General features: G+C 71.5%; 98 protein-coding genes, 2 tRNA genes, 4 pseudogenes and 1 CRISPR repeat array. Of the genes and pseudogenes, 58 read left to right on the forward strand and 46 right to left on the reverse strand.

The window, feature by feature from the left end; genetic code table 11:
- Window positions 1-120: 120 nt before the first annotated feature.
- The gene (locus tag SNR22_RS20580; RefSeq protein WP_320068258.1) at window positions 121-723 is read right to left on the reverse strand and encodes a bacterial proteasome activator family protein; all 603 of its coding nucleotides are present in this window, start codon (window positions 721-723) and stop codon (window positions 121-123) included.
- A 76-nt stretch (window positions 724-799) separates the two neighbouring features.
- Here SNR22_RS20580 and SNR22_RS20585 point away from each other — a divergent pair, with 76 nt between their 5' ends.
- Complete coding sequence (locus SNR22_RS20585) at window positions 800-1597, forward strand: alpha/beta hydrolase (RefSeq protein WP_320068395.1); 798 nt, start codon at window positions 800-802, stop codon at window positions 1595-1597.
- Window positions 1598-1676: 79 nt separating this feature from the next.
- Window positions 1677-2879 (forward strand): ABC transporter substrate-binding protein, encoded by a 1203-nt coding sequence (locus SNR22_RS20590; RefSeq protein ID WP_320068259.1) that lies wholly within the window; start codon window positions 1677-1679, stop codon window positions 2877-2879.
- A gap of 99 nt (window positions 2880-2978) precedes the next feature.
- Here the strand turns inward: SNR22_RS20590 and ddaH are convergent, their stop codons facing one another.
- Window positions 2979-3812, reverse strand: coding sequence for a dimethylargininase (gene ddaH, locus SNR22_RS20595; protein ID WP_320068260.1), 834 nt, complete (start codon window positions 3810-3812; stop codon window positions 2979-2981).
- Window positions 3813-3871: 59 nt separating this feature from the next.
- Between ddaH and SNR22_RS20600 the strand changes: the two genes are divergently transcribed.
- Both SNR22_RS20600 and SNR22_RS20605 read left to right on the forward strand, forming a co-directional pair.
- Window positions 3872-4327 carry an Lrp/AsnC family transcriptional regulator gene (locus tag SNR22_RS20600; protein ID WP_320068261.1) on the forward strand — a complete coding sequence of 152 codons (456 nt, stop codon included), beginning with the start codon at window positions 3872-3874 and terminating at the stop codon, window positions 4325-4327.
- 63 nt (window positions 4328-4390) lie between these two features.
- Window positions 4391-6328 (forward strand): beta-propeller domain-containing protein, encoded by a 1938-nt coding sequence (locus SNR22_RS20605; RefSeq protein ID WP_320068262.1) that lies wholly within the window; start codon window positions 4391-4393, stop codon window positions 6326-6328.
- A 57-nt stretch (window positions 6329-6385) separates the two neighbouring features.
- Here the strand turns inward: SNR22_RS20605 and SNR22_RS20610 are convergent, their stop codons facing one another.
- From SNR22_RS20610 to SNR22_RS20620, 3 genes are all read right to left on the reverse strand, one after another.
- Window positions 6386-7486 (reverse strand): T3SS (YopN, CesT) and YbjN peptide-binding chaperone 1, encoded by a 1101-nt coding sequence (locus SNR22_RS20610; protein WP_320068263.1) that lies wholly within the window; start codon window positions 7484-7486, stop codon window positions 6386-6388.
- Between the two features lie 84 nt (window positions 7487-7570).
- Window positions 7571-7825 carry a DUF6457 domain-containing protein gene (locus SNR22_RS20615; protein ID WP_320068264.1) on the reverse strand — a complete coding sequence of 85 codons (255 nt, stop codon included), beginning with the start codon at window positions 7823-7825 and terminating at the stop codon, window positions 7571-7573.
- Window positions 7822-8529: a molybdenum cofactor guanylyltransferase gene (locus tag SNR22_RS20620; protein ID WP_413775669.1), complete on the reverse strand. Its 708-nt coding sequence runs from the start codon at window positions 8527-8529 to the stop codon at window positions 7822-7824. Before SNR22_RS20620 ends, SNR22_RS20615 begins: the two co-directional genes overlap by 4 nt.
- Window positions 8530-8648: 119 nt before the next feature.
- On the opposite strand from SNR22_RS20620, the gene SNR22_RS20625 reads away from it, so the two are divergent.
- A complete protein-coding gene (locus tag SNR22_RS20625; RefSeq protein WP_320068266.1) occupies window positions 8649-11570 on the forward strand; it encodes a helix-turn-helix transcriptional regulator in 2922 nt (973 codons plus the stop codon).
- Here the strand turns inward: SNR22_RS20625 and SNR22_RS20630 are convergent.
- The 3 genes from SNR22_RS20630 to SNR22_RS20640 all read right to left on the reverse strand — a co-directional run bounded on the left by SNR22_RS20630 (window position 11557) and on the right by SNR22_RS20640 (window position 15551).
- On the reverse strand, window positions 11557-12168 hold the full coding sequence (locus SNR22_RS20630) for a flavin reductase family protein (protein WP_320068267.1): 612 nt from the start codon (window positions 12166-12168) through the stop codon (window positions 11557-11559). The two genes, SNR22_RS20625 and SNR22_RS20630, sit on opposite strands and share 14 nt — an antisense overlap.
- Window positions 12169-12173: 5 nt before the next feature.
- A complete protein-coding gene (locus tag SNR22_RS20635) occupies window positions 12174-14291 on the reverse strand; it encodes a tetratricopeptide repeat protein (RefSeq protein ID WP_320068268.1) in 2118 nt (705 codons plus the stop codon).
- 69 nt (window positions 14292-14360) lie between these two features.
- Complete coding sequence (locus tag SNR22_RS20640; RefSeq protein ID WP_320068269.1) at window positions 14361-15551, reverse strand: hypothetical protein; 1191 nt, start codon at window positions 15549-15551, stop codon at window positions 14361-14363.
- Window positions 15552-15871: 320 nt separating this feature from the next.
- Between SNR22_RS20640 and SNR22_RS20645 the strand changes: the two genes are divergently transcribed.
- Together SNR22_RS20645 and fdhD are read left to right on the forward strand one after the other, a co-directional pair.
- Window positions 15872-16468 carry a flavoprotein gene (locus SNR22_RS20645; RefSeq protein ID WP_320068270.1) on the forward strand — a complete coding sequence of 199 codons (597 nt, stop codon included), beginning with the start codon at window positions 15872-15874 and terminating at the stop codon, window positions 16466-16468.
- A 190-nt stretch (window positions 16469-16658) separates the two neighbouring features.
- Window positions 16659-17510: a formate dehydrogenase accessory sulfurtransferase FdhD gene (fdhD, locus tag SNR22_RS20650; protein WP_320068271.1), complete on the forward strand. Its 852-nt coding sequence runs from the start codon at window positions 16659-16661 to the stop codon at window positions 17508-17510.
- Window positions 17511-18032: 522 nt separating this feature from the next.
- On the opposite strand, the gene SNR22_RS20655 is transcribed toward fdhD, so the two are convergent.
- Window positions 18033-18284 carry a flavin reductase gene (locus SNR22_RS20655; RefSeq protein WP_320068272.1) on the reverse strand — a complete coding sequence of 84 codons (252 nt, stop codon included), beginning with the start codon at window positions 18282-18284 and terminating at the stop codon, window positions 18033-18035.
- On the reverse strand, window positions 18284-18859 hold the full coding sequence (locus SNR22_RS20660; RefSeq protein ID WP_320068273.1) for a hypothetical protein: 576 nt from the start codon (window positions 18857-18859) through the stop codon (window positions 18284-18286). Before SNR22_RS20660 ends, SNR22_RS20655 begins: the two co-directional genes overlap by 1 nt.
- Window positions 18860-19107: 248 nt before the next feature.
- Between SNR22_RS20660 and SNR22_RS20665 the strand changes: the two genes are divergently transcribed.
- The gene (locus tag SNR22_RS20665) at window positions 19108-19794 is read left to right on the forward strand and encodes an XRE family transcriptional regulator (RefSeq protein WP_320068274.1); all 687 of its coding nucleotides are present in this window, start codon (window positions 19108-19110) and stop codon (window positions 19792-19794) included.
- 94 nt (window positions 19795-19888) lie between these two features.
- Window positions 19889-20465: direct repeats of the CRISPR family, unit length 28 nt; unit sequence GGATCACCCCCGCATGCGCGGGGAGCAG.
- 179 nt (window positions 20466-20644) lie between these two features.
- Here SNR22_RS20665 and SNR22_RS20670 read toward each other — a convergent pair.
- On the reverse strand, window positions 20645-21676 hold the full coding sequence (locus SNR22_RS20670) for a DUF4192 domain-containing protein (protein WP_320068275.1): 1032 nt from the start codon (window positions 21674-21676) through the stop codon (window positions 20645-20647).
- A gap of 194 nt (window positions 21677-21870) precedes the next feature.
- On the opposite strand from SNR22_RS20670, the gene SNR22_RS20675 reads away from it, so the two are divergent.
- From SNR22_RS20675 to SNR22_RS20695, 5 genes are all read left to right on the forward strand, one after another.
- Window positions 21871-22788 (forward strand): fructosamine kinase family protein, encoded by a 918-nt coding sequence (locus tag SNR22_RS20675; protein ID WP_320068276.1) that lies wholly within the window; start codon window positions 21871-21873, stop codon window positions 22786-22788.
- The gene (moaA, locus tag SNR22_RS20680) at window positions 22785-23798 is read left to right on the forward strand and encodes a GTP 3',8-cyclase MoaA (protein ID WP_320068277.1); all 1014 of its coding nucleotides are present in this window, start codon (window positions 22785-22787) and stop codon (window positions 23796-23798) included. Before SNR22_RS20675 ends, moaA begins: the two co-directional genes overlap by 4 nt.
- Window positions 23795-24070: a MoaD/ThiS family protein gene (locus SNR22_RS20685; protein ID WP_413775670.1), complete on the forward strand. Its 276-nt coding sequence runs from the start codon at window positions 23795-23797 to the stop codon at window positions 24068-24070. The genes moaA and SNR22_RS20685 overlap by 4 nt, the downstream gene beginning before the upstream one ends.
- 11 nt (window positions 24071-24081) lie before the next feature.
- Window positions 24082-25326: a metallophosphoesterase gene (locus tag SNR22_RS20690; RefSeq protein WP_320068279.1), complete on the forward strand. Its 1245-nt coding sequence runs from the start codon at window positions 24082-24084 to the stop codon at window positions 25324-25326.
- 102 nt (window positions 25327-25428) lie between these two features.
- Entirely contained in the window at window positions 25429-28626 is a 3198-nt protein-coding gene (locus SNR22_RS20695; protein ID WP_320068280.1) for a UvrD-helicase domain-containing protein, read from the forward strand.
- A gap of 92 nt (window positions 28627-28718) precedes the next feature.
- Here the strand turns inward: SNR22_RS20695 and SNR22_RS20700 are convergent, their stop codons facing one another.
- The gene (locus tag SNR22_RS20700) at window positions 28719-29399 is read right to left on the reverse strand and encodes a prepilin peptidase (protein ID WP_320068281.1); all 681 of its coding nucleotides are present in this window, start codon (window positions 29397-29399) and stop codon (window positions 28719-28721) included.
- Between the two features lie 10 nt (window positions 29400-29409).
- Window positions 29410-30321 (reverse strand): EamA family transporter, encoded by a 912-nt coding sequence (locus tag SNR22_RS20705; RefSeq protein ID WP_320068282.1) that lies wholly within the window; start codon window positions 30319-30321, stop codon window positions 29410-29412.
- A gap of 686 nt (window positions 30322-31007) precedes the next feature.
- Between SNR22_RS20705 and SNR22_RS20710 the strand changes: the two genes are divergently transcribed.
- The 7 genes from SNR22_RS20710 (at window position 31008) to SNR22_RS20740 (ending at window position 37086) form a co-directional block, all read left to right on the forward strand.
- Window positions 31008-31445, forward strand: a complete 438-nt coding sequence (locus SNR22_RS20710) for a hypothetical protein (protein WP_413775676.1) — start codon at window positions 31008-31010, stop codon at window positions 31443-31445.
- Between the two features lie 84 nt (window positions 31446-31529).
- Window positions 31530-32243: a hypothetical protein gene (locus tag SNR22_RS20715; protein ID WP_320068284.1), complete on the forward strand. Its 714-nt coding sequence runs from the start codon at window positions 31530-31532 to the stop codon at window positions 32241-32243.
- 138 nt (window positions 32244-32381) lie between these two features.
- A complete protein-coding gene (locus tag SNR22_RS20720; protein WP_320068285.1) occupies window positions 32382-33617 on the forward strand; it encodes an ATP-binding protein in 1236 nt (411 codons plus the stop codon).
- Window positions 33618-33885: 268 nt separating this feature from the next.
- Window positions 33886-34368, forward strand: coding sequence for a hypothetical protein (locus SNR22_RS20725; RefSeq protein WP_320068286.1), 483 nt, complete (start codon window positions 33886-33888; stop codon window positions 34366-34368).
- 55 nt (window positions 34369-34423) lie between these two features.
- Window positions 34424-35260: a hypothetical protein gene (locus tag SNR22_RS20730; protein ID WP_320068287.1), complete on the forward strand. Its 837-nt coding sequence runs from the start codon at window positions 34424-34426 to the stop codon at window positions 35258-35260.
- A 10-nt stretch (window positions 35261-35270) separates the two neighbouring features.
- On the forward strand, window positions 35271-35945 hold the full coding sequence (locus tag SNR22_RS20735; RefSeq protein WP_320068288.1) for an ABC transporter ATP-binding protein: 675 nt from the start codon (window positions 35271-35273) through the stop codon (window positions 35943-35945).
- Window positions 35946-35967: 22 nt separating this feature from the next.
- Complete coding sequence (locus SNR22_RS20740) at window positions 35968-37086, forward strand: ABC transporter permease (protein ID WP_320068289.1); 1119 nt, start codon at window positions 35968-35970, stop codon at window positions 37084-37086.
- A gap of 37 nt (window positions 37087-37123) precedes the next feature.
- On the opposite strand, the gene SNR22_RS20745 is transcribed toward SNR22_RS20740, so the two are convergent.
- Entirely contained in the window at window positions 37124-37669 is a 546-nt protein-coding gene (locus SNR22_RS20745) for an N-acetyltransferase (RefSeq protein WP_320068290.1), read from the reverse strand.
- Window positions 37670-37824: 155 nt separating this feature from the next.
- Here SNR22_RS20745 and SNR22_RS20750 point away from each other — a divergent pair, with 155 nt between their 5' ends.
- Both SNR22_RS20750 and SNR22_RS20755 read left to right on the forward strand, forming a co-directional pair.
- A complete protein-coding gene (locus SNR22_RS20750) occupies window positions 37825-38388 on the forward strand; it encodes a DoxX family protein (RefSeq protein ID WP_320068291.1) in 564 nt (187 codons plus the stop codon).
- A gap of 215 nt (window positions 38389-38603) precedes the next feature.
- Window positions 38604-40049, forward strand: coding sequence for a glycosyltransferase 87 family protein (locus SNR22_RS20755; RefSeq protein ID WP_320068292.1), 1446 nt, complete (start codon window positions 38604-38606; stop codon window positions 40047-40049).
- A 57-nt stretch (window positions 40050-40106) separates the two neighbouring features.
- On the opposite strand, the gene SNR22_RS20760 is transcribed toward SNR22_RS20755, so the two are convergent.
- From SNR22_RS20760 to moaC, 4 genes are read right to left on the reverse strand one after another with little or no spacing between them, the layout of a single operon-like run.
- Window positions 40107-40532, reverse strand: a complete 426-nt coding sequence (locus SNR22_RS20760; RefSeq protein ID WP_320068396.1) for a molybdenum cofactor biosynthesis protein MoaE — start codon at window positions 40530-40532, stop codon at window positions 40107-40109.
- Window positions 40533-40537: 5 nt separating this feature from the next.
- Window positions 40538-41794, reverse strand: a complete 1257-nt coding sequence (locus tag SNR22_RS20765) for a molybdopterin molybdotransferase MoeA (RefSeq protein WP_320068293.1) — start codon at window positions 41792-41794, stop codon at window positions 40538-40540.
- 37 nt (window positions 41795-41831) lie between these two features.
- A complete protein-coding gene (locus SNR22_RS20770; RefSeq protein WP_320068294.1) occupies window positions 41832-42302 on the reverse strand; it encodes a MogA/MoaB family molybdenum cofactor biosynthesis protein in 471 nt (156 codons plus the stop codon).
- Complete coding sequence (moaC, locus tag SNR22_RS20775) at window positions 42299-42790, reverse strand: cyclic pyranopterin monophosphate synthase MoaC (RefSeq protein WP_320068295.1); 492 nt, start codon at window positions 42788-42790, stop codon at window positions 42299-42301. Before moaC ends, SNR22_RS20770 begins: the two co-directional genes overlap by 4 nt.
- A gap of 624 nt (window positions 42791-43414) precedes the next feature.
- Here moaC and SNR22_RS20780 point away from each other — a divergent pair.
- Genes SNR22_RS20780 through SNR22_RS20795 form a run of 4 tightly spaced genes read left to right on the forward strand, consistent with a single transcriptional unit; the run spans window position 43415 to window position 48276 of the window.
- Window positions 43415-45874 (forward strand): putative bifunctional diguanylate cyclase/phosphodiesterase, encoded by a 2460-nt coding sequence (locus SNR22_RS20780; protein WP_413775671.1) that lies wholly within the window; start codon window positions 43415-43417, stop codon window positions 45872-45874.
- On the forward strand, window positions 45871-47226 hold the full coding sequence (locus tag SNR22_RS20785) for a glycosyltransferase 87 family protein (RefSeq protein WP_320068297.1): 1356 nt from the start codon (window positions 45871-45873) through the stop codon (window positions 47224-47226). The genes SNR22_RS20780 and SNR22_RS20785 overlap by 4 nt, the downstream gene beginning before the upstream one ends.
- A complete protein-coding gene (locus SNR22_RS20790) occupies window positions 47223-47858 on the forward strand; it encodes a phosphoribosyltransferase (RefSeq protein WP_320068298.1) in 636 nt (211 codons plus the stop codon). Before SNR22_RS20785 ends, SNR22_RS20790 begins: the two co-directional genes overlap by 4 nt.
- 22 nt (window positions 47859-47880) lie before the next feature.
- On the forward strand, window positions 47881-48276 hold the full coding sequence (locus tag SNR22_RS20795; protein ID WP_320068299.1) for a zf-TFIIB domain-containing protein: 396 nt from the start codon (window positions 47881-47883) through the stop codon (window positions 48274-48276).
- A 79-nt stretch (window positions 48277-48355) separates the two neighbouring features.
- Here SNR22_RS20795 and dnaB read toward each other — a convergent pair whose 3' ends face one another.
- The 5 genes from dnaB to rpsF all read right to left on the reverse strand — a co-directional run bounded on the left by dnaB (window position 48356) and on the right by rpsF (window position 52933).
- A complete protein-coding gene (gene dnaB, locus SNR22_RS20800; RefSeq protein ID WP_413775672.1) occupies window positions 48356-50830 on the reverse strand; it encodes a replicative DNA helicase in 2475 nt (824 codons plus the stop codon).
- Between the two features lie 430 nt (window positions 50831-51260).
- Complete coding sequence (gene rplI / locus SNR22_RS20805) at window positions 51261-51707, reverse strand: 50S ribosomal protein L9 (RefSeq protein WP_320068301.1); 447 nt, start codon at window positions 51705-51707, stop codon at window positions 51261-51263.
- A 14-nt stretch (window positions 51708-51721) separates the two neighbouring features.
- Window positions 51722-51961 (reverse strand): 30S ribosomal protein S18, encoded by a 240-nt coding sequence (rpsR, locus tag SNR22_RS20810; protein ID WP_007073789.1) that lies wholly within the window; start codon window positions 51959-51961, stop codon window positions 51722-51724.
- Window positions 51962-52002: 41 nt separating this feature from the next.
- Complete coding sequence (locus SNR22_RS20815; protein WP_320068302.1) at window positions 52003-52557, reverse strand: single-stranded DNA-binding protein; 555 nt, start codon at window positions 52555-52557, stop codon at window positions 52003-52005.
- Between the two features lie 85 nt (window positions 52558-52642).
- Complete coding sequence (gene rpsF, locus SNR22_RS20820; RefSeq protein ID WP_117668160.1) at window positions 52643-52933, reverse strand: 30S ribosomal protein S6; 291 nt, start codon at window positions 52931-52933, stop codon at window positions 52643-52645.
- Between the two features lie 591 nt (window positions 52934-53524).
- Here rpsF and SNR22_RS20825 point away from each other — a divergent pair.
- The 4 genes and pseudogenes from SNR22_RS20825 to SNR22_RS20840 all read left to right on the forward strand — a co-directional run bounded on the left by SNR22_RS20825 (window position 53525) and on the right by SNR22_RS20840 (window position 58109).
- Window positions 53525-54316 (forward strand): deoxyribonuclease IV, encoded by a 792-nt coding sequence (locus SNR22_RS20825; RefSeq protein WP_320068303.1) that lies wholly within the window; start codon window positions 53525-53527, stop codon window positions 54314-54316.
- The gene (locus tag SNR22_RS20830) at window positions 54313-56433 is read left to right on the forward strand and encodes a hypothetical protein (RefSeq protein ID WP_320068304.1); all 2121 of its coding nucleotides are present in this window, start codon (window positions 54313-54315) and stop codon (window positions 56431-56433) included. Before SNR22_RS20825 ends, SNR22_RS20830 begins: the two co-directional genes overlap by 4 nt.
- A gap of 140 nt (window positions 56434-56573) precedes the next feature.
- Window positions 56574-57029, forward strand: a pseudogene (locus tag SNR22_RS20835) (IS701 family transposase); the annotation flags it as partial.
- 594 nt (window positions 57030-57623) lie between these two features.
- Entirely contained in the window at window positions 57624-58109 is a 486-nt protein-coding gene (locus tag SNR22_RS20840) for a DUF2690 domain-containing protein (RefSeq protein WP_320068305.1), read from the forward strand.
- A 139-nt stretch (window positions 58110-58248) separates the two neighbouring features.
- Here SNR22_RS20840 and SNR22_RS20845 read toward each other — a convergent pair whose 3' ends face one another.
- Window positions 58249-59757 carry a glycosyltransferase family 87 protein gene (locus SNR22_RS20845; protein ID WP_320068306.1) on the reverse strand — a complete coding sequence of 503 codons (1509 nt, stop codon included), beginning with the start codon at window positions 59755-59757 and terminating at the stop codon, window positions 58249-58251.
- Window positions 59758-60853: 1096 nt separating this feature from the next.
- On the opposite strand from SNR22_RS20845, the gene SNR22_RS20850 reads away from it, so the two are divergent.
- Window positions 60854-61711, forward strand: a complete 858-nt coding sequence (locus SNR22_RS20850; RefSeq protein ID WP_320068307.1) for an AfsR/SARP family transcriptional regulator — start codon at window positions 60854-60856, stop codon at window positions 61709-61711.
- Between the two features lie 81 nt (window positions 61712-61792).
- Here the strand turns inward: SNR22_RS20850 and SNR22_RS20855 are convergent.
- From SNR22_RS20855 to SNR22_RS20865, 3 genes and pseudogenes are all read right to left on the reverse strand, one after another.
- Window positions 61793-62496: pseudogene (locus SNR22_RS20855) on the reverse strand (transposase); the annotation flags it as partial.
- 258 nt (window positions 62497-62754) lie between these two features.
- Entirely contained in the window at window positions 62755-65571 is a 2817-nt protein-coding gene (locus SNR22_RS20860; protein WP_320068308.1) for a transglycosylase domain-containing protein, read from the reverse strand.
- A gap of 182 nt (window positions 65572-65753) precedes the next feature.
- The gene (locus tag SNR22_RS20865; RefSeq protein ID WP_320068309.1) at window positions 65754-66224 is read right to left on the reverse strand and encodes a DUF5318 domain-containing protein; all 471 of its coding nucleotides are present in this window, start codon (window positions 66222-66224) and stop codon (window positions 65754-65756) included.
- A gap of 173 nt (window positions 66225-66397) precedes the next feature.
- Here SNR22_RS20865 and SNR22_RS20870 point away from each other — a divergent pair, with 173 nt between their 5' ends.
- The 3 genes from SNR22_RS20870 (at window position 66398) to SNR22_RS20880 (ending at window position 68780) form a co-directional block, all read left to right on the forward strand.
- Complete coding sequence (locus SNR22_RS20870) at window positions 66398-67036, forward strand: PadR family transcriptional regulator (protein WP_320068310.1); 639 nt, start codon at window positions 66398-66400, stop codon at window positions 67034-67036.
- Between the two features lie 23 nt (window positions 67037-67059).
- On the forward strand, window positions 67060-68139 hold the full coding sequence (locus SNR22_RS20875; protein WP_320068397.1) for an inositol-3-phosphate synthase: 1080 nt from the start codon (window positions 67060-67062) through the stop codon (window positions 68137-68139).
- A 110-nt stretch (window positions 68140-68249) separates the two neighbouring features.
- Window positions 68250-68780 (forward strand): hypothetical protein, encoded by a 531-nt coding sequence (locus tag SNR22_RS20880; RefSeq protein ID WP_320068311.1) that lies wholly within the window; start codon window positions 68250-68252, stop codon window positions 68778-68780.
- 29 nt (window positions 68781-68809) lie between these two features.
- On the opposite strand, the gene SNR22_RS20885 is transcribed toward SNR22_RS20880, so the two are convergent.
- Window positions 68810-69289 (reverse strand): methylated-DNA--[protein]-cysteine S-methyltransferase, encoded by a 480-nt coding sequence (locus SNR22_RS20885; RefSeq protein WP_320068312.1) that lies wholly within the window; start codon window positions 69287-69289, stop codon window positions 68810-68812.
- A gap of 100 nt (window positions 69290-69389) precedes the next feature.
- Between SNR22_RS20885 and SNR22_RS20890 the strand changes: the two are divergent.
- The 3 genes and pseudogenes from SNR22_RS20890 to SNR22_RS20900 all read left to right on the forward strand — a co-directional run.
- Window positions 69390-69677, forward strand: a pseudogene (locus SNR22_RS20890) (sigma factor); the annotation flags it as partial.
- Between the two features lie 65 nt (window positions 69678-69742).
- Window positions 69743-70288, forward strand: coding sequence for a hypothetical protein (locus tag SNR22_RS20895; RefSeq protein ID WP_320068313.1), 546 nt, complete (start codon window positions 69743-69745; stop codon window positions 70286-70288).
- Window positions 70289-70319: 31 nt separating this feature from the next.
- The gene (locus SNR22_RS20900; RefSeq protein WP_320068314.1) at window positions 70320-71816 is read left to right on the forward strand and encodes a flotillin family protein; all 1497 of its coding nucleotides are present in this window, start codon (window positions 70320-70322) and stop codon (window positions 71814-71816) included.
- A gap of 59 nt (window positions 71817-71875) precedes the next feature.
- Here SNR22_RS20900 and SNR22_RS20905 read toward each other — a convergent pair whose 3' ends face one another.
- Window positions 71876-73339 (reverse strand): CCA tRNA nucleotidyltransferase, encoded by a 1464-nt coding sequence (locus SNR22_RS20905; protein ID WP_320068315.1) that lies wholly within the window; start codon window positions 73337-73339, stop codon window positions 71876-71878.
- A gap of 127 nt (window positions 73340-73466) precedes the next feature.
- Between SNR22_RS20905 and murJ the strand changes: the two genes are divergently transcribed.
- The 7 genes from murJ (at window position 73467) to SNR22_RS20940 (ending at window position 82256) form a co-directional block, all read left to right on the forward strand.
- Window positions 73467-75212, forward strand: a complete 1746-nt coding sequence (gene murJ / locus SNR22_RS20910) for a murein biosynthesis integral membrane protein MurJ (RefSeq protein WP_320068316.1) — start codon at window positions 73467-73469, stop codon at window positions 75210-75212.
- A 472-nt stretch (window positions 75213-75684) separates the two neighbouring features.
- Window positions 75685-77295: a protein kinase family protein gene (locus tag SNR22_RS20915; protein ID WP_320068317.1), complete on the forward strand. Its 1611-nt coding sequence runs from the start codon at window positions 75685-75687 to the stop codon at window positions 77293-77295.
- Window positions 77296-77338: 43 nt separating this feature from the next.
- A complete protein-coding gene (gene sigM / locus SNR22_RS20920; RefSeq protein ID WP_413775673.1) occupies window positions 77339-78271 on the forward strand; it encodes an RNA polymerase sigma factor SigM in 933 nt (310 codons plus the stop codon).
- Window positions 78268-79287, forward strand: coding sequence for a hypothetical protein (locus tag SNR22_RS20925; protein ID WP_320068318.1), 1020 nt, complete (start codon window positions 78268-78270; stop codon window positions 79285-79287). Before sigM ends, SNR22_RS20925 begins: the two co-directional genes overlap by 4 nt.
- Before the next feature lie 231 nt (window positions 79288-79518).
- Window positions 79519-80472, forward strand: a complete 954-nt coding sequence (trxB, locus tag SNR22_RS20930; RefSeq protein ID WP_320068319.1) for a thioredoxin-disulfide reductase — start codon at window positions 79519-79521, stop codon at window positions 80470-80472.
- A 67-nt stretch (window positions 80473-80539) separates the two neighbouring features.
- Window positions 80540-80863 (forward strand): thioredoxin, encoded by a 324-nt coding sequence (gene trxA / locus SNR22_RS20935; RefSeq protein ID WP_320068320.1) that lies wholly within the window; start codon window positions 80540-80542, stop codon window positions 80861-80863.
- Window positions 80864-81086: 223 nt separating this feature from the next.
- A complete protein-coding gene (locus SNR22_RS20940) occupies window positions 81087-82256 on the forward strand; it encodes an N-acetylmuramoyl-L-alanine amidase (protein WP_320068321.1) in 1170 nt (389 codons plus the stop codon).
- A gap of 29 nt (window positions 82257-82285) precedes the next feature.
- Here SNR22_RS20940 and SNR22_RS20945 read toward each other — a convergent pair whose 3' ends face one another.
- The gene (locus SNR22_RS20945; RefSeq protein ID WP_320068322.1) at window positions 82286-82951 is read right to left on the reverse strand and encodes a GNAT family N-acetyltransferase; all 666 of its coding nucleotides are present in this window, start codon (window positions 82949-82951) and stop codon (window positions 82286-82288) included.
- A 313-nt stretch (window positions 82952-83264) separates the two neighbouring features.
- On the opposite strand from SNR22_RS20945, the gene SNR22_RS20950 reads away from it, so the two are divergent.
- Entirely contained in the window at window positions 83265-84578 is a 1314-nt protein-coding gene (locus SNR22_RS20950; RefSeq protein WP_320068323.1) for a PLP-dependent aminotransferase family protein, read from the forward strand.
- 7 nt (window positions 84579-84585) lie between these two features.
- On the forward strand, window positions 84586-85584 hold the full coding sequence (locus tag SNR22_RS20955) for a D-alanine--D-alanine ligase (RefSeq protein ID WP_320068324.1): 999 nt from the start codon (window positions 84586-84588) through the stop codon (window positions 85582-85584).
- Between the two features lie 23 nt (window positions 85585-85607).
- Here the strand turns inward: SNR22_RS20955 and SNR22_RS20960 are convergent, their stop codons facing one another.
- The 9 genes and pseudogenes from SNR22_RS20960 to rpmH form a co-directional block, all read right to left on the reverse strand.
- The gene (locus SNR22_RS20960; RefSeq protein WP_413775674.1) at window positions 85608-86132 is read right to left on the reverse strand and encodes a hypothetical protein; all 525 of its coding nucleotides are present in this window, start codon (window positions 86130-86132) and stop codon (window positions 85608-85610) included.
- A gap of 2478 nt (window positions 86133-88610) precedes the next feature.
- Window positions 88611-89444, reverse strand: a pseudogene (locus SNR22_RS20965) (ParB/RepB/Spo0J family partition protein); the annotation flags it as partial.
- 276 nt (window positions 89445-89720) lie between these two features.
- Window positions 89721-91070, reverse strand: a complete 1350-nt coding sequence (locus tag SNR22_RS20970) for an AAA family ATPase (RefSeq protein ID WP_413775675.1) — start codon at window positions 91068-91070, stop codon at window positions 89721-89723.
- A gap of 269 nt (window positions 91071-91339) precedes the next feature.
- Window positions 91340-92056, reverse strand: a complete 717-nt coding sequence (gene rsmG, locus SNR22_RS20975) for a 16S rRNA (guanine(527)-N(7))-methyltransferase RsmG (RefSeq protein WP_320068398.1) — start codon at window positions 92054-92056, stop codon at window positions 91340-91342.
- Between the two features lie 280 nt (window positions 92057-92336).
- Window positions 92337-92936: a protein jag gene (locus SNR22_RS20980; protein WP_320068327.1), complete on the reverse strand. Its 600-nt coding sequence runs from the start codon at window positions 92934-92936 to the stop codon at window positions 92337-92339.
- A gap of 218 nt (window positions 92937-93154) precedes the next feature.
- Window positions 93155-94156, reverse strand: a complete 1002-nt coding sequence (gene yidC / locus SNR22_RS20985) for a membrane protein insertase YidC (protein WP_320068328.1) — start codon at window positions 94154-94156, stop codon at window positions 93155-93157.
- A 3-nt stretch (window positions 94157-94159) separates the two neighbouring features.
- Entirely contained in the window at window positions 94160-94447 is a 288-nt protein-coding gene (gene yidD / locus SNR22_RS20990; RefSeq protein ID WP_320068329.1) for a membrane protein insertion efficiency factor YidD, read from the reverse strand.
- Window positions 94444-94860: a ribonuclease P protein component gene (rnpA, locus tag SNR22_RS20995; RefSeq protein WP_320068330.1), complete on the reverse strand. Its 417-nt coding sequence runs from the start codon at window positions 94858-94860 to the stop codon at window positions 94444-94446. Before rnpA ends, yidD begins: the two co-directional genes overlap by 4 nt.
- Window positions 94861-94895: 35 nt before the next feature.
- Window positions 94896-95033, reverse strand: a complete 138-nt coding sequence (rpmH, locus tag SNR22_RS21000) for a 50S ribosomal protein L34 (RefSeq protein WP_320068331.1) — start codon at window positions 95031-95033, stop codon at window positions 94896-94898.
- 576 nt (window positions 95034-95609) lie between these two features.
- Here rpmH and dnaA point away from each other — a divergent pair.
- The 5 genes from dnaA (at window position 95610) to SNR22_RS21025 (ending at window position 102247) form a co-directional block, all read left to right on the forward strand.
- Window positions 95610-97496, forward strand: a complete 1887-nt coding sequence (dnaA, locus tag SNR22_RS21005; RefSeq protein WP_320068332.1) for a chromosomal replication initiator protein DnaA — start codon at window positions 95610-95612, stop codon at window positions 97494-97496.
- An 823-nt stretch (window positions 97497-98319) separates the two neighbouring features.
- On the forward strand, window positions 98320-99453 hold the full coding sequence (gene dnaN, locus SNR22_RS21010) for a DNA polymerase III subunit beta (RefSeq protein ID WP_320068333.1): 1134 nt from the start codon (window positions 98320-98322) through the stop codon (window positions 99451-99453).
- A 41-nt stretch (window positions 99454-99494) separates the two neighbouring features.
- Window positions 99495-100367 (forward strand): phosphogluconate dehydrogenase (NAD(+)-dependent, decarboxylating), encoded by an 873-nt coding sequence (gene gnd, locus SNR22_RS21015; RefSeq protein WP_320068334.1) that lies wholly within the window; start codon window positions 99495-99497, stop codon window positions 100365-100367.
- 16 nt (window positions 100368-100383) lie between these two features.
- Window positions 100384-101517 carry a DNA replication/repair protein RecF gene (gene recF / locus SNR22_RS21020; protein WP_320068335.1) on the forward strand — a complete coding sequence of 378 codons (1134 nt, stop codon included), beginning with the start codon at window positions 100384-100386 and terminating at the stop codon, window positions 101515-101517.
- A complete protein-coding gene (locus SNR22_RS21025; RefSeq protein WP_320068336.1) occupies window positions 101507-102247 on the forward strand; it encodes a DUF721 domain-containing protein in 741 nt (246 codons plus the stop codon). The genes recF and SNR22_RS21025 overlap by 11 nt, the downstream gene beginning before the upstream one ends.
- Window positions 102248-102250: 3 nt before the next feature.
- On the opposite strand, the gene SNR22_RS21030 is transcribed toward SNR22_RS21025, so the two are convergent.
- Window positions 102251-102478, reverse strand: coding sequence for a hypothetical protein (locus SNR22_RS21030; RefSeq protein ID WP_320068337.1), 228 nt, complete (start codon window positions 102476-102478; stop codon window positions 102251-102253).
- Between the two features lie 99 nt (window positions 102479-102577).
- Between SNR22_RS21030 and SNR22_RS21035 the strand changes: the two genes are divergently transcribed.
- Window positions 102578-103066 (forward strand): MarR family transcriptional regulator, encoded by a 489-nt coding sequence (locus SNR22_RS21035; RefSeq protein WP_320068338.1) that lies wholly within the window; start codon window positions 102578-102580, stop codon window positions 103064-103066.
- Between the two features lie 73 nt (window positions 103067-103139).
- Here the strand turns inward: SNR22_RS21035 and SNR22_RS21040 are convergent, their stop codons facing one another.
- Window positions 103140-103694, reverse strand: a complete 555-nt coding sequence (locus SNR22_RS21040; RefSeq protein ID WP_320068339.1) for a hypothetical protein — start codon at window positions 103692-103694, stop codon at window positions 103140-103142.
- A 527-nt stretch (window positions 103695-104221) separates the two neighbouring features.
- On the opposite strand from SNR22_RS21040, the gene gyrB reads away from it, so the two are divergent.
- The 6 genes from gyrB to SNR22_RS21070 all read left to right on the forward strand — a co-directional run bounded on the left by gyrB (window position 104222) and on the right by SNR22_RS21070 (window position 110252).
- A complete protein-coding gene (gene gyrB / locus SNR22_RS21045) occupies window positions 104222-106168 on the forward strand; it encodes a DNA topoisomerase (ATP-hydrolyzing) subunit B (RefSeq protein ID WP_320068340.1) in 1947 nt (648 codons plus the stop codon).
- Window positions 106169-106298: 130 nt separating this feature from the next.
- Entirely contained in the window at window positions 106299-108830 is a 2532-nt protein-coding gene (gene gyrA, locus SNR22_RS21050; protein ID WP_320068341.1) for a DNA gyrase subunit A, read from the forward strand.
- Between the two features lie 3 nt (window positions 108831-108833).
- Window positions 108834-109739: a DUF3566 domain-containing protein gene (locus SNR22_RS21055; RefSeq protein WP_320068342.1), complete on the forward strand. Its 906-nt coding sequence runs from the start codon at window positions 108834-108836 to the stop codon at window positions 109737-109739.
- 150 nt (window positions 109740-109889) lie between these two features.
- A tRNA-Ile gene (locus tag SNR22_RS21060) sits at window positions 109890-109963 on the forward strand.
- 43 nt (window positions 109964-110006) lie between these two features.
- Window positions 110007-110135 carry a DLW-39 family protein gene (locus SNR22_RS21065; RefSeq protein ID WP_320068343.1) on the forward strand — a complete coding sequence of 43 codons (129 nt, stop codon included), beginning with the start codon at window positions 110007-110009 and terminating at the stop codon, window positions 110133-110135.
- Between the two features lie 44 nt (window positions 110136-110179).
- Window positions 110180-110252 (forward strand) — tRNA-Ala (locus SNR22_RS21070).
- Window positions 110253-110269: 17 nt separating this feature from the next.
- Here SNR22_RS21070 and SNR22_RS21075 read toward each other — a convergent pair.
- From SNR22_RS21075 to SNR22_RS21095, 5 genes are all read right to left on the reverse strand, one after another.
- On the reverse strand, window positions 110270-111553 hold the full coding sequence (locus SNR22_RS21075) for a site-specific integrase (protein ID WP_320068344.1): 1284 nt from the start codon (window positions 111551-111553) through the stop codon (window positions 110270-110272).
- A gap of 436 nt (window positions 111554-111989) precedes the next feature.
- Complete coding sequence (locus SNR22_RS21080) at window positions 111990-112334, reverse strand: helix-turn-helix domain-containing protein (protein ID WP_320068345.1); 345 nt, start codon at window positions 112332-112334, stop codon at window positions 111990-111992.
- Between the two features lie 482 nt (window positions 112335-112816).
- Window positions 112817-114091 carry an AAA family ATPase gene (locus SNR22_RS21085; RefSeq protein WP_320068346.1) on the reverse strand — a complete coding sequence of 425 codons (1275 nt, stop codon included), beginning with the start codon at window positions 114089-114091 and terminating at the stop codon, window positions 112817-112819.
- A gap of 297 nt (window positions 114092-114388) precedes the next feature.
- Window positions 114389-114751 carry an HNH endonuclease gene (locus SNR22_RS21090; protein WP_320068347.1) on the reverse strand — a complete coding sequence of 121 codons (363 nt, stop codon included), beginning with the start codon at window positions 114749-114751 and terminating at the stop codon, window positions 114389-114391.
- Window positions 114751-115086: a helix-turn-helix transcriptional regulator gene (locus SNR22_RS21095; protein ID WP_320068348.1), complete on the reverse strand. Its 336-nt coding sequence runs from the start codon at window positions 115084-115086 to the stop codon at window positions 114751-114753. The genes SNR22_RS21090 and SNR22_RS21095 overlap by 1 nt, the downstream gene beginning before the upstream one ends.
- Between the last annotated feature and the right edge of the window lie 257 nt (window positions 115087-115343).

Raw genomic sequence — 115343 nt, forward strand, 5'->3', positions numbered from 1 at the left:
CGCGCCTCCCCCCCGCCGCCCCCCCGCGCCAGGGCGGCGGGCGGGGGCGCCGCCCTCGTCGTGCCGGGGTGGGGGGGGGGGTCCCGCCCCGCGCCGCGGGCGCCCCCCGCCCCGCGACGGTCAGAGGTACTGGCCGGTGCTGTGGCCCTCGCCACCGGAAGGCTGGACCACGCCCGGTATGCCCGGCGCCATCCCGGCGGGGCCGCTGGGCAGCGCCTGCCGGCCGGAGCGCATCTGCTCCAGCTGCACCCGGGCCGCCATCTGCTGGGCGACCAGGGCCGCCTGGATGCCGTGGAACAGCCCCTCCAGCCAGCCGACGAGCTGGGCGTGGGCGACCCGCAGCTCGCCCTCGCTGGGTGCCTTGTCCTCGGTGAAGGGCAGCGAGATCCGTTCCAGCTCCTCGCGGAGCTCGGGGGCCAGGCCCTCCTTCAGCTCGACGATCGAGCGCTCGTGGATCTCGCGCATCCGGTGCCGGCTCGCGTCGTCCAGCGGGGCGGACTTCACCTCCTCCAGCAACTGCTTGATCATGCTGCCGATCCGCATCACCTTGGCCGGCTGCTCCACCAGGCGCGTCGGGTCCTCCCCGATCGCCCCGTCGGTCTGCACGGTGCCGACCGGTCGGCCGTCGGGGCCGACCACCACCACGGTGCCGGAGGGCCCGGTGCCCTCGTGGCCCGGCTCGTCGTTCTGTCCAGCGGAGTGCGCTTGGGTCATGCGTCCCATCTTCGCCCAGTGGGTGCAGGTCACGCTCGCCGGTACCGCTCCCGGCCGGCGGGTCCTGCGCGCTACCGTCGCCGGCATGCCCGCCGACCCCCGTACGGTGCTCGACCGTCCCGCCCCGGCACCGGACGCCACGGTCGCCTACGGCGGGCACCCGGACCAGATCGCCGACCTGCGCCGCCCGGCGGGGGACGGCCCGCCCCGCCCGCTGGTCGTGGTGGTGCACGGCGGCTTCTGGCGGTCGGAGTACGACCGCTCCCACACCGGCCCGCTGGCCGCGGCGCTGGCCGCGCTGGGCCACCCGGTGGCCCAGTTGGAGTACCGGCGGACCGGGCAGCCGGGGGGTGGTTGGCCGGGCACCCTGACCGACGTGCTGGCCGGCGTCGCGGCGCTGCCCGGGCTGGCCGGGCCGGTGCTGGGTGACCGGCTGCGCCCCGGCCCACCGCTGCTGGTCGGTCACTCGGCCGGCGGCCACCTCGCGCTGCACGTCGCCGCGTCCGCCCCGGCCACGGTGGCCGGGGTGCTGGCGCTGGCCCCGGTGGCCGACCTGGCCGAGGCGTACCGGCTGGACCTTGACTCGGGGGCGGTGGCGGCGCTGCTCGGCGGCGGCCCGGCGGAGCATCCCGAGCGGTACGCGGCCGCGGACCCGGCGGCCCGGGTCCCCATCCGGGTACCGGTCGTGGTGATGCACGGTGCGCTGGACCGGCAGGTCCCGGTGGCGCTCAGCCGCTCCTACGTCGCCACGGCGCGGGCCGCGGGGAGCCCGGTCCGCCTGATCGAGCTTGCTAAATGCGAGCATTTCGGGCTCATCGATCCGGAGTCGGCCGCTTGGCCGGAAGTACGCCGTGGGCTGCGTTCATTGCGGATTGATCGCTGACCATTGACGCAGCGTCGCGCAGCGGGTAGAACGCCGAGGGGGCTGGTATCTGCCCTGCTCAGCTCCCGGAAGGAACTCGGTGTCCCAGATGAACCGTAGGCGGGCGCTCCACCTGTTAACCGCTCTCGGCACCACCGGCCTGACTGCCGCCTGCTCCTCAGCGGACGAGGCCGCGTCGGCCCCCACCGGCGACCCCGTCAAGATCGGTCTCATCGTGCCGCAGAGCGGTGGCTACAAGGCCATCGGCGACGAGATCGTCAACGGCTTTCGGCTCTACCTCGCCCTGCGCCACCAGCAACTCGGCGGGCACCCCGTGACCCTGCTGACCGCCGACGAGGGCGACAGCGCCAAGACCGGCATGGCGGCGGTGGACAAGCTGCTCAAGGAGGGCGTGCTGGCGCTGACCGGAGTGGTCAACTCGACCGTCATGGCCGGCATCCGGGACACCGTGGAGAAGGCCCGGGTGCCGCTGATCGGCTCCAACGCCTCCCCGAAGAGCCTCCAGAGCGTCGTCTACATCTGGCGCACGTCATACGTGCTGGACGAGCCGGGCCGCGCGCTCGGCCCGTACATGGCGCAGCGGCTGCCCGCCAGCAGCCGGGTCGCCCTCATCGCGCCGGACAACCTGGGCTCCCGGGACGTGATCCAGGGGCTCCAGGACAAGTTCAGCAAGGCCGGGCCGGCGGATCCACGGATCGCCGACCCGGTGATCTGGACCGACCCGACCAACACCCCGGGGAACTCCACGTACGCCGCGGACATCCGCAAGGCGTTGCAGCGCAAGCCAGACGCGATCTTCTGCCACTTCGGCGGGCTGGCCGCCGTGCAGTTCATCAAGCAGCTGCACCGGGCGGGATGGACGGGGCCGATCTACGCCCCGGGCTTCCTCACCGAGGGAACGGTGCTCAACGAGGTGCAGGAGGTGGAGGCGCGCAACATCGTGACCGCGCTGAACTACTCCGCCTACCTGAACAACACCGCGAACCGCACCTTCGCCTCGGCGTACCGCAAGGCACACGGCGGGTCTCCCACCACCTACGCCATGGCGTCGTACGACGCGGCACAGGTGCTGGACAAGGCGATCCGGCTGGCCGGGGCGAACCCGACCTCGCAGCAGGTCAACCTGGCACTGGGCAAGATCGGCCAGATCGACAGCCCGCGCGGGGCATGGCAGTTCAACCAGCCGCGTACCCCGCAGCAGAAGTGGTACCTGCGCAAGGTCCAGCGCGACGGTCAGATCCTCTCCAACATGCTGATCAACGAGCTGGCCACGCTGGGCTGAACGGGACGCGGACAGGCGACGGGCCGGTCTCCCCCGGGCGAGGCCGGCCCTCGTCCGGTGCGGCCCACCGGTGGTGCCGGCCGTCGGCGCGCACCGCGGTCAGTGGCGCAGCTCGGCGATGCAGCACTTCACGCTGCCGCCGCCCTTGCGCATCTCGGAGAGCTCGACCGGCACCGGGGTGTAGCCGGCGGCCTTGAGCTTGCCGGCGAGCCGGGTCGCGTCCCCGTTGAGGACCACGTTCGCGCCATCGCTGACCAGGTTCAGCCCGAAGGCCAGGGCGTCGGAGTCGTCGGCGAGCACCGCGTCGGGGAAGAGCTGGGCGAGGACCTTCTGGCTGGCCGCCGAGAAGGCCCCGGGGTGGTAGGCGACGTTGCCGTCGTCGATCGCGGCCAGCGCCACGTCCAGGTGGTAGAAGCGCGGGTCGACCAGGTGCAGCGACACCACCGGACGGCCGAACGCCTCCTGCGCCTCGGCGTGCGCGGGCAACTCGGTGCGGAAGCCGTGGCCGGCGAGGATCAGCCCGCCGTACGCCTCCGGCAGGTACACGAAGTCGCCCTCGCCCTCGTTGGTCTCGCCGGCGGCGATGAACCGCCAGCCCTGGGACTCGTAGAAGGCCCGGTGCAGGGCGGCCTCGGGGGCCCGCTGCTCGTGTTTGAACCGGGCGCCGTAGACCGTCCCGTCGACCATGAACGCGCCGTTGGCGGCGAAGACCATGTCGGGCAGGCCCGCCTCGGGGGTGAGCAGATGCACCTCGTGGCCGAGGACGACCAGGGTCTCCCGCAGGCGGTTCCACTGCTTGACCGCCAACTCCACGTCAACGGGCTTGGTGACGTCCATCCACGGGTTGATGGCGTATTCGACGGCGAAGCGCTCGGGCGAGCACAAGAGATATGTCCGCTTTCGCGGGACTCGCTGCTGGTTCACGGTGACCAAGGGTAGGTACCGTAGAACTTTGGTAACAGCCACAACCATTGCTTCCCGAAGGCGGAACGTTGCAGATAGATGCCGTAGACCAGCGAATCATTGCGTTGCTCGTGGCTGACGCGCGTGCGTCGTACGCCGACATCGGCACCCGGGTGTCCCTCTCCGCCCCAGCCGTCAAGCGCCGGGTCGACCGACTGCGCGCCACCGGGGTGATCCGCGGCTTCACGGCCGTCGTCGACCCGGCCGCGGTCGGCTGGACGACGGAGGCCTTCGTCGAGCTGTTCTGCGCCGGGCGGACCACCCCGACCCAGCTCGCCGTGGCCGTCCGCCGGCACCCCGAGGTGGTCGGCGCGTACACCGTCTCCGGGGAGGCGGACGCGCTGGTGCACCTGCGGGCAGCGGACATCGCCCACCTGGAGAACGCCCTGGAGCGGCTGCGCGCCGAGTCCTTCGTCACCTCGACCCGGAGCACCATCGTGCTCTCCCGCCTCGTCGAGTCCCCCGGCGTCGGCCCCGCCAAGTAGGGCTCGGGGGTCTTCCGACGAGGGCCGGGGAACCGGGGTGGGACGGCCGGCGTCGAAGCGGGCATGACACGGGGAAAGCTCACCGCCGCGGCCGGCACGCTGGTCGGCCTGACCCTGCTGGCCGGGAGCGCCGCCGCCCTGCCGCAGGGCGAGCCGGAGCTTCCGGCGGGCCCGCTCCGGCTGATCTCCTTCGACACCTGCGCCGACGCGCTGACCCGGCTGCGCGCCGCCGCCTCCACCACGGTCGGGGCCTGGGGCTTCCAACCCGGGTGGCGGACCGGCGTAGGCGGCAGACCCGAGCCGGCGACGGCCGCCAAGACGATGGAGCGTGCGGAAGCGGCGCAGAGCGCGCCGGCGGAGCACACCGGCACCAACAACCACGAGCCCGGCGCCGACGAGCCGGACCTGGTGAAGACCGACGGCCGGCGGATCGTCACGGTCGGCGGGGGCGTGCTGCGGGTGGTGGACCCGGCGACCCGGCGGGTCACCGGCCAACTGGATCTCACCGGTGGCAACCGGTGGAGCGGGCAGGGCGGCAATCTGCTGCTGCACGGCGACCGGGCGTTGGTGCTGCTCCCGTCGGTGACGATCGCCCCGGCCGTCGACGGTCCGGCCGTCGACGGTCCGCCCGTCGACGGTCCGCCCGTCGACGGGCCCGTCGCCCGGCGCCCGGCCAACACGCCGGCCGGGCCCCGACTGTTCCTGGTGGACCTGACCGGACGGCCGACGCTGACCGGGACGTACCGGATCGACGGGAGCCTGCTCGACGCGCGGCTCACCGGCCCGACGGCCCGGGTGGTGGTCCGCTCGCGGCCCCGGCTGGACTTCCCCGACCTCGGCGAGGATGCCACCGAGGCACAGCGGCTGGCGGCGAACCGGGCGGCCATCGCCCGCGCGGGCCTGGACGCCTGGCTGCCGGGGTACGACTGGACCGAGCAGGGCCGCAGCCGCACCGGGCGGGTCGACTGCGACCGGCTGAGCGCGACGGCCGACAGCACCGGCACGGCCGTGCTCACCGTCCTCAGCTTCGACCTGGCCACCGGCCGCCTCGGCGACGGCGACCCGGTCAGCGTGGCCGGCGACGCCGACACCGTCTACGGCACCGCCGGCAACCTCTACCTCGCCGGGCAGCAACAGCGGCCGGGACAGCTCCGGACGCGCGGTTGGCTCGGGTCGGAGTCGATCGCGCCGCCGGCCACCGTGATCCACCAGTTCGACACCGGCACCCCGGGCCGGCCCCGGTACCTGGCCAGCGGTGCCGTGCCCGGCACGCTGATCAACCAGTACGCCCTGTCGGAGTGGCAGGGTGAGCTGCGGGTGGCCACCACCAGCGGCGAGGAGGCTGGGCTCCGGTCGGCGACCGAGTCCGCCCTGTACGTGCTGACCCGCCGGGGCGACACGCTGGCCCGTACCGGAGCCGTCACCGGCCTCGGCCGGGGCGAGCGGATCCACTCGGTGCGCTACCTCGGCCCCACCGCCTACGTGGTGACCTTCCGACGTACCGACCCGCTCTACGCGCTCGACCTGACCGACCCGGCTGCGCCCCGGGTCACCGGCGAGCTGAAGATCACCGGGTACTCGGCGTACCTGCACCCGGTCGGTGCGGGGCGACTGCTCGGGGTGGGTCAGGAGGCCGACGGCGACGGGCGGGCACAGGGCCTCCAGGTCTCGCTCTTCGACGTGGCCGACCCGGCCCGCCCCACCCTGCTGGCCCGGTACCACGTGCCGAGGGCCACCTCGGCGGTGGAGTTCGACCCGCACGCCTTCCTGTACGACCCCGGGACCGGCCTGGTGGCGCTCCCGGTGTTCAACCGCGGCGTACGTCTGCTCCGGGTCGACGGCCCGGCCATCGCGGAGGTCGGCACGGTCGGGCATCCGGGCGGCTTGCAGGTCACCAGGTCACTGCTGGTCGGCGGCGTCCTGTGGACCGTCTCCGACAGCGGCCTGCGGGCCAGCGACCCGACCACCGCCGGCCAACTCGCCTGGCTGCCCACGACCTGACCGCCCACCCCGACGGGTGGGGGCGCCCGAACTCGCGCCCGCCCCCACCCGCACCCCTCAGAGGTACATGCCGGTGCGGTGCTCGCCGGAGTCCCGCCCGCCGGGCTTGTCGCCCTCGCCGAAGAAGCGCTTCCCGCCGAACTCGCCGTGCAGCCGGTCGTCCAGTTCGTCGGCGAGGCCGGTCATCACCTGCACGGCGAGCATCAGGTGGGTGGCCTGGAAGTTGCGGCCGAAGACCGGGATCGACGCCCACACCGTGTCGTCGGCGCAGTAGAGCCGCCCGATCGGCATCCGGTTCGTCAGCTCGGAGAGCTTCACGTAGAGCCGCTCGGTCGGCTCGACCTCGGTGAGCACCGGCGAGAGGACGTCGACCAGGGGCGGGTTGTCGCGCACCCGGACGAAGACCATCGCCGAACCGGCCCGGATGTTGATGTCGCCGTCCGAGTCGACCTGCAACTGGTCCGAGCTGGACTTGAGCATGGTGGAAACCACCGTGCGGACCCGGTCCGCCAGCTCCAACACGTCACCCTCGGTCGCCTCGGCGGCGGCAGCCAGCGCCTCGTCCAGGTCGGCCTCGACGTCCTGGTCCGGGCCGAACTCGCTGCGCGCGGTGCCCAGCGGCTCCACCGGCACGGGCTCGCCTTCGGCGTCGTGCACCACGTAGACCAGGAACGCCGGATGCGGCGCGCCGTAGACGTCCCGCAGCGTGCGGGTGAACAGCGCGGCCAGCCGAGTCGCCTCGCCGGTGTCGCCTTCCAGGCCGAAGTGCTCGCCGGAGCCCGGCACCACCCCGGGCGGGGACCAGCCGAGCGCGACCATCTCGGCGACAGCGGCCCGGCCCAGCCGGTAACCCTGTGGGAGGGCCGCGTTGCCGACCGCCCGCGCGGAGAGTCGGCCCTCGGCCACCAGGTCCAGGCTGATCGAATAGACGGCGTCGTCGGTGCCGGAGGCGGTGGGGTCGAGGGTCAGCTCGACGTGCGTCCCGGCGGGCAGTTCGCCCAGCCGTTCGGCGAGGGCCCGCGCGAACTCGCGCCAGGCCTCAGTCACCTTCGCCCGCAGGTCAGCCGTGGTCGACTCGTCGAGCAGGATCGACTCGTGCTGCTCAGGCGTGCCGCCGGGCGGGTTTCCGGGCGGTGCCGAGGGGGGGCCTACCGTCATGATCGTCTCCGTCCGTCACGGTCACCCTACCCAGGTTGGCCAGGCGCCGAATCAGGCCGATCGGGATCGGACCCCGGGCCGGGCTCAGGCGGGAGGCGGGTCGCCCAGCTCGACCGGCCAGGCGCCGGCGAGCGCGCTGAGCCGCCCGGCGGCCACCGCCGGGTCGGCCCCGCTCCCCACGGCCAGCCCGAGCAGGTACGCCGTGACCGGAGCGCCGGGGCGCAGCACCTGGTGCGCGACGTCCCGCGCCAGGTCGAGCACCACCGGCACCGGCACCTGGCCCGGGTCGAGGCCCAGCTCCGCGCAGGCCGCCGTGACCCATTCGTCCAGCACCGTCATCGCGTCCACTCCTCCGCCCGGCGTACGTCCTCGTGAGTGTCGCAGTCGAACCAGGGCGGCGGGCCCGTGCCCGACCAGGGCACCTCGCGCACGGCCAGCCCGGCCAGCAGCGCCCGCACCGCCGCCCCGTCGAGCGTGCCGCCTCGGGCGGCGGCGAGCCGGTCGAGGGCCGCCCGCAGCGGCGCGACCCGCCACACCCCACAGAGCTGCTGTCGCCGGCCGTCGAGGTCGACGAGGCACGCGCCGTCCACCGTCGGGTCGGCAAGCTGGTCGCGCAGCGCGCGTACCGCGTCCTGGGTGAGCAGGGGCAGGTCGGCGGCGAGCAGCGCCACGGTCGTCGTGCCGGCGGGCAGCAGGGACAGGCCCGCCGCGGCGGCGGCCACCGGCCCACCCCCCGGTGGGCTCTCCCGGGTCAGTCGGACTCCCGGCGGCACGGTGCCGGCCGGACCGACCAGGACCCGGACGTCGGCGTCGGCGACAGCGGCCAGCACCCGGTCACGCATCGGCCGGCCGCCGACCGGCAACCCGGGCTTGTCCACACCGCCCATCCGGCGCGCGGATCCGCCCGCCAACACGATCGCCGCCCAGCCCGCCACGCGATCACCGTACCGCCCGGCCGCGTCGGGAACGCATGTCGCGGAGTCGACAGGCTGGGCGGGAGCAGACGGCCCGGACGGGTCTGTAAATCTTGTTAATTCCTTCATAGAGTGACGACTCAGGGACGCTCCGTCCGTAGCCTCGTGGTGCCCCTTGGCCGGACAGGTCAGCAGCGCTTCGGGGCGGGCGCCACGCTCTTCGACGTTGGACGAAGGGACAGGTGTACATGCCAGCAGGAGACCGTCCGGAACTGCCCACCCTGGTCGGCCGGAACCGGGAACGCGAGCTCCTGCACGAGGCGCTGGATCAGGCCCGGCGGGGCTGCGGCGGGACGATCTTCCTGGTCGGCGGCGACGGCATGGGCAAGTCCCGGCTGACCCTGGAGACGGCCCACCGGGGACGGCGGGCCGGAATGGGCGTGCTGCTCGGCCGGGCGGGCTCGACCGTCCGCGCCGTGGCCCTGCGCCCCCTGACCGAGGCGTTGGCCCTGCTGTTCCGCACCGAGCCGATCCTGGAACACGCCAGCCTGCGGCCCTACCGGTCCGCCCTCGGCGGCCTCATCCCGGAGTACCGGTCGACGGAGACGGCGCAGACCACCCCGTCCCCCGTGCTGCTCGCCGAGGCGGTACTGCGGCTACTCTCGGTCACCGGCGCCGGCCGGGGCTGCCTGCTAGCCCTGGAGGATCTGCACGACACCGACCCGGCGACGCTGGCCGTGGTCGAGTACCTGGCCGACAATATCGCCGACCAGGGCACCCTGCTGCTGGCCACCCTCCGGCCCGAGCCGGGGCCGGCGTGGGACCTGGCGCAGGCGCTCGGCCGACGGTGCAGCGGCACCGTCCTGTGTCTGGAGCCGCTGGGCCGCCGGGCAGTGCACCTGCTGGTGGCGTCCCGGCTGGGCCTGGACCCGGAACGGATACCGGAGCCGGTCCTGGACCGGCTCTACCGCGACAGCGCCGGCAACCCGTTCCTGGCCACGGAACTGCTGCACGCCATGCGGGACGGCGGCAGCCTGGTGGTGGAATCCGGCGGGTGCCTTCTGGTCGACGAGGTGCACACCGACGTACCGCCGATCGTGCGGCACAGCATCACCGACCAGGCCGACCGGCTCGGCCCCGCCGGCCGGCACCTGCTCACCGCCGCGGCCGTGATCGGCGAACGGTTCCCGATCTCCGTGCTCGGCCGGGCCCTGCGGATGGAACAGGACGACCTGCTCGGGCACCTGCGCGCCGCCGTCACCGCCGGCCTGCTCGCCGCCGAGGCCGACAACCACGACTGGTACGCCTTCCACACCATGACGACCGCCGTCGCGCTGCTCGGCCAACTCACCCCCACCGACCAGGCCGCCCTCGCCTTCCGGTTGGTCGACGCGGTGAACGAGCTGCACCCGGGCCTGCCCGGGGAGTGGTGCCGGTTCACCGCCCGGCTCACCCAGCTCGCGGGCGACGTGCGGGGCGCCGTACGGCTGCTCGCCCTGGCCGGGCGCCGGGACCTCAACGCCGGGCGGCTGCGGTCGGCGACCGAGACCCTCGACCGGGCATGGCGGTTGTCGCAGGCGTCGGCCGACAACCCGCTCCGCGCCGACGTGCTGCACGAGCTGCTCTGCGCGCTGCTGGAAAGTGGCGAGGCCCGGCGCGGGTTACGGCTGCTCGACAACCTCGATGACCTCTGCCACCCGGCCGTCCCGCCCGAGCGGCTGGCCGCGGTGCACGTCCTGTTCGCCCGGCTCGCCCTCCTCGCCGGCCGGCGCGCCGACGCCGCCACACAGCTCGACGCCGCCCGTACGGTGCTCGGTCCCGGTGCCCACGACCGACAGACCGCGGCGGTCGACGCCGTCGCCGCCGCCCACCTGGGCCCGGACGCGCCGGAACGGGCCGCCCGGCTCGCCGCGCGCGCCGTGCGGAAGGCCGAGTTCGCCGGGCTGTCGGGCGTCGCCTGCCTCGGCTGGCAGGCGCGCGGGACACTGGCCCGGCCGCAGGGCGCGGACGAGGCTCAGTGCTGCTTCCTCCGGATGCACCGGCTCGCCGAGCGACACCACCTGCCGCTGTGGCGCAACCGGGCCGCGGTGCTCCTCGCCGAGCAGCAGTGGCTGCTCACCGGCGACACCGAGGCGCTGCTGCGCGCCACCGAACGGGCCCGGCGGACGGGCGCCTCGGCCGTGCGGCACACGGTCGACGTCCTGCTCGCCTGGGACCACGCGCTGCGGGCCGAGTACGCCGAGGCCGAGCGGCTCGTCGAGGAGTGCGCGGCCGAGGCGCACCGGCTCGGGCTGGGCGACACCGCGCCGCTGCTGGCGTTGGTCCGCGCGGTGTGTGCCGGACACCAGGGGCGGCGGCAGCAACTGGACGCGGTACTGGCCGGCATCTCGGACGACGACACGGGCCGGCCGGTCGTCGCGCTCGCTCACGGCATGGCCGGCGCGGTGTGTGCCCTGCTGGAGGAGGACCCGGGACGGGCCCGCCGCGAGCTGGACCGGGCGGCAGCGTACGACGCCGAGCGACCCGCGCCCTACCCGCTCGCCGGCCACCAGGGGCTGGGCCTGCTGCTGGCGGTGCTGAACGGCGACGCCGACTGGCGCCGGTGCTGCGAGATCCTGGCGACGCCGGCCGGGCGGCTGCACTGGAACCGACAGTTCGTGCTGCTGGCGAAGGCGGTGCTGCTCGGCCGGCAGGGCGAGCGGGAGTCGGCCGCCGCGACGGTGACCGCGGTGTGGCGGGCACAGGCCCACCCGGTGGTCGTCCACCTCGGCCTGCGACTCGTCGCGCCGGCGGCCCACGCGGACCGGTGGGGGAACCCGGTCGACTGGCTGCGCGGCGCCGAGGAGTACTTCTGCCGGACGGGGCTGTCGGCCCCGGCCCGCGCCTGCCGGGCCCACCTGCGCCGGCTCGGCGTGGTGGTGCCGTACCGCCGCACCACGAGCCGGGTGCCGCAGCCGCTGCGGCTGATCGGGGTCACCGAGCGGGAGTACGAGGTGCTCCAGCTCATCGCGGACTGGTCCGACAACCGCAGCATCGCCAGCGAGTTGTTCATCTCCCCGCGCACGGTGGAGAAGCACGTAGCGAGCCTGATCGCCAAGACCGAGCAGGCGAACCGGGCGGCGCTCAGCCGCTACGCCGCCCGGGTCCGGGACGAGGTCACCTCGGGCTGACCGTCCGGTACCGGCCGCCGAAGAAGACGGCCGGGTCCACGTCGTCCCCCGCCTGGCACCGGTACGGGGAACCGAGCACCAGCATGTGGTCGGCGGCGCCGATGAGCTGGGTCACCGCGCACACCGCCGTCGCCATCGCCCCGTCGAGCAGGGGCAGCCCGTCGACCGTGCGGTGCGCCACCCCGGCGAAGCGATCCCCGGCGGCGGCGGTCGCGAACCGGTCGGCCAGTTCCCGCTGCCGACGGTCCAGCAGGTTCACCGCGAAACCGCCCTCGGCCGTGATCGCAGCCAGCGTGCGGCTCGTACGGGCCAGCGAGACGAGCAGCAACGGCGGGCGCAGGGAGACCGAGGTGAACGCGTTCACCGTGCAGCCGACCGGCCGCCCCGCCAGCCGGCTGGTCACCACCGCTACCCCGGTGGCCCAGTTGCGCATGAACTCCCGCAGCTCGGGGCCGCTGACCGGCGTCGACCGGGCCGACTCCGGGCCGCCGCCCGGGAGGGGACGGGCCGGCTCGGCCCCGGGGGCCGGCGGCGCGGCCGGGGCCGGATCCGCCGTTGCCACCCGGATGGCCGCCACCCCGGCACGTCGGGAGGCCATGGTGGTCACCGCGCGCCGGCCAGGTTCGACCGCCCGGCGGCGCCGGCCGCCCGGTCGGCCCGGGAGGCGTCGGCGTCGCCGAGTTCGGCGTGGCAGTGGGCGCGTCGGCTGAGCAGCTCCTCCCGGTCCGCACCGGGCGCGTCCAGCGCCCGGCTGTAGTCCGCGACCGCCTCGGCCCAGCGGCCCGCCGCCTCGTGGACGAACCCGCGGTTGTACAGCAGGTCCGGGTTGTCCGCGTCGACGGCGAGGGCGGCCGTCAGGTCGGCCACGGCACGCTCGTGGTCACCGCTGTCGAAGGCCAGGGCGGCCCGGCTGGCCAGCGCGGCCACCAGCGCCGGGTCTGCCGCCAATGCCTCGTCGAGGTACCGCCGGGCGTCCGCCTCCGCCCCGTCCGTCACCGCCAGCACCCCACGCAGGTGCAACAGCCGGGCGTCACCGGGGTGGCGGAGCAGCCCCTCCTCGACGTGCGGCCTGGCGGCGTCGACCGATCCCTCGTCGAGCAGCAGGCTGATGAGGTTCACCCGGGCGTCGAGCTGGTCGGGCTCCAACTCGACGACGTAGCCGAAGTCGGCGATCGCCCCCGCCAGGTCGCCCAGCTCGGCCTTGAGGTCGGCTCGGTTGTAGTACAGCTCGAAGAAGGGCGGCGACAGGCTGATCGCCGTGTCGCAGTCCACGACCGCGCCGCTGAGGTCGCCCAGCCGCCGCCGCACGTCGGCCCGGTCGAAGTAGTAGTCGGCGTAGTTCGGGTCCAGCTCGATAACCTTGCTCAGGTCCGTCAGCGCCTCGTCGAGTCGGCCCAGGGCGAGGTACGCCTTCCCCCGGTTGTGCACCAGCACCGAGCGGTGCAGCCGGTGCTTGTCGCCGGGCAGTTCCCGGTCGAGCCGGTTCAGCCCCTCGTCGACCAACCGCAGCGCCGCCGCCACCCGACCCAGCCGCATCTCGATCAGCGCCAAACCGTTGTTCTGGAACACCGAGTGGAAGGCGCGCTTCTCCAGGTCGGGCAGGAGCGCGGCGATCGCGATGGAGTTGTTGATGTAGCCCCGGGCCAGGTGGTGGTCCTTCAGTTCCTCGGGATGAAAACGGGTGTAGAGCATGGCCAGCGCGTACCCGGTGGACATCTGCAGCTCGGGGTCGGCGTACCGGCTACGCAGGTCGAGGTACGTCGGCTCGGCCTCGACGGTGCGGCCGAGCACCACCATCGCCGAACTCGCCCGCGTGCTGAGCAGCCAGAACCGCTCCATCTGCGTGTCGGGGTCGACGATGGCCCGGCCACGGGTCCCGTAGTCGATCACCGCGTGGTAGTAGCCCATCGCGCCGCAGTGCCGTGCCGCCTCGTACAGCGCCTCCGCGCCGGCACCGGCGGGGTCGCTGCCGCGCTCCAGGTGCCAGGGGATCGCGCCGAGTTCCAGGCTCCACTCGTTCCGCTCACGCAGCAGTGCGGCGCGGGCGTCGTGCAGCACCGCCCGCACCCGGGGGGCGGCCCGTCGGTACGCGGCCGACTCGGCCGGGTCGGCGGAGGTGCCGTCGGCGTCCACGTACGCCCGCAGCAGCTCCTCCCGGCCACGCTCGGCCGGGGCGACCCGGTTCAGTTCCGGCAGCCGGTCCGCGTACCGGTCGAGGGCGGCGGTCAGCTCGGGCTCCAGCGTCCCACCGGCGGTGCCGACGAGCACCCGCACCGCCTCGGGCCGGACCCGGCGCAGGAAGATGCCGAGGAACTCCTGGTCGGTGGGGTCCGCCTCGTCCACCCGGTCGAACGCGAGGCGTAGCGGGCGGTGGCCGGCACGGGCGGCGTACCCGGCGAGGAACTCCGTCGCGCCGTGCGCCAGGCGGCGGGTGCGGTTGGCGGGATAGATCCGGGTCCGCTCCTCGGGCACCGCCAGCGAGGTGAGGGTCTCGGGGGCCGCGTCGATCGTCCCGCGCAGCTCCGGGGCGGCGGAGAGGACCTCGGTCAGGTGCCGCTGGACGAGATCCGGCCAGCGTTCGTACGCCTGCGGCACGACCAGCCGCAACACGCTGCCCAGGCCGGTGTAGGGGCCGCGCAGCCCCCGGTGACAGTCGACCGCGATATCGACCTGCTCGCCGTCGGCCGGCGCCGGCCCGATCCGCCATTGATGTGCAGTCATGCCGTTGCTCCTCCGTTGGGATGGACCTTGCGTCGCGGTGGGTGTCGGGGGTGGCCGGGCGGGGCGCCGTCAGCCCGCCGTCGCCGGGTCTGGTGCGGGGGCCGCCCGCCGCCGGGTACGACCGGCGAGCAACGGCAGCAGCACGATCTCGAAGGCCACCAGCAGCAGCGACCCGACGGAGTCCCAGAAGCCGGCGCCGGTGGGGGATCCGTCGACCAGGGCGGAGAAGACCCGGGAGCCGAACTCCAGCACCAGCGGCGCGGTCCAGAGCGTGACGGTGATCAGCAACGCCAGCACCCCGCCGCAGGTGATCAGCGCGAACCAGGGCGCGAGCTGCCGGTCCCGCGGGGTCCAGTCCTCGTCGTCGGCGTCGGACGGGCGGACCCCGGGCAGCCAGGCGAACCGGTCGCGCAGCCAGGCCCGGCTCACCTCGTCCAGGTTGGTGCAGCCCAGCGCCGTGGTCGCTACGTAGTACAGGTCGGTGCGCAGGAAGACGTAGAACTGCCAGGACATCCGCAGCAGGACGGTGTACGCCACCGCCAGCGCGAGCCGTCCCGGCCAGGACAGCCCGTCGGAGAGGCCGACCCAGGCGACGAGCACCAGCGCGCCGAAGAGCACCGCGTCGGCCAGCAGCCCGGCCAGCATCGGCAGGTAGCGCTGCCGGGCCGGCACGGTGAGCAGGGCGTCCAGCTCGGTCTCCACCACCGCGTAGTAGAGCCGGCGGCCGACCCGCATCTTGGTGGGCAGGCCGAGGCGGCGGGCGGCGAGCAGGTGGTACCACTCGTGCCACAGGATGGCCGGCGACTGGCACAGGGCCAGCCCGAGCTGCACGGCGAGCAGCGACGGGACGAAGAAGACATTCGAGGCGTGCGGACGCAGCTCCGGGCGGCTCACCATCGCCACTGCGGCGGCGACCACAATCAGGGCGTACGCCGCCCACGCCAGCGGGGTGAAGGCGGCCCTGCCGAGCCGCCGGAAGCGGACCTGGGGCGGCCGGGCCGGCGCTTCCCCGTCCGCCCGGACAAAGCCGAGTTCGCGCAGCGCGTCGACGAAGTCCACCATGTCGACGGGCTCGCCGAAGGTGCTCCGGTACCACTGCTCCGCCTCCGCGACCGGCATCCCGTCGGCGAGGCGGCGCAGCAGCGCGACGCCGTCCTCGGGCAGCACCGCGAACGACGTGGCGTCGATCCGGCCGACCGTGACCCCGTCCCGCTCCGGCACGTACGTGAGTGGATGGAACTCCAGGCGGGTGCTTGACATGGTTCCTCCAGGGCGTGGGCCGGGGAACGGCCGTCCCGGCACCGGAGCCGGGACGGCCGGACCGGTCAGCAGCAGTCCGTGCAGTACAGCGGCGCCGACGTGGTGAGCTTGATGGAGCCCGTCTTGCGGATCGTGATCTTCTTCATGCCGTTCACCTCCTCGGCCGGCGGGTCGTGGGGGCGGCCGGCTGAGGACGAACCTGCCAGCCGGACGCCCCGGGCGGCATGGGGAGCGGCCCCCAAACTTCCGCTGCGCCACAGCGGCGAAGATGGGGCCGTTCCCCCATGTCCGCGTCGCCCCCTCGGCGGCACGCTGTCCGCATGCGAGACGACGCGCTTTCGGTGATCATCTGCGGCTCCAGCGCCGCGATGGCCGCCTCCGGGTACCTGTCCTGGCTGCGCCAGGAGATCGACCTGCCGCTGCGGGTGCTGCTCACCGCCAGCGCCGAGCGGTTCGTGCAACCCCAGGTCGTCGCCTGGTACGCGGACGAGGTGTTCGCCAGCGGCGACCCCGCGCTGAACCCGACGGAGTTCGCCAAGCGCTCGCTCGGCATCGTGGTGCTGCCGGCGACCGCCGGCACGATCGCCGCGACGGCGCTCGGCCTGGCCGGCACCCCCGCGCAGACCGCCCTGCTGGCCAGCGACCGGCCGGCGATCTTCTTCCCGAGCATGAACAAGTCGATGTGGACGAAGAGGATCACCCAACGCCACGTGGAGACCCTGCGCGACGAGGGCCACACCGTCGTCGAGCCGCAGGAGCGGGTGATCTTCGAGCTGTGGCAGCGCGAGAATGTCCTGGGCATCGCCATGCCCCCGCCCGACGCGGTCACCGAACTCGTGGTGAGCTGGCTGGAGAGCAGCCTGTCCGGCGAGGCCGAGGAAGCCGAGGAGCCCGCCGACCCGGCCGCCGCCTCCTGAGTCGGGCCCCCGGGCACCCCGGCCGCCGCCTCCGGGCACCCCGGCCTCACGCCCCCGACCCCCGCCGGACTCACGCCCCGGCCGGCTACGTGCTGACTACCGCTGCGGCTGCGCTGGATGCGCCGGGCCGCGTCGGCCAACCTCGACCGGTTGCGTGGCCCCGGCCGAGCCGTTCGGGCAGGATGGCGGGATGGGACGGGCCACTGACCGGCGGAGTGTGCTCCGCATCGACCTCGACGCGGCCGACCCGGCCCGCGTCGCGGTGCGCCGCCCGGACACCCTGGCGGCCGAGGAGCCGCTGGAGATCCGGGTCGGGCCGGGCGGCCCGGGGCGGCGACGGCCGTTGGCGGTGACCATGCGTACCCCCGGCGACGACCTGGACCTCGCGGTCGGTTTCCTGCTCACCGAGGGGCTGATCCGCTCCGACGCCGACGTACACACCGCCCAACTCTGCGCGGGCGCGGAGACGCCGAACACCTACAACGTGGTGGACGTGGTGCTCGCCCCCGGCGTGCCGGAGCCGGCCACCGACCCGTCCCGGAACTTCTACACCACCAGCTCGTGCGGCGTGTGCGGCAAGGCCAGCATCGACGCCGTGCGGACCCGCTCCCAGTTCGCCGTCACCGACGACCCGCTCACCGTGCCGGCCGAACTGCTCGCCGAACTGCCCGACCGGCTGCGGGCGGGGCAACGCAACTTCGACCGCACCGGCGGCCTGCACGCGGCCGGGCTCTTCACCGCCGAAGGCGAGCTGGTGGTGCTGCGCGAGGACGTCGGCCGGCACAACGCCGTCGACAAGGTCGTCGGCTGGGCCGTACGGCAGCGCCGCCTGCCGCTGGCCGGGCACCTGCTGCTGGTGTCGGGGCGGGCCAGCTTCGAGCTGACCCAGAAGGCGTGGATGGCCGGCGTACCGCTGCTCGCCGCGGTCTCCGCCCCGAGCACCCTGGCGGCGGAGCTGGCGGAGGAGGCAGGGATGACGCTGGTCGGCTTCCTACGCGGCCGAACGATGAACGTCTACGCGGGCGCGCACCGCCTCGCGTAAGGAAGGGCACCTTACGGTAGAGAAGGGTGCCCTTCTCACCCGCCCTCGACAGGGGCGATGGCTCCGCCGGTTGCCCGCAGGAGGCCGCCCGTCCCAGCAACGCCGAGTCAACCGGTGACGCGCTCGCCAGCCAGGCTGGACGCGCACCCGGACACTGCCGGTACCCGCATTCGTCGTCATGATCCTCGTCGGCAGGCCCGAGGCGGCGTACCCATGATCGTCTGTCGTTGACCGGCAGTTTGCACGGCGTGTCGTGCCGGTGAAGAGCAGACGATCAAGAAGCCTTACGGGCCTTGGCCACTGGCGACCACCCAGGTGTTGCTGGTCGAGTTCCACCTGACCGACGACAAGGTCGGCGACGACTTCGCGACCGATTACGCCCCCTCTTCTACATGATCAACCGTGACGATCTGGCCGCTCGCCGGTTCGAACGGGTGTCGCTGGCCTCCGACTTCCACGGGTGACCAGGGCTGTTCCGGGCAGGACACCCCCCGCCGGCACCCGCGCCCCGATCGAGCCCTGCTAACCGCGAGCGCGGGCCCAGGACAGAAAGCGCTCAGTGAGGCCGTCCGGCGGCTTTCCAGGTGACAACCGCGCGAGCTGCTCGGCCGCCTCATCCTGCAGGACCGCCAGGTAGATGAGCAGGGCAGTGCGGTTGCCCCGGTACTCGACCAGCAGCGACAACCGCGCCTCGCCGCACGGCCACGGGTGGCCGCAGGCGCGGCACAGCCACATCGGGCGCAGCGGCACGTGCGGGCGGGCGGCGCGCGACATCAACGCACCCGCAACGCGATCGCCCGTGCCTCGTCGTCGGTCAACGGCAGGAACCACAGGAAGCGCCGCACGATCTCCGGGGGCGTCGGCCCGCCCGGCCGTCCCCGGAGGTCGCGGACGGCCTCCTGCGCCAGCCGCAAGAACTCCGGCAGCAGCGTCGTGCAAATCTCGTTGTCGATCGGACCCGCCGTCCAGGCCGGGCAGGGAAACGGCCTGCCGCAGCGCCGGCAGGTCCACGCTGGCCCATGGGAGAAGTGCTCCGCCAGGGCCTGCGGCGCGGAGACGCGCGGGCGGTACCGCATCAACTGCGCCGGGGTGGGCAGCTCACCGGCCAGGCCCCGGACGAGCCGCGTCACCGCGTCGTGGCGCGGCCCCCGGTACGGCGGGATCATCGGACCGACCAGCGGCGGGTCGTACGGGACCGGGTCCTGCGGTGGCGGGGCCGGCCTCGGCGCGGGTTTCGGGCCGGCGGGCTCGGGGTCTCGTCGCGGCGTCGCGGCCCGGCACGCCCGGCAGGTCTGACACCCGCAGCGCCGGCCCCGGCGGGGCCGGTGCGGCTCTCCTCGGTACGACATGTTTCCCCTCCTCGTCGGGATTGGAGAGGGGGCCGCCCGCTCGTCGCGCGCAGGAAGGACCGGGGCGGCCCCCTCGACGTACGCGACCGCCGGGCAACTCCTCCACCGGCCACGCCGTCCTGCACGAAACGCTCTCAACCGATCACGGACAGTGGTACTGCCGCGTGCGACCATCAGGGGACGTCTACGAAAGGTCCCTGACGATGGCCAGGAACGAGGCCCTACGCACAGCGCTCACCGTCGCAGGCATGACCAGCAGCGACCTGGCTGCCAGGTGCGATGTGGACCCCAAAACCGTGGAACGCTGGATCAGCCGGGGCCGGGTTCCCCATCCACGCTCGCGGGTGCGTGTGGCCGAGATCCTGGGTAAGGATGGTGACGTGCTCTGGTCTGAGGTCTTGCGTCGCGCGGTCAAGGTCGGGTCTGATCGGGAGCTTCTCGGTCTGTACGCCCGGCGATCCGACGTACCGCGCCCCCTCTTTCGTGAGCTGATCGAGCGCGCGGAATCAAGATTGTGGTTTGGGGGTTACACCAGCTACTTCGTCTGGCTTGAGGTGCCAAAGGCCGCCGCCACCCTGGGTACGAAGGCCGGCCATGGTGCCGACGTGCGATTCCTGCTCGGTGATCCAGCAAGCCCAGTCACGACCGGACGCGACCGTATCGAGGCGACCCCACTGACCCTCGCGACGCGAATCGCCATGTCGCAGGCGGAGATCGCGAAGGCACCAAGCGCTCTACCAGTACGAATGTCTGACCGACACGTGGGCATGTCTGTATGGATCTTTGATGACGAGGCTATCGTCGCGACCCATATCGGGGCTGGGCTGGGCCAAGATTCAGTGACCCTGCATCTCCGCCGCCGGGAAAGCGGTGGTCCCTTCGACCGCTATGTGGAGCACTTCGAGGCGCTTTGGGCAGACGCCCAACCCACTTGATCGACCGCCATGAACGCGGAGACCATTCTGCTTTCCATGAGTCTGGCCCGCCTCAGGTGCGGTGGCGAGGTCGATGAACGCCTGATACGCCTCCGGATCACCCCCGCATGCGCGGGGAGCAGGATGACGCGGGTCGGTCCCGCTTCCTCGGGCCAGGATCACCCCCGCATGCGCGGGGAGCAGACCATGGGCGCATCCGGTGACGCGCAGTCGCAGGGATCACCCCCGCATGCGCGGGGAGCAGCCGCTGACGTTGACCGCTGCCCGCCGGAAATCGGGATCACCCCCGCATGCGCGGGGAGCAGGCAGTTTTCCGGGCGCTGGCCACGTCGGGGTCGGGATCACCCCCGCATGCGCGGGGAGCAGACATCGGAGCCCTCGGCGCCGGTGGGCGGCCGGGGATCACCCCCGCATGCGCGGGGAGCAGTTGAAGCCAGCCCTGAAGGGGGCGGTCAGGATCGGATCACCCCCGCATGCGCGGGGAGCAGTCGGTGCTGGCCGTGGCCCAGGCCGAGGAGGAGGGATCACCCCCGCATGCGCGGGGAGCAGAGCCCGGACGGCGCGACCATCGTCGGCACGGGGGGATCACCCCCGCATGCGCGGGGAGCAGATCCCGACGTCAAACGTCGACGAGGACGACTTGGGATCACCCCCGCATGCGCGGGGAGCAGACTTCCTGACCTGGGGCGCTAAAGATCCACTTCTCGTTTTTCCTTCACTTCGCTGCCCAAGATCGACTCCTCAGCGATGACTGCCAGGCGGTGCACGTCGGGCACAGCGTAAGACGGAAGAGTCCTCGAAGGGGAGATCCGGAAGCGCCACGCCCAACCTCCCCGGCCAACCTGCTCGTTCAACCGCGTCGGCGGCGTCGGCGGCGGAGCACCTCCGGCGGGCCGGTCGTTGGCCAGCCGTCGAGCTCAGACGGAGGCACCCCGCGTCGCAACAGGTCGTCCAGAAGCAGCGCGAGCGAGTAGTCCGGGTGCGCCTCGATCACCCGTTCCAGGGCCACCGCCGCCAGCGCTCCCTGCCCGGCTCGCCAGGCGGCGAAGGCCAGCAGGGAACCCGGTGCGGCGATCAGGTCCCGTTCGGCGCGGCGCAGCACATCGGTCCAGAGGGCGACGTCCCGTTCTCGCCCGTCGGTGCGTTCCCAGGCGTGGTCGCGGATCGGCAGGTGGGTGAGGAGCAGGGTCAACCAGGCCACCTCGTCGTCGGTGAGCCGCTCGCCTCGGCGACGCATGGCCTCTCGAACGGCGAGCGTGCCGGCGCGGCGCAGTGCCCGGCCGCCGAGCAGGTCGGCCTCCGGTGCCTCGTCCAACAGGGTGGCCAGCCGGCGTTCGGCGCGGTCGACCGCCTTGCGCATCGCCACCCGGGCGGGGCCGTCGAACGGGGCCACCTGCCCGGTCAGGGCCTCCCGGTCGGGCAGCGCCACCTGGCCGGCGAAGACCGCCGCCGCGCTGACCTCGCTGGCCCCGGTGTCGTACGAGGTGCCCTCGGGCGGGCAGCAGGCCGGCTCGTCGCACAGATACGACCAGTATCGGCCGTCGGTCACCCGTAGGGCGTCGAGCACGGCCAGGCCGGCGGCGGCCAGCGACCGGCGTACCGCGTCGACGGCGGGGGTGACCCGGGGCGCGTCGCCGTACCCGAGCACGGTGGCGGACTCGGCGCCCTGCCGGGCGATGACGTCGGCCAGGTGGGCGGCCGGGTCGAGCGGGTCGTCGCCCGGGCCGGGCAGGTCCGCCCGGGCGGCGAAGACGATCCGCCGGCCCCGCAGCGCGACCACCACCATGCTGTCGGCGGGGTGGAAGCCGAGCAGGTACGGCACGGCGGCGATGAGGTCGGCGGGCGAGCGGACGGTGAGCCGGGCTCGGTCGACGAAAGTCATGGGGGCAGCCTCGGCCGCCGCCAGCCACCCCGTCCCTCCCTGTGGACGACACGCAGGTTGTCCACAGGCACGCAGAGTAGCGGTGCAGGTCAGCCCCGATCGGCTGGTAGACGAAGTCCGCACTTCCAGGGCGAATGCCGACGCCTGACCCCCGGACCCCCACGGAGAGCGCCCCCAGCGGCTACCTTGCGCTCATGGACCTGGCGTACCTGCGGGCGCATCCGGAGCACCTGCCGACCTTCCTCACCCACCAACGGATCCGGGAGACGCCGGTCTCCGGCGGGGACATCTGCGCGGCGTCCCGGCTGACCCTGGACGACGGGCACTCGCTCTTCGCCAAGACCTGGCCGCAGGAGCGGGCCGGGCGTCCGGCGCCGGAGGGCTTCTTCGCGGCCGAGGCGGCCGGGCTGCGCTGGCTGCGGGAGGCCGGCGGGGTGCCCGTACCGGAGGTGGTGGTGGCGCTGCCGGAGCTGCTGGCGCTCGACTGGGTGGAGCCCGGCGAGCCGACGCCGGAGGGCGCCGAGCGGTTCGGCCGCGAGCTGGCCGTGACCCACCGGGCCGGGGCCACCGTGTTCGGCGCGCAGTGGGCCGGCTTCATCGGGGCGCTCCCCGCGGACAACACGCCGGACCCGGGCCCGTGGTCGGACTGGTTCGCGCGGCGACGGCTCGCCCCGTACCTGCGGATGTCGATCGACGGCGGTGCGCTCACCGGCGTCGAGGCCGCGCTCGTCGAGCAGGTCGTCGACCGGATCGGCGAGTTCGGCGGCGACGAGCCGCCGGCCCGGGTGCACGGCGACCTGTGGCCGGGCAACCTGCTGTGGGGGGCGGACGGGCGGGCGTGGCTGATCGACCCGGCTGCGCACGGCGGCCACCGGGAGAGCGACCTTGCCCAGTTGGCGCTCTTCGGCGGCCCGCCGCACCACGACCGGATCATGGCGGCCTACCGGGAGGCGTGGCCGCTGGCCGACGGGTGGCGCGAGCGGGTGCCGCTGCACCAGCTCCACCTGCTGCTGGCGCACACCGCCCTCTTCGGCGCGACGTACCGCGACGCGGTCGCCCGGGCCGCGCGCGCGGCCCTGGGCGGAGCCGGGCGCGCTACGGTCGAACGGTGACCGCCGCCCCGCCGACCGACGGCGTCCTCGTCGACCGGTACGGCCGCGTCGCCCGGGACCTGCGGGTCTCGCTGACCGACAAGTGCAACCTGCGCTGCACGTACTGCATGCCGGCGGAGGGGCTGCCCTGGCTGGCCGGGCCGCAGTTGCTGACCGACGACGAGATCGTCCGGCTGGTTCGGGTGGCGGTGCGGCTGCTGGGGATCTCGGAGGTGCGGTTCACCGGTGGGGAGCCGATGATCCGACCGGGCCTGCTCGGCATCGTCGCGGCGGTGGCCGCGCTGGAGCCCCGGCCGCGGATCTCGCTGACCACCAACGGCCTCGGGCTCCAGCGGCTGGCCCCCGCCCTGCGCGACGCCGGGCTGGACCGGGTGAACGTGTCCCTGGACACCGTCGACGCCGGCCGGTTCGCCCGGTTGACCCGGCGGGACCGGCTCGCGGACGTGCTCGCCGGGCTGACCGGGGCGGTCGCCGCCGGACTCACCCCGGTCAAGATCAATACGGTGCTGATGCGCGGGGTCAACGACGACGAGGCCCCCGCGCTGCTCCGCTTCGCCCTGGCCCACGGCTACGAGCTGCGCTTCATCGAGCAGATGCCACTGGACGCCCAGCACGGCTGGGACCGGGCGGCCATGGTCACCGCCGACGAGATCCTCGCCGCGCTGCGTACCGAGTTCGATCTTTCCCCCGACCCTGCGGAGCGCGGCGCCGCGCCGGCCGAGACCTGGCTCATCGACGGCGGCCCGGCCCGGGTGGGGGTGATCGGCAGCGTGACCCGGCCGTTCTGCGGCGACTGCGACCGCACCCGGCTGACCGCCGACGGCCAGGTTCGCGCCTGCCTCTTCGCCACCGAGGAGTCCGACCTGCGCGGAGCGCTGCGGGGCGGGGCGGACGACGCGGAGCTGGCCCGGCGGTGGCGGTCGGCGATGTGGGGCAAGCGGGCCGGGCACGGCATCGACGACCCGACCTTCCTCCAACCGGCCCGGCCGATGTCCGCGATCGGAGGGTGACGGTGCACGGTTCCGATCCCACGACCGGGCAGCTCACCGTGCGGTACTTCGCCGGCGCGCGGGCCGCCGCCGGCACCGCCGAGGAGACCGCATCCGCCGGGCGCTCCCTGAACGAACTCACCGGTGAACTGGTCGGACGCCACGGTGGGCGGCTCGCCGCCGTGCTGAGGGTGGCGAGCTTCCTGGTCGACGGCGTCACCTGTCATGATCGTCAGACGCCGCTGCCTGCCGGGGCGACGATCGACGTACTGCCCCCGTTCGCGGGCGGCTGAGGAGGCTGCACGTGTTGGCGACCCTGGCGTTCGTGGGCTTCGTGGCGCTCGTCGTCGGCCTGATCCACTTCTACCTGTGGAAGCGGCTGGTCAAGGACACCACCGGCCCCGGCCGCCTGCGTCGGGTCGGCGCGGTGGCCGCCCTGGTGCTGGCGCTGCTCGTCCCGGCCACCATGGCCGGCACCCAGGCCGGCCTGTACTGGCTGGCCTGGCCGGGGTACGTGTGGCTCGCGCTGATGTTCTACCTGTTCGTCGTGCTCCTCGTGCTGGAGGTGCCGATGCTGGTCGCCCGGCTGGCGCTGCGCCGCCGGGTCGCCGCCGCCGAGCCGGCCGCCGCCGCGCCCGAGCCGGTGCTGGTGGGCGCGTCCGGCGCCGCCGAGCCGCCGGCCGCCGCGGCCGTCGACCAGCCCGACCATGACCCGGCCCGCCGGCTGTTGCTGGCCCGCGGCGCGGCGATCTTCGCGGGCCTCACGGCCGCCGGGGTAACCGGCTACGGGGTACGCAACGCGCTGGGCCCGCCGCGCCTGGACCGGGTGCGGATCCCGCTGGCGAAGCTCCCGCGCGGCATGGACGGCCTGCGCATCGCCACCGTCTCCGACATCCACCTCGGCCCGCTGCGCGGGCGGGCGCACACCGAGCGGATCGTGGCGATGATCAACCGGCTGGACGCCGACCTGGTCGCGGTGGTCGGCGACCTGGTCGACGGCTCGGTCGCCGAGCTGGGCGAGGCGGCAGCGCCGCTGCGCGACCTACGGTCCCGGTACGGCAGCTTCTTCGTCACCGGAAACCACGAGTACTACTCCGGCGTCGAGGAGTGGGTGCAGGAGGTGGACCGGCTCGGCCTGCGGGTGCTCCAGAACGCCCGGCAGGAGATCCGGACCCCAGGGGGCGTGCTCGACCTCGCCGGGGTGAACGACGTCACCGCCGCCGGCACCGGCCTGGCCGCCCCCGCGGACTTCGCCGTCGCCCTCGGCGACCGGGACCCGAGCCGTCCGGTGGTGCTCCTGGCCCACCAGCCGATCGCCGCCGTGGAGGCCGCGAAGTTCGGCGTCGACCTGCAACTCTCCGGGCACACCCACGGCGGCCAGATGGTGCCGTTCAACCTGGCCGTGAAGCTTCAGCAGCCGGTCGCGTCCGGCCTCGGCGAGGTCGACGGCACGAAGGTGTACGTCACCAACGGCGCCGGCTTCTGGGGCCCCCCGGTGCGGGTGGGGGCCAACCCTCAGGTCAGCCTGGTGGAGCTGCGCACCCTCTGACGCTCCCCCGCAGGCCCGGCGCGCGGCCAGGTGGAGCATTGCTCAGGTCACCCGTACGCGTGGCGGGAGGCGACCGTCGCCGCGGGCGTGACAGGATGCGGCGTGCCTCCGTTCAGCGCCGCACCCCCCGGCGGCCCCTCGCCGTTCGTCGCGGACCTGCACATCCACTCGAAGTACTCCCGCGCGTGCAGCCGCGATCTGACCCTGCCGAACCTCGCCTGGTGGGCCCGACGCAAGGGCATCGGCGTGCTCGGCACCGGCGACTTCACCCACCCCGCCTGGTACGACCACCTCCGCGAGACGCTGCACCCGGCCGAGCCCGGCCTGTACCGGCTCAGCCCGGAGGCGGAGCGGGACGTCGCCCGTCGGCTGCCGCCCCGGCTGGCCGACGCGGCGGAGGCGGACCCGGTCCGGTTCATGCTCAGCGTGGAGATCTCCACGATCTACAAGCGGGACGACCGGACCCGCAAGGTGCACCACCTCATCTACCTGCCCGACCTGGACGCGGTGCAGCGGTTCAACACCACCCTCGGGCGGATCGGCAACATCGCCTCCGACGGCCGGCCGATCCTCGGGCTGGACTCCCGGGACCTGCTGGAGATCGTCCTGGAGGCCAGCGGAGACGGCTACCTGGTGCCGGCGCACATCTGGACGCCGTGGTTCTCGGCGCTGGGCTCGAAGTCCGGCTTCGACGCGATCGCCGACTGCTACGCCGACCTGGCCGAGCACGTCTTCGCCGTGGAGACCGGGCTGTCCTCCGACCCGGAGATGAACTGGCGGGTCGCCAGCCTGGACCGCTACCGCCTGGTCTCCAACTCGGACGCGCACTCCCCGCCCGCGCTGGGCCGGGAGGCGACGGTCTTCGCCGCCGACCGGGACTACTTCGCGATCCGCGAGGCGCTGCGCACCGGCGACGGGCTCGACGGCACCATCGAGTTCTTCCCCGAGGAGGGCAAGTACCACGCCGACGGGCACCGGGTGTGCGAGGTCAGCTGGTCCCCGGAGCAGACCCGGGCCGCCGGCGGGCGCTGCCCGGAGTGCGGCAAGCCGGTCACTGTCGGAGTACTCAGCCGGGTCGAGGAGCTGGCCGACCGCCCGGAGGGACACCGGCCCGCCCGGGTCCCGCGCGTCACCCACCTGGTGCCGCTGGCCGAGATCCTCGGCGAGCTGAACCAGGTCGGTCCCAAGTCGAAGAAGGTCGCGGGGAAGCTCAACGAGCTGGTCGCCGCGCTCGGCCCCGAGCTGGAGATCCTGACCCGCGCCCCGCTCGACGAGATCGGCCGCGTCGGCGGGGAGCTGCTCGCCGAGGGGATCGGCCGGCTGCGCCGGGGCGACGTGCGCCGGGTGCCCGGCTACGACGGCGACTACGGAGTGATCACTCTCTTCGACCCGGCCGAGCTGGGCCCGAAGGGGACGGGGGCGCAGGCGGAGACGCTCTTCGACGTACCGGTGCCGGCGCAGCGGACGCCCACGGAGCCGGCGGCGAAGACGAAGGCCAAGCGGCTGGCGGCGGCGAAGGCCGAGCCGAAGCGGAAGGCCGTCCAGCCTGCCCCGCCCCCGCCGATCCCGCCGCAGCCCTCCCCGCACGAGCCGTTCGAGCCGATGCTCGCCGGCATGGAGGAGGTCGGCACCGGTCTGCTGGACCGGCTGGACGCGATGCAGCGGGTGGCCGCCTCCGCGCCGGGCGGGCCGCTGCTGATCGTGGCCGGCCCCGGCACGGGCAAGACCCGGACGCTGACCCACCGGATCGCGTACCTCTGCGCCGAGCTGAACGTGTTCCCCGAGCGCTGCCTCGCGATCACCTTTACCCGGCGGGCCGCCGAGGAGCTGCGGCACCGCCTCGACGGGCTGCTCGGGCCGGTGGCCGAGGATGTCACCGTCGGCACGTTCCACTCGCTCGGGCTGGCCATCCTGCGGGAGAACGCCAGGGCTGCCGGGCTGCCGGCCGACTTCCGGATCGCCGACGACGCGGACCGGGCGGCGGCGCGGGCCGAGGCTGGCGAGGACCTGGCGGCGTACACCGCGTTGCTGCGCAAGCGGGACCTGGTCGACCTGGACGAGCTGCTGACCCTGCCGGTGGGGCTGCTGCGTGCCGAGAAGAAGCTGGTGCAGCGGTACCGGGATCGCTGGCAGTGGATCTTCGTGGACGAGTACCAGGACGTCGACGCGGTGCAGTACGAGCTGCTGCGGCTGCTCAGCCCCGCCGACGGCAACCTGTGCGCGATCGGCGACCCGGACCAGGCGATCTACTCGTTCCGGGGCGCGGACGTCGGCTACTTCCTGCGCTTCTCGGAGGACTTCACCGACGCCCGGTTGGTCCGGCTCAACCGCAACTACCGCTCGTCCGCCCCGATCCTGGCCACCGCGGTGCAGGCCATCGCGCCGTCGTCGCTGGTCCGGGGCCGCCGGCTCGACCCGGCCCGGCTCGACCCGGAGGCCCCGCTGGTCGGCCGGTACGCCGCCGGCTCCGTCTCCGACGAGGCCGACTTCGTGGTACGCACCGTCGACGACCTGGTCGGCGGCCTGTCCCACCGGTCCCTGGACTCGGGCCGGATCGACGGCCGGTCGACGAACCTGTCGTTCTCCGACATCGCCGTGCTGTACCGCACCGACGCGCAGGCCGCGCCGATCGTGGACGCCCTGGCCCGGGCCAACATCCCGGTGCAGAAGCGCTCGCACGACCGGCTGCGGGACCGCCCCGGGGTGAACGCGATCGCCCGCGAACTGCGACACGCCGACGGGCCCGCCGACGGCCTGCCGGCCCGGGTCCGCCTCGCCGGGCAGGTCGTCGCCGACCGCTTCGCCGCCCCCACCCTCGACGGCTCCGGCACGGCACGCCCCGAGGAGGTCCGCGCCGCGGTGGACCTGCTCACCCCGTTGGCCCGGCGCTGCGGCGACGACCTGGAGCTGTTCCTGTCCCAGCTCGCCACCGGTGCCGAGGTGGACGCCCTCGACCCGCGCGCCGAGGCGGTCACCCTGCTCACCCTGCATGCCGCGAAGGGGCTGGAGTTCCCGGTGGTCTTCCTGGTCGGCTGCGAGGACGGCCTGCTCCCGCTGCGCTGGCCCGGCTCCACCCCGGACGAGGACGCGGTCGCCGAGGAGCGACGGCTCTTCTTCGTCGGCCTCACCCGCGCCCAGGACCGGCTGTACGTCAGCCACGCCGCCCGCCGCGCCCGGCACGGGTCGGAGCGGGACTGCCGGCCGACGCCCTTCCTCGACGTGATCGACCCGGGCCTGTTCGAGCGCCTCGGCGAGGCCGAACCCCGCCGGCCCAAGGACCGCCAGCTCCGCCTGCTGTGAAAGGAAGGGCACCTTCTTAACGCCTACGGTAGAGAAGGTTCCCCTTCTCACCGCCCCGACACCCATCGAGCCGGCGAACGGGGCGAGCGGCGTCAGGCGAGGAGGGCGGCGAGCCAGGCGCCGGCGAGTAGGGCCGGCCCGAGCGGCAGCAGGGTGTCCCGGCGGACCCGACGGGCGGCCAGCAGCCCGAGCACGGCCAGCCCGTGCAGCACATGCGGCAGGACCAGCCCGGTCAGCAGCGTCGGCCAGCCCAACCAGCCGAGCGGCAGGCCCAGCACGGCGGCGAGCTTGACGTCGCCGAAACCGAGCCGCGAGCCGGGCAGCAGGGCCAGCAACGCGTACCCGGTAAACGACAGCGCCGCCCCGGCCAGCGGGCCGAGGAGCCGGTCCGGCCGGCCGTCAACCGACGCCGCCGTGACCAGACCGACCATCGCGGCGAGCGCCGCCGCGCCGACCAGCGGGTCGGGCAGCCGCAGGCAGGCCAGGTCGACCACGGCGAGCAGCAGCCCGAGCGCGGCCACCGCGAGGAACACCGGCAGCGCTGCCCCGAGACCCGGCGCGACGCCGAGCCCGCCGAAGACCACCGCCCCGACCGCCGCGCAGGCCGGCGCGGTCGCCACACAGAACGGCGCAGTCGCCAGGCGCGGGGTGGTCGCCGCGCAGGCCGGCGCGGTCGCCGGCCGCGTGGTGGTGAACCGGCCGGCCAACCAGGGTGTGACGGCACCGGCCGCCGCGCCGAGCGCCGCGAGGAGGACAGACAGCCCGGCGGACACCGGCCGGACGTTACCGCCGGCGCACCCGGTCCGCCGCCCCGGTCGGTCGTCCGAGGCGTTCCGTGCTCACCACCAGCGCCACCCCGGCGACGATCACCGCGCCGCCGAGCAGCACCTGGCTGGTCACCGGTTCGGCGGCCAGCAGCGCGCCGAGCGCGACCGCGACCACCGGGTTCACGTACGCGTACGTGGACACCAGCGAGATCGGCGCGTGGTGCAGCAGCCAGACGTACGCGGTGAAGGCGACCAGCGAGCCGGCGACCATCAGGTACACCAGGGCGAGCCAGGACCGGCCGGTGACCTGCCCGGGGTCGAAGTCGCGCAGTTCGCCCCGGGCGGCGGCGAGCACAGCCAGCGCCACCGCACCGGCGAGCATCTCGTAGACCGTGGCGACGAACGGGTCGGTCGGCATCGTCAGGCGGTTGGACAGGAACGACCCCACCGACCAGCAGGTGGCCGCCGCGACCACGGTCAGCGCCCCCGCCAGCGGCACGGCCGTCGGCCCACCCGTCGGCAGCACCAGCAGGACCAGGCCGAGGAACCCGAGGCTCACCCCGGCGAAGGTCCAGAATCGCGGCCGGTCCCCGACGGTCGTACGGAGCAGGACGACCAGCAGCGGGACGGTGGCGGCCAGCAGCGCGGCCACGCCCGAGGGCACCGCCGACCCGGGCGGGCCGGACTCGGCGAGCACCACCAGTCCGTTGCCGCCGGCCAGCAGCAGCACCCCGACCAGCGCAGCCGAGCCGAGCCGACGCCGGTCGACGCGCAGGGCACCCGATCCCCGGCGTACCCGCAGGACGAGCGCGAGCACGGCGGCGGCCGCGGCGAACCGAAGGCTGGCCGAGGTGAACGCCGGCAGCGACTCCACCGCGACCCGGATCCCGAAATAGGTGGAGCCCCACAGCACGTAGACGACTGCCAACGCGGTCCAGATCAGGGCCGGTCGGACCGGAGGCGCGGCGGCTCCGTCGGGCCCGCCCGACCCGGCCGGGCCATCCGGTACGGGCCGGCCGGTCGATGCCCTCGCACGAGCAGGAGGTGATGTCATCGGTTCACCACGCTACGGTGGCCACGGTGGCGGCGTCCTGGTTGGTGGCCGGTCTCACCGCTCGGGTCAGGAGGGTGTGCATGTCGAACTACGGACCACCGGGTGAGAGCCCCGCCGGGCCGTGGCCCGGAAGACGACGGGACGACGGGTACGACACGCCGGCCGAGGCGTGGGCTCCCGACGGATACGACCGGCCCCCCGGACCGTGGACAGGCGACGGGCGGGGGGAGCCGCAGACGGCTTACCCGCCTCGCCAGCCGGGGCACCACGAGCCATCCGAGCGGGGTCCCCACCCGGCGGACCAGGCATCCTGGTCGGACGATCCGCGACGGTTCGCGCAGCCGTCCGGTGAGCCGCAGCCCGACCGGTGGGACCGTTCCGAACCGTGGCCCCACGAACCCGAGGTGTACCGGCCGGGCGGCGGCGGACCGGGGTACCCAGCGGCCCGCCGGCCCGCTGACCCGTACGCCACGGGGCCGTTCCCGGGGCCCGGCCCGGGCCAGCCGGCGTACCCCGGGGCACCGACGCCGCCGCCGAGCCGGGGGCGCTGCCGAGGGCCGCTGATCGCCGTGCTCGCCGCCCTGGTGGTGCTGCTGCTCGGCGGCGGCTCACTGGTGTGGTACCTGCTCAACCGGGACGAAGCGCCGGAGGGCGCCGGTCAGGCCCAGTCGACTGTCGACCCGACGCCGCAGGAGCAGGCGGCATCCCCGACGGCCCCCGCCCCGAGCGCCGCGGCCCCCGAGTCGTCGGCCGATCCCCGCTTCGTCAAGGCCGGGCAGTGCGTTCGCAACACGGGGTCGGCGGGTGGCAAGCCCAAGCTGCTGATCGCCCCGTGCGCCCCGAAGACGTACGAGGTGCTGCGCCGGTTCGACGGGCAGACCGGCGGCGAGAAGGATGCCGAGGCGAAGTGCGCCAAGGTCACCGGTTACACCAACTGGTACTTCTTCGACAGTCAGCTGGACACCCTCGACTTCGTGCTGTGCCTGAAAGCCCGCTGACGGCGCCGTCCCACCCGTCCTCGCCCCGCCGACCGAACCGCCCCTCGCAGACGCGCCGCCGGCCACCACACCCCTGGGGAAGACATGGCAATCTACGGAACGCCCGGCTCCGGCTCGCCCGACGACGACCCGTACGGCCCGCCGCCCGTCGACCCGACCCTGCCCCAGTGGGGGCCGCCGCCCGGCCCATACCCTGCGACCGGTCAGCCCTCGGCGTTCCCGCCGCCCGGGCCCTACCCGCCCGTGGGTCAGCCGGCCCCGGCCGAGCCGTGGGGTCCGTCGGCCCCGGCACCGGGGTACGGGCCCGGGCCCGTCGCGCCCCCGACGAAGCGGGGCGGCCGGCGGATCGGCCTGATCATCGCCCTGGTGGTCGTGCTGCTGCTCTGTCCCTGCCTCGGCCTGGCCGGGTGGGGTGCCTGGAAGGCTGTCGACAACAAGGGCGACACGTCGGCCGGGCCGACGTTCTCCACCCCTGCGGCGCCGACGGACGAGCCGAGCGGGAAGTCGACCGACAAGCCGACGACGGCCCCCACCACGGTCAAGCCGACCCCGACCAAGAACGGCGGAAAGGGCCTCGCCAAGGGCAACTGCGTGGTCAACGACGGCACGGACACCGACGCTGACCTGCGCAAGGTGCCCTGCGGGCCGGACACCTACGAGATCCTGCTGCGCATCCCGAGCAGCTCGAACGGCAACCGCTGCAAGACCGCGGCACCCCGGTCGACCGCGAACTACGTCTACGACCACCCCCAGGACTCCCTCGACTACGTGCTCTGCCTCAGGAAGCGCACCAGCTAGGCCCCGATAGCCGAAACTAGGGCTGTCTAGCGTGGACGCTAGACAGCCCTAGTTTTGCCTCGACGACCGACGACACGCCGATAGCGCCCTCTACGGATGTCTAGGCTTCCCGCTAGACCGCCCGATATTGTGCGATTCGTGGATCCGGTCCGCAATCCGTACGCCCCGGGCGCAGGTCAGCGCCCGCCCGAACTCGCCGGGCGGGGGCGGGAGCTGGACGTCTTCGACGTGGTGCTGGAACGCATCGCTCGGGGCCGCCCCGAGCGCAGCCTGATGCTCACCGGCCTGCGCGGCGTCGGCAAGACCGTGCTGCTCAACACCCTCCGCTCGCAGGCCATCAACCACCTCTGGGGCAGCGGCAAGATCGAGGCCCGGCCGGACCAGTCGCTGCGCCGCCCGATCGCCGCCGCGCTGCACATGGCGGTCCGTGAGCTCGCGCCCCGGCACCGCGCCCCGGACCGCATCGACGCCTTCCTCGGGGTGCTGAAGGCGTTCGCCCAGCGCTCCGCCCCCGCCGGCCGGGCCGGTACGGCCCCGAAGCTGCGCGACCGTTGGCAGCCCGGCATCGACGTGCCGGCGGCCACCGGACGGGCCGACTCCGGGGACATCGAGATCGACCTGGTCGAGCTGCTGAGCGACGCCGCCACGGTGGCCGCCGACGTCGGCACGGGAATCGCGATCTTCATCGACGAGATGCAGGACGTCGGGGACGAGGACGTCTCCGCGCTCTGCGCCGCCTGTCACGAGCTGTCCCAGCTCGGGGCACCGCTGATCGTGGTCGGCGCGGGGCTGCCGCACCTGCCTGCGGTGCTCAGCGCCGCCAAGTCGTACTCGGAGCGGCTGTTCCGCTATCAGCGCATCGACCGGCTCGACCGGATCGCCGCCGACCGGGCGCTCTGCGCGCCGGCCGAACGGGAACAGGTCGAGTACGAGCCGAAGGCCCTGGACCTGCTCTACGAGTCCTCCGGCGGCTACCCGTACTTCGTCCAGGCGTACGGCAAGGCCACCTGGGACCACGCGCCCCGCTCGCCGATCACTGACGCGGACGTCCGGGTCGCCGCGCCCGAGGCGGAGGCGGAGCTGGCCGTCGGTTTCTTCGGCTCCCGGTTCGAGCGGGCCACCCCGGCCGAGCGCGAGTACATGCGGGCGATGGCGACGCTGTCCCTGGTCGAGGGGGACGCCGGCGGCCGGGACGACATGGACGCCGCCGTGCCCACCGCCGAGATCGCCCGCGCGCTCGGGCGCAAGCCGGCCAGCCTCTCTCCGGCCCGGGACGCGCTGATCAAGAAGGGGCTGATCTATTCCGGGGAGCGTGGAACGGTCGCCTTCACCGTGCCGCACTTCGGCCGCTACCTGCGCACCCAGCCAGCCTGACCAGGGAGCGAGTGGCGTCGAGCCGGGCTGGTTCGGCCAACTCTGACGCAGACGCACAACGCACTGGAAAATGTTGCCCCACAGTCGGTGAGATATATCCTGGCCTTCCGTTGATGCCGCCGTGGACAACCATTGGGAGGGTGACCTCCGTTGGTAAGGAACTCTTATCGCTGATCACCCAGGTTGACCTGGTTAAGTTGTGTTGGGCCGGTTGGAACGCTACGGTCCAAGCGGCCAACCGGCCCAAGCTCGTGTCACGGGGAGAAACATGCGGGTATTCGGGGGCATCTTCCCCATTGCTATTACGGTCGCCCTTCTGACGACCGGCTGCTCGACGGGGTCAGGCGGCGACTCCGGAGCCGTCAAGAATTACGACGAGGCGCTCAAGGAATACAACGCGGCCAAGTCCTCGCTGACCTTGCCGGCCAACAAGAGCTGGGACTCGGCCCAAAAGCTGCGCAGAGAGGCCGATGGATCGCAGGTCGTTTTCCAAGACGGTGCCGCTACGGGGAAGGTCGAGTCCTTCTGGCTGTGCGCCTGGCAGCAGGAGTGGCTGGCGGCCCGCGGCAACGATGCGCAGCGGGAGAAGCAGGCCCTCGACAACCTCGGCAAGTTCACGACTCTGCGCACCTACCAGAAGGACTTCGACCAGGGCAGCCGAGACATCTTTGACGACGAGCTCGCCAAGGCGAGGCTGGGCGATCCCAGCGTCGTGCAACAGAGCGTCAAGGCGAACTGTGCGAAAGTCTGACACGGGAAGTGGTCGAAGGCGCGTGTCGCGCTTCCCGCGCCGCACTCTGACCTTTGTGGCACTACCGGCTGTCGTCCTCTCCGCCGGGGCCTGGCTTCTCGCCGACCGCTCCGGCGCGACCTTTGTTCCGGCGCTGACCGACAACAAGACGCCGTCAACCACCGCCACAGTGGAGCGGCGGAACCTGGTCAGCGTACTGGCGTCGAATGGGTCCGTGGTGTCCTCGCCGAGCTATTCGCTGACCGCACCGAAATCCGGGGTCTATCTTCGCGACCGATCGAAGAAGGGCGTGGTGCCGGCCGGGACCGTCATCGGCTGGATCCGGTCGTCGGGTAAGCGGGTGCCGGTCACGAATCCCGTGGAGGCCACCGTTCAGGACGAACTCGCCTCCTCCGGAACCACGGTTCCGCAGGGCCTCCCCCTGGTAAGCCTCAAGGCCAGCGGCTATGGCATTCGGGCCACCATCTCGGAAGCGCTCATCTACCGCCTGTCCGACCTTGCGCCGGAGGCGACCGCCCAGGTCGACCACGGGCCCGGCCCATTCCCCTGCCGGGTGCTCGGCGGCCCCGATCAAGGCGGCGGAGAAGAGGGATCGGCCGTCAGCGTGACCTGCGCACCGCCTGCGGATCTACGTCTCTTTCCAGGGCTCAAGGGTGTGCTGGCCGTCAGAACCGGCGAGGCGCGAGACGTTCTCGCGCTCCCCGTTGAGGCAGTGGCGGGAAGCGCGGAGCGAGGGCGGGTCCGAGTGCAGGACGCGAATGGATCGACCAGGACACGCGACGTGAAGCTGGGAATGACTGACGGGTCGTACATCCAGATAGTCGACGGTCTCGCGGTGGGCGACGTGGTGGTGTCACCGGCCCCGGCGCTCACGGATCCAGGCGAGGGCTGAGGGCCGTAATTTGCTCCGGCTCAACAGCATTCGCAAGTCCTTCGACGGCCCGAAAGGCGAGCGCGTTGATGTGCTACGGGATCTCTCCGTCCACATCCGGGCAGGGACCACGGCAGCCATTCTCGGGCGCTCCGGCTCGGGGAAGAGCACGCTGCTCGCCATTCTCGGTCTCCTGGACAGCCCCGACTCCGGCACGTACCACATCGGCGGGCAGGAAGTCAGCGGTCTGAGCGACGTGGCCCTCGCCCGCCTGCGCAGTACCCACCTCGGCTTTGTTTATCAACGGTTCTTCCTGCTACCCCACCTGAGCGCCTACGAGAACGTCGAGACGGCCCTCCAGCACGGCATCCCGGTGCCGCGGCGCCGCCGGCGGTCCCTCGTGCTGGAGAGCCTCGACCAGGTCGGCCTCGCCGATCGGACCACCCATCGCCCACGTCAACTGTCGGGTGGCGAGCAGCAACGGGTGGCCATAGCCAGGGCACTGGTACGCACCCCCGCTGTTGTCCTCGCCGACGAGCCCACCGGCGCGCTGGACGAGAACACCAGCGAGCAGGTGATCACTCTGTTGTTGACGGCCGCCAAAGCCCGCGGCGCGACCACGGTGATGGTGACGCACGATCCCGAGGTGGCCATGCGCACCGACCGCACCCTGCACCTCGTCGAGGGGGCGTGGGCACGTGATTAGACGTTTACCTGAGCTCATCTCGATGAGTGCGCGCGAGTTACGGGCCCGCGGCGGCCGGGCGCTGCTCGCCTGCCTCAGTTTGGTGATCGGGATCATCGCGGTGATCTTCGTGCAGGCCACCGCAGGGGTGGCCCGGGCGGAGTTGATCCATCTCGCTGAGCTGAGGCAGGGCAGAGACGGCAGCGCGACGGTCTCGGTCAGCGGAGACGCCCTCGGCAGTCAGACGTCCCGGCTGCTCGCTTCGAAGTCGAACACCGGTGCCGATGTCGCACTGTTCGTGTCGGACTCGGGGGCCACGCTCAGCGGCGGGCCCTCGACGATTCCCATCATCGCCTTCGAAGGCGACGTCATGGCAGTGCGCCCCTTCGACCTGATCGCCGGGCACTGGCCCACCGCGACGACGGCCGGCTCGGGGATGGTCGTCAACAAGGTGGCGTGGGAGCAGATCGCCGGAGGCTCGGGCCTGCTGTGGAAGGCAGGGAAGGGGGATCTCGCCCGCCACACGCCGGTGACCGCGGTGATCGACGACGGCGAGCAGGACCCCAGGGCGTACCTGCCCTGGCGGGAGTTGGCCGCGCATGCCCAGCCGATCGCGGAATCCTCGGTGCGGGTGCTGGTCCGGGTGCCGTCAGGTGACGCGGCGCGGAGCGTCGAATGGCTGCGCTGGCACGCATCCGTCGACCAGTTGCCGATGCAGGGCACGATCGAGCCGGTGAACGCGGCGGCGGGCGTCGACGACCAGCTGAGGATCGTCACCGCGGCGTTCCTGGGAGTCGGTCTGATCATGCTGTTGGTGGGTGTCCTCGGCGTCCTGAACATCGGCTTGGCCACCCTCAAGGAACGGGCTGACGAGCTGGCCCTGCGGCGATCCCTCGGGGCCACCAAGGGCGACATCATGGTGCTGGTTCTCGCCGAGTCCGTGCTCATCGGCTGCGCTGGCTCACTGGTGGCGGTCCTGCTCGCGGTGGCGATGTACCGTCCGCTGGTCGCGGCGGCGCTCAGCGGCAGCACAGACGTCCCCTTCCCGCTGAGCGCGGCGATCTACGGGGTGATAGTCGGAGGGTTGGCCGGGGCGGCAGGTGGACTGATACCCGCGCTACGCGCGGCACGGACCCCCATCGCGGCGGTCATGCGCGCCTGACGCATCGTCCGCTCGATCGGCCGTAGCTCCCGGCGCGTCAGACCTTCGACCAGGGCGGTGGGAAAAGCACCTCGCCGCCGGGCACCGGGCCGTCCCCGCTGGTGTCCGGCGGCAGGACCAGCGCCTGCCATGGGTCGCCCAGACCGGACCACGGGCTGGTCAGCCCCATCCGGTCGGCGCGGGTGAAGCCGAACCGCCGGTAGAAGGCCGGATCGCCGAGCACCACCACCAAGCGCTCGCCCAGCTCGGTGGCGGCGTCCAGGGCGGCCTGCACCACGGCCGTGCCGTGCCCGACCCGCTGCCGGTGCGGCGCGACCGCGACCGGGCCGAGGGCCAGCGCCGGGGCTGCCCCGCCGTCGTGGTGGAGCCGGACCCGGGTGAGCAGGGCGTACCCGACCAACTCGCCGCCGTACTCGACGATCATGGCCAGCTCGGGAATCCAGGCGTCGGTGCCCCGCAGCTCCTCGACCAGCCCCACCTCGGGCGGGGCCAGCACGTCCGGGCGGGCGAACGCCGCCGCCAGCACCCGCCGGACCGGGCCGGTGTCGGCCGGACCCTCGGGGCGGAGCCGCAGCGTGGTCACCGGGCGAGACTACCGGCCCGAGCCGGTCCACCAGCGACGGTCGCCCTGATCGGCGTGGCGGTCGGTGATCGGGTACGCGCACGGTGTCCCCGTCGGGCGATCGGATCGGGCCGTTGCAGGGGTGGTCGACCCCGCGACGGGGTATGACTGAGTCCATGAAACCCGTGCGCTCCCTCGCCCGCGTCATGTTGAGCGGCATCTTCGTGGTCAGCGGCGCCCGCAGTCTCCAGAGCCCGGAACGGCTGGCGCTGAAAGCGAAGCCGGTGACCGACCGGATCGCCCCGCTGATCCAGCAGGTCTCCCCCCGCATCCCCGCCGACACCGAGACGCTGGTCCGGGTCAACTCGGCCGCCCAGCTGATCGGCGGCCTGATGCTGGCCACCGGGAAGTTCTCCCGCCCGGCGGCGCTGGTGCTCGCCGGCACGCTGGTCCCGACCACCATCGCCGGTCATCCCTTCTGGAAGGGCGAACCGGCCGAGCGGGCACAGAACCAGATCCACTTCATGAAGAATCTCGGGATTCTCGGCGGGCTGCTGCTGGCCGCCGCCGACACCGAGGGGAAGCCGGGTCTGCGCTGGCGGGCCGGCCATCGGATCGGCCATTCGCGACGGTCGGTGCAGCGGGCCGTCCGGACCGCCCGCCGGGAGGTCCGAATCGCCCGCCGGGAGGCCCGGATCGTCGTACGCTCGGCGGCCACCGCTCGCCGACTGCCCGGCTGACCTGCGGCGCGGCACACCCCTCCTCGGCTCTCCCCCCGCCAAGGCCGCGAATCACCTGAACCACCCGGTAGCCGTTAACGCGGTGGAAATGTAAAAAACCAGTGTGGGATCGGACACGGTCGTATAACGCGGGAGGCATTAACGTGAGGCGCCGTTCTAGGCTCCGTGCTGGACCTGGACGGGTAGGACGACCTTGGTACGGGGGTGGCCACGCCATGTCGGCGACCGTCGGACGACGGATGGACCGCCTCGCCCCGATCCGCCGGGTGGCCCGTGGGGTCGACCGCCGGAGCGCGGTGCGGGCCGGCGTGGTGGCCAGCGTCGTGTACGCCGCGTGGCTCGCGATCGGTGCCTTCGGCCGACCGTACAACTTCTTCGACATGAAGATCTACCACGGCGCGGTGGTGTGGTGGGCGAACAGCAACGAGTTGTACGACTTCATCGCCCCGTCCACGACCCTCGGCTTCACCTACCCCCCCTTCGGCGGGCTGGTCATGCTGCCGATAGCACTACTGCCGGTGGAGGCCGCCGGCTGGCTGAACGCGCTGGCCAGCGTCGCCGCGCTCGCCCTCGTCCTGGCCGGCCTGCTGCGGCCGATCGTCGACCGACTCGGCTGGCCGCTCTGGTTCACCGTCGCCATCGCGACGCCCATGGCGGTGGCCATCGAGCCGGGGCGGGAGACCCTCGGCTACGGGCAGGTCAACCTGCTGCTCTTCGCGCTGATCATGGCCGACCTGATCGGGCTGCGGTGGCGGGCCCGCCGGGGGACCCGGTTCGACCCCACGGACGGGCCGCTGCGGCGCTTCGTGTTCGGCGGGGCCTGGGCCGGGGTCGGCATCGGCCTGACCACTGCCGTCAAGCTGACCCCCGCGCTGTTCATCGCGTACCTCGTGATCACCCGGCAGTGGCGGGCGGCAGCCACGGCGGTCGGCACCACGATCGGGGTGACCCTCGCCGGCTTCGCGCTCGTCGGCACCGAGTCGCGAGCATATTTCGGCAGCGTGCTGTGGCAGACCGAGCGTGTCGGCGCGGCCGACATGACGCCGAACCAGTCGCTGGCCGGCCTGTTGGCCCGGCTCTACGACTCGATCGAGACCCCCGGCCTGCTCTGGCTGGCGTTCTCCGTGCTGCTCCTGGCGCTCGGGCTGTCCCGGGCGGTCAGCGCCCGCGCCGAAGGCGACGAGTTGACCGCGTTCACCCTGGTCGGGCTCACCGCCAACGTGATCAGCCCGATCTCCTGGTCGCACCACCTGGTCTGGGTCATCCCGGCGATCATCGTGCTGGCCGACGCCGCGGTGCGCCGCCGGGATGCGAGCCGAGGGCTGGTGCCGCGCCGCGGCCAGGCGTCGTCGTACGGCGGGCCGCCCGGGGTCAACGGGCTGCGGCCGCCGATCTGGTACCCGACGCTCACCGGCCTGCGGCACGGCGTAGCCGCGCTCGGGCTCTACCTGCTGTTCCTGATCTCGCCCATCTGGCCGTACGAGCACCAACTCCCCGAGGTGTCGCACTACCAGGACGGCCTGCTCGGCGCGCTGATGGAGAACTCCCTGGCGGTGGCCCTGATCGTGCTGGTCGCCGCGCTGCCGTGGCGACCGGGGGCGGAGCCTGCCTTCTACACCGACCGGTTCGGTCGTGCCCTGCTGACCGGCAGCCGCCGCTGAGGCTCGGCAACCACCGCTGAGGCTCCGGCCGCCCGCCGGGGCGGGACCGCGTCGGCGTCAGGGGCAGTTGACCCACTCCTCGGTGCCGTCGGCGAACACCTGACGCTTCCAGATCGGCAGCCGTGCCTTCACCTCGTCCACCAGCCGGGCGCAGGCGGCGAACGCGGCGGCCCGGTGCGCGGTGCTCACCGCCGCGACCAGCGCGACGTCGCCGATGCCGAGCGGGCCGATCCGGTGCGACACCGCGACCGCGTACACGTCCGGGTCGGCGGCCACCTCGGCGGCGACCTCCCAGAGCACCGCGGCGGCGCTCGGGTGGCCCTCGTACTCCAGGCTGGTCACGTCGCGGCCGTGGTCGTGGTCGCGGACGACGCCCTGGAACGACACCACCGCGCCGGCCCGCCGGTCGGCCACGGCCGCCTCGTGCGCGGCCGGGTCCAGCGGCTCGGCGGTAACCGTGCCGAAAACCGTCGACGCCTCGATCGTCATCAGGCCCGCTCCCCCGGAAACAGGGGCAGTGGCACGACCGGCACCCGCGCGCCGGGCTCCCCGGTGGTGCCGGGGCGGATGACGGCGAAACCGTCCGCACCGGCCAGCCCGCGCAGCATCGCCGACCCCACGTGGCGCACGGGGTGAGCGGTGCCGGCCGCCTGATCCAGCCGGACCAGGGCCAGGTGGGTGTGATCGCCGCGGCCCGGCACCGGCTCGGCGAGCGTGGCGTGCGGCAGCGCCGGCATCGGCCGGCCCTGCAACCCGGCCAGCAGCGGGGCGACCAGTGAGACGAGCGCGACGATCGCCGACTGCGGGTTGCCGGGCAGGCCGGCGACGAACCGGACCCGGCCGTCCGGGCCGGGCAGCCGGGCCAGCAACATCGGGAACCCGGGGCGGACCGCGACCGTGTTGACCACGTAGTCCGCGCCGAGCGCCTCCAGGGCGGGGTGCAGGTGGTCGACGGGGCCGTGCATCGTCCCGCCGGTGGTGCAGACCAGATCGGCGGTGGCGAGCGCCGCGCGCAGGGCCGCCACGTGCGCCGGCAGGGTGTCTGCCACCGGGCCGGTCACGTCGGTCGGGCGCAGCTGGCAGCCGTACCGGCGCAGCCAGGCCGGCACGGCCGGGCCGAGGGCGTCGCGGACCCGGCCGTCTGCCGGTGGGCCGGAAGTCAGCAGCTCGTCGCCAAAGACCAGCAGCGCGGCGCGGGGCGCTCGGCGCACCCGTAGGGTGTCGTGTCCGCAGGAGGCGGCCAGCCCGATCAGCGCCGGGTCGACCGGGGTGCCGGCGGGGAGCAGTTCCTCTCCCGCGTACGCCTCCTCGCCCGGCCGGCGCCACTCCGGGTGGGATCGGGGGGTGCCGGCGATCCGACCGTCGGCCGTCCGGGTGGACTCCTCGACCCGCACGATCGCGGTGACGCCCTCGGGCACCATCGCGCCGGTGGCGATCTCGACGGTGGTGCCGTCCTCGCCCAGCGGGGCCGGAGTGCCGCCGGCCAGCACCCGGCCGACGATCCGCCACGGCCCGTCCCCGCGCACCGCCCACCCGTCCACGCTGGAGGTGGGGAAGGCCGGCAGGTCGGTGCGGGTGGCCAGCGGCTCGGCGAGGGTGTGCCCGTCGGCGTCGGCGAGCGGCCGGTCGGCGACGGGCAGCGCGGCAGCCAGGCCGACGGCGTACACCCGGGAGCGGGCCTCCTCCCAGCCGGCCGGCGGCGGTACGGCTACCTGCTCCGCGGCGGACGCGGTTTCCGTGCTCACCGGCCGAGCCTATCGCCGGGCGGTCCGGTTCGTGCCGTCAGTGGTCGCCGCCGTGGAGTTGGTCGACGGTGTGGGCCAGGATCGGGCCGAGCACGGCGAGGCCGTCGCGGGCGCCGCCGGTGGAGCCGGGCAGGTTGACCACCAGCATCCGGCCGACCACCCCGGCGACGCCCCGGGAGAGCGCCGCGGTGGGCACCCTGTCCCGGCTGTACGCACGGATCGCCTCGGCGATGCCGGGGATCTCCTGGTCGAGCAGTGCCCGGGTCACGTCCGGGGTCCGATCGGTGGGGGTGATCCCGGTGCCGCCGCTGGTCAGCACCACGTCGACACCGTCGGCCAGCGCGGCCCGCAGCGCCGCGCCGACCGGCTCGCCGTCGGGCACCACCACCGGGTCGTCGACCTGGCAGCCCAACTTCCGCAGCCCGGCGGCGAGCAGCGGGCCACTGGTGTCGGCGTAGATGCCGGCCGAGGCGCGGTGGGAGGCGACGACCACCCGGGCGCGGATCACGGCCGGTCCTGCGGTCGCGTCCAGAGGCCGGTCTTGCCGCCCTCCTTGCGGAGCACCCGCACCGCGTCGACCGACGCGGCCGGGTCGACCGCCTTGACCATGTCGACCAGGGAAAGGCCGGCGACCGCGACGGCGGTCAGTGCCTCCATCTCCACTCCGGTCCGGTCGGCGGTCTTCGCGGTCGCGGTGATCTCGACGGTGTCGTCGGTCAGCACGAGGTCGACCGTCACCCCGTGCAACGCGATCGGGTGGCAGAGCGGAATCAGGTCGGGGGTCCGTTTCGCGCCCATGATGCCGGCGACCCGGCCGACGGCGAGCGCGTCGCCCTTGGGCAGCCCGTCGCGGCGCAGCAGGTCGACCACCTCGGCGGTGGTCCGCAGCCGGCCGGCGGCCACCGCGAGCCGACCGGACACCTCCTTGGCGGAGACGTCGACCATGCGGGCCGCACCCGCCGCGTCAACGTGGGTGAACTGGCCGGGATCGGTCACGGTGGGGAGCCTATCGTCCGGAGCGCGCGGTGGCCCGCACCCGGGGCGGGCCGACCGGCCGAGGGCGTCGCGCGAATCGGAATTCGCCCGTTTCGCGGAGGCGATCCGCGCCATTCCGGGAGCCGACCGGAGGACCGGGCTGGTTGGAATCGCCGACCGGACCGACGTGCGGCCGGACGATCTGCGCGTCGGTTTCCTTTCACACCATCGAGCGGGCCGAGACAGCCAGGAACTGACCTCGGATAATCCTGGACGAGGGACCACCGTCATTGGCATTGCGTTTCGATACGGGAACGGTGAGTGACAATACGCTGGCCCATTCACTCATACTGCGCATATGGACATGGAACGCTATCAACTCCGCCAAAGCCCCTTAAGATTTGCCTGTCGGTCGGCCCCCATAGAGGCCCCGGCACCCAGCGGATCTCCGGACGAAAGGCGAAACCCATGAGCGGCCACGACTGGCTCTGAACGGCCTTCCACAGAGGGCGGACCGGCCGTAGAGTTCCGAGGCACGGACCGCCACAAAGCAGGGCGGGCAGAGGGACAAACGTGACTCGGACCGTCCAACGCGACAGTGAGACCGATCGGCGGCTTCGGCTGCTTGTCGGTCTCGTCGTGTTTGTGGCCGCGACAGCGGTCCTGCTGAGTGTGCGTGCCATCTCGCAAGCCGGCATGCCCAACGCCCCGGACCTCCTCCGGGCGGCGAGCATCACAGTCCTGGTGGCGGCCGCAGCGACCGTGAACGTGCGGATCCGTATCCGGGCGACCACCCACGGCGTCTCCTGGACCGAGGTGGCGGTCCTGGTGGGGCTTGCGGTCGCCCCGATCCCGTGGGTCATCATTGCCACCGGGCTGGGAACAGGCATCGTCCGGGTTCTCAGCCGGCTCGCGCCGCTAAAGCTCGCCTTCGGCGTCGCCAAGGAGACGACGCTCGCCGCCATCGGCGGGATCGTGCTCACGCTGGCCGGCTGGACCTGGCCGATGGCCGGCTCCCTGGACCGCGCGGTCTGGACGCTCGTCATGACGTACCTGATCGTCGTGGTGCTCGACGAGGCGCTCGCCCTTCCGACGATCGCCCTCGACACCCGGACGCGGGTCCGCGATCTCTTCCGGGAACATCTCGACCTGCGCCTCGCCAGCGCCGCCGCCCGGTTCCTGGTCATCATCGCCACCCTGCTGCTCCTCAACAGCAACCCCACCTTCCTGATCGTCGTGCCGCCGCTGGCGCTGAGCCTGCACCTGGCCTACTCCAGCCGGATCCACAGCCGGCTCGAACGGGACGCCTGGCAACGTCTGGCCCGGACCACCGACGCGCTCAACGTCGTCGACCTCGACAAGGTCCTCACCACCGCCGTCACCCAGGCCGCCGAACTCTTCTCCGCCGACGAGGTGGAGATCGCGCTGCGTGAGGGCGACCGCACCGTCCGCGGGGCGGCCGGCACCCTCACCTACGACGGGCCCGCCGACCGGAGCAGCGCCGTGGGCGGATCGGTGACCGAGGTACGCCTCGAAGGGCACAACCGCACCGTCGACGTCGGCACGCTCCGGCTCCGGTTCCGCGGCCCGGTCCGGCTCTCCGAACGCGAGCAGTACACCCTGCGCACCTTCGCCTCGGCGCTGTGCACCGCAGTCCGCAACGCGCAGGCGTACGCCGAACTGGCCCGCGTCGCCGACGAGCACGCGTACGCGGCGACCCACGACGCGCTGACCGGCCTAGCCAACCGGCGGCACCTGCTGGAACAGGGCCGGGAGCAGCTCAACGCCCGGCACGTCGACGGGGTGACCGCGCTGGTGCTGATCGACCTCAACCACTTCAAGGAGGTCAACGACACCCTCGGTCACGCCGCCGGCGACCAGGTGCTCAGGCAGGTCGCCGACCGGTTGCGCGGCGCCGCCCAGGGCGACGACCTGGTGGCCCGCCTCGGCGGCGACGAGTTCGCCGTGCTCCTGCGCGGCCTGCCCGCCCCGGCGGTGGCAGCGCACCGCGCGGAGGCGCTGCTCGCCGCGCTGCACGAACCGCTCGAACTGGACGGCATGCGGATCAGCGTCGAGGCCAGCGGCGGCATCGCCGTCGCGCCGGCCAGCGGCGGGGTCGCCGAGCTGCTGCGCCGCGCTGACGTGGCGATGTACCAGGCAAAGCGGGCCGGCCAACGACTCTCCACGTACGCCCCGGCCCGGGACACCGCCGACCTCGGCCGGCTCACCCTCGGCGGGGAACTGCCCCGCGCGGTCGCCGGCCACGAGTTCACCGTCAACTTCCAGCCGATCGTCGACCTCGGCACCGGCGAGGTGACCAGCGCGGAGGCCCTGGCCCGGTGGCACCACCCGGTGCACGGCATGATCGACCCACTGCGTTTCCTGGAGGCAGTCGAACGCTCCGGCCTGCTTCCGGCCTTCGCCGAGGCGATCCTCGACCAGGCGCTCATCGCCGCCGACAGTTGGCGTACCGCCGGCTTCGACCTGCCGGTGGCGGTCAACGTGTCACCCCGCAGCCTGCTCGACGCCCGCTTCCCCGGCTCCGTGCTGGCCCGGTTGCGCGCCCACGACCTGCCGCCGGACCGCCTGGTCCTGGAGCTGACCGAGACGCTGACCCTCAGCCAGCTCGACGTGGTCGACCGGGTGCTCACCCGGCTCCGCGACGAGGGTGTCCGGCTGGCCCTGGACGACTTCGGCACCGGCTACTCGTCCCTCTCCCTGCTCTCCCGGATCCCGGTTCACGAGCTGAAGATCGACCGCAGCTTCGTGTCGGCCATGGAGTCCTCGGCCGAGGCCTCCGCCGTCATCCGGTCCACCCTCGACCTGGGCCGCAGCCTCGGGCTCACCGTCGTCGCCGAGGGGGTGGAGAGCGAGCCGCAGCGCCGCGCGCTCTGGGAGGCCGGCTGCGTCTCCGGGCAGGGCCACCTATTCGGGCGACCGGTACCGGCCGGGACGCTGCTCTCGACGATGCACCGTGGCTTCGGCGGTCGCCCCGGCGTCCTCGCCCCGCCGCTGCACGACACGGGCGCCGTGCTCCGACTCCCGCCCAGCCGCCGGCAGGGCGGCCGGGGCCGGAGTGAGCGTCTGCCACACTTGCCGGCGTGACCGCCACCGTCGACCGGGCCGCCCGTTCCCCCTCGAACTGGCGAAAAATCGACCAGGCCGCCGGCGGCCTGGCCCTCGACCTCGGCCTCTATGCCGCCTCCGCCGCGTTCGCGGCGGTCACCGCCACCACCTCCACCCTGGCGCCGCACCGAGCCTGGGGGGCGGTCGCCGCCCTCGGTTACCTGGCCGCCGCCGTCGCCGTGGTGGGACAACTGTCCGGCCGGCGGCGCGACCCCGCCTCGTCACTGGCCGGCCTGCCCGCCCGCTGGGCGGTCACCGGCCTCGCCTGGATCGCCGCCACCCTCCTGCCGCTGCTCCTGCAGAGCGTCCAGCGGGCGGGCGGGCGGGCCGATCGGGCCCAGGAGGAGGTGCTGGTCGCCGAGCACGCCGGCAACCGCCTCGTCGACACCGGCACCCCCTACCTCGGGCACGACGCGATCGCCGCGCTTCCCGCCGACGAGCGACTGCTCGGCTACACCCCGTACCAGCCGGGGATGGCCCTGTTCGGGCTGCCCCGCGCCGTCGCGGACGGCTGGTGGACCGACGCCCGGGTGTGGTTCGCGATCGTCACCGTGCTGGCACTCGCCCTGGCGGTACGTGCCCTGCGCCCCGACGGCCGGGCCCGCCACGCCGACCGCCCGGCGGCGGTGCTGCGTGGCATACAGGCCGCCACCGTGCTGCCGATCTGCGCCCTCACCCTGGCCACCGGCGGCGATGACCTGCCCGTGCTCGCCCTCTGCCTGCTCGCCCTCGCCCTCGCCGCCGCCGACCGGCCGGGCCGCGCGGGCCTGGCCGTCGGGGTGGCCGGCGCGCTCAAGCTCTTCGCCTGGCCGGTCGCCCTGGTGCTGATCATCTGGGCGGCGACCCGGCGCTCCACCGGGCGGCTCGCCGTCGGCGCGCTCGGGGTGCCGGCGCTCGCCCTGCTCCCGGCCCTGCTCGTCGACCGGGACGCGCTGGTGGAGAACGTGCTGCGCTTCCCGCTCGGCCACGGCCTGGTCACCAGCCCGGCGCAGTCCCCGTTCCCCGGCCACCTGATCGCGACAGCCCTGCCCGCCGGCCGGGTGGTCGCCGCCGCGCTGCTGGTCGCGGTCGGCATCGGCATCGCCGTCCGGCTGCTGCGCCGCCCGCCCCGCACGGCCGCCGCCACCTCCCTGATCTGCGGGTACGGGCTGCTCGCCGCGATCGCGCTGATGCCCACCACCCGCTTCGGATACCTGCTCTACCCGATCGCCCTGCTGCTCTGGGCCCCCGCCCTGAGCCGCCTCGGGCCGGTCGCCTCGACCCCACTGACCGGGGGTCTTCGCCGGAGTTCCGGCGCACTCCCCCCGCCGAGGCGTACACCTGAGGCATGACGACGACCTACCGCGACCGCGAGGACGCCGGGCGGGTCCTCGCCGACCGGCTCACCGGGCTGGCCGGCGAGCCCGACGTCACCGTGCTCGGACTGGTCCGGGGCGGGGTTCCGGTGGCCAGGGTCGTCGCCGAACGGCTCCACGCCCCCCTCGACGTGTTGGTGGTGCGCAAGCTCGGCCTGCCCACGGCGCCCGAGGTCGCCTTCGGCGCGCTCGGCCCCAACGGGGTACGGGTCCTCAACGAACTCCTGGCCGCCCGGCTCGGCCCCGAGGACATCGCCGAGGTGCAACGCCACGAGCAGACCGAACTGGAGCGCCGGGAACGCCGCTACCGGTCCGGGCGGCCCCCGCTCAACCTGACCGGGCGGACCGCCGTCGTCGTCGATGACGGGCTGGCCACCGGGGCCACCGCCCGCGCCGCCGTGCAGGTGGCCCGGCAGCTCGGCGCCCGCCGGGTGGTCGTCGCGGTCCCGGTCGGGGCCGAGGAGGCGTACCAGATGCTGGTTGCGGAGGCTGACCAGGTCGTCTGCGTCCAGCGGCCCGCGAGCTTCGGCGCGGTCAGCAGCTACTACGAGGACTTCCACGAGGTCTCCGATGACGAGGTGACCGACACGCTTGCGGCAATCGGGTGAGTCCACCAGGTACCTTCGGGTAATGCAGCTCACCTGTCCCAAGTGCCACGGAGAAATGCGCCAGTACGAGCGCAGCGGAGTCGTCATCGACCAGTGCGGCGAGTGCCGGGGGATCTTCCTCGACCGCGGTGAACTGGAGAAGCTGTTCGATGCGGAGGCGAACTGGAACCGCCAGCAGGCGACAGGCGCCCCCCGCCCGACGCAGCCCGCCCAGGCGCCCGGTGGATATCCGCCGCCCCCGCCGCCGGCCCCCTCCCACCAGCCGCACCAGCCGGGCTACGGGGCGGTCCCCCCGCCGCCGCCCGTGCACGGCTACCCGCCGGCCGCTCCCGCGTATGGCCAGCAGCAGCACCAGGGCTACCACGGCCACTACCGCCGCAAGAAGAAGCACGGCTTCCTCGGCGAACTGTTCGACTGACGGCCGGGCCGTTCGATTCCGGGGTCGGGCCAGCTCCTGACCGGCTCGGCCCCCGGACCACCGGTCTATCTACCGGCCGTCACACGATGGCCATGTCCACAAAACGGGAGAGGTGGAGCTGCGCGGCCACCGTGATGCTGTCGGTCGGCCCATTCCGGTGCTTGGCGACAATAAAATCCGCCTCACCCGCGCGCGGCGACTCCTTGTCATAGTAGTCATCCCGGTGCAAAAGGATAACAACGTCAGCATCTTGCTCAATTGATCCAGATTCGCGCAAGTCAGACAGCTGGGGCCGCTTGTCCGTCCGCTGTTCCGGGCCACGGTTCAGTTGGCTCACCGCGATCACCGGGCACTGGACCTCCTTGGCCAGCAGCTTGAGGCCACGGGACAGGTCCGCGACCTCCTGCTGCCGGCTTTCGGTGCGCTTCGGCGAGGTCATCAGCTGGAGATAGTCGACCACGATCAGCTTCAGGTCGTGTTTCTGCTTCAGCCGACGTGCCTTGGCCCGGATCTCCATCAGATTCATGCTGGGCGTGTCGTCGACGAAGAGCGGGGCCTCGCTGATCTCGCCCATGCACCGGGCCAGCTTGGTCCAGTCGTCGTCGGAGAGCTGGCCGCTGCGCAACACATGCAGCGGGACCCTGGCCTCGGCCGAGAGCACTCGCATGATGATCTCGACCTTGCTCATCTCCAGCGAAAAGATCGCCGCCGCCTGGTTGGTCCGGATGGCCGCGTGGCGGGCGAAGTCCATGCTCGCGGTGCTGTTGTGCGTCGGGATCATGGACCGGCCAGCCAGGTAGAGGTGGTCCGGGTTGTCCACCGTCACGCAGCGGACCGGGACGCTCGGCACCGGCCGGACGTCGACGATGAACCGGGAGGTGGCCCGGCCGTCCGAGGACGTCCCCCGGCGCGCGGCGTGTGTCGCCCGCTTCCGCTCCAGCTCGAAGACGGTGTCGGGCGTAAAGAAACTCACGGTGTACGCGACGGACGAGTCCGCGGAGCGCCCCCGTGCCGGCGCTTCGTTGATCGTGCACCGGTAGCCGAGGCTGACCACGAGTTCCCGCACGCACTCGATCAACCGCTTCGAGGTCGAGGCGTACTGGAGGTTCCCCCCGGCGGCCACCGTCCCGTCGGTGTCCATCAGGCCCGCGAGCAACGCCCGACGCTGGGCTTCCGAGGCGCGGAGGTACTCCGCCGGGATGTGCTTGTCGGGTGCCACGTCGACCCGCCGGAGCAGGGCCAGGTCGGAGCCGTTCCGAGCCGGGGTCGGCTGCGCGACGGTGCAGGCCGTCGGCCCGCTGGGGCGTGCGAGCAAGCCAGTCTGGGCGACAAGGTCGACCATATCGGTGTCGACGGTGGGAAACCGGCTGCTCCTGGTCTCTCCGTCGCCAAGCAACATCCCGAGGGTGTACGGGGGGACCACGAGATCCTGCGGGGGAAGCCGCAGCGGTGCGCAGTTCTCGACAGCGTGGTTGAGTCGACGGTCCGCCGTATCGGTGCGCAGCGTGGCGGCGATCCGGGCGGTCGTCAGCACGCCGTCGTGGGACACCGGGTGCCCCGGCAGGACGTCGGACCAGTGGTGGTGCGAGCTGGCCTCGGGCTGCCGGCAGCCGGCTCGGGTGGTGGTTTTCCACAGATGCTCAGCGTCGGCCACGATGACCGCACCGTCGGAGAACTCGACCTCGTAGCAGGGGCGGTCGTACCGCACCTCGAAGGCCGCCGTGACGGTGGTCGGGGTGCCGTCCGCCGCGAGGAGTTGATCCCCGACCGCCACCTCACCCATCGTGGTCCAGCCATCGGGGGTGGGCAGCAGGGTGTCGAGCGCGAGCGCCTTGCCCAGGCCAGGTCGGCCGGCCACGATGATGAGCTGCCCGGCTTGCAGGCCGTTGAGCAGCCGGTCGAGGTCGGTGAAGCCGGTCGGCACCCCGGTCATCATGCCGCCCTGGGCGCCGACGGCCTCGATCTCGTCCAGGGTGGGCTGGAGCATGTCGGCCAGGACTGCGAAGTCCTCGCTGACCCGGCGTTCGGTGATCTCGTAGACGGCCTGTTGGGCCAGGTCGACGATGTCATCGACGTCCCGGGTGCCGCCCTTGCCGGTGCCGTACCCGAGCTGCACGATCTTGGTGCCGGCCTCGACCAGCCGGCGGAGCACCGCTCGCTCCCCGACGATCCGCGCGTAGTAGGCGGCGTTCGCGGCGGTCGGCACGCTCGCGATCAGGGTGTGCAGGTAAGGGGCACCGCCGATGCGGGCCAGGTCACCGGAGTCGGCCAGCGCGGCGGCCACCGTGATCGGGTCGGCGGGTTCGCCCCGACCGTAGATGTCGAGGATGGCGTCGAAGACGGTGGCGTGCACCGGCCGGTAGAAGTCGTTGGACTTCAGGATCTCGACGACGTCGGCGATGGCGTCCTTGGAGAGCAGCATGCCCCCGATGACGCACTGCTCGGCGGCGACATCCTGGGGCGGGGTCTTCTCGAACTGGCCTTCCCGCTGCGGGGGTGCGGGCGACTGGCCGCCACCTCGTGGCTCCGTCCGCATGTCGTCGGCGACCGACACGGGTCCCCCCTCCGCTGCGTCGGTTCGAACTACCGGTTCGCCGCAGGACACGACGACTTCCGATCGGACCGGTCGGGTCGATCGGGGGTCATCGCACCGGCGGTCGAGAGGCAACCATACGGAACCCGAGGTCAGCGACTCAACCATGCCGGTGGACGAGCCTTGGGACAACCTGTGGACGCCGGTGGACAACCTGGGTGCAGGGTGTGCACAGCTTGTGGAAAACCATGGGAGAATTCTTCGCGCGAACGCCCTGAGCTGCGGAAACGCTACCCACAGCCTGTGGATAAAAATAATTCCGATGATGATCTGTGCGGCGGAGCGGTCAGCCCCGTCGGCGGCCCGGGGCGCGTCGGGGCGCACGGGCTGGACGACGCCAGAGGGCCCGCACCGGCGTACCGGTGCGGGCCCTCTGTTGGTGCTTCGGGTGTCAGCCCTGAACGACGTTGAGGTCGAACTTGGCGGTCACCTCGGGGTGGAGCTTGATGCCGACCGGGTAGGCGCCCAGCGACTTGATGTGGCTGGGCAGTTCCAGCCGCCGACGGTCGAGGATCGGGCCGCCGGAGGCCTTGACGGCGTCGACGATCTCGGCCGGGGTGACCGAGCCGAAGAGCCGCCCGCCGTCGCCGGCGCGGGCCTTCAGGCTGACCTTCAGACCCTCAAGCTGGGCCTTGACCTCGTTGGCGTGGCCGAGGTCGCGGATCTCCCGGGCCGAGCGGGCCCGCTTGATGACCGCGACCTGCTTCTCCGCACCCTTGGTCCAGGCGATCGCGAAGCCCTGCGGAAGCAGGTAGTTACGGCCGTAGCCGTTCTTCACCTCGACGATGTCGCCCGGGGCACCGAGGCCGGACACCTCCTGAGTCAGGATGATCTTCATATCGGTGCCTCCTCTCAGCGGGCCGTGGCCGTGTACGGCAGGAGCGCCATCTCGCGGGCGTTCTTGACCGCACGGGCGATCTGTCGCTGCTGCTGCGAGGTCACGCCGGTCACCCGTCGAGCGCGGATCTTGCCGCGGTCGGAGATGAACTTGCGCAGCAGAGCGGTGTCCTTGTAATCGATATAGGTGATCCCGTCCTTGTCGAGCGGGTTCACCTTCTTCTTTGGCTTGCGAAGGGCCGCAGCCTTAGCCATTGAACGGGTTCCTGGTTTGCGATCGCGGGCGCTCGGCGCCATTAGAACGGAGGCTCCTCGTCGAAGTTGCCGCCACCCGAAGCACCGCGCGAGGGAACCGGCGCAGCCGAAGCCCAGGGGTCGTCGAAGTTGCCTCCGCCGCCGCCCTGGCCACCACCACCACCGCCACCACCACCGCTACCGCCACCGAAGCCGCCGCCGGCCCCGCCGGAGCGGGACATCTTCTGCACCTTCGCCGTGGCGTAGCGCAGTGACGGGCCGATCTCGTCGACCTCGAGCTCGATGACGGTGCGCTTCTCACCCTCGCGGGTCTCGTACGACCGCTGACGCAGCCGGCCCGACACGATCACCCGGGCGCCACGCTGCAGCGACTCGGCGACGTGCTCGGCGGCCTGCCGCCAGACGGTGCACGCGAGGAACAACGGCTCGCCGTCCTTCCACTCGTTGGACGCCTTGTCCATGAATCGGGGCGTCGAAGCGACCCGGAACTTGGCGACCGCAGCCCCGGAGGGGGTGAATCGCAACTCAGGGTCATCGGTCAGATTGCCGATGACCGTGATGGTGGTGTCTCCTGCCATTACCATCTCCTCGCGCACTCATCCGTTCGCCGTGAAGACTCTCAGAGCCGTACGACAGGGGATGAGGCTGATCCGGGTGTGGACCGGGGTGAAACCGGGATGCTTAGCGCATCTCCGGCCGGATGACCTTGGTGCGCAGCACGGACTCGTTGAGCCGCAGCTGACGGTCCAGCTCGGCCACCGCCGCAGGCGTGGCCTGCAGGTCGATGACGGCGTAGATGCCCTCGGCCTTCTTGTTGATCTCGTACGCGAGGCGCCGGCGGCCCCACACGTCGGTCTTCTCGACCGAGCCACCCGCGGTCCGGATCACGTTCAGGTACGTGTCGAGCGACGGGGCGACGGTGCGTTCCTCGAGGCTGGAGTCGAGGATCACCATGACTTCGTAATGACGCAAGACGTCATCACCTCCTGTGGGCTAAGCGGCCACGGTCTTTCCGTGGCAGGAGGTCGTGCATCGTGCCCGCTCCGGGACCGGGGGAACCCGGCCGGACGCGGACAACCCGGCAAGGATACCCGGTCCCGACGATCATGCCCGCGCAGGCTGCCCGGGCGCGGCGGACCCCACGGCGGACCGGATCGGCGCTGCCCACGCGAAGACGGGGGCCCGGGTGGACGCGATCGTCGACCCGGGCCCCCGTTCACAAGGCCGCGGGGCGTCCCGTCCGCATTCCTTGGGTGGGACCTGGGGAGGAACGACCACACCGATGAGGTTGGATCGCGACGCCCCGCGGAGCTATATCGTGTTCTTATATGACAGTACAACGGCTCTTGTCGCGTGTGGGGCGAATTGGAGGTTTTACCCTACGATCCGCCGATCGCCCGAAAGGCCCGGAGAGCTGGCCGTCGATTCCATCCGGACCAACGACCGCTGCTGTCCCGGGGTGACGCCCACAGCACCCGGGCCTCTCGTCGAACCAGTACCGGGCCCCGCCACCCGGCCGCGCCAGCACCCCGCGTGTCGGTCCCGCGACGTAGGCTCGCCTCCATGCGTATCGGAGCCCACGTCGATTCCGCCGACCCGCTGTCGGAGGCGGCCGCCCGGACAGCCGAGGCCGCACAGTTCTTCCTCTCCGACCCGCAGGGCTGGAAGGCCCCGAAGCCGCGGGAGGACGCCGACCGGTTGCGCGCCGCCGAGGTCGACCTCTACGTCCACGCGCCGTACGTCATCAACGTGGCGACTCTGAACAACCGGATCCGCATCCCGAGCCGGAAGCTGCTGCTCGGTCACGCCACCGCGGCGGCCGAGATCGGCGCGAAGGGCCTGATCGTGCACGGTGGGCACGTCAACGCGGGAGACGACCTGGCGGTCGGCTTCGACAACTGGCGCAAGACCTTCGCGTACGCGGCGGACTCCGGCGGCTTCACCCTGCCGGTGCTGATCGAGAACACGGCCGGCGGCGACAACGCCTGTGCCCGGCGCCTCGACGCGCTGGCCCGGCTCTGGGACGCCGTCGGCGAGTACGAGGTGGGCTTCTGCCTGGACACCTGCCACGCCCATGCCGGCGGCGAGGAGCTGCTCGACCTGGTCGACCGGGTCAAGGCGATCACCGGTCGGATCGACCTGGTGCATGCCAACAACTCCAAGGACGCGTTCGGCTCGGGCCGGGACCGGCACGACAACCTCGCCGGCGGCAGCATCGACCCCGACCTGGTGGTGGACGTGATCCGGGCGGCGAACGCACCAGTGATCGTGGAGACCCCGGGCGGGCCGGACGGTCAGGGTGCCGACATCGCGTTCCTGCGTGACCGGCTCGGCGCGGGGAGCCCGGCGGCATGACGACCGAGCGGGCCGACGCCGTCGACGAGGATACGACCGGCGGGGAGCCGCTGGTGGACGGTGCCGCCAGGACGAGCGCGGAGCCCGCCAGGGTGAGCGCGGGAAGCACGAAGGACGACACCCCGAAGGGCGCTGCCCCGAAGGACGGCACCACGAAGGACGCTGCCAAGGTGGCGGACGAGGACGCCCCCGGAAGTGGTGACACCGCCAAGGACGCAGGCAGCGAGAAGGCGGACAAGAACACCGCACCGGGGAAGGACGGCGACACCGGGAAGGACAGCGACCCGGGGAAGAACGGCGACGGCGCGAAGGACGGCGACGGCGCGAAGGACGGCGACGGCGCGAAGCCGGACCGGTGGGAGGCCTTCGCCCCCGCACCCGATCCGGTGCCCGGGCGGCTGCGCCGCGTCCTGCGACCGATCGGCCGGTTCCTCGTCCATGAGTGGACACTGGCCGCGCTCGCCTCGCTGGCGCTGGCCGTCGCGCTCACCTGGCCGACGCTGCGCTACCCCCTCTACACGCTGCCCCAGGACTACTGGGACCCGAGCCTCCAGGCCTGGCAGATGGCCTGGTCGGGGCACATTTTGCTGACTGACCCGGCGCAGCTGTGGCAGTCCAACGCGTTCTTCCCGGAGCCGTGGAGCTTCGCGTTCTCCGACACCCTCCTCGGGTATGCGCCGGCCGGCATGATCGGCACGGGCCCCGAGGCCGCAGTGTTGCGCTACAACATCATGTTCGTGCTGGCCCACGCCCTGGCCACGTTCGGGGCGTACGCGCTGGCCCGGCAGCTCGGCGCGGGCCGGGCAGGCGCGGCGGTGGCCGGGGCCGGCTTCGCCTACGCCCCGTGGCTGCTCGCCCAGGCGGGGCACCTGCACATCGTCTCCAACGGCGGCATCCCACTGGCGCTGGCCATGTTGGCGCGTGGGCACGGCTGGTCGCTGCGCCACGGCTACCGCCCCGAGCGCCGGCACGCCGGGTGGGCATACGCGGGCTGGGTGGTGGCCGCCTGGCAGCTCAGCCTGGGCTTCGGCATCGGGCTGCCGTTCGCGTACGCGCTGGCGGGGGTCACCCTGGTCGCCGCCGTCACCTGGTTCGTCCGGCGGCGGTCGACGCCCCGGCCGTTCGGGGTCCGGCTGCTCGTCGCCGATGTGGTCGGCGCGCTGCTCTTCGCCGGGGTGGGCGCGCTGCTGGCCATCCCCTACTTCAAGGTCGCGGAGCTGCACCCGAACGCCACCCGGACCCTCGACGACCTCGGCGTCTTCTCGCCGCCGTTCTCGGGCTTCTTCACCGCACCGGCGGAGTCCCGGGTGTGGGGGAGCCTGCACGAGGGCGCCCGCTCGGTGCTGCCCTGGCACCCGGAGATGACCCTGCTGCCCGGCTTCGTGCTCTACGCGCTCGCCGCGGGCGGGCTGTTCTTCTCGGTGTGGCGGCTGCGGCACCGGCTACTGCTGCTGGCCGGGGTGGTGGTGACGATGGTGCTGGCGATGGGCACCCGGTTCTTCGGCGGCACCTTCACCTACGGGCTGCTCTTCGAGTACCTGCCCGGCTGGAACGGCCTGCGCACGCCGGGGCGGATGATGCTCTGGACGACACTGCTGCTCGGGCTGCTCGCCGCGGGGGCGGTCAGCGCCTTCGCTCTGCGGGTGCGGGACTGGGCCGCCGAGCGGGTCCCGCCGTGGCCGGGTCCGTGGCTGCGGCTGGCCGTCGTGTTGCCGTTCCTGCTGGTGATCGCCGAGGGGCTGAACAACACGCCGCACCCGGTGGTGCCGACCCAGCCAGCGGCGATGCGGTCGGTCGACGGCCCGATGCTGGTGCTGCCGAGCAGCCAGAACCTCGACCAGCCGGTGATGCTCTGGTCCACCAGCCGATTCCAGGACATGGTCAACGGCGGCAGCGGCTTCACCCCCGCCCGGCAGACGGAGATCCGGCAGGCCGCCGAGAGCTTCCCGGACCAGGCGAGCGTGACCTACCTACGCAACCTGGGCATCCGCAACGTGGTGGTGGTGCGCAACCAGACTGCGGGTACGCCGTGGGCGACGACCATCGACGCCCCCGTCGACGCCCTCGGCATCACCCGTGAGGAGATCGAGGGCGCGGTGGTCTTCCGCCTCTCGTAGAACAAGGTCGGCCGACTTCTCGGCCGATCGGTCGACTCCTCCTCGCATCGCCAGCCGAAGAGGCCGGCCTTGTCGGTGAAGGTTTGTGGTCCCATGGGTCGGAGGGCTGGCAGGCTCCCGTGCTTGTGTTGATCGATGAGATCGTGGGCTGGCGGGCAGGCTTGGACGATCTGCTGACGCGGTTCGCGCACCGGTTGGGGCGGGCGACCTACCTGGTCGGGTTGCTGTCGCCGCTGGCGAGCAAGAACGGCTGGACCTTGACAGAGACACCACGCCGGACCGGATGCAACGGCTGCTCAACAGGTCCGCATGGGACCCGGACGCTGTTCGTAAGGACCTGTTCGCCTACGTGACCGAGCACCTCGGCCACGACGACGGAGTGCTGATCGTCGACGAGACAGACTTCCTGAAGAAGGGAATCAAGTCGGCCGGGGTGCAGCGCCAGGACTCCGGCACGGCCGGCCGGACGGAGAACTGCCAGCTCGGGGGTATTCCTCGCCTACGCCAGCCCGGCCGGACGCACGCTGATCGACCGGGAGTTGTATCTGCCCCGCCGGTGGTGTGACGACCCCGCCCGCCGCGAGGAAGCCGGCATCGCCCGAACAGGTCTGGATCAACAAGCCCGAGCCGCAACGACAAGCCGCTTAACTCCCGTTGGACTCAATCCCTTAACACGTTCCGCCGCCGCCCAGGCCAAAAAGGGGGCACCGAATCCGAGGACGGCCTCATTCCCCTCACCCTCGGCGAGGTCCGCCGTCTCCTGGCACACCTGAACCACCACCAACCGACCCCTCCACCGCATACATCGATGCTCACGATGGCGACGCCGACACCGTACCGCGCCAGAACAGCCCACTACCAGCGAAGACACCAACTCCACCAGATGCGGCTGGAGCATTAAGGCGGTCAGGTAGGCGTAGCCGATCCATCGCCGTCTTAGACACTCCAGCTCCGGCAGGTCGGCCACGCCGTGCCGGGTATCTCCGCTGCAAGGCGGCCGGACTTCTCGAAGCTGTCTTCAGGGGGGACCTGGCAGTGGGGCGATGGTGGGGCGGCGGTGGGGCGGCGGTGGGGCGTAGGGCCATTCTGTTTCGCAGATTGCCCTACAACCAGGAGGAAAAAACGTGAAGAGACTGCGGCTCATTTCTGGGCTCGTCGCAGCCATCGCCCTGACTTTGGGAGTCTCCCCCATGCCGGCATACGCTGCGGAGGCCACCCCCAAGGCGGTCACCGAGGCGGTCACCGAGACCGAGGACTCCGTCTTCATCGACGAGGTCACGCTGGCCGCCACCGGCTGCGGATCCACCTGTGACGGCAAGGACCCGTCATCCTTTAAGATCTATGATAGCGGCTGCTCGACGTGCTACCACTACTGCGTCGACGACGCGATAATTCCACAGTTGTCGGACGGTTACGTCTACACGACCTCGGACTCAACCGGCAGCGTCTCCCTGCGGTACAGCCCTCGCTGTCGCACAGCCTGGGCGAAGACCACCTCCAGCGCCGTACAGTTCAAGGTGGTCAGCCGGAACAGCAGCGGCTCGCACAGATTGACGATGCTCTCCAACTCTCCGGACACGTACACGGCAATGGTGAACGACGCCGGATACGAGGCACAGGCGTGCTACTACCCGCAGGGTCCGAGCTCCGGCTGGAGGTGCACCCGGTGGTGGTGAGCTAAAACGCCACGGGGGGTCCGCACTCACGCAGTCCAGATCGCGGACCCCCCGTCGTTGGTACGAAACGGAGTCGCCGGAGATCATCGCCTCCTGACGGATGTGTAGGCGCCGTTCCCTTCCGACGGATGAGGCAGGCTCAGGCGCCTGCCAGCGTTGGTTCGGCGACTACTGCCGCCGATCGCCCACGTCGGCGGAGGTACCACGGCGCGTCCGGGGCACCGTCCAGCACGCCACCGTCCGGATCGTCGTCGTACGTCTGCCTCACCGCGTCCCGCTCCGGCCGAAGAATGTCCTTGATCACTAGGACACAGAGCAGCACCACCGTGCCGATCCTCAACGTCGACGCGAGCACGAAAACCCCTTCGGGGAAGACCGGCCTGCTGGTAGCCGTGCCGAGCAGTTCACCGTAGAAGGCGACGAAGTAGCAGACCTCGGCGAGCTGCCAGGCCAGGAAGGCACCCCACCGAGGCCGGGCGAGCACTGCCAGAGGCAGCAGCCAGAGCACGAACTGCTGCGACCATACCTTGCTGAAGATCAGGAATGCGGCGACCACCAGAAAGCAAAGCTGTGCGAGCCGTGGCCTGCGGGGGGCCACCCACACCAGCCCGGCCACACCGAGACATGCCAGTCCAAAAAAGGCGTACGAGACGTAGTTCAGCGTGGGAATGTTGGCATTCAACCACTGGAACGGTCCCTGCTCGCCAGGCACATCAGTGTTCACTTTGCCGTCCAGGTACCGCCCAACGTACCAAAGCGTGCCCCAGTCGATCGGGCGGGTGGTGTTGAGTTCGAAGAAACGGGTCCAGTTTTCGCGATATGGCACGGCTACTGGCAGGTTCACCGCCACCAGGGCTGCCCCGGCCGTGGCGAGCGCCGTCAGCGCAGCACGGAGCCGGCCCGCGCGCAGAGCGAGCACCAGAACCGGCCCGAGGAGGAAAAGCGGCCACATCTTCGCGGCGCCGGCCAAGCCGAGCAGCACCCCTGCCAGCGCAGGGCGCCTCCTCGCCCAGGCCGCCAGCCCTAAGGCGGCCAGCCCGATGGCGAGGAAGTCCCAGTTGACCGTGGCGGTGAGAAAGAGCGATGGGGCCAGCGCGAACAGGGCGGCGTCCCAAGGCCTGCGGCGGCGAAGGGCAAGGATCACGGCTACGGTGGCGACCGCGAGCGCGCCAAGGGTCAGCGCGTTCACGTTGTAGAACCATTGCCCCTGGTTGAGCTGTGGGTTGTCGACGCCGAGGGCATGCACGGGCAGGCCGAGCGCGCCCATCATGAACCCGGTGAGCACCGGATACTCCACCGGGTGGTCCTGGTAGGGCGTCTTGCCCTCGTTGAGCCCTTCCGCGTAGTAGAGGGCGAGCACGTCGGTGTAGCAGAGCCGCGTGTACTGAGTGTTGTTCTGCCAGGCGCCGTCCTGGCAGGGTGACTTTTGCAGCCAGTGCAGCGCCAGTGTCAGGCAGGTGAGGGCGAGGATAATCCTGGCCGCCGTCCAGAACCATCGCTCCCGGCCGACAGGACGATCGACAGCCACCGCGTGATCACCGAGCGGCCCGCCGATCACCTCGGAGACGCCCCGGACGAAACCGTCCGAGCGGGACGGGTGGTCGCTAGTCCCGGTGTCGTCGATGCCGACCGTCGGCTGGGTGCTCATGAACAGTGATTCTGCCGTACCTCGGCCGATCGGACTAGCACCGTGGGCCGGCGAGGCAAACCACCTTCAATCCGACACCGATGTCATCGACAAAACTGGAGCAACCATTGCCGTATCCCTTGCTTGAGCCTTGACCAATACGGCAGCCGCCGTTCGGGATCATGACTGGAGTTCGAGGTTGAGTCGCCGCGTGTAGTGGTCTCGTCGGGCTCGTGCTTGATGGCGTCACCGCCGTCGTGACCAGCCCAAACGGTGGGCGCCATCGCTGAACGGACGGATGAGGGAGTGTTGATCAGACGGCGAACTTCGGTTGACGGTCAGTTTGATCAAATCGCTGTGCAGGGGTCGGCGGCGGTGCAGATCGCCAGGATGGCGAGACCGGGCAGGGCGAGGATCGTCGAGCGGTGCCCGGAGTCCCAGCGGCGGACCTGGCGCTAGTCCAGGCCGACCTGACCCTCGGCGGCTTGGAACGCTTCCTCGACGGCCCAGCGGATCCCGGCCACTCGGACACGCTGGGCGAGAGTGGCCAGCAGCGGTGGAAGGCCAGTTCCCCTGTGGTGGTTCAGGGCTATTGCGTAGTCGGGCTGCTCCTGGTCACAGCACCGATCAGGTAGATGGAGCGGCGGTTGGCGCGGGCGATGTTGGTTTCGCCGTTGCTGCGGTGGTACCCGATCGAGGTGTTACGGAGCGTGGCGAAGACGGCGGGTCCGATGCCGGTGCTGGTGTCGTAGGCCGACGGCAGTGGACCTGACGCCCGTCGGGTGAGTGGGCACCGTGTTCGACCTTGCCGTCGACGGCGATCACAACCGGCGTCGCCCCGTCCTACATGAACCCCAACCTGCACGAAATCCCAGCTCAACCGCTCTTCAAACGACTACGCAGCAGCCCTGGTGGTGGTACTGCATCCTGATCAGGAAACTGTGTCGGCCGTCGTCGGGATCGGCGCCCGTGGCGACCTGATCGAGCCAGGCCCAGTCCATCCTCCGGAACCAGCGGTATCCCAAAAGGCGGCTGCCGTACTAAGATCGAGTGAAGACTATGCCGCTCGCGATCCGCACGCGGATCACGAGTAACGAACGGAAACACGGGGGGACTCTTGCACTTTCAATTTCTTGGCCCGCTGGCCATCAAGTTGGGCTCATCTTCGGTACATCTTTCGGGTGAGAGGAATCGTGCGCTGTTCGCTGCGATCCTGATCGACGCCAACCGCGCGGTATCCATTGATCGGCTGATCGACGTCGTATGGGGAGAGAATCCTCCGGTGACTGCTCGCCAGCAAATTCAGAATCGTGTCGGCAAGTTGCGCTCGTTCCTGCTGCACGGCAGCTCCGCGCAGCGCATTGTACGACACGGCAGCAGCTATATTTTGGAGGTCTCCGACGATAGGGTCGACGGCTTACGCTTCGCGAGCATCTGTGCCGAGGCCGCAGCCGCTCGAAGAAACCAGGAACTGGAGCGGGCGTCTGGGCTGCTGCGACACAGCCTCACGCTCTGGCGAGGAAGCGCCATCCAGGACGTTGACTCGCCCGCCCTCCGGGCCGACGTCACACGCTGGGAAGAAGCACGGCTTCGCGCGGTCGAAGATCTGGTGGACATCAATTTCGCCCGCGGCAAGCAACTCGAAATGATTTCTGGCCTGCACGCTTGGGTCACCGTCTACCCGTACCACGAGGGCCTACACTGCCGACTTGCCGAAGCCTTGTACAGGGCCACACGTACCGCAGAATCCCTGGCGGTTCTACGCGGCTTGCAAACGCGCCTCGGTGACGAGTTGGGAATTCGACCGACCCCCGCCGTCACCCAGTTGGAGCGTCATATCCTGGGCGAGGGCGAGGAGAACCTAGCGGACGATCCCCGGCCCGTGCGGATGGACCGGCAGGCCACGGAGGCGCTCCGCCAAGCCCTGACCGAGACAACCAAGGCACTGGCGATCCTGGCTGCGGCCCTAACTTGAGTTTGGCGCCAACGAGGGCCCGTCCAGGTCACGTCCACGCTGGTGGTGTAAGAGACGGCCACCGCTGGATCCGGTTTGATGTTATGCGGCGATCGGGGTCGGGTCGGGCTGGTCGCTGACGTGTTGGTCTGGCTGGGCGGTGATCATTCGGGCTTTGCCGAGGAGTTCGCGGCCCATGTAGCGGCGTCCTTCGGTCCATTCGTCGGTCTGTTCGGCTAGGGCGGCGCCGACGAGCCGGATGATCGCCGGCCGGTTCGGAAGATCCCGACTACATCAGTGCGACGGCGGGCATCGGCGAGGTGGTCGGCGGCGGTGGGGAACTTCGCTTCGATGGTGGTCACGACCCGGTCGAACTGGCCCGGACGGCGTCGGCGTCGGGCTGGTCGAAGACCGTGCGTACCAGGGTCGCGATCCAGGGCTGCGCCGACTTGGGGACCTTCGTGAGGAGGTTACGCAGGTAGTGGGTGCGGCATCGTGCCAGGCCGCGCCAGCAGGGCGGTGCCGATCGCCGCGACGAGGCTGCGGTGGGCATCGGAGATGACCAGGTTCACGCCCGGACAGGCCGCGGGCGGTCAGGCTGCGTAGGAACGCCAGCCATCCGGCCCCGCCCTCGTCGGAGGCGACGTCCAGGCCGAGGACTTCACGCTGTCGGCGTTGACCCCGACGGCGACCAGCGCGTGGACGTTGACCGTCCGCCCGTGCTCGCGGACCTTCATCATCAACGCGGCCATCCACACAAACGGGTAATGGGCGGCGTCGAGGGGCCGGTTGCGGAACACCACCACGACCCGTCAGGAGCTACTACACGAGCGGGGCCGTAGCGGTTTCGCTGGCTCCTTCTACCGGCAAGCGACTGGATTCTGCGGGACGAGGTTTTCAGGGGTTAATCCGGCGTTTGTTGCGTCATCCGGCGCATGCGGCGCAGCGCTCACCGCCGGTGATGGGAGGAAAAATCCGGTTTCCCCTTCTGGCCCAGCCCGTCGGCGACAGAAAGGCGAACGGCGACCGGTCCGGTCGCCGTTCGCGGTACGTTTGATGCCTGCCTACTCCCGTGAGCGGGGCCCTGCCGTAGGTAGAACGCCGCCGCCGCCCGGCCGAGGACCGTTCGGGTTACCGGGGTTACCGGGGTTACCGGGGTTGCCTGGCGTTCCGGGGGTCTGCTGGCAGAAGATGTCCATCGGGTTGCAAGTCGGCGGGGTTGGCTGGGTCGGCTCGGGCGGTGCCGTGCCGTTGCCGGCATCTGGGTCGCCCATCCCGGTGGCCGACGGCAGGCTCTTCTTGTCCTCGCCGTCCAGCGCGGCGTTCATGTACCGCTGCCAGATGGCGCCGGGCAGCTTGGAGCCGCCGATGTCCGCGCCATCCTTGTCGATGATCTGCGGCTTCTTCGGGTCGAGGCTGCCCACCCAGACGGCGGTGGCGAGCTGCGGGGTGTACCCGACCATCCAGGCGTGCGCGTTGCGCTCGCTGTTGTTGTGCTCCCAGGTACCGGTCTTACCCGCCGCCTCACGGCCGCTCTCCAGCGCCCGTTTGTTGGGGCCGGGGATCTGCTTGAGGACGCCGGTGACCTCCTTGGCGACGTCCGCTCGGATCCGCTGCTGGGACTTGAGCTTCTCGCCGGCGAGGACCTCCCACTTGCCGGTGTCGACGTTCTGCTTCTCGACCTTCAACACGAAGTGGGCCTTGTTGTACTTACCGTCGTTCGCGAGCGTGGCGAGGCCGTTGGCGTGGTCCAGCACCGTGATCGGGTACTGACCGTAGCCGACCACGTTGTCGAACTTCTTTGGGGCGAGGTCTTTCGAGTCGTTCTTGGCCAGGTCATACGCCATGGGCGGGGCGACCGTCCACATCGTGTTCACTCCGGCCTGCTTCGCCATGTCCAGCACGGCCGAGGGCTTGATCTTCGCGGTGAGGTGGAAGAACGGCACGTTGTACGACTGGATTGTCGAGAACTCCAGCGTGCACCATTTACCGCAGGTCTGGCTCACGTCTCGACCGGCATTCTGCACCCGGTAGTCGGAGCCCTTGGGCGTGAACGGGGTGGCGTCCCAGTGCGACTTCACCGAGATGCCGGCGTTCACGGCTGCCGCCAGCGTGTAGACCTTGAACGACGAGCCGGGCGGATGTCCACCGACGAGGTCACCATTCTCGTTAGTGTTCTTGCCTGCGTAGTCAAAGCCCGCCCCGGTGTCGCCACCGTAGTAGGCGAGCACTCGGCCGGTTGCCGGTTCGATCGACACCACCGCCGCCATCAGGTTCTTCGGCTGGTCGATGAGCTCGGATTTCTTCTTGCGCATCGCGGTGTTCTCCGCGGCGGTCTGGAGCTTCGGGTCGATCGTGGTCTGGATCCGGTAGCCGCCCTCGCGCAGCGCTTCGACGCAGCTGACCTTGCCGTCCGCCTTGGAATTGGTGCAGAGCCCCCACTGCTCCATTTCCTCGCGGACGTAGTTGATCACGTTGCCGCGGGGGGTCTGCACGCCGAACGCGGCCGAGCCGGCGTCCTTCGGGCTGAGCGTCTTCGGGTACTGCGCGTCGGTCGGCCGGTTCGGCCGGTTCGGCGCGTTGAGCCAGCCCTCGGTCACCATGCCGTCGAGCACATACGCCCACCGCGACCGGGCATCGACCGGGTTGACCGCCGGGTCGTAGCCCTTGTGGGTGTCGCTGGCGACCGGCTGCTTGATCAACGCGGCGAGCACCGCGGCCTGGGCCACGGTGAGCTTCTTGGTCTGCACCCCGAAGTAGGTCTGCGCCGCCGCCTCGATGCCGTACGCGCCCCGCCCGAAGTAGATGACGTTGAGGTAGTGCTCCATGATCTCGGCCTTGGTGTAATCCTCGCTGAGCTTGGAGGCGAGGATTCCCTCCTTGACCTTCCGGGCGTACGTGTCGTCCTTCAGGCTCGCGTAGGCGTTGCGGGCGTACTGCTGGGTGATCGTCGAGGCGCCCTGCTTGTCGTTACCGGAGAGGTTGTTCCAGGCGGCCCGGGCGATGCCCTTGTAGTCCACTCCGGAGTGCCGGTAAAAGTTGCGGTCCTCGGCTGCGGCAACCGCGTGCTGCACGGGCTCGGGGATCTCGGCGATCTTGACGAGCTGGCGGTTCTGGTCGCCGAGCTTGGCCAGCACCGTCTTCTTGTCCTTGGCGTACACGGTGGTGGAGAGCGGCAGCGGCAACTGCTCGGGCAGCACCACCGTGGTGGAGTAGTAGGTGAACCCGACGACGCCGAGACCGGCCAGCATGATCAACACGGCGAAGCCGGCGATCAGCGTGTTGACCCGACGGCGTTTCTTCGCCCGCGCGATCGCATTCGGGTCGCCGGCGCCACGACCACCACGACCGCCACGAACGCCCCCACCCGGGCCGGTCGGCCCGCCAGGGCCACCAGCACCACCAGCACCACCGCCGCCGGGAACCGAGGCCACCCCGGCCCGGCCGACGGTGGCCCGGCCGGCGAGCCCGCCCACGCCTGCGGAGCCGACGCTCGCCCGCCCGGCGGAGCCGACCCCGCCCGGGGCGCGCCCGGCCGGAGCACCACCGGGTGCCGGCGGGACGGGCACCGAGGCCCGGCCCGCGCCGGGCCGCCCGGCGGCCGGTGCGCCGGCGGCAGGGGGAACCGGCACCGAGGCCCGGCCCGCGCCCGCGCGCCCGACCGAGGCGGAGCCTCCTTGGCGCGGCGGCACGGGTGCCGAGCCGCCCGCCGGGGGCCGGGGCGTGGCGGAGCCACGGCCGGCCGGTGCCGTACCCTCTGGGGACCAGCCGTTGCCGCCGGCGTCGGCGCGGCGGTATGTATCGCCCGTCCCCGAGTCGCCGTTGGCGCCGGGGATCTGGGCCCGCCCGCGCGAGGAGCTGGGATCGCCGTACGAGTTCATTCCTCACACCCTGCCGGTCGCGGTGGGACGCGAACGCGCCGCCACCGGGTTGCCGTGAGCTGAAACACGCGACGTCCCCGCCCGAGCGCGTCGGGTCGGGGTCGCTATTTCCGGATCAATCGGGCCAAAGAGCTGTCGGTCGTCCCGTCTTCTCCACGCCGGGCCGACCGAGTCAGCAGGGTTCACCGTTGCGCCTCTCGCCTCCGCCTGGCAGCCGGGGCGCCCACGGCCGAGGCGGCCGTGCCGCCCACCGCGCCCTGCTCCGCCCCGCCCTCTGTGTCACCGGCCAACCCGTCCCGCCCGAGCAGGAACTGCTCGACGAGGTGGTTCCAGTCGCAGCCGAGGCACACCTCCACCACGAAGACCTGGAACTCACGCAGCGTCATCGCCAGGACGGGCAACTCGACCAGAGTACGCGCCTGCCCGGCGGACTGCTTGAGCTCGTCCCCGTAAATGTAGTGGACGCGGGTGAGGTTCTCGCTGCGGCAGATCGGGCAGCGGTCCTCGGTCGGCTCCCCATGGAACCGAGCGGCACTCTTGAGGTACGGCGACGCGTCGCAGACGTCGTACGTGCCGATCCCGCCGGCGAGGAGTTCACGCAGTACCGCCCGCTTCCGGAGCGAGTAGTCGACCACCTGGCGCTGCGTACGCATGCGGAGAAGGGTACGCGGTCCGGCCCGACGGGGCGACCACCGTCACAGTCCGTGGCCCAGAAACTCGCTGTGGGGGTTTGCCCTGACGATTGGTCAGAGGCTAACGTGCGATGTATCGGTCCGATACATCGCGGTGGTTACGCCCACGCGCCGGGGGTAAGAAGGGGTGGCCCGTGCTCGAGCTCGCCATCCTCGGTCTCCTTCAGGAGTCCCCGATGCACGGCTACGAACTCCGCAAGGAGCTCGCGGCCAAGTTGGGTGCGATCCGGGCGGCGATCAGCTACGGCTCGCTCTACCCGACCCTGCGCAGGTTGCAGGCGGCGGGATGGATCACCGAAGCCGCCGAGACACCCGCGACGGCCGAGGAGGTTCCCGCGCTGACCACCCGACGAGGTCGGGTGGTCTACAAGATCACCGCGGAGGGCAAGGAACGCTTCGCCCAGCTCATAGGGCAGGCCGGCCCCGAGACGTACGACGACACGGGCTTCGGTGTGCACTTCGCGTTCTTCGCCCGCACTGACCAGGCGACCCGCCTTCGCATCCTGGAGGGTCGCCGCCGAAAGATCGAGGAACGTCGCGAAGGGCTTCGCGACGTGCTGGGCCGGGCGGCCGAGCGCCTCGACGCGTACACCCTGGAACTGCAACGCCACGGCCTCGACGCCTGTGAGCGCGAGGTCCGCTGGCTGGAGGAGCTCATCGCCAACGAGCGCTCCGGCCGTGCCCCGATGGTCCCGCAAGCGGGGACGGTCGGCGGCCGACGAGATAACGACAGCCCGCCTCCGCCTGGTGAGTCCAGGAAAGAGCGGCCGTGATGAAGAAGAAGGAGGCAGACGCTATGGGCTCCGTCCGCGTCGCCATCGTCGGTGTGGGAAACTGCGCCTCGTCCCTCGTACAGGGCGTGGAGTACTACCGCAACGCCGACCCGAACGACCGCGTCCCGGGTCTCATGCACGTCACCTTCGGCGAATACCACGTTTCCGACGTCGAGTTCGTGGCGGCGTTCGACGTGGACGCCAAGAAGGTCGGCATGGACCTCGCGGAGGCGATCGTCGCCAGCGAGAACAACACCATCAAGCTCTGCGACGTGCCGCCGACCGGCATCAGCGTGCAGCGCGGCCCTACCTTCGACAGCCTGGGGCAGTACTACCGCGAGATCATCGAGGAGTCGGACGCCCCGGCGGTCGACGTGACGCAGGCGCTGCGCGACGCACAGGTCGACGTCGTCGTCTGCTACCTGCCGGTCGGTTCCGAGCAGGCCGCCAAGTTCTACGCCCAGGCAGCGATCGATGCCGGCTGCGCGTTCGTCAACGCCCTGCCGGTCTTCATCGCCTCCGACCCCGCGTGGGCGCAGAAGTTCACCGACGCGGGCCTGCCGATCGTCGGCGACGACATCAAGAGCCAGGTCGGCGCCACCATCGTGCACCGCGCCCTGGCGAAGCTCTTCGAGGACCGCGGGGTGGAGCTGCTGCGCACGTACCAGCTCAACTTCGGCGGCAACATGGACTTCATGAACATGCTGGAGCGCACCCGGCTGGTCTCGAAGAAGATCTCGAAGACCCAGTCGGTCACGTCCCAGATCCCGCACGAGATGAGCAAGAGCGACGTGCACATCGGCCCGTCGGACCACGTGCCGTGGCTCGACGACCGCAAGTGGGCGTACATCCGTCTGGAGGGTCGTTCCTTCGGCGACACCCCGCTCAACGCCGAGCTCAAGCTCGAGGTGTGGGACTCGCCGAACTCGGCCGGCGTCATCATCGACGCCGTCCGGGCCGCGAAGATCGCGCTGGACCGGAAGATCGGCGGCCCGATCATGTCGGCCTCGTCGTACTTCATGAAGTCCCCGCCGGTGCAGTACTCCGACCACGACGCGCACGCCGCCGTCGAGGCGTTCATCAAGGGCGAGGGCGAGCGCTGACCCGCTGACCACCAGCAGCACCGTGAGGGCCGGGTCCGTCGGGACCCGGCCCTCACGCTTCGCGCCGGCCACCGCCCTTCCCCCTCCGGCACGGCGATAAGGAGCAACCTGTGGACTCTGCGCAGATCGTCGCCCAGCTCGCGTACGAGGCCCGCGACACCCCGTACTCGGTGACCCCCGTCCCGGGCGGCGCACGGGTCGGGCTGAAAGTGGCCGATATGCGCTGGCACACCCTGTTCCACCGCAGCGGGCTCACCGTCGAGCACGCCGTCGAGCTGCGGTTCGACGACGCGAACCGGATCTACACCCGGCAGCAGGAGAACCGGAGGCTGAGCTACCGGTTCGGCATCGACGGGCGGGTGGTCGGGGCGTCCCTGAGCGCGAGCGTCTTCAAGGGCACCCAGATCAGCTTCGGGCACGGCGCGGTCGTCGGCCGGCACGACGACGGCAGCCTGGTACGCAGCTACCGGTTCGACTCCCGAGAGCTGACCACGTTCGTGGACTCGGTGCTCGTCCCGTCCGGTTGGAAGCGGGCCATGGATCGGAGCACGAAGATCGGGTTGGTCGCGGGAATCGCGGGAGGTGGGTTCGCCGTGCTGACGCTGATCGGCCTGGGCGTCGCGGTCCTCGTCACGGGCTGAGCCGCCGGATCGACCCGCCGGCCCGCCGGTCACGACCAGGCGCGTTGCAGGGCGACCCGGGCCTCCAGCTCCAGCAGCGTCACCTTGCGCGGCAGGCCGCCACCGAAGCCGACCAGCTTCGCCCCCGCGCCGACGATCCGATGGCAGGGCACGATCACCGGGATCGGGTTGCGGTTGCAGGCCACCCCGACCGCCCGCGCCGCGCCCGGCTCCCCCACAGCCTTGGCCACCGCGCCGTAGGTGACCATCTCCCCGTACGGGATGCGGGTCATCTCCCGCCACACCGCGCGCTCGAAGTCGGAGCCCCGGCGCACCGCCACCGGCACCGTGAACTCGGTCAGCTCGCCAACGAAGTAGGCCCGCAGCTCCGCCACGGCCCGCCCGGACAGCTCGTCGGCGGGCGTCTCGACCGCCGACTCCATCCGGCCGAAGTGCGTGCCGCACACCCCGTCGTCGTCGGTGGCCACGGAGAACTCGCCGATCGGGGAGTCGAGCACGGTCCAGCGCACACCCCCATTCTTCCCTCCCGGTCCGACCCGGCCGCGATCCGGCTCTCCGGACAGGCAAGATTCCGGCTCCGGTGGGCGTCTTGAGCATCGGAGGTGGGCGGTGACTGAGGTGACCGACGGGGAGTTCACCGCGTTCGTCAACGAGCGGGGCGCGGTCCTGCTGCGCTTCGCGTACGTCCTGGCCGGCAGCCAGCACGGCGCGGAGGACCTGCTCCAGAACGCGCTGGCCAAGGCGTACGCGCGCTGGCCGCGGATCCGGGGCGACGCCGAGCCGTATGTGAAGAAGATCCTCTACCACGACCAGGTCTCCGGGTGGCGGCGCCGCGCCCGGCGGCCCGAGGTGCCGGTCGACGTGCTGCCCGAGCGGAGTGGCCCCGTCTCCGCCGGCGGTGCCCGTGTCCCATCGCCTCCACCGGGTGCCCCGCCACCGTATCCACCGGGCGTGAGCCACGGATGACCTTGCACGGCGTCGATACTGTGCTGTTCATGGCCTCGGGGACGCTCATCTTCCTGATCATCGGCGGGGCCGGCGTCGCCGTGCTGGCGCTGGCCCTGCTCGGCACCGAGCTGTTCCAGTTCGGCCACCCCGGCGTCGACGGGCCGGTCTCCACCGAGGCGGTCGCCGGGTTCACCGGTGCGTTCGGCTTCGGCGCCGCGATCGTCAACGAGCTGGTCGGCGGGCGTACCCTTGGGGCGACCGTGGCGGCCGTGGCCGGTGGCGTGCTCGCGGCGGTGCCCACGGCCTGGGTCGCTGTCCGGCTCACCCGGGCCGCCCGCACCATGCGGACCGACCCCACCCCCACCCGCAATGATCTGGTCGGCGCGCTCGGCCTGGTGGTGACCCCGGTGCCGGTCGACGGCTACGGCGAGGTGCGGGTCCGCGTCGCCGGCCAGCCGGTCAAGCTCAACGCCCGCGCCGACGTCCCGATCCCGGTGGGCGCCCAGGTCTTCGTCGTGGCGGCCCTGAGCGACACCAGCGTGCACGTCGAGACCTACTGAACCCCTCCTCCCCCGCAGAGACGGAAGTCACATGGCACTTCTCATCGCCATCGGCGGCGTGGTCCTCCTCGTCGTCGTCCTCGTCCTCTTCGTGCTCTCCCGGATCAAGGTCGCCGGGCCCAACGAGGCATTCATCGTCACCGGCCGCAAGGGCCGGACCACGCAGAACGCCGACGGTGGCCGGTCCACCGACAACTCCGGGCAGAAGGTCGTCCTCGGTGCGTCGGTCTTCGTCCTGCCGGTAGTGCAGAAGATCCAGTCGCTGGACCTCTCCAGCCGCCGCATCGACGTCGGGATCAAGGGCGCGGTGAGCAAGCAGGGCATCCGGGCCGACCTGCACGGCGTCGCCATCGTCAAGGTCGGCGGCACCGAGGACGCGATCCGCGCCGCCGCCCAGCGCTTCCTGCACCAGCAGGACGAGATCGACAACTTCACCCGCGAGGTGCTGGCCGGTGCGCTGCGCTCGATCGTCGGCCGGCTCACCATCGAGGAGGTCATCCGAGACCGGGCCGCGTTCGCCAGCGCGGTGGCTGAGGAGGCCGAGCACTCGATGACCAACCAGGGCCTGGTGCTGGACACCTTCCAGCTCCAGGACATCGTGGCCGAGGGGTCATACCTGCGGGACCTGGGGCGCCCGGAGGCGGCCCGGGTGCTCAAGGACGCCTCGATCGCCGAGGCCCGGGCCCGGCAGCAGGCCGAGCAGGAACGGCTGCTGGCCGAGGAGGCCATCGCCATGGCGAACCGGAACCTCTCGCTGAAGCAGGCTGGTATCCAGGCGGAGATCGACGCGGCGAAGGCGAAGTCGGCGGCGGCCGGCCCGCTCGCCCAGGCCGAACGGGACCAGGCGATCCTCTCCGAGCAGCAGAAGGTGGCCGAGCGCAATGCCGAGCTGAAGCAGCGGCAACTCGACACCGAGGTACGCAAGCCCGCCGACGCCGCCCGGTACAAGGTGGAGCAGGAGGCCGAGGCGGCCCGCAATGCGGCCGTGCTGCACGCCGACGCGCAGCGTCAGTCCGTCATCGCCGCCGCCCAGGCCTCCGCCGAGCAGGCGCGGCTCACCGGTGAGGGCGAGCGGGCCCGCCGGGCCGCGCTGGCCGAGGCCAACGCGATCGAGGGCGCCAAGGAGGGTGAGGCCGAGCAGCGTCGGCGCTCCGCGATCGCCGAGGCGGTCGAGCGGGAGGGACAGGCCGAGGCCGCGGCCATCCTGGCCAAGGGCCAGGCCGAGGCCGACGCGATGGCCCGCAAGGCCGAGGCGTTCGCCACGTACGGCGAGGCGGCGGTGCTGGACCTGCTGGTCCGGGTGCTGCCGCAGGTGGTCGAGGCGGCCAGCGCGCCGATCGGCGCGATCGACAAGATGACGGTGATCTCCACCGACGGGGCGTCCTCGCTGACGAAGTCGGTGGCGAGCAACGTGGCGCAGGGGCTCCAACTCGGCACCGACCTGACCGGCATCGACCTGGCCAGCCTGCTCGGCAACCTCAGCGCCGCCCGATCCAGCGGCACCACCAAGCCCGCCGTCGACGCCTGACGTGCTAGGCGGGGCCCCCTGTTAACGGATTCCGTTGTACAGGGGGCCCTTCCTAACGCTCAGGTCGGCGTACCACCCTGCTCGCGGGCCCAGCGCAGCAACTCCGCCTCGGCCTCGTCGCGGTCCAGCGGGCCGCGCTCCAGGCGAAGCTCCTTGAGGTGCTTCCAGGCCTGGCCGACGATTGGCCCCGGCGGCACCCCGAGCAGTTCCATGATCGCGTTGCCGTCCAGGTCGGGGCGGACCCGGGCCAGGTCCTCCTCGGCCGCGATCCGGGCGATCCGCTCCTCCAGCGCGTCGTAGTCCGCCGACAGAGCGGCCGCCTTGCGCCGGTTGCGGGTGGTGCAGTCCGAGCGGGTCAGCTTGTGCAGCCGGGGCAGCAGGTCTTCGGCATCGGTGACGTACCGCCGCACCGCCGAGTCCGTCCACTCGCCCCGGCCGTACCCGTAGAAGCGCAGGTGCAGACCGACCAGCTTGACCACCTGCGTGGTGACGTCCTTCGGGTACTTCATGGCCTTCATCCGGGCCTTGGTCAGCCGGGCACCGACCACCTCGTGGTGGTGGAAACTGACCCGGCCATCCGTCCCGACCGCCTTGGTGCCCGGCTTGCCGACGTCGTGCATCAGCGCGGCCATCCGCAGGACGAAGTCACAACCGTCGGTCTCGTACGACACGGCGTTGCTGACCACGGTGAGCGTGTGCTCGTAGACGTCCTTGTGCTGGGCGTGCTCGTCGATCTCCAGCTTCAGCCCGGTCAGCTCGGGCAGGAAGCGGTCGGCCAGGCCGGTGTCGACCAGCAGCCGCAGCCCGGTGATCGGGTCCACCCCGCAGAGCAGCTTGGTGAACTCGTCGCGGATCCGCTCGGCGGTGATCCGGTCGAGGTCCGCGGCCATCCGGATCATCGCGGCGCGCACGTCCGGGTGGACGGCGAAGCGGAGCTGGGCGGCGAACCGGGCCGCCCGCAGCATCCGCAGCGGGTCGTCGCCGAACGAGTCCGCGGGGGTGCCGGGGGTGCGGATCACCTTGGCGGCAAGGTCGTCGAGGCCGCCGTGCGGGTCGGTGAACCGGTGGTCGGGCAGGCTGACCGCCATCGCGTTGATCGTGAAGTCGCGGCGCTTCAGGTCGTCGGCGAGGTTGGTGCCGTACTCGACGATCGGGTTCCGGCTCACCTGGTCGTACGCCTCGGCGCGGAAGGTGGTGACCTCCAGCCGCAGCCCGTCACGCTGGCAGCCAATGGTGCCGAACTCGCGGCCGGTCTCCCAGATCGACTCGGCCCAGCCCTTGATGATCCGCAGGGTCTGCTCGGGGTGGGCGTCGGTGCAGAAGTCCAGGTCATCGCCGAGCCGGCCGAGCAGGGCATCGCGTACCGAACCCCCCACCAGGTGCAGCTCGTGGCCAGCCTTGGCGAACCGGCGGCCCAGTTCGTCGGCGACCGGGGAGACGCGGAGCAGTTCGGCGACGGCGTTGCGCTGCGCAGCGGTGAGCTCACGGCGGTCGGCGGCGTGGGGAACGGAGGCTTCGGACATGGGAGCGCCAGCCTATCGGGCCGGATCGGGAACTGATCCGCCGGGCGCGGGTATGCGGGGGGAGTTGACTATGGTCATGAGGTGCGGGCCGGTGTCCGGCTCCGACGTACCCCTTGGAGGCTGGAAGATGAGCGGCGGTCTCTACCGCAGCGCGAACGCCGCGCAGGGCGGCGACCGGCTGCCCGGTGACGACGCCACCTTCATCTCGGCGGAGCCGCTGAACCAGCCCGCCGTGGAGGCCACCGCGCCGCCGCAGGAGGTCGTGGCGGAGACCAGCGCCGCCACCAACAGCGCGGTGATGGCGGCGGGCAGCCTGGTCAGCCGGGGCACGGGATTCATCCGCAACCTGATGATCGGTGCCGCGCTCGGTGGTGGTCTGATCGGCAACGCGTACACCACCGCCCAGTTCCTTCCGAACCAGGTATACGAGTTCCTGCTCGGCGGGGTGCTGACCAGCGTGCTGATCCCGGTGTTGGTCCGCCGGCGCAAGGCCGACCCGGACCGCGGCGAGGCGTACGCGCAGCGGCTGCTCACCCTGGCGGTGCTCGCCCTCGCCGCCGCCGCGCTGCTCGCGATGGCCAGCGCGCCGGTGTTGACCGCCCTGTATGCCAGCGGCAAGGACGGGGCATACACCGGCCTGGTCAACAATCTGTCCTACCTGATGCTGCCGATGCTCTTCTTCACCGGCGTAAGCGCATTGATCGCCGCGGTGCTGAACACCCGGGGGCACTTCGCCGCGCCGATGTGGGCGCCGATCCTGAACAATCTGGTGGTCATCGGCACCTGTGGGCTCTACATCGCGGTCTACGGCGCGAAGCTGCTTCCGCCGGCCGAGATGGGGGCCGGCCGGATCCTGCTGATCGGCGGCGGCACCCTGCTGGGTGTGGCGGTGCAGGCCGGCGGCCTGCTGCCGGCACTGCGCAAGGTGGGCTTCCGGTGGAAGTGGCGGTTCGACTTCCGCGCGCTGGGGCTACGCGAGCTGGCGAAGCTCGGGGCCTGGATGTTCTGCTACGTCGCGGTCAACCAGCTCGGCCTGTTCGTGGTGGTCAACCTACTCACCCGGGCCGCCGGCGACGACAACGCCGGCATCCTGATCTACAACAACGTCTTCCTGCTGCTGATGATGGCGCACGGCATCATCGCCGTCTCGATCATCACCGCGTTGATGCCCCGAATGAGCGCCGCCGCCGCCGACGGGCGATACCGCGATGTGACCGATGACCTGTCCCGGGGCACCCGGATGGTGACCGCAGTACTCGCCCCGATCGCGGTCTGCTACGCGGTGCTGGCCGGCCCCATCTCGGTGGTGGTGTTCCGCTACGGCGCGTTCACCGGCGAGAACGCCACCGCCACCTCCACCGTGCTGCTGGTCGCCGCGCTGGGGCTGGTCCCCTTCGCGATCAGCCAACTCTTCACCTTCGCCTTCTACGCCCTTCCGGACACCCGAACCCCGGCGCTGGTCAACATCCCGGTGGTGATCCTGCGGGTGCTGCTCCAGGTGGGGCTCTTCGCCGCGTTCTCGGCCACCTTCGCCGCGGCCGGCATGATGCTCGGCAACGCCGTGTCGTACGTGGCGGCGGCGGTCATCTCCGCCATGCTGCTGCGACCGCGGGTCGGCCGGATCGGGCTCGGCGGGATCATGCGGACGATAGGCAAAGCCCTCGTCGCCGCGCTCGGTGCCGCCCTGGCCGGCTGGTTGGTGCTCAAGCTGCTGCCGGGCGACCCGACCGAGCTGACCTGGACGGCCGCCGCCGTCCGGCTCGTGGTCGGCGGCGCGGTCATCGGTGGGACCTACCTCGGGCTGGCCATGGTGCTGCGGATCGGGGAGATCACCGAGGTCGTCGGGATGGTCCGCCGCCGACTCGGCCGCTGAACGGGTCGCCTCGGCCCCGGCCGTAGTCTGCGCCACCGCCGGGCCGGCCCGGGCGCCACACAGCGTGACAGGGAATAACCCAGGCTGGGGATGAACCTGTGGATAACTCAGCGATTCACCGGTCAGCGACCGTAAGTGCCTGTGGACAACCAACCGAAAGGTTGAGCATGGGAGACCACTCGGTAGGGAATCCGGGCGGCAGCACCAGCCCCGCCACACCGGCGCGGCCCCTGCGACGACTACGTGCGGTCAACCTCTAGATTGGCTAGTACATGTGACAGCAACGCGGCTGACAACGGGCGTAACCGGACGGGCACCGCTTGTCCCGGCACCTCAGCCAGGTCCGGCGGGAAGATGACATGTCGGGGAAGCGGGCAACCCGGGTAAGGTCGCTCTCGGACGGGTACGGCTGACCCAGGCGCTCCGCGTCGACACTGTCGGCCGGGTCTCAACAGGCAGAGCGGGAAGCCACATGCCCAGCAGCGCGGGTCCATCGATCGACACGATCACCGAGGGAGGACGGGTGACCCAGGTCGGCGAGGGTCAGGAGGCGGAGGAGAGCGCTCCGCCGGTCATGACCTTCGGTGCTCCCACGGCCGGTGAGATCCTCGCCGAGCGGTACGAACTGGTCGAGCACATCAACAACGACAGCGCGGGCCGGCTCGTCTGGCGCGGGGTCGACGTCGTGCTACGCCGTCCCGTCGCGGTCGTGCTCCGCTATCCGGGCGGCGACTCGGCCACCGAGATGCTCCAGGGCGCCGTCGCGGCCAGCCGCGTGATCCACCCGAACCTGGTCGGCGTCTACGACGCGATCGACGAGGCCGATCGGGCGTACGTGGTCCGCGAGTGGGTGGACGGGCAGTCCCTGCGGGAGATGGTCACCGACGGCCCCCTCGACCCGGGCCGGACGACCGCGATCGGCAGCGCCGTGGCCAGCGCCCTGGCCGCCGTACACGGCACCGGCATGGTGCACGGCAACGTGCACCCCGGCACCGTGATGATCAGCGACGAGGGCCGGGTGGTTCTGGCCGACGCCCGGACCGACGGCACCGACAGCCAGGAAAGCGACGTCCGCTCCGTGGGCGGCGTCCTCTACTTCGCCCTGACCGGGCACTGGCCGCACGCTGAGGCCCCGCTGCGCGGCGCGACCGCCGGGCATGGCCGGGCTGCCATCTCGGACGCCGTCCGCGACGCCAGCGGCGCGATCGCCGCGCCCCGCCAGGTCCGGGCCGGTGTTCCCGCCTACCTCGACGACCTCACGATGGACCTGCTCGACTCCGGGATCGCCCCACCGCCGTCGGACGTGCTCGCGGCCGAGTTGGGCCGGCTCGACATCCCGATCGAGGAAGAGGCGTACCTGGAACCGGCCGGGCCGCTGCGCTTCGCCGCCGAGACCGGGGACGAGCCGTCGCCGCTGGCCTCGGTGGGCGGCCGGAAGGTCGCCGTCGGCATCGCCAGCCTGCTGGCAGTCGCCCTCGTCGGCCTTCTCATCGGCATCAGCGCCCTGGGCGGGGACGACAAGGACCCGCAGACCGAGCCGGTGGCCCAGCCGTCCAGCAGCGCCCCGGTCAGCGAGGCCACTCCCGCTGCGGCCAGCCCGCGCAAGCTGTCGGTGAGCGACGTACGCATCATCGACCCCGACAGCAAGCAACGCAGCGAGCTGGGCGGCGCCGAGAAGGTCATCGACGGCGACCAGGACAACGGCTGGGAGACCGAGACCTACCAGGGTCGCCCCAACTTCGGCAACCTGAAGCGGGGCATGGGCGTCTGGCTCGACCTCGGCGAGGAGCGCACGGTCAAGTCGGTGCAGGTGAGCCTCTCGGCCACCGGGGCGTCCGCCCAGCTCTTCGCCGGCACGACCGACCCGCCCTCCACCTCGGCCGGCGACAAATCGCTGTTCTTGAGCTACCAGAAGAGCCCGATCGGCCAGCCGTTCGAGGAGCACGACGGCACCACGATGACCTTCAACGGCTTCAACGCCGACACGAAGTACCGCTACCTGCTGTTCTGGATCACCGAACTGCCCCCGAGCGAGCGGGGCTACAAGCTCGGCGTCCAGGAGATCACGGTCCAGGGGTCGTGAACCGGGGGCCGGCACCGGGCCGCCACACCGATCGGACGAGGTGATGGACGGTCACGGCGAGCGGACGGCCGGCATACCGGTGGGCGGCCAGCGCCGTCCACCGGTCGCTGTTCCCACCGGTTCCGCCCCGGGCACCGGGGCGAGCGACGTCGAACTGCTCCGCGCCCACGTCGCCGGCGACCGGTACGCCTTCACGGAACTCTTCCACCGGCACCGGGACCGGCTCTGGTCGGTGGCCCTGCGGACGATCGGCGACCGCGAGGAGGCAGCCGACGCGCTTCAGGACGCGCTGTTCTCCGCCCACCGCGCGGCGGCCCGGTTCCGGGGCGACTCCGCCGTCACCACCTGGCTGCACCGGATCGTGGTGAACGCCTGCCTGGACCGGATCCGTCGCCGGCAGGCGCACCCGACCGTTCCGCTGCCGGACGGGGCGCACGGCCCCGACGGCGGCCCGACGACCGGGGGGGTGGAACCGGCGGCACCCGTCCAGGACCACGACACCACCCTGGTGGTCCGCCAGGCCCTCGCCGACCTGCCCGTCGAGCAACGGGCGGCGCTGGTGCTGGTCGACGTGCAGGGTTATCCGGTGGCCGAGGTGGCCCGGATCCTCGGTGTGGCCGAGGGGACGATCAAGAGCCGCTGCGCCCGGGGTCGCGCCCGTCTCGCCGTGGCGCTCGGCCACCTCCGGACCGGCGTCGTTCCCGCCGGGACGACCGGCAGCGCCGCCGACGGGGTCTCGGGCGGGGTGGACCGCCGGCCCGCGCCGGCGTCCGCCCGGACCGGGCCGACCGTGCGGATGACCACCGCGCCCCCGGGTGGGCCGGCCGAGGAGCCCGACCGGGGCGACCGGGGCACCGCCGTGGCCGGGAGCAGCCCGGACGTGCCCGTCGTCACCCGGGGGAACCTTGGACCGGCCCGGGGCGTCGGATCGGGGTCGGGACACTCCCGGCGCGACGCCAACCGGGAGGAATCGTGACGGCCGGGGGGTTCAGGGAGGTCGACCACGACCTGCTCGCCGACTACCTCGGCGGCGCGCTCGACGGCACGCCGGACGAGGCTGTCGTGGCCCGGCTGGTCGAGCAGAACCCGGCCTGGGCCGAGGCCCACGACGCGTTGGCACCGGCCCTGGCCCGGGTCGGCGAGGACCTCGCGACCTGGGCCGACCTGGCCGCCGAGATGCCGCTGGCGGTAGCCGACCGGATCGCCGCCGCGCTGGCCGGCGCCGGCCCGGGCACGGCGACCGACCCTTCCGAATCGGTCCTGGCGACCCACTCCTCCGGCCCGGTGGGCCGGGTCGACGAAGCCCGCCCGGTCGACGGGGGGTTGCCCGCGCTGGTGCCCTCCCAGTCGTCGGCGGGCTCACGCCGCCCCGCCGGCGGATCCCGTCCCACGACCGGGCCCACCGGCGTCGGTCCCGGCCGTCGCGGGCGACGTTGGGTCCGGATCGCCGGGCCGGTGGCGCTGGCCACGGCCTCGGTGTTCGCCGTCGGGCTGGGGCTCAACCAACTCGTCGGCGGGACCAGCCAGTCCGACAGCGGGGTACACACCACGATGGGCGAGCACACCGTACCGGGGGCGGCCGTGAACGGCTCGTTCCGCGAGATCGGCACGCCCCGACGCAGCGGCATCGACTGGACGCCGGAGGCGCTGGCCGCCGAAGGCGCCGCCCCGAGAACCGGGCCCGGCAAGTCGCTCGACCGGGGGTCGACCGGGCCGGTGGCCGCCGATGAGAGTCGCCTTCCGGCGCTCGGCGGCCTTAAGCTGCTCACCTCGCCGAATGGCCTGAACTCCTGCCTGGCGGCCGTCAGCGCCGAGCACGGGGTCGGCCTGCTCACCGTCGACCTCGTCGACTACGCCCGGTTCCGGGGCGCCCCGGCGCTGGTCCTGCGATTCGTCGACCCGTCCGGGGCACGCTGGGCGTGGGTGAGCGGCCCGGAGTGCGGCGTCCCCGGATCCGGTGCCGACACCCGTTACCGGGCGCGGGTAGGGTGAGGTCGCGGTTCGCCGGCAGGCGCACCGGGACGGGCTGACCGGCTGCGCCCTACCGAGGCGGAATCGTGGTCGCCGTCCTTTCACGTGACGTGACCCACCGGATGACCGGCTCGGGAATCCCCACTTCGTACGATGACGTTCCGCAAGTCATGAGCCGGCGTCCGCGACGGCGGCACTCAGACCGGCATCGGTGCGCATGCCGGTGGCGACCACACACATCGGGAGACGGCAGTGGACGAGGTCCGCAACCTGATCATCATCGGCTCCGGGCCGGCCGGCTACACGGCGGCGGTCTATGCCGCTCGCGCCAACCTCAAGCCCCTGATCATCGAGGGTGTGCAGTCCGGTGGCGCGCTGATGACGACCACCGAGGTGGAGAACTTCCCCGGCTTCGCCGACGGCATCCTCGGCCCCGAGCTGATGGACAACATGCGCAAGCAGGCCGAGCGGTTCGGCGCCGAGTTCCTCACCGACGACGTGACCCGGGTCGAGCTGAAGGACACCGGCAGCATCGGCTCCGACGCGGTGAGCACCGTGTGGGTCGGTGAGACCGCGTACCGGGCCAATGCCGTCATCCTCTCCACCGGCTCGGCCTGGCGTCCCCTGGGCGTGCCGGGCGAGCAGGAGTACCTGGGCCACGGCGTGTCGTCCTGCGCCACCTGTGACGGCTTCTTCTTCCGCAACCAGCACATCGTGGTCGTCGGCGGCGGCGACTCGGCGATGGAGGAGGCCAGCTTCCTCACCCGGTTCGCCGAGTCGGTCACCATCATCCACCGACGCGACTCGTTCCGGGCCAGCAAGATCATGGCGGAGCGCGCGCTGGGCAACGACAAGATCAAGGTTGAGTGGAATTCGGCGGTCGAGGAGATCCTCGGCGCCGACGGCAAGGTCTCCGGCGTACGGGTACGCAACGTGCACAGCGGGGAGAGCAAGGTCCTCGACGTCACCGGCGTGTTCGTGGCGATCGGTCACGACCCCCGCAGTGAGTTGTTCCACGACCAGGTCGAGTTGGACGACGAGGGGTACGTGAAGGTGCAGGCGCCCAGCACCCGGACCAGCATCCCGGGCGTGTTCGCGGCCGGCGACGTGGTCGACCACACCTACCGGCAGGCAATCACCGCTGCCGGTACGGGCTGCGCCGCCGCCCTGGACGCCGAGCGCTTCATCGCCACGATCCAGGGCTGAGCACGGCCTACGGAACGGCACGGAACGGCACGACCGAACTGAACCAAAGTCCCGGAGGAGGGTCATAGTGGGAGCGACAAAGGCGGTCACCGACGCGAGCTTCGCCGCTGACGTGCTGAAGTCCGACAAGCCGGTGCTCGTCGACTTCTGGGCCGAGTGGTGCGGGCCGTGCCGCAAGGTCTCTCCGCTGTTGGAGGAGATCGCCCGTGAAATGGGCGACCAGGTGAGCATCGTCAAACTCAACATCGACGAGAACCCGGAGACGGCTCGCGCCTACCGGGTGATGTCCGTACCGACCCTGACGGTCTTCAAGAACGGTGAGCCGGTCCAGTCGATCGCCGGCGCCAAGCCGAAGGGCGAGCTGGTCAAGCTGATCCAGTCCGCGCTCTGACCCACGCGTCCGGAAACCCCGTACCCCCTTCCGGGTGCGGGGTTTCTGGTTTCCGGCCCTGAGCTACGCGGACACCGTCACCCCGGCCGGGCGGACCGCATAACCTCAACCGAGGGGGCGGTCGGTGACCGGCCATGCCGCGCTCCGTCGGCGGCCGGGTCGCAAAACCCCGGTCCCGTGCCGCGGGACCGACCGGCCGGCGACCGTGCGAAGGGGGTCGAGCGTGCGTCCGATCCGACCCGGTGACCGGGGGGCGGCCGTGACCGAGATCCGCGGCGTGCTGATCGGCCTCGACCTGCTCGCCCCGTCGCCCGTGGGCGACGGCGACGAGTTCGACGCCGAGACCGAACGCGCCATCCGGGCGTTCCAGCAGTCCCGGGGGCTCAGCGTGGACGGGCGCGTCGGCGCGGAGACCTGGCGCGCCCTGGACGCCGCCCGCTGGCGGCTCGGCGCGCGAACCCTCTACCACGCCGTGCCTGAGCCGCTGACCGGCGAGGACGTCCGGTCGTTGCAGGAACGCCTCCTGGAGATGGGGTACGACGTGGGGCACGCCGACGCCATCTACGGCATCCGCACCTCGCGGGCGGTAACCCAGTTCCAGCGGGAGATGGGGCTGAAGCCCGACGGCTCCTGCGGGCCGTACACGATGAACGCGCTACGCCGTCTGGGCCGGAAGGTGGTGGGCGGCCGGCCGCAGTGGTTGCGAGAATCCGACGCGATCCGACAGGCCGGCCCGGCCCTGGTCGGCCGGACCGTGGTCATCGATCCGGGCCACGGTGGCACCGACCCGGGGGCGGTGGTGTCCGACGGGCCACTACGCTGGACCGAGGCCGACTTGGTGCACGACCTGGCCAGCCGGCTGGAGGGGCGGCTCGCCGCGTCCGGCGTACGGGTGCAGCTGACCCGGGGACCGGCGCCGGGGAGCTGCCTGCCGGACGTGGAGCGGGCGCAGCTGGCCAACTCCCTGGGCGCGGACGTGTTCATCTCGCTGCATACCGACGGCCACGCCAATCCGGAGGCAGACGGCGTAGCGACTTACCACTACGGCACCGACAACGGGGTCACCTCGGCCACCGGTGAGCGGCTGGCCGGGTTGGTACAGCGGGAGATCGTGGCCCGGACGGGGCTGCGCGACTGCCGGACACACGCCAAGACGTGGGACTTGCTCCGGCTGACCCGGATGCCGGCGGTGCGGGTGGAGGTGGGCTACCTGACCTCCCCGGCGGATCGGGGGCGGCTGGTCGACCCGCGGTTCCGGGACCGGATCGTCGAGGCCATCGTGGCCGCCGTCCAGCGGATGTACTTCCCGATCGAGCGGGACGTGCCCACCGGCTCCATCGACGTCAGCGAGCTACGCGCGACGATCGCGGCCGGGCCGGTGGCAACCGCCTGAGCCCGCCCGGCCCTCCGGGCCGGCGGCGGTCAGCCGCCGGTCGAGCGGGTGGCCTGCGCGGGGCGGACCGGCCGGAGCAGCGTCTCCGGGCTCATCGAGCCGAGCAGCTTCTCCAAGGCGTACTCGACGTCGGATTTCCAGCTGAGCGCGGTGCGCAACTCCAGCCGCAGGCGCGGGTAGCGGGGATGCGGACGAACGGTCTTGAAGCCCACCGAGAGGAAGAAGTCGGCGGGAGCGACGCAGCTGCCCGGCGGGTCGCCGTCGTCGCCGAACTTCGCGTCGCCGAACGCTTCGATCGCCTTGATCCCCCGCTTGGTGAGGTCCCGGGCCACCCCCTGGGCGAGCATCCGGCCGAGCCCGCCGCCCGAGAATGCGGGTACCACGTACGCGGTCATCAGCAGGGCCGCGTCAGCGGAGACGGGCGAGGTGGGAAACGCCATCGAGCGGGGCACGTAGGCCGGCGGGGCGTACATGACGAAACCGGCGGGCATGCCGTCGACGTAGGCGAGCTTGCCGCAGGAGCCCCACTCCAGCAGGGTCTGGGAGACCCATGCCTCCTTCTCCAGCCCCGGGTCACCGGCCGCGCAGGCCCGGTCGGCCGAAACCGGATCAAGCTCCCAGTGAACACACTGCCGGCACGGACGGGGCAGGTCTTCCAGGGTGTCGAGGGTCAAGCTGACCAGACGTCGCGACATTGACGTATCCCCACAATAGTCGGAGGCGAGGCCGGCACGGAACGACGCCGCCGCCTTCGGGCCCCGACGAGCGATCGTACGCCGCCAGGCGACGGTACGGGAGGGAAAGCGCGAATGCACCCGGAAGCCGCCGAGGGCGGACTGACCAGCGACCCGACGGGTCCGGGATGTGGACTCGGGCGACAACTCAGGCACCGATCGGCGTACCGCGGACTACCATCGGGGATCTGCGTCGGCGTGCCGCCATGGTCCGCGGCGTCCCGGGTAACCCCGGGAGGGCGGGAGCCGCCCGACACGCGATCGAGGTGATGTCATGACCGGCACGACGCTCGACGACTACACCGACCGGTACGCCCGGCGCGTCCGGGGCATGACCGCCTCGGAGATCCGCGCGTTGTTCGCGGTGGCCAGCCGGCCCGAGGTGGTCTCCCTCGCCGGCGGTGCCCCCTACATCGCCGCCCTACCGCTGGACGCGGTGGGCGAGATGCTCGGCCGGCTCGGCTCCGAGCACGGCGTCACCACCCTCCAGTACGGCATCGGCCAGGGCACCCTGGAGCTGCGCGAGCGGATCTGCGAGGTGATGGCCCTCTCCGGCATCGACGCGTCCTGCGGCGCGTCCCCGGAGGACGTGGTGGTCACCGTCGGCGGCCAGCAGGCGCTCGACCTGGTGGCCCGGCTCTTCCTGGACCCGGGTGACGTGGTGCTCGCCGAGGGGCCGACCTACGTCGGCGCGCTCGGGGTGTTCCAGGCCGCCCAGGCCCAGGTGGTGCACGTGCCGATGGACGACGACGGGCTGATCCCCGAGGCGCTGGAGTCGGCCATCGCGGAGCTGGCCCGGTCCGGCCGGCGGGTGAAGTTCCTCTACACCATCCCGACGTACCAGAACCCGATGGGCGTGACGCTCAGCGAGGAACGGCGCGAGCGGGTGCTCGACATCTGCGAGCGGGCGGGCCTGCTGGTGGTCGAGGACGACCCGTACGGTCAGCTCGGTTTCGAGGGCGACGCGCCGCGGCCGCTGCGGTCCCGGCGCCGCGACGGGGTGTTCTACCTCAGCACCTTCTCCAAGACCTTCGCCCCCGGTCTGCGGGTCGGCTGGATCCTCGCCCCGCATGCGGTCCGCGACAAGCTGGTCATCGCCAACGAGGCGCAGATCCTCTGCCCCAGCGGGTATGCCCAGGCCGCCGTGGCGACCTATCTCGCCACCATGCCGTGGCGCCAACAGCTCAAGGTCTACCGGGAGGTCTACCGGGAGCGTCGGGACGCGATGCTGACCGCGCTGGAGGACCTGATGCCGGCCGGGACCACCTGGACCAGACCGGCCGGTGGCCTGTTCGTCTGGGCGACGCTGCCACCGGGTCTGGACTCGAAGGCGATGATGCCGCGGGCCATCGCGGCCCGGGTGGCGTACGTGCCGGGCACCGGCTTCTACGCCGACGGGACCGGCACCGGCAACATGCGGCTGAACTTCTCCTTCCCGCCGCCGGAGCGGATCCGCGAGGGTGTGCGCCGGCTGGCCGGCGTGATGGAACAGGACATCGCCATGCGTCGGGTGTTCGGCCCGGTCGACCGTCCCGGTGTGCGGCGCGGGCAGGCCGGCGCGGACACGCCGGGACCCGACTTGGCATGATTCCGGCATGGCTTCGACCCCTGCCGAGCGAATCACCGTGACCGACCCCGCCGTCAACGCCGACCTGCACGTGCTGGTGCTCGCCGGTGGGCTCTCCTACGAGCGTGATGTCTCGCTCCGGTCCGGCCGTCGGGTGCTCGACGCCCTCCGGGCCGTCGGTGTGGAGGCGGAACTGCGGGACGCCGACATCGCCCTGTTGCCGGCGCTGGTCGCCGACCCGCCGGACGCGGTGGTGATCGCCCTGCACGGCGCGACCGGCGAGGACGGCTCGTTGCGCGGCGTACTCGACCTCTGCGACGTCCCCTACGTCGGCTGCGATGCCCGCGCGTCCCGCGTCGCCTGGGACAAGCCGTCGGCCAAGGCGGTGCTCCGGGAGGCCGGCATCCCCACCCCGGACTGGGTGGCGCTGCCGCACGACCGCTTCTCCGAGTTGGGGGCGGTGGCGGTGCTGGACCGCATCGTGGGCCGGCTGGGGCTGCCGCTGATGGTGAAGCCGACGCAGGGCGGTTCCGGGCTGGGCGCCGCCGTGGTCAGGGACGCCGCGTCGCTGCCGGCCGCGATGGTGGGCTGTTTCGCGTACGACTCGACGGCACTCGTCGAGCGGTACGTGCCCGGGATGGACGTGGCGGTCTCGGTGGTGGACCTCGGGGACGGGCCGCAGGCACTGCCTGCCGTAGAGATCGTGCCCCGCAACGGCGTGTACGACTACGCAGCCCGGTACACCGCCGGCCGGACCACCTGGCACGCGCCCGCCCGGCTCGATCCGGAGGTGGCGGACACGGTGGCCGAGGTGGCCGTGGCCGCGCACACCGCGCTCGGGCTGCGCGACCTCTCCCGGGTCGATCTGATCGTGGACGCGGACGGCCGCCCGCACGTGCTGGAGGTCAACGTCTCACCGGGGATGACGGAGACGTCGCTGCTGCCGCTCGCGGTCCAGGCTGCCGGGTTGGACCTCGGCCGGCTGCTCGGGTCGCTGGTGACCCGAGCAGCAGCCCGCCGCGTCTGACCGTCCCTCCCGACCACGCGGGGTCAGCCGCGTCCCGGCTCATCATCGGTGGGGCGGCCGGCCGCTGCGTCGTCCGGTTCCGGAATCTCCTCAGCCGCCTCGATCACCCCGCCGACGTCGTCCTCGTCCGGTGCGGGAGCCGACGACTGCGCGGCGATACTCGACGGTGCCTGCCAGCGGATGCGGGGCGGCTCGGCCAGCGGACGGCCGCCGAACTCGGCCAGCCAGGCGGCCACCATGGCCAGGTTCTCCCGCCACCGCTCCTCGGAGATGGGCGGAAGGATCGAGTCCCAGAGCGACAGGAACGTGCCCCGAAGCTGGAGCCGCCCGTACGGCCGGGCCAGGAACCACAGATGAAGATGAGCGGACCCGTCGCCCCAGCGGTTCACATGAACCCGCGCGACGCCGTCCAGGGATCGAATGGCCTTCTCCAGCCGGACCGTCATGACCCCCAGCTCGGCGGCGAGGAGGTTGGGCAGGTCGCCGAGGTCGAGGTGGGAACGGGACTCCAGGATCAGCACCATCGGTAGCCCGGTCGGCCGGTCCATGGCGCGGACGCGCCACCGCTCGCCGACCCAGATGTACGCATCGTCCGGCGCGGAGCATGCCGTGCACTCCCGAGCTCCCTCGCCCTTGCGTGCGGGCTCGACCCCGACGGGGTCCTCAAGAGGCTTGACCCGGAGGTCGCCTTCGAAGGGAAAGGAGGGCCAGGAGGTGAAATCGGGGACTGAGGGAGGGGTGTCTTGCACGACGTGACCCTAACCGAGGGAACAACGACTGTCCCTACCTGTTCCGCCCCCGATGGGCTACGCGACACGATTTTGGCCGCTCAGCCGCCCCTGGGCGGGGCACTCCGGCACGGGTCGCCGTGCGGTCGTCCACATGTTATCCACAGGCCCTCGGGGCCGTGGGGACCCCTCGTCATCCACAGGCTGACACCACGTTTCACGCGGGGTTTCACGTGAAACAGGGGGTGCCTGTGGAAAACCGCTGTGGATAACTTTGCCGCTCTGCGACCAAGTTGTGCACAGGCAGATCGGCTCCCTCGTTCCTAACGAACCGACGCTCCATGGGTCGCGCGTTCGACGGCCCGAATGTGAGCGCTTCGGGGCCCAGGTGGGGAGGGATCTGCTTCTGACGCGCTCGATGGTCGAGCGGGCTTCCCCTTGGGTGCCCGTGGCTCGTCCCTGGCGGCGAGGGGGTTGGCGGGGCCGCCCCTGGTGCCTCTCCTCGGTCGCGATGGACTCGCTATGTCTTGAGCCGGGTGGGTGGGGTCATCAGGCTCGGAGCAGAGACATACCCCCGGTGTCTTCCGAGCGGATGGGTTGAGGCCGTGTCAGCACCGGCGCTGAAACGGAGGCGGTGTCGCGATCAGTTACCTCCAAGACGTCCAGGGCTGCGGCACTGGACGGGAGAGCGGGGGCCCCACGGCCGTTGCCGCGGCTCGCGGGTTGGCCGGTGGGCGGAGGCGGGTCGTATTCGTACGCTCCTCGACGTCCCGAGTGGCCCGAGGGCCGGCGAGGTGGCGTGGGTGCGTCGGGCCGGCGAGGTGGCCGGTGCGTCACGCCGCTACGTCCGTCAGCCCGATGGGGTCGGCCGGTCCCGTAGGTCGGCCGGCGCCTCTGGCAGAGCCAGCGTCGAGCCGGGTGGGGTTCCGATCGGACCGAAGGCTGATCAGGGCTGGCTGAATTCAGGGGGTGGAGCCGGGCTGGATCGAGGCGACGGCCAGCAGGATCGGGCTCCGAGGGATGTGGCTCAAGGCGGGGGCGGCTGCCTGCCCGATGAAGGCCAGCGCCGGGCATCGGGCCGGAGGCGGGGTGGGCCTGCCGCCCCGATTCGACATGAGCCGGCGATCGGCCCGCATTTGGCGGGGATGGCTAGCGCTGGCGGACGAGGGGCTCGATCGCTGGTGCGGCACGACTCGGAGACGCTCCCGATTGCCGGGGTGGTGGTCCCGAGCACGTCGTGCCTGAGGCGGGCGGCGGACCGGCCGACGCCCCGGTCGCGCACCCCGATGGCCCCGGTCGCGGTCCGGGCCGTCGGTTTCACGTGGAACCACGCCAATTCCCCGGGTGCTTCGCGCAGCGACAGGAAGCAGGCCGGCCGTTTCACGTGGAACCGACCCCGCCCGTTGTCATCGGGACGGGCGGGGCGGCGGGGGCCGGGGCGGCCTCGCGGGCCAGGGGCAGGATGACCCGCGCCCGGATCGAAGTGCCGGCACCCTGAGCGCCGGGGCCGGGCCGGTGGTGTTGGTCAGGACGTGACGTCGGGCGGCTACCGTGGAATCGAGTGGCCGTTCAGCCGCGAAGCTTGTCCTCGGGTCGAGAAAGCCGGGCAGCGAATTCGGCGTGGAGCCTTCCCTGCGATCAGCGGTCCGGCCAATGTTCCACGTGGAACAAGATGCCTCGGTTTCACGTGGAACAATCCGCCCCCGGCGAGCCCGCCATCGCCCTGCCGGCTGCCGACCGGCGCCCCCTTCACCGGGCAAATCCAGGGCGCTGCCCCGCCAAGGTCCACGACAGGCCGACGTTCGGCCATCGACGCCCGGACGGACGGGCCGCCGCCGTGACGTCTAGCCAGCCATTCCGACAGCGCCCGGCGGGTCGGCCCAGCCCCACCCGACCCGCCACAACGCCCTCAGCATCCGGATCACCACCCAGGTTGGTCCAACACCGCGTCATCCATCCAACGCCCGCAGGCGCAGACACAGCGGGCTCCAGCTGCCACGCCGCGCTTCGACACCAGCGCCGGCCGACGCGACCATCGCCACCGCCTGCCGCTCCCGCACCCCGGCTCGGCCGCAGTCGCTCGGCTGGCGAAGAACGCGGTTGCTCTCTCTTCCGCCCCGGGGCTGACTACCGATCAATATCGGTGCGTGCGGGCAAATGCCGGGCGAGCTGGGACGGGTGCGGCGGTTGCGACCGGCACCGCAGGACCCGGGGGGAGGGGGGACGCGGAGGATCGTGGAAACGAGCCGGCCGCGCCGTCCAGGGCGGACGGCGCGGCCGGGTCTGTTCGCGGTGAGGTCAGTCCTCGGCTTCCTCCTGGCCGACCCCGATGATGTCAACTATCCGTTCGAGATCGTCGACCGTGGCGAACTCGATGGTGATCTTGCCTTTACTCCGCCCGATGTCGACCTTCACCCGGGTGTCGAACCGGTCGGAGAGTCGATCGGCGAGATCGGTCAGGGCGGGGGCGTGCGGCTTCGGCCGTCGCTGGGCGGCCGGGGTCTTGGCGGGCCCGTCGGCCAACGCGAGCGCCACGATCTCCTCGGTGGCCCGGACGGACAGCCCCTCGGCGACGATGCGCAGCGCGAGCTGCTCCTGCGCCTCCGCCTCGTCCAGGCTCAGCAGCGCGCGGGCATGCCCGGCCGAGAGCACCCCGGCGGCGACCCGCCGTTGCACCTGGGCGGGCAGGTTCAGCAGCCGGATGGTGTTGGAGATCTGCGGGCGGCTGCGGCCGATCCGCCGGGCCAGCTCCTCGTGGGTCGCGCCGAACTCCTCCAGCAGTTGCTGATAGGCCGCGGCCTCCTCCAACGGGTTGAGGTTCGCCCGGTGGATGTTCTCCAGCAGCGCGTCCCGGAGCATGGCGTCGTCCCGGGTCTCCCGGATAATGGCCGGGATGCTCTCCCGACCTACCGCCTGCGCGGCCCGCCACCGGCGCTCACCCATGACGAGTTCGTACTTGTCGCCGTCCAGCGCGCGGACCACGATCGGCTGGAGGAAACCGACCTCCTGGATGGAGGTCTTGAGTTCCTCCAGGGCGTCCTCGTCGAAGACCTGCCGGGGCTGCTTCGGGTTGGGCATGATCGCGTCGACCGAGATCTCGGCGAATCTGGCACCCGGCACCGGGCTGAGCTGAGGCTCGGGCTCCGTCGCGACGGCCTCAGTGACGTCGGTGACGTCGGTGGCCTCGGCGACGTCACTGGCCTCATTGGCCTCATTGGCCTCATTGGCCTTACTGGCCGAGGACGGGACGATCGCCGGCGGAACCGCAGCGGCCTGAGCCCTCTCGGGCGTCGCCGTCATCGTTCCACTGGACTGGGCAGGGCCGGTGGGAATCAGCGCACCGAGCCCTCGGCCCAGACCCCCCCGAGGACGGTTCTTCATACGACGCCTCCCAGCGACTCGTCCGCACTACGCATTCCGGCTCGGCTCCTTGAACCCACGCTCGGCGATCTCCTGGGCGGCCTCGAAGTAACTCGTTGCCCCCCGCGAACCGGGATCGTAGGTCATGACCGACTGGCCGTAGCTCGGTGCCTCCGAGACACGCACATTTCGGGGGATGACCGCCTGGAGCACCTTGTCGCCGAAGTGGTTCCGGACGTCCTGCTCCACCGCGTCGGCCAGCCGGGTACGCCGGTCGTACATGGTGAGCAGGATGGTGGAGACCTCCAGCTTCGGGTTGAGGTGCTGGCGGACCAGGTTGATGTTGTTGATCAGCTGGTTGAGCCCCTCCAGCGCGTAGTACTCGCACTGGATCGGAATCAGCACCTCCTGCGCGGACACCAACGCGTTGACGGTGAGTAGGCCGAGCGACGGAGGGCAGTCGATGAAGACGTAGTCGAAATGACCGGGGTAGGCGGCGATCGCCCGGTCCAGTCGAGTCTCCCGGGCCACCATCGACACCAGTTCGATCTCGGCACCCGCCAGGTCGATCGTGGCAGGCACGCACCACAGGTTGGGGATCCCCTCGACGCCCTGCGCCACCTCCTCAAGAGGGACGCTGTTGATCAGGCAGTCGTAGACATCCGGCACCCCGGTGTGGTGCGGAACGTTCAGCCCGGTCGACGCGTTGCCCTGCGGGTCCAGGTCGATCACGAGGACCCGGTTTCCGTGTAGGGCGAGCGCTACCGCCAGGTTCACCGTGGTCGTGGTCTTACCCACGCCGCCCTTCTGGTTGGCGACGCACATCACCCGTGTCCGCTCGGGACGAGGCATGGTCACCTCGCCACTCGGATTAAGGATCTGCACGGCGCGCATAGCCTCCATAGCCAACGGTGGGTCATCCTCTTCGCGCGTCGGGGTTTCACGTGAAACGTACGCGGCATCCGCCGGGTCGTCCCGGTAGGCCGCAGCCGGCGGTGCCGGCGTGTCGACAGAAATGGCGACCGCAGGGGCCGCGTCGGGTACCGCTCGGGGTGCGGGCTGGCGGGGAAGGGCCGTTGCGGCTGGCGGCGACGCCTCAGGGAGGGACGGTGCCACAGCCTCACGGCGGTGCGAGAGGGCAGGTTCGGCGAGGGGGTCATCGGGACGGCCCGCACCGTAGGCCGTCCCGGACCGCTCCGCTGCGGATGACGGCCCGACCGGGCCGACCGCCGGTGCGTCGCGATGCACCACCGGATCGCAGTCGGAGGGGCGCGGCCCCGGGGCGTCGATGGACCGGTCCTGGGGGCCGGTTTCACGTGAAACGGAACCGGCTGCGGAGTGCCCCCCACGGCCGGCCGTCACCCGTGAACCGTCGTCGTACCTGCCGTCGTCATGCACCTGTCATCCCTACCCGCTCCGGATGGTCGGTTCGCACCCCGTCGTCTTGGCCACGCTCGTCGCACCACGGAGCGTACGACCCGGTGGGGGTGGCCGGGACCCGCTGCCGCACAGATGCCGCCCACCCCACACTATCGGCGCGGCCAGCCTACGGCGGACGGGCGCGGCCGGTCCACGTCGGGTTCTCACGCCTCGACGCACCCGTACCCGTACCCGTATCAACGATCCGACCTGCGGCCGGAAGCCAGCGGGGCGACAGGTAAGTCAGATCAACGACCCCGGCGCCGGCCCCCGAGTGAGCGCTTCGACACCGGCTTGACCCCCGGCGGACGCACGATCCGCTCCCGAACGATCTCCACCACCGTGGCGGGCGGCTCGATCAGCCCGACACCGCACCGATGCACGACGGGTTCACTTCCACCCAGCTTGGCGACCGCCCCGGCGTGCTCGGCGACCTCGTCCGCGGCGGAGGCCCCCTTCATCGCGACCAGCCGCCCGCCGCGTACCGCCAGCGGCAGGCACCAGGCGGCGAGCCGGTCGAGCGGGGCAACCGCCCGCGCCGTCACGATGTCGCCGCTGAACGGCCCGACCCCGGCGGACCCGGTCGCCGCCTCGTCGGCCCGGCCCCGAAAAACCCGGACCGTCTTCGCCAGCCTCAGCCTCTCGACGACCTCGATGAGGAATGAGGTGCGACGGGCCAGCGGCTCGATCAACGTCAGGTTCAAATCGGGGCGTGCGATGGCGAGCACCAGACCGGGCAGGCCTGCGCCCGACCCGACGTCGATCACCGACGCGCCCTCCGGGATGCGCTCCGCCACCGCGGCGCAGTTGAGCAGGTGCCGGTCCCAGATCCGGGGTGCCTCCCGGGGCCCGATCAGGCCCCGGACCACCCCGTCGGTGGCGAGCAGCTCCGCGTACGCGGCGGCGAGGTCGAGCCGGTCGCCGAACAGGGCGTGGGCCGCGCCCGCCAGATCCGGCGGCAGCACCGCGACGGTCGGATCCGGCCCATCGGGCCGGTCCGCTTCGTCGGGCGAGTACGGCCCGACGGCCGACTGCGGCCCTTCGACCGAGTTCAGGCTTACGGCCGACTCCGAGCCTACGGCCGGCTTCGGGGCGGTGGTGGTGTGCAGACCCGCGGTCCCGGGGGCCTGGGCGTCGTCGGCCGGACCCGTCAGGCCATCGAGCCGTCGGACAGGCGACGGCCCGGGCGGCGTGCCACCCGGGCCGGACACGGCACCAGCCGTGATGTCGTCGCGCGTCACCCGATCAGTCCGCAGGCCGGACGATGATGCGCCGGTTGGGCTCGACGCCCTCGGACTCGCTCTCCACCCCGCTCATCGCGTTGACGACGTCGTGGACGCACTTGCGCTCGAACGCGGACATCGGCTCCAGCCGTACCAGCTCGCCGTGCTCCTTGACCTTCTCCACGGCGTTCTTGGCCACGGCGGCGAGCTCCTTGCGGCGGTTGGCCCGGTAGCCTCCGACGTCGAGCAGCAGTCGGCTCGGCGTGCCGGTCTGCCGGAACACCGCCAGCCGGGTCAGCTCCTGGAGCGCCTCCAACGTGGCGCCGCGCTGCCCGACCAGGTTCTGCAACCGGTCGCCGACCACCTCGACGACCGGGCGCCCGCCCGACACCAGCTCGTCGATGTCGCCGTCGTAGTCGAGGATGTCGAGCAGCCCCTCGACGTAGTCCGCCGCGATCTCGCTCTGCTGGAACAGCTCGCTCTCGGCCGGCGCCTTCTTCTCCCGCACGGTCGGCCCGGATTCGGCCTCGGTCTCCTCCGCCTCGGTGTCGTCGGTGGCCTCGATCGGCGCGTTCTCCTCGTCCACTGACTGGTCCGCGCTGGGGATGCTGGTCTCGGTCACGGTCTCATCTCCGTACTCGCTTGGCCGGACCGTCGGGTCCGCTGGTTTCCCGGGCCGGCGGGAGATCGCCGGTGCCCCGGGTACGTCTGTACGGGCCAGTGTCGCCCCGCGGCCGCGCTGTGCGCGGTGGTTCTCCGGCCCGGCGCCTGCCCCTGCGGGGCGGCTGCCAGGGTCGGTCCGTGCGCCGCCGGCTCGGCCGGCGGCGCACGGGAGGACGGTCAGCCCTGGCGCTTGGCCGGGCGGCCCTTCTTCTGGTTGGTCGGCTTGGCACCCGGCTTGGGACCGGCAACCTTCGGGGTGATCGAAGCCTGCTTGACCGGGGCCGGCACGGCCTTGCGACCGAACAGCCCTCCGGCCTTCGCCGGCTGGGCCGGCCCACGGGGGCCGGTAACACCGGTGGCGCCGGTGCGGCCGGGGGTGGGCGGCGGCGGGTACTTGCGCAGCACCCACTGCTGCTGGCCCAGGGTGAACAGGTTGTTGGTGACCCAGTAGATGATCACACCGATCGGGAAGATCGCGCCGGAGATGAGCAGCGACAGCGGGATGCCGTAGAGCATCAGGCGCTGGATCATCTTCTGCTGCGGGTCCTCTGCCCAGCCGGTCTTGAGGATCATCTGGCGGCTGGTGAGGTAGGTGCTGGCCATCATGAGCAGCACCAGGATGCCGGCGATCACCTTCACGGTGGTGCCGTTGGCGCCCAACCGGGCCAGTTCCTCGGCGGTCGAGCCGAACTTGCCGGAGAGCGGAGCCGTGAACAGCTTCGCCTGCGAGGCGCTGTTGAACTGGTCGACCGCCCAGCCGTAGAGAGTCTTCTTGTCCTCCGGCTTGAACGGGTCGAGGCGGCGCAGCACGTGGAAGAGGCCGAGGAAGACCGGGATCTGGAGAAACATCGGAAGGCAGCCCATGAGCGGGTTGGCCTTTTCCTTCCGGTAGAGCTCCATCATTTCTTTCTGGAGCGTCTCCCGGTCACCCTTGTGCTTCTCCTGGAGCTCCTTGACCTTGGGCTGGAGCGCCTGCATGGCCCGCTGGGACTTGATCTGTTTGACGAAGATCGGGAACAGGATCACCCGGACGGTGACCACCAGGAAGATGATGGCCAGGATCCAGGACCAGTTCGTGCCGAGCGCGGCGCCGGCCGGCACCCCGATGGCGTCCCAGGCCGAGTGCCAGGTCAGCAGGATCCACGAGATCGCGTAGTAGATCCAGTCCAGACTGAACAATTCTCAGGCTCCAGTCGCATCGGCGCGGCGGCGGCCGCCCGGCTCGGGCACCGGGTCGTATCCACCAGGGTGAAAGGGGTGGCAGCGCGACAACCGTCGGACCGTGAGACCGGCCCCCCGGAGCGCGCCATGGCGGGACACCGCCTCGATGGCGTAAGCACTGCACGACGGATGGAACCGACAGCGGGCCGGCAACGCCGGACTTATCCACCGACGGTACGCGACGATGGGCCAGGTCAGCACCCGGGCACCCGGGCTCATCGGCCGGGACGGGCCGGAACCGCTGTTCATCGGGATCGCCGCCCACGGGCGGTGCGAGCGGCGGTGAGCGCCGCGTCGAGGTCGGCCCCGAGCTGGGCGTACGACGCCTCGGCCGCAGCCGGCAACGCGCGTACAACCAGGGTGCCTCCGGAAGGCAGGGCCGCCAGCCGCTCGCGGACCAGATGTCGGAGCCGGCGTCGGACCGTGTTACGGACGACGGCGGGGCCGACTGCCTTGGACACGACGAAACCGGCGCGGGCAGGTGTGGAGTTCTCCTCCGCACCGGTGCTCCGCGCCGGCTTCGGCGAGGTATCGGCTGTGGGCCCGGATGTGGCGGGCAGGGTCAGGTGGACGACGAGCGCGCCTCGACCGGCGCGTCGGCCAGCCCGAACCGCTGCGGCGAAGTCGCTGCTGCGCCGCAGTCGTTGCGCGGCTGCCAGCACGACTGCCCACGTCCCCCGGACCGGACCAGTCGGCCTCAGGCCGACAGGCGGGTGCGGCCCTTGGAGCGGCGGGTCGCGAGGATGGCGCGGCCGGCCCGGGTGCGCATGCGCAGCCGGAAGCCGTGGGTCTTCGCGCGCCGGCGGTTGTTCGGCTGGTAGGTGCGCTTGCTCACGTCAGGCTCTCCGTTTTCGTACGCCCCGGGCGCTGGACCGCCGGGATCGTGTGGTGGTCCAGGCCACCTCGGCGGTGGCCCCCGATCGATGCTGCCCGGCGGCGCGGGACCTCGACCAGGCGAGGAAGACGACTGCGGACAGCAAGCACACACCACCCTAGCAGAGGGCGGCAGAGCAGCCGTTCCAGCCTACGCAGGCGGACAACGAGCGTCAAAGCACCCCGGCGCGGCCCCGCCGGCCCCGAGCACGACCGAAGCGGTGGTTTTCACTGATGCCGACAAGGGTCCCCCGCGTCGACGGTTGATGCTCCCCTGCCCACGCTGTTAGCGTGCGCGATTGCGGTCGGCGTCGGCGGCCCGGTTCGCTTCGGCAGGCAAGACCCGACAGGGCAGTGAATCGTTCGGCACGGTGAAACCCGCTTCAGCGCCCGTCCAGACAGGGGGCAGGTCCGACCCGCGTCCGGCGGGAGGCCACAATCGGTCGGTACACAGGCTGTGGATAACTTGTGGATGACGGTTGGCCATTCGGGCTGGACCACAGCGGCGGTCGGGAGCAGAAGCGAGGGGGGCACGACGGTGGCCGGTACGACCGACCTTGCCGCGATGTGGACTGCGGCCACGGACGAGCTCGCCGATGAGATCATCTCCGCGCAGCAGCGTGCGTACCTGCGGCTCACCCGGCTCCGCGCGATCGTGGAGGACACTGCGCTGCTCTCCGTGCCGGACGCCTTCACCCGAGACGTGATCGAGTCCCGGCTGCGGCCGGCCATCACCGAGGCGCTGACCCGGCGGCTGGGTCGGCCGATACAGGTGGCCGTCACCGTGCGGGTAGCAGAGGACGCGGCCGGCCGGCCGGCGGGCACGGTCTACCGCAGCACGCCGGACGCCGGCCAGGGCGGGCCCTCCGACTTCGGCACCTCACCCGCGTTCGACCCGCGCTACGAGGGGCCGGGAGGAAACCGGCACGAACAGTTGCCAGGCTTCCCCACATCCGGGTACCTGGACCGGGGCGAGCAGGAGCACGCCAACCACGGCCGGCCGTCGTCCTCTGAGCGAGGCGGCGGCTACCCGGGGGGCGACGGTGGCTACCCGCAGCACGGCGCGGCGGAACGCCCGGCAACCGAGGATGCCGCCCCGCACCTCCCGGCGGGTACCGACGGCCACCGGCCGGGTCCCGTGCCGGCCAGCCGGGACGCCCAGGAGCCACTGTTCAGCGCCACCTTCGCCGAGCCGCTGGCCCCGCCGAGGCCGGGCCAGGACCGGCGCGGCTACGAGGGGCCGGACACCGATACCCGGCCCTACGAGCCCCGGTACCGGGACGCCGGCCCAAGGCTGCACCGCGACGGCGGCACGGACAGCGGACCGGGGCGCAGTGCCGCGGATCATCGCCCCGGGGGCCGGGACGACCGACGACTGCCCGGCGGCGCGGAGAGTGGGAACCGGCTCAACCCGAAGTACATGTTCGAGACGTTCGTCATCGGCTCGTCCAACCGGTTCGCGCACGCCGCGTCGGTCGCCGTCGCGGAGTCGCCGGCGAAGGCGTACAACCCGCTGTTCATCTACGGCAGCTCCGGGCTGGGCAAGACCCACCTGCTGCACGCCATCGGCCACTACGCCACGACGCTGGGCAACGCCCGCTCGGTCCGGTACGTCTCGACCGAGGAGTTCACCAACGACTTCATCAACTCGCTCCGGGACGACAAGACCAGCGCGTTCCAGCGCCGCTACCGCGACGTCGACATCCTCCTGATCGACGACATCCAGTTCCTGGAGAACCGCGAGCGGACCCAGGAGGAGTTCTTCCACACCTTCAACACGCTGCACAACGCCAACAAGCAGATCGTGATCACCTCCGACCGGTCGCCGAAGCAGTTGGCCACCCTGGAGGACCGGCTGCGGACCCGGTTCGAGTGGGGGCTGCTGGCCGACATCCAGCCGCCCGACCTGGAGACGCGGATCGCGATCCTGCAGAAGAAGGCGGCCCAGGAGCGGCTCTACGCCCCGCCGGACGTGCTGGAGTTCATCGCGTCCCGGGTGTCGAACTCGATCCGGGAGCTGGAGGGGGCGCTGATCCGGGTCACCGCGTTCGCCAGCCTCACCCGGTCGACCGTGGAGCTGTCGCTGGCCGAGGAGGTGCTGCGGGACTTCATCCCGGACGGCGCCGGCCCGGAGATCACCGCAGACCAGATCATGGTCTCCACGGCGGACTACTTCGGCGTGAGCCTGGAGGATCTGCGCAGTCAGTCCCGTTCCCGGGTGCTCGTCAACGCCCGACAGGTGGCCATGTACCTGTGTCGGGAGCTCACCGAGCTGTCGCTGCCCCGGATCGGGCAGGCGTTCGGCGGCCGGGACCACACCACGGTGATGCACGCCGACCGGAAGATCCGCCAACAGATGGCGGAGCGCCGCTCGCTCTACAACCAGATCGCCGAGCTGACCAACCGGATCAAGCAGACCACCTGAGCGACCCACAGCCCACAGCCTCCCGACGCCCGGCCGTACTCGGCCGGGCGTCCTCGCGTTCCGGGACGTGTGACCCCCGCCACTTTTCACCCGGGCCATTCGCTGTCCACAGGGTGCCCGGGGGCCTGACGTCGATCCGCGACCCGGCCGAGGCCGCAGAATCGGCCCGCGATTGTCCACAGCTAACGGTGGTTATCCACAGCGAGTTATCCACCGACGGTGGATAACTACGATCCGTGCCGCACCAGTTACCCACAGGTTGTGGACAAACCCTGGGGACGACCCTGTGGACGACTGTGGACAACGGTCCCGTCATCCACCGGTCTCGGGTGGCCTGTGGATTTCCTGTTGAAGGTTCTGTGGACAACCGCGTCCGGAACCGGCCCGCCTGTCCACAGGACTGGGGAGAAAGTCGGTGGATAACCGGTGGATAACCGGTGGACGGCGGTGGACAACTTTGCCGGCTGGGGCGGCCTGTGGACAACGGGGCAGGTTTTACCCCCGGTTCTCCACAGCTAACCCACCGGTGGATAGTCTGGCTGACCTGCGTAAACTCGTGTTTTCCACAGTTTCCACAGGTGCGATGAAGACGATGAGGTTCTCTTCTATAGAGAACAAAAACCAATCATCACCGTTGGACTTCCTGTGGATCGGCTCGAAACCGCTCGGGGACAGCCCGCTCGGCACCGAGGCGAGCCACGGGGTCGGGCGCACAGCCGATGCCCACGCGCCCTAAGGTGCGATGGGTACCCGCACGTTGGCGGGACGGTGGGCAGCGGTCGGCATGAGAGAGTTGTCGCTGACGTCGACGCGGAGGCTATTGATGAAGTTCCGAGTGGAGCGCGACGCGCTCGCCGAGGCCGTGGCCTGGACCGCGAAGAGCCTGCCCAGCCGGCCGTCCGTACCGGTGCTGGCCGGTGTGATGCTCCGGGTGACTGACGGGAACCTGCAGGTTTCCGGCTTCGACTACGAGGTCTCCAGCCAGGTGGCCGTCGAGGTGCACGGCGACGCCGACGGTGCCGCTCTGGTCTCCGGCCGGCTGCTGGCCGAGATCACCAAGGCGCTGCCGGCCAAGCCGGTGGACATCGCTGCGGTCGGCTCGCACCTGGAGTTGGTCTGCGGCAGTGCCCGGTTCACCCTGCCCACCATGCCCGTGGAGGACTACCCCTCCCTGCCAGAAATGCCGCAGAGCGCCGGTACCGTCGACGCCGCCGCGTTCGCCGCGGCAGTTGCCCAGGTCGCCGTGGCCGCCGGCCGGGACGAGACCCTGCCGATGATGACCGGCGTGCGCGTCGAACTCTCCGGGCGCAACGTGGCGATGCTCGCCACCGACCGGTACCGCCTCGCCCTGCGCGAGATGGAGTGGAACCCCGACGATCCCGAGGTGAGCATCACCGCCCTGGTGCCGGCCCGGACCCTGCACGACACCGCCAAGGCCCTCGGCCCGCTCGGTGGCCAGGTCACCATGGCCCTCTCCCAGGGTGCGGCCGGGGAAGGCATGATTGGCTTCTCCGGCGGCACCCGCCGCACCACCAGCCGGCTGCTCGACGGCGCGAACTACCCGCCGGTGCGCTCGCTCTTCCCCGCCAGCCACAACGCCGAGGCCCGGGTCGCGGTGAGCACCCTAATCGAGGTGGTGAAGCGGGTCGCTCTGGTCGCCGAGCGCACCACGCCGGTGCTGCTCAGCTTCAGCTCCGACGGGCTCGTGGTCGAGGCCGGCGGCACCGAGGAGGCCCGGGCCAGCGAGGCCATGGACGCCACCTTCACCGGCGAGCCGCTGACCATCGGCTTCAACCCGCAGTACCTGATCGACGGCCTGACCAACCTGGGTTCGCAGTTCGCGGTGCTCTCGTTCGTCGACGCGTTCAAGCCGGCCGTGATCTCCCCCTCCGGCGAGGATGGCGAAGTCATCCCTGGGTACCGATACCTCATCATGCCGATTCGCGTCTCCCGCTGATCGCGCATTCCTTGACCCAGACGCAGCGGAGGTAGGAACAGATGCAGCTCGGCCTCGTAGGACTCGGCCGGATGGGCGGCAACATGCGCGAACGGTTGCGCGCCGCCGGGCACGAGGTGGTCGGCTACGACCGCAACACGGAGCTGAGCGATGTCGCCAGCCTGGCCGAGCTGGCCGACAAGCTCGACGCCCCCCGTGCCGTCTGGGTGATGGTCCCGGCCGGGGTCACCGACACCACCATCGACGACCTCGCCGGCATGCTCTGCGAGGGAGACATCATCATCGATGGCGGGAACTCCCGGTTCAGCGACGACGCGCCCCGCGCCGAGCGGCTCGCCGAGCAGGGCATCGGCTACCTCGACGTCGGTGTCTCCGGCGGCGTCTGGGGCAACCAGAACGGGTACGGCCTGATGGTTGGCGGCGCCCAGGAGCACGTCGACCGGCTGATGCCGATCTTCGAGGCGCTCAAGCCGGCCGGCGAGTTCGGTTTCGTGCACGCCGGCCCGGTTGGCGCCGGCCACTACGCCAAGATGGTGCACAACGGCATCGAGTACGGCCTGATGCACGCCTACGCCGAGGGCTACGAGCTGCTCTCCAAATCGGAGATCGTGACCAACGTGCCGGGCGTGTTCAAGTCCTGGCGCGAGGGCACCGTCGTCCGCTCCTGGCTGCTCGACCTGCTTGACCGGGCGCTTGACGAGGACCCGGAGCTGGCCGAGCTGAGCGGCTACACGGAGGACACCGGCGAGGGGCGGTGGACGGTCGACGAGGCCGTCCGGCTGGCCGTGCCGCTCAACGTCATCACGGCGTCGTTGTTCGCCCGGTTCGCCTCCCGGCAGGACGACTCGCCCGCGATGAAGGCCGTTGCCGCGCTGCGTCAGCAGTTCGGCGGGCACGCCGTCCACAAGCGCTGAGCGGTATCCACAACCTGTGTACGTTCGCCGGCTCGAACTGGTCGACTTCCGCTCCTACGAGCAGGTCGGCGTCGACCTGGAGCCGGGTCCGAACGTGCTGACCGGCGCCAACGGAGTCGGCAAGACCAACCTGGTCGAGGCGCTGGGCTACGTGGCGACCCTGGATTCGCACCGGGTCGCCACGGACGCCCCCCTGGTCCGGATGGGCGCGTCCGCCGCAGTGATCCGGTGCGCGGTGGCGCACGACGGACGTGAGCTGCTGGTCGAGCTGGAGATCGTCCCCGGCAAGGCCAACCGGGCCCGGCTGGGTCGTTCGCCCGCCCGGCGGGCGCGGGACGTCCTCGGCGCGCTGCGGCTCGTGTTGTTCGCCCCGGAGGACCTGGAACTCGTCCGTGGCGACCCGGCGGAGCGCCGCCGCTACCTCGACGACCTCCTGGTCAACCGCCAGCCCCGGTACGCCGGGGTGCGCGCCGACTACGAGCGGGTGGTCAAACAGCGCAACGCCCTGCTGCGCACCGCCTACCTGGCCCGCAAGACCGGCGGGTCGCGGGGCGGCGACCTGTCCACCCTCGCGGTCTGGGACACCCACCTGGCCCAGCACGGTGCCGAGTTGCTCGCCGGCCGGCTGGAGCTGGTCGCCGCCATCGGCCCGCACGTCACCAGGGCGTACGACGCGGTAGCGGCGGGCCGGGGCGGAGCGGAGATTCTGTACCGGCCGTCGGTGGAGCTGACCGACCCGACGCCCGACCGGGAGACACTCGTGGCGGCCCTGACCACGGCGCTGGCCGAGTCTCGCTCCGCCGAGGTGGAGCGCGGCACCACCCTCGTCGGCCCGCACCGTGACGATCTGGTGCTCAACCTCGGCCCGCTGCCCGCCAAGGGGTACGCCAGCCACGGCGAGTCCTGGTCGTTTGCGCTGGCCCTGCGACTGGCCGGATACGATCTGCTCCGTTCCGACGGCATCGAACCGGTGCTGGTGCTCGACGACGTCTTCGCCGAGTTGGACGCGGGCCGCCGGGAGCGGCTGGCGGAGCTGATCGGCGGGGCCAGCCAGGTGCTGGTCACCTGCGCCGTGGACGACGACGTGCCGGCCGGCCTGCGGGGCACCCGGTACCGGGTGGAAGAGGGGACGGTGCGTCGTGTCGGATGAGCCGGAGCTTCCGCCGGCCCGCATCGGGCCGCCGCGTCCGCCGCAATCGGGACGGACGGGTCGCACCCCGACCGGCCCGTCGGCCGGCGGTGCCGGCGGTGGCGGTGCCGGCGGTGGCGGTGCCGGCGGTGGCGGTGCCGGCGGTGGCGGTGCCGGCGGTGGCGGTGCCGGCGGTGGCGGCGGTGGCGGTGCCGGCGGTGGCGGTGGCGGTGGGGGCGAGGCATCCGCCGGGCCGGAACTGGCCCGGGCGGTGCTCGACGCCGCGAAGGCCCGGCGCGATGCGACCGCCCGCACCCGACGGCGCAGCCCGGTACCCGGCGGCGATGGTGAGGGCGGTCGGCGGCTGCGCGGCTATTCCGGCCCCGGGCCGGACCCGCGTGACCCGCAGTCGCTGAGCACTGTGCTCAACCGACTGGTCAAGGCGCGGGGCTGGACGCTGCCGGCGGCCGAGGCGACGGTCTTCGGCGCGTGGGAGCGGGTGGTCGGCTCGGAGGTCGCCCAGAACAGCCGCCCGGTGAAGCTGGAGAACGGCGAGCTGACCGTCGAGGCCCGGTCGACTGCGTGGGCGACCCAGCTGCGGCTGCTCGCCGGCTCCCTGCTCAGGCAGATCGCCAGCGAGGTGGGCCACAACGTGGTGCGCAAGCTGCACATCCACGGCCCGGCCGCGCCGTCCTGGTCCAAGGGGCCGCGCCGGGTCCGGGGGCGAGGACCCCGGGACACGTACGGCTGACGATCAGTCCCCGGCGTGCCGGACCTCTCGCTGGGCGCGCTTGAGTTCCCGCTGCTCCCGGCTCCACTGCTTGCGCCGCTCCAGGTCCTGCTTCCAGGCATCCCGGGCGTGGCGCGAGCCGCCCTGCACCGCCCCCTGGACCTGGGAGGGGCCGGCGAGGTTGCGGAACACCCAGCCCATGAGGCGACCCCCGCTGCCCGAAGAGTCGCCCACCTGCTCGTCGCCGCTCATCCGCCTGGCCTTCCCTCGCCGACAGGGCATAGTTTGTACACCAACAATTGGTACACCAATCATTGCTACGATCGCAACGGCGACGACGAGGAGGCCGTGGTGCACGACCGGTGGGAGGGAGATCCCCTGGCGCTGGAGCAGCAGGTCTGCTTCGCGCTCTCCGTCGCCGCGCGGGGCGTGGTCGCCGTCTACCGTCCGCTGCTGGAGCCGATGGGTCTGACCCACCCGCAGTACCTGGTCATGCTCGCGCTCTGGCAGCACGCGCCGCTGTCCGTACGGGAACTCAGCCGTCTGTTGCAGCTCGACCCCGGGACGCTGTCGCCCCTGCTCAAGCGACTGGAAGCCGCCGGGTACGTCCGGCGCGAGCGCGACCCCGCCGACGAACGCAGCCTGGCCGTGACACTCACCGCGAGCGGAGAGGCCCTGCGTGTCCGCGCCGAGGAGATCCCTCCGGCGATCGTGCGGCGGCTCGGGATGCCGATCGAGGAGCTGCGGGACCTGCACACCGCCCTGACCCGGGTGATCGCGGCGACCAGCCGGGCCGCCCCGGGCGACCCTGCAGCCCCGGAGACCGCCGCCCCGGCGTGACCCGCACCGGGGCACCCGGTACGGGCCGGCGCGAACTCGCCCCCGGCGACCCGGTGCTGACGGGGCCGGCGGATCAGGCGTCGGCGTAGACGGCGAAGCCCCGGTCGGCGCAGCGGCGGTAGAAGGCGGCCAGCACGCCCAACTCGGCGCAGGTGAAGTCCCACTGCGGCGGCCCGCCGTTCTCGTCGCGCAGCGCGTCCAGCCGGCTGGCCAGCCAGCGCAGCTGCTGCTCCGCGAGGCGACCGTCGGCGAGCAGACCGCGCAGCACGGTGCTGACCGAGTCGAAGGTGACCGTCTCCCCGTGCGGGCGGTGCCCGGTGACGAAGCGCTCCACGCCGCCGGCGATCCAGGCGCAGCCGTCCGGGTCGATCACCGGATCCTCGTCCTCGGCGGCGGCGTCCGTGGCGTAGAGCACATTTTCGAGCCCGAGCAGGAGGTCGACCAGTTCGGTGTACGCCGTGGCCCGGACCGTTCCGGTCTTGGCGATGTGTTCCGCGAGGGCCGCCGTCGGCGCGGATACCCCCGGCACATCGACGATCTCGCCGAAGTCGACGAACTCGGCCGGTGCGACCGGATCGTAGAAGCGGCCGGTCCGCGGCCAGTGCACCGCGACATTGTCCAGCCCCATCTGGCGTCACCCCTTGAGCATGTGTCGAAGCGTTCGGGTCGATCGTCCTGTTCCGACCGGAAAAGATCAAGACGAGCCACGCTGGGCGCGCCGCAAAGGTACGCCCACCGCCCGCTCCGGCGCGACCCCGGCCCTCGGCGTTCCGGGCCGACCCGGCTGCGGCGCGATTCCTTACTCCGGGGTTCGCCTGTAGGGGGGGCCGCGGGTGGCGCGGTTCGGTCGGCTACGAAGTTCTCAGCCGCCGGGAAGGGGTGCCTAGTGGTGGTTCTGTCGTCCGCGCACAGTAAGATTGAGGGCGAGACGAAGACCCGACATGGAGCGACGGACCCGGGCCCACCGGGCCCACGATCATTGTTCCACGTCGGGTTGAGCCGATCGCGATCCGCGGGCAACCGCGGCGACCGGTGTTTCGGCCCGTGCCCGGAGCGTTCCCGGTGTCGGTCCGCGCGCCGACGTCGCGTCCTGTCCGCCGAACCCGCGCCCGACGTGCCGCTTGCGGCGCGGGTGGCGCGAGAAAGTGGCCGAGGGTGGCAGCGCAGGACAAGCAGGAGTACGGCGCCGAGTCGATCACCGTCCTGGAAGGGCTGGAGGCCGTCCGCAAGCGGCCCGGCATGTACATCGGGTCGACCGGTGAGCGCGGTCTGCACCACCTGGTGTGGGAGGTCGTCGACAACGCCGTCGACGAGGCGCTGGCCGGACACTGCGACACCATCGACGTGGTGCTGCTGGCCGACGGCGGGGTCCAGGTCACCGACAACGGCCGGGGCTTCCCGGTCGACCTGCACCCCAAGCTGAAGAAGCCGGGCGTCGAGGTCGCGCTGACCGTGCTGCACGCCGGCGGCAAATTCGACGGCAAGGCGTACGCGGTCTCCGGCGGCCTGCACGGCGTCGGCGTGTCCGTCGTCAACGCCCTCTCCCACCGGATGGCGGTGGAGATCCACAAGTCCGGCTTCGTCTGGCGGCAGAAGTACACCCACTCCAAGCCGGGCCCGCTGGACAAGGGCGAGACCACCGACCGCACCGGTTCCAGGGTCGAGTTCTGGCCCGATCCCGACATCTTCGAGACCGTCGACTTCGACTTCCAGACCATCTACCGCCGCATCCAGGAGATGGCCTTCCTCAACCGCGGCCTCACCATCCACCTGCTCGACGAGCGGGTCGCGGAGGGCGAGGAGGGCAAGCCGCGCGAGGTCACCTTCTGCTACAAGGGCGGCATCGCCGACTTCGTCCGGCACCTCAACGCCTCGAAGAACCCGATCCACAAGACGGTGGTCGAGTTCGGTTCCGAGGAGGAGGGCATGTCGGTCGAGATCGCCATGCAGTGGAACGAGTCGTACGGCGAATCGGTCTACACCTTCGCCAACACGATCAACACCCACGAGGGCGGCACCCACGAGGAGGGCTTCCGGTCCGCGCTGACCAGCGTGGTCAACCGCTACGGCGCGGACAAGAAGCTGCTCAAGGGCGACGAGAAGCTCTCCGGCGAGGACATCCGGGAGGGCCTGGCCGCGATCATCTCGGTCAAGCTGGCCAACCCGCAGTTCGAGGGCCAGACCAAGACCAAGCTCGGCAACACCCCGGTGAAGGGCTTCGTGCAGCGGGTCTGCAACGACAGGCTCGTGGACTGGTTCGACCGGAACCCGGCCGAAGCGAAGATGATCATTACTAAGGCGTCGCAGGCGGCGCGGGCGCGGATCGCCGCGCAGCAGGCGCGCAAGCTGGCCCGCCGCAAGTCGCTGCTGGAGTCCGGCTCGATGCCGGGCAAGCTGGCCGACTGCCAGTCCACCGACCCGCGCGAGTCCGAGGTGTTCATCGTCGAGGGCGACTCGGCGGGCGGCTCGGCCAAGCAGGGCCGGGACCCGCGCACCCAGGCGATCCTGCCGATCCGCGGCAAGATCCTCAACGTGGAGAAGGCCCGGATCGACCGGGTGCTGAAGAACACCGAGGTCCAGGCGCTGATCACCGCGCTGGGCACCGGCATCCACGACGACTTCGACATCGAGAAGCTGCGGTACCACAAGACCGTGCTGATGGCCGACGCCGACGTGGACGGCCAGCACATCCAGACGCTGCTGCTCACCCTGCTGTTCCGCTTCATGCGGCCGCTGGTCGAGCTGGGCCACGTCTACCTGGCCGCCCCGCCGCTCTACAAGATCAAGTGGAACAAGAAGGGCGACGACGCGCAGTACGCCTACTCGGACCGCGAGCGGGACGGGCTGATCGCGCTGCGCCAGCAGAAGAAGCCGAACGCCAAGCCGGACGACATCCAGCGGTTCAAGGGCCTCGGCGAGATGAACTATCCCGAGCTCTGGGAGACCACGATGAACCCGGGCACCCGCACCCTGCGCCAGGTCACGCTCGACGACGCGGCGACTGCGGACGAGCTGTTCAGCGTGCTGATGGGTGAGAACGTCGAGGCGCGCCGCTCGTTCATTCAGCGCAACGCCAAGGATGTCCGTTTCCTGGACATCTGACGGACCGGGCGGGCCGCCCGGGTAGTCGACCGGGCGGCCCACTCATCCACAGGGTTATCCACAGCACGGCCGGTTTCCACAGCGGTTATCCACAGCACGAAACCGACTCTGATTCTGATAAGGGTTAACAGTGACCGATACCCCCGAGTCCTCCCCGAGCGAGCCCGAGGTCCCCGAGGTCCCCGAGGTCCCCGCCGCCGCAGTCGTGGCGCACGACCGCATCGAGCCGGTCGGGCTCGAGGTGGAGATGCAGCGCTCCTACCTCGACTACGCGATGAGCGTCATCGTCGGGCGGGCACTGCCGGACGTCCGGGACGGGCTCAAGCCGGTCCACCGCAAGATTCTCTACGCGATGTTCGACTCCGGTTACCGGCCGGACCGCGGCTACGTGAAGTGCTCCCGGGTCGTCGGCGACGTGATGGGCCAGTTCCACCCGCACGGCGACTCGGCCATCTACGACGCGCTGGTCCGGATGGCACAGTCCTGGTCGCTGCGTTACCCGCTGGTCGACGGCAACGGCAACTTCGGCTCGCCCGGTAATGACCCGGCTGCGGCCATGAGGTACACGGAATGCAAGCTCGACCCGCTGGCGATGGAGATGCTGCGGGACATCGACGAGGACACCGTCGACCTCCAGGACAACTACGACGGCCGGGCCAAGGAGCCCACCATCCTGCCGTCGCGGATCCCGAACCTGCTGATCAACGGCTCCGAGGGCATCGCGGTCGGCATGGCCACCAAGATCCCGCCGCACAACCTGCGCGAGATCGGCGCGGCCGTGCAGTGGTGCCTGGAGAACCCGGAGGTCGACGAGGCCACCACCCTCGACGCGCTCATCGAGATCGTCAAGGGCCCGGACTTCCCCACCTATGGCCTGATCGTCGGCACCCAGGCCATCCAGGACGCGTACCGGACGGGCCGGGGCTCGATTCGGATGCGGGCCGTGGTGGAGGTCGAGGAGGACAAGCGGGGCCGGCCCTGCCTGGTGGTCAGCGAGCTGCCCTACCAGGTCAACCCGGACAACCTGGCCGAGCGGATCGCCGAGCTGATCAAGGAGGGCAAGCTCGCCGGCATCGCCGACATCCGGGACGAGTCCTCCGGGCGTACCGGCATGCGGATCGTGCTCGTGCTCAAGCGTGACGCGGTCGCCAAGGTGGTGCTCAACAACCTCTACAAGCACACCCAGCTCCAGGAGACCTTCGGCGCCAACATGCTGGCGCTGGTCGATGGCGTGCCGCGCACGCTGAACCTGGCCCAGTTCCTGCGCTACTACGTCGAGCACCAGATCGAGGTGATCCGTCGGCGGGCCGCGTTCCGGCTGCGTAAGGCCCAGGAGCGGGCGCACATCCTGCGCGGTCTGTCCAAGGCGCTGGACGCCCTCGACGAGGTGATCGCCCTGATCCGGCGCTCGCCGACGGTCGATGACGCCCGGCAGGGCCTGATCCGGCTGCTGGAGATCGACGAGATTCAGGCCACCGCGATCCTGGACATGCAGCTGCGCCGGCTCGCCGCCCTGGAACGGCAGCGCATCCTCGACGACCTGGGCAAGCTCGAGATCGAGATCGCCGACCTCAAGGACATCCTGGCCAAGCCGGAGCGGCAGCGGCGGATCGTCTCGGAGGAGCTCGGCGAGATCATCGCGAAGTGGGGCGACGAGCGGCGGACGAAGATCCTGCCGTTCGACGGCGAGGTCTCCATGGAGGACCTGATCGCCCGCGAGGACGTGGTCGTCACCATCACCCGCACCGGGTACGCCAAGCGGACCAAGGTCGATCTGTACCGCTCGCAGCGGCGCGGCGGCAAGGGAGTCAGCGGGGCCACGCTGCGGCAGGACGACATCGTCAGCCACTTCTTCGTCTGCTCCACACACGACTGGATGCTGTTCTTCACGAACAAGGGCCGGGTGTACCGGGCCAAGGCGTACGAGCTTCCGGAAGCCAGTAGGGTAGCCAAGGGCCAGCACGTGGCCAATCTGCTCGCGTTCCAACCGGACGAGCAGATCGCGCAGATCATCGAAATCCCGAACTACCAGGTGGCGCCCTACCTGGTACTGGCCACGAAGAACGGCCTGGTGAAGAAGACGCGGCTCGAGGAGTTCGACTCCAACCGTTCCGGCGGAGTCATCGCGATCAACCTGCGCGATGAGGACGAGCTGGTCGGTGCTGCCCTCGTGGCCCCGTCCGACGACCTGCTGCTGGTCTCCAAGAACGCCCAGGCGATCCGCTTCAACGCCACCGATGAGGCGCTGCGGCCGATGGGCCGGGCCACGTCGGGCGTGATCGGCATGCGGTTCACCGACGAGGACGTCCTGCTGGCGATGGAGGTCGTTCGCGAGGGCCTGGACGTTCTGGTGGCCACGAACGGGGGATACGCCAAACGTACCCCGATCGAGGAATACCCGGTCCAGGGCCGGGGAGGTAAGGGCGTGCTGACTGCGAAGATCACCGAGCGGCGCGGTGGTCTGGTCGGCGCTGTGGTGATCCACCCGGACGACGAGCTGTTCGCGATCACCAGCAACGGTGGCGTCATCCGGACTCCGGTGAAGCCTGTACGCCGTACGCGTGACCGGAACACAATGGGGGTCAAGCTGATGGACCTCCCGGACGGCGTGACTATCGTGGCGATTGCTCGCAATGCCGACGAGCCTGACGAACAGGACTAGTTGATGACGGAGACACAGGCGAAGTCGGGGAACAAGGGGACCTCGGCCAACCCGGTCGACGAGGAGGCCGCCGCGAAGGGCGGCACACCAGCGACCGGCCGCGCGGCCGTGGGCCGGGCAACCGTTCCCGCCGACGCGCCTGCCCCGAAGTTCACCCGGGCCCCCGGTATGGCACCGCCGCCGGAGAAGCCCGGCGACGGCTCGGGGGCCGGTGACAAGACGGAGACATCCGGAATCGACGCGCCCACCTCCGTGGTGGCTCCGGCTGCGGGGGCGGGCGGTGCCGCTCATCCGGGGACGACACAGCCGATTCGTACCGGCAGCGGCCAGCCGGCCGGCAACGCGGCCACCGGCACGATGCCGCGAATCGGTGGGGGCACGACCAAGCCCCAGCCGGACGGTGGCCGTCCGGGCGGCACGAATCGCCCCGCCAACGGCGGCGGGCTGCCGCCGGGGGTCGCCGGTGCGTCCGCTGTCGGGGCCGCGCGCGTCGGTGACGCGGTACGCGCCGCGCGCACCTCGGTCAGTTCGGCCGCGTCGCGCGGGCCGCGCAGGGCCCGGCTGAACCTCAAGCGGATCGACCCGTGGTCCGTGATGAAGTTCGCCTTCGCCGTCTCCGTGGTGCTCTTCATCGTGGTGGTCGTCGCCACCTCGGTGCTCTACCTGGCGTTGGACGCGATGGGCGTGTTCCAGAGCGTCAACGAGAGCCTGGCCGACCTGGTCAACGCCGGCGGGCAGAGCGCCAGCAGCTTCCAGATCACGGCCAAGGGCGTGATCCTCAGCTCGGCCTTGATCGGCCTGGTCAACGTCGTCCTGTTCACCGCGCTCGCCACCCTCGGGGCGTTCGTCTACAACGTCTGCGCCGACCTGGTCGGCGGGATCGAGCTGACGCTCGCTGAGCGCGACTGATCGCACCGACGCCGGGACGTGCCGCGTAAAGCGGTCGTCCCGGCGTCGTGCGTCCGGGTAATTTCAGTCGTACGGCGAGGCGCGCAGCGGCAGTCGGCCCCCGATTTGGGGCGCGGCGGGCGGATGCGTTAGCCTTGGACGTCGCCATACGGGGCTATAGCTCAGTCGGTTAGAGCGCAGAGCTGATAACTCTGAGGTCGCTGGTTCGATTCCAGCTAGCCCCACCGCACATCGTTCCGACGGCTTTCGAGCGCGAGGGGTCGCCCCATGTTCAAGAAGCTTCTGATTCTGGCCGGCGTGGTCGGAGTGGCCGCCGTGGTGGCCAGGAAGATCAAGGCTTCGAACGACGAGCGCGCTCTGTGGCACGAGGCGACCACCGCCCCCGACCTGCGCTGAGGCGTTCCTCCGACTGCCAGCTCCCGGCGGCTTCGTCCGCCCTTGGGGCCCTAGCTCAACTGGCAGAGCACTGCCTTTGCAAGGCAGGGGTTAGGGGTTCGAGTCCCCTGGGCTCCACTCGGCTCCCGTGCAGGTCACGGGACCTTTTCCTCCCCCTCGTCGCCCTCGTTTGATCGATCGCTGTCATCGGCGGTCAGCGAGTCGTCAGCAGGGGCCGCGAAAACCCCTCGGACGAGCCGGTGAAAGTCGGCCGGCGTGTGCGTGTACCGGTTGAGCGTGGTCGACGCCTGTTCGTGTCCCATGACCGCCTGGACGACGTTGACGGGTACGCCGCTGGAGATGAGCCCGGTGGCGTAGCCGTGCCGCAGGTCGTGGAACCGTAGCCCGCCGGACGCCTTGACCGCGACGTGCGCCACCGCGTCCCGGTGCGTGGTGAACTCCGTCGCCCACTCCGCGGCTTCCTTATCGCGCCAGGCAGCCCGAAACCGGTGCGGGCCGGTCTCCGTGATGATGCCGAGCAGCCCGGCGCGCACGAGCGAGGGCCGCCACACCTGGCGCCGGAAGTTGCTCCGTAGCATCGGGTCGCCTACCTGGTTGGTGAAGACCCGATCGGTGGCGTCGGGGTTCGTCCGCTCCCGGTGACGTACCAGCTCGGCGCGTAGGAACGGCGGCACGGGAACCGTGCGCCGGCTCTGCGCCGTCTTTGGGTACGGCTTGTCGGCCGAGTGCCCGTTGACCTCGATCACGACGCGCCGCACGGTCAGCGTGGCGTCCTGGCCGTCGTCGTCCGGCAAGTCGATGTCGGTCCACCGCAGCCCGAGGCATTCACCCCATCGCAGCCCCGCCCCGGCCGCCGCCGCGACAACGGGGCGGTGCCATTCCGGAGTGCTCGGAAGAAGTAGCTCCGTCACCTGATCGAACGTTAGCGGGAGCTGTCCGCCCGCCCGTTTGCGCTGCGACGGCAGGCGCACGCCTTCACACGGGTTGAACGCGATCAGCCGGCCACGTACCGCCGTCACGAGGATCGACGACAGCAGCGAGTGACACGAGGCGACGGTAGCCGGCGACAGCTCCCGGCCCATGAGCGTGACCCACTCCTGAACGGCCAGGTGGTCAATGCGGGCGACCGACCACGCGCCCCACTGCGGTAGAAGCCGCGCCTTCAGCCGCGAGGTCCACGCGGCGAGCGTGGTTGCCTCCACCGACCGCGAGGCAAGCCAGCGCTCCGCGTACGTGCCGAACCGAGTCTTGCCGGCGGTGGGGTCGACGTAGGTTCCCTGGCTCACGGTCGTTTCCGTGGCCGCGAGGTACGCGGCGGCTTCTTTGCGGGTGCGAAAGGTCTTGGCCTTCTGACGGCCGGCCGGGTCGCGCCAGTTGGCGCGGAAGGTGCCGGAAGGCGTCTTGACGATGTGTCCCACGGTTGTGGATCTCCTCGTGTTGGTGACGGTGTGTTATCTGTGGGGGTGCTGGTCATGGGCTAGCTAGCAGCGGTTGCGGGGGGCGTGGTTCGCGTTCTGGCGGGGGTTCGGGGTGTTTCCGCTGGTGGGTTGCTAGTTGCTAGTGGCCTGGTGGTGTCGGGGTTGGACTGCTAGCGGGGGTGCTAGCGCTAGCGGGGTGGGGTGCTAGCGCTAGCAGGGACGGCGGCCTGTGGCTGCGGTTACGGACGGTGCATCTCTGCGGGTGGTCGGTTCTAGCCCGGCTGAACCAGTTGGGATGGTGGTTCAGTCGGGTTGTCGGTCGGCGGGCCGGTGGTGGGGATAGAGGGATAGGGGCCAGGTGGTGGGTGGTGTGGGCCGCTAGCGGGGCCGCTAGGTCTAGCGGGTGTTGGGGCTAGACCTAGCGGCCCCGGGCTGGCTACGCGCCGTTGCGGTGGCGGTGGCGCTGTTCCTGGCGTTCGATGCGGTCGAGTTCCCGGCCTACGTCTTCGGTGCTGGCCTCGGGGAGGTTGTTCAGCCACTCGTGTAGCCGGCGCTTGGGGATGAGCCACCGGCCGCCGAGTTTGATGGCGGGGATGTCGCCGGAGCGGACGAGGGCGTAGGTAGAGCCGAGGGACAGGGACAGCAGGTGTGCGGTTTCGGCGACGGTGTAGACGGCCCGGCCGACCGGCGCGGGGGTGGCGGTGGTGGGGATGCCCCCCGCCCCGGTCGGGCCGGTGGGGTCGGGTGCGGGGCGTTGTGGGAACGGGATGACCGTGCTCACGGGGTTCCTTCCGTCGGTCGGTGCCAGGTAGTGCTGCTAGTAGCGATCGGCGAAGTAGTTCCGGCCGGATGCTGCACGCCGGCAGTCGGGCGGGCCGGCGCAGTGACGACTCCGGTTGCGGCTAGGAGCTGGCGGGGGCGGCTGTCGGCCAATTGCCGGTCGGGACAGGGTGCCGGTAGCGGGGTCCTAGACGGCTAGATCGCTGGTGGTGGCCCGTGCGGGCTCCTAGGGCTGGTCCTAGGTCTAGGAGGTGGCTGGTCCTAGGGCTAGAGGCCCGGTGGCCGGGTTGGGTGGGCGGCTGTGTGGCTCTGAGTGGGCCGTTTCGCGCCGGCCTGGCCTCTGTGGGCCGGCGCGAATGGTGGTGGGGGCGTTGACACGTTGACAGTCCTTCCGTTCGCTGGTGTTCGTGCTGGTCAGGGCCGGTGGCAGGCTGTCAACGCCTGCTGTTGACAGGCGTTGACAACGCTGACACCTACCGGCGGCTATCGGGGTGACGGAACGTGACCGGGTTGGCCGGTTGGAGCGCCAGTCGGCTCAGTCGGGCCAGTCGGCTCAGCTTCCGTGAGGTGAGCTGACTGAGCCGACTGTGAGCCGACTGGCCGGACCGGTGACGGTCCGTGAGCGGGGTTGAGTTGCCAGATCGACCGGGAGGGGAAGCCGGCGCGGGTGGTGGTGACGCGGGCGCGGGCACGGGCACGTTTGAGGGTCGCTTCGGCGAACCCCGCCGCGCGGGCGGCCTTGAGTACGTCTTCGCGGGCCGCTTCCCCGCCCTGGTGGGTCAGGTAGTCGGTGAGCCAGTCGGCGCACTCGTCGCGTTCGGTGCGGTCCTCGGCGTTGCCGGCCGCGCCGTCGCCGAGGATGTCGGCCACCGACCGGTCAGACTCCCCGGTGATGGTGAGCTTCCCGACGTAGGCCGGTCCCTCGTCGGTGGGGATCTCTACGGACTCCACGACGTACCGCAGTGACGGCAGGTCCAGGGGGCCGAGGTTGTTCTTTGCCTGACTCATCACGCACGACCCGTCGCCGGCCTCGTCGTCGCGAGCGATGGCGATCACGGCCCGCGCTACCGCCGAGAACGCCCGCGACCCGGTGATGAGGTTCAGGGCGTCCGGGCTGGCCGACTTGTTGAAGTGCGCCAGCCCGACTACCGCGCATCCGGTCCGGTCGGCCATGTTCACCAGCGGTTCCAGCGCGGTCCGTAGGTCCCGGTCCCGGTGGGTGTCAATGGCGGAGTGAATCAGGGACAGCAGCGGGTCGGCGGCGAGCAGGGCCACGCCGAGTCGGCTGATCTCCCGACCCAACGCCGCGCAGTCCCGAGGCAGGGTCAGGGAGTCGAAGCCGCCGTCGTCTTGCACGTCGACCCGGTACACCATGGTCAGGTCCGCACCGGCGGCGTGGAGGCGCGGGCCGATGGTCTGCGACCACGAGTCTTCGGTAGCCGCGTAGATCACCGGACGCGGGGTGCCGTAGTGCCGGCCCGGCAGGATGCCTCGGGTGATCTGCGCGGTGAGCCACACCAGGGTCAGGGACTTGCCGATGCCTTCCCGACCGGGGATCACCGTGAGAGCGCCGGACGGAATACGGTTGGTCCACGTCCACGCGACCGGCCGCATCTTGATCAGCGACGCCGGGGTCAGCAGGATCCGCCGACCGGACTCGGCGTTCCCGCCGGGCTCGGCCTGGTCCGTGCTGGCCGGTCCGCCATCCGGGCCGGACGCTGCGCCAGTGCCGTCCGGACCGCCCGGCGGCGGGGGCATCTCCAAGTCAGACCCGCTGAAACACTGCGCCGGCCGATCGGGTCCGGCCGTCACGTCGCCCTGCGGTGTTTCAGCATGTCCGGGGTGCCGTAGACCCGGGTCCGAAGATCCGTCCGGTGGTGGTGGCTGTGGTGGTAAGTCCGGCGTCAGCCGGGCACTTCTGCGGTTGGTCGTGGCGCTCACAGCGTGACTCCCGTTCGTCGGGTACGTACGTGGTCTGGGGTTAGTCGGACCCGGGTCCGGGCCGGGCGGCTTGCCGGTTCGATCTCCGTGACGCAAGCCGCCTGGCGGTATCCGTCACCGGACGGCGGCGGTAACCGGGGTTGTCGACGGGCGGCGCAGCTCCACCCGCGCCACACCGGCCGCCAGGGCGGCGACGGCGGCGGCCAGGCACGGGGGCCGGCGCAGAACCGGCGCGCGCCCGGCAGTGCGTAGGAACACCTGCGGAAGCTGATCGGCCTTGGCGTCGTTACACGGCCGGCACGCCAACACGAGGTTCATCAGCGCCCACCCCGGCAACACGCTCTGCGGAATCAGGTGGTCCACCGTCGCGCCGATCAGGGCCGGGAACGGCAGGCCGCAGTAGAAGCACCCCGCCCCATCCCGGTCGGCCAACGCCCGCTTGATCTGCCGCATCCGGTGGGAGTTCGGCCGCGCCATCACGCCACCGCCGCCAGGTGCGACACCAACTCGGCCAGGCGGGCGACCTCCGCCCGCAGGGCCGCCAACTCAGCGATCACCGTGCCCGGCCTCGGCCCGGCCACCGGCACCGGGCCGTCATCCGGCGACAGGTCGAACACCTCGGCCAACAGCCCGTAGTAGAACGATGTCGGCCGGCTGTGCCCGTTCTCCCACCGAGACAGCGCCTTCTTTACCGACTCCTCGGCCGGCAGGTCCACGCCCTGCCGCCGCGCCGCCACCGCCAGGCGGCGCAGAACGTCACGCTGCGACCAACCACGCTCGAACCGCAGCCGCTTCCACCGCGTCTCCATCACGCGGCCACCGCGTACGCCGTGGACTCCTCCGGGCGGCGCGGCAGCACCCGATCGGCCAGCTTGACCAGGCCGTCCCGAGACACCTCCACCACACCGTTCAAGCAGTTGTCGCAGCGTCCAAAGCTGAACCCGTCGCACTCCGGACACGGAGCCCACAACGACGCCGCATGCGACTCGACGCACGCCGACGACTGGCACCACCGCGTCTCGCAGAACAGGCAAACCCCCGCCGCGTTCAACCGCGACGGCCTGAACTG

The organism is Micromonospora sp. RTGN7 (assembly GCF_033804645.1).
In the GTDB taxonomy this organism is placed as follows: Bacteria; Actinomycetota; Actinomycetes; order Mycobacteriales; family Micromonosporaceae; genus Micromonospora.

Excerpts from the sequence above, each read along its gene's own strand:
- SNR22_RS20580 (WP_320068258.1), bottom strand. The coding sequence starts at position 723 with ATGGGACGCATGACCCAAGCGCACTCCGCTGGACAGAACGACGAGCCG.
- SNR22_RS20585 (WP_320068395.1), top strand. The coding sequence starts at position 800 with ATGCCCGCCGACCCCCGTACGGTGCTCGACCGTCCCGCCCCGGCACCG.
- SNR22_RS20605 (WP_320068262.1), top strand. The coding sequence starts at position 4,391 with ATGACACGGGGAAAGCTCACCGCCGCGGCCGGCACGCTGGTCGGCCTG.
- SNR22_RS20610 (WP_320068263.1), bottom strand. The coding sequence starts at position 7,486 with ATGACGGTAGGCCCCCCCTCGGCACCGCCCGGAAACCCGCCCGGCGGC.
- SNR22_RS20615 (WP_320068264.1), bottom strand. The coding sequence starts at position 7,825 with ATGACGGTGCTGGACGAATGGGTCACGGCGGCCTGCGCGGAGCTGGGC.
- SNR22_RS20620 (WP_413775669.1), bottom strand. The coding sequence starts at position 8,529 with ATGAAGGAATTAACAAGATTTACAGACCCGTCCGGGCCGTCTGCTCCC.
- SNR22_RS20625 (WP_320068266.1), top strand. The coding sequence starts at position 8,649 with ATGCCAGCAGGAGACCGTCCGGAACTGCCCACCCTGGTCGGCCGGAAC.
- SNR22_RS20630 (WP_320068267.1), bottom strand. The coding sequence starts at position 12,168 with ATGGCCTCCCGACGTGCCGGGGTGGCGGCCATCCGGGTGGCAACGGCG.
- SNR22_RS20635 (WP_320068268.1), bottom strand. The coding sequence starts at position 14,291 with ATGACTGCACATCAATGGCGGATCGGGCCGGCGCCGGCCGACGGCGAG.
- SNR22_RS20640 (WP_320068269.1), bottom strand. The coding sequence starts at position 15,551 with ATGTCAAGCACCCGCCTGGAGTTCCATCCACTCACGTACGTGCCGGAG.
- SNR22_RS20645 (WP_320068270.1), top strand. The coding sequence starts at position 15,872 with ATGCGAGACGACGCGCTTTCGGTGATCATCTGCGGCTCCAGCGCCGCG.
- fdhD (WP_320068271.1), top strand. The coding sequence starts at position 16,659 with ATGGGACGGGCCACTGACCGGCGGAGTGTGCTCCGCATCGACCTCGAC.
- SNR22_RS20655 (WP_320068272.1), bottom strand. The coding sequence starts at position 18,284 with ATGTCGCGCGCCGCCCGCCCGCACGTGCCGCTGCGCCCGATGTGGCTG.
- SNR22_RS20660 (WP_320068273.1), bottom strand. The coding sequence starts at position 18,859 with ATGTCGTACCGAGGAGAGCCGCACCGGCCCCGCCGGGGCCGGCGCTGC.
- SNR22_RS20665 (WP_320068274.1), top strand. The coding sequence starts at position 19,108 with ATGACCAGCAGCGACCTGGCTGCCAGGTGCGATGTGGACCCCAAAACC.
- SNR22_RS20670 (WP_320068275.1), bottom strand. The coding sequence starts at position 21,676 with ATGACTTTCGTCGACCGAGCCCGGCTCACCGTCCGCTCGCCCGCCGAC.
- SNR22_RS20675 (WP_320068276.1), top strand. The coding sequence starts at position 21,871 with ATGGACCTGGCGTACCTGCGGGCGCATCCGGAGCACCTGCCGACCTTC.
- SNR22_RS20715 (WP_320068284.1), top strand. The coding sequence starts at position 31,530 with ATGGCAATCTACGGAACGCCCGGCTCCGGCTCGCCCGACGACGACCCG.
- SNR22_RS20725 (WP_320068286.1), top strand. The coding sequence starts at position 33,886 with ATGCGGGTATTCGGGGGCATCTTCCCCATTGCTATTACGGTCGCCCTT.
- SNR22_RS20740 (WP_320068289.1), top strand. The coding sequence starts at position 35,968 with ATGAGTGCGCGCGAGTTACGGGCCCGCGGCGGCCGGGCGCTGCTCGCC.
- SNR22_RS20750 (WP_320068291.1), top strand. The coding sequence starts at position 37,825 with ATGAAACCCGTGCGCTCCCTCGCCCGCGTCATGTTGAGCGGCATCTTC.
- SNR22_RS20755 (WP_320068292.1), top strand. The coding sequence starts at position 38,604 with ATGTCGGCGACCGTCGGACGACGGATGGACCGCCTCGCCCCGATCCGC.
- SNR22_RS20790 (WP_320068298.1), top strand. The coding sequence starts at position 47,223 with ATGACGACGACCTACCGCGACCGCGAGGACGCCGGGCGGGTCCTCGCC.
- SNR22_RS20795 (WP_320068299.1), top strand. The coding sequence starts at position 47,881 with ATGCAGCTCACCTGTCCCAAGTGCCACGGAGAAATGCGCCAGTACGAG.
- rplI (WP_320068301.1), bottom strand. The coding sequence starts at position 51,707 with ATGAAGATCATCCTGACTCAGGAGGTGTCCGGCCTCGGTGCCCCGGGC.
- rpsR (WP_007073789.1), bottom strand. The coding sequence starts at position 51,961 with ATGGCTAAGGCTGCGGCCCTTCGCAAGCCAAAGAAGAAGGTGAACCCG.
- SNR22_RS20825 (WP_320068303.1), top strand. The coding sequence starts at position 53,525 with ATGCGTATCGGAGCCCACGTCGATTCCGCCGACCCGCTGTCGGAGGCG.
- SNR22_RS20830 (WP_320068304.1), top strand. The coding sequence starts at position 54,313 with ATGACGACCGAGCGGGCCGACGCCGTCGACGAGGATACGACCGGCGGG.
- SNR22_RS20840 (WP_320068305.1), top strand. The coding sequence starts at position 57,624 with ATGCCGGCATACGCTGCGGAGGCCACCCCCAAGGCGGTCACCGAGGCG.
- SNR22_RS20845 (WP_320068306.1), bottom strand. The coding sequence starts at position 59,757 with ATGAGCACCCAGCCGACGGTCGGCATCGACGACACCGGGACTAGCGAC.
- SNR22_RS20860 (WP_320068308.1), bottom strand. The coding sequence starts at position 65,571 with ATGAACTCGTACGGCGATCCCAGCTCCTCGCGCGGGCGGGCCCAGATC.
- SNR22_RS20865 (WP_320068309.1), bottom strand. The coding sequence starts at position 66,224 with ATGCGTACGCAGCGCCAGGTGGTCGACTACTCGCTCCGGAAGCGGGCG.
- SNR22_RS20875 (WP_320068397.1), top strand. The coding sequence starts at position 67,060 with ATGGGCTCCGTCCGCGTCGCCATCGTCGGTGTGGGAAACTGCGCCTCG.
- SNR22_RS20895 (WP_320068313.1), top strand. The coding sequence starts at position 69,743 with ATGACCTTGCACGGCGTCGATACTGTGCTGTTCATGGCCTCGGGGACG.
- SNR22_RS20900 (WP_320068314.1), top strand. The coding sequence starts at position 70,320 with ATGGCACTTCTCATCGCCATCGGCGGCGTGGTCCTCCTCGTCGTCGTC.
- SNR22_RS20905 (WP_320068315.1), bottom strand. The coding sequence starts at position 73,339 with ATGTCCGAAGCCTCCGTTCCCCACGCCGCCGACCGCCGTGAGCTCACC.
- murJ (WP_320068316.1), top strand. The coding sequence starts at position 73,467 with ATGAGCGGCGGTCTCTACCGCAGCGCGAACGCCGCGCAGGGCGGCGAC.
- SNR22_RS20915 (WP_320068317.1), top strand. The coding sequence starts at position 75,685 with ATGCCCAGCAGCGCGGGTCCATCGATCGACACGATCACCGAGGGAGGA.
- sigM (WP_413775673.1), top strand. The coding sequence starts at position 77,339 with ATGGACGGTCACGGCGAGCGGACGGCCGGCATACCGGTGGGCGGCCAG.
- SNR22_RS20945 (WP_320068322.1), bottom strand. The coding sequence starts at position 82,951 with ATGTCGCGACGTCTGGTCAGCTTGACCCTCGACACCCTGGAAGACCTG.
- SNR22_RS20950 (WP_320068323.1), top strand. The coding sequence starts at position 83,265 with ATGACCGGCACGACGCTCGACGACTACACCGACCGGTACGCCCGGCGC.
- SNR22_RS20955 (WP_320068324.1), top strand. The coding sequence starts at position 84,586 with ATGGCTTCGACCCCTGCCGAGCGAATCACCGTGACCGACCCCGCCGTC.
- SNR22_RS20960 (WP_413775674.1), bottom strand. The coding sequence starts at position 86,132 with ATGGACCGGCCGACCGGGCTACCGATGGTGCTGATCCTGGAGTCCCGT.
- yidD (WP_320068329.1), bottom strand. The coding sequence starts at position 94,447 with ATGAACAGCGGTTCCGGCCCGTCCCGGCCGATGAGCCCGGGTGCCCGG.
- dnaN (WP_320068333.1), top strand. The coding sequence starts at position 98,320 with ATGAAGTTCCGAGTGGAGCGCGACGCGCTCGCCGAGGCCGTGGCCTGG.
- gnd (WP_320068334.1), top strand. The coding sequence starts at position 99,495 with ATGCAGCTCGGCCTCGTAGGACTCGGCCGGATGGGCGGCAACATGCGC.
- SNR22_RS21030 (WP_320068337.1), bottom strand. The coding sequence starts at position 102,478 with ATGAGCGGCGACGAGCAGGTGGGCGACTCTTCGGGCAGCGGGGGTCGC.
- SNR22_RS21040 (WP_320068339.1), bottom strand. The coding sequence starts at position 103,694 with ATGGGGCTGGACAATGTCGCGGTGCACTGGCCGCGGACCGGCCGCTTC.
- SNR22_RS21055 (WP_320068342.1), top strand. The coding sequence starts at position 108,834 with ATGACGGAGACACAGGCGAAGTCGGGGAACAAGGGGACCTCGGCCAAC.
- SNR22_RS21065 (WP_320068343.1), top strand. The coding sequence starts at position 110,007 with ATGTTCAAGAAGCTTCTGATTCTGGCCGGCGTGGTCGGAGTGGCCGCC.
- SNR22_RS21085 (WP_320068346.1), bottom strand. The coding sequence starts at position 114,091 with ATGCCCCCGCCGCCGGGCGGTCCGGACGGCACTGGCGCAGCGTCCGGC.
- SNR22_RS21090 (WP_320068347.1), bottom strand. The coding sequence starts at position 114,751 with ATGGCGCGGCCGAACTCCCACCGGATGCGGCAGATCAAGCGGGCGTTG.